This window comes from Campylobacter sp. RM9334, from assembly GCF_020138145.1.
GTDB lineage: Bacteria > Campylobacterota > Campylobacteria > Campylobacterales > Campylobacteraceae > Campylobacter_E.
In genome coordinates this window covers 1-115,343 of sequence record NZ_JACGAX010000003.1, presented here as the reverse complement: position 1 = coordinate 115,343, position 115,343 = coordinate 1, and the positions used below count along the sequence as shown (strand labels likewise).

The following is a 115,343-nucleotide window of genomic DNA, read 5'->3' as shown; positions in this document are numbered from 1 at the left end:
ATTAGCCAAAGCAAAAGAAGTAGCATCAAAAGAGCTTAGTAAAAGATACAAAGAGCATATAAACGAAATTGGTGAAAAAATCAAAAAACACCTTCAAAACACAGCTAAAGCGTATTTTTCTAAAGAAAACGAAAATGTAGATGATAGCGTAAGTACAGAGACTAAAGAAGAAAGATATACAGATTATGAAACAAGAAGAGTAAAAAGAAGCACAAGCAAATGGTATAACCCTTTTAGTTGGGGAAGTTATGAGTATGATTATGAAGAATACCCAGTTACAAGATACAGAACCATTACTACTACAAATGTAATGGCAGGGACTATTCATAGTGGCTTAATAGCACTTACAAATAAACTTGAAGAGTTAATCAGTCTAAACGCTAATGAATATCTAAACTCATGGAAGAAAAATCTAAGCAAAATCTTAATGCAAACTTTAAGAGAAAATATGGATAGAGAATTTATAGATGAAATCATCATAGCAAAGGCTATAAATAAAGTTATAAGTTCTATAAAAACCCCTGATATATCATACTCAAGCAAAATGCCAAGCTCACTAAATCGTAGCGGAAGATTAAGCGATAGCGAAGGCAAAAACTATGTAGCAGAAGTAAAAAACTACCTAGATAGCCTAGAAGCAAATGTAATTAGTGATATAAATAATTTCATCACTAATATACTAAAACATTTGCAGAATAAGGATTTAAGTGGCGAAATCTTTTTAAGTTGTCAAAAAGAACTAAACAAACTAGCTTTAGATATAGAAAACAAAGAAGCAGCAATTAAAACAAAAGAAACAATATTAAAAGAAATCAAAAAATTAGGAGAATAAAATGGCAAAGAAAAAATTAAGTTCATATCAAAAATTAAAAAAGAATATGAAAGCTTTAAAGCACGAGTTAAACGACAAAGAATTAGAGTTAAGAGAGCAGATTATTAAAAATCTCAATACAGAAGAAATCAAGCTACAAAATAAGCTTATCTCAAAACTTTTAAACGCCAAGATTAAAAACAAAGGTCTAATGAATTATCACGAACTTTTAAACAATGACTTTTTAGAGTTTGCAAATTATGAAGAATCGCTATCAAACGAAGCAGAAGCTATAATAAAACTCCAAACCATAGAAAAAAAGCTTGAAATCATTTCAAGCTACCCTGATATATTTACTAAAAATATCATTGCAGTTGGCGGTGGCTTTAGTGCAGGTAAAAGTGAGTTCATAAGCTCATTTATAAACGATGATGAAGTAAAACTTCCTATAGGAATAGAGCCAACTACAGCAATTCCTACTTATGTAATAAATAAAGATGAGCCTATGATATTAGCTTGCAATAACCAAAGCGCAAGTATAAATCTAAATGAAATAGATAGTAATATGTATAAAAAACTATCACATAAGTTTATAAACTCATTTGGCTTTAATCTTAAACAAATAATGCCTTATATGGTATTAGGTACTAAACTAAAGTTTGATAATATTTGCTTTATAGATACACCAGGCTATAATCCATCAAGCTCAGCAAGTGATTACACAAGTGAAGATTTAAACACAGCTAAAGATTATTTAAAAAATGCAAGTGCTTTAATATGGCTAATAGGACTTGATGCAAACGGAACTATACCTAAGAGTGATTTAGACTTTTTAGATGAATTAGAGCTAGATGATAAAGAACTTTACATAGTATTAAACAAAGCTGATTTAAAAACAAAAAGCGATATAGAAAAGATTATTTCTACAGTAGCTGATGTCTTAGATGAATATGGCTTAGATTATAGTGGTATAAGTGCTTATAGTTCGTTGCAAAAATTAGAAATCGCTTATGATGATAAGTCTTTAGATGAGTTTTTAAGCACACTAAATAAAACAAATATAAGTGTAAAAGAAAGCTTGTATAAAGAATTAAGAGCTATAAAAGCTGAGTTTGATATTACTATCATAGATGAGATGAATGCTAAGGATAGATTATATAAATCATTTGATTGTATAAGTGATGAATTATTTAATAATGCTAAGGCTAAAGAACATTTAGATAAATTAGAACAATTTATAATAAAAGCAAGAGATAAAAGACTACAAAACACCCTAAATAATACCTTTGCTAAATTTGAAGATAGCTTTAAAGCTTTCTTTGGAGATGAGATAAGCTATAAATACAAGCCAACCACAAAAGAAGAACTAAAAAAACTAGCAAATGATGAGAGTATAAACCTAGCTAATATTGATACAAGTTTGATAACTGATATGAGTGGGTTATTTCAATATAGCAAACGCAAAGACTTTAGTGGGATAAATACTTGGGATACTTCTAGGGTAAGAAATATGAGTTATATGTTTAATAAATGCGAACACTTTAATGAAGAACTTAGCTTTGATACGAGAAAAGTAAAAACAATGAGATGTATGTTTGCAGGGTGTGAAAATTTTAATAAAGAGATTAATTTTGATACAAGCAATGTAACTTATATGGGTGGAATGTTTAGTTGGTGCACTAACTTTAACAAACCTTTAAACTTTGATACTTCTAAGGTAACTGATATGAGTTGTATGTTTTTAAATTGTCCTAATTTCAATCAAAAACTAAAATTTGATACAAAAAATGTAGTTACAATGGAAAAAATGTTTGCTAATCTAAATATAAAAAAATTAGAAAAAGAAAATATGGCTGACAGACAATACTCTAATTATCTATTTAATCAAGAAATAAATTTTAATACTCCAAATCTTAAAAATACAAGTTTTATGTTTTATGGGTGCTATGATTTTAATTCTAATGTATTTTTATCAGATACTTCTAAAGTAGAAGATATGGCTTTTATGTTTTCAAACTGTATTAACTTTAATAAAAATATAAAATTTGATACCTCAAGGGTTAAAACAATGCGTTATATGTTTGCAGGATGCTCAAGCTTACATAAGCTACAAAGCCTATCAATACCGACTGCTGTTATTAAACCGACTGCTGTTGTTAAAAAGTATGTTTCGAATACTAATAGTTCTAGTAGGCTACAAAGGCTATAAATACCAAGTTCTGCTGATACTGTTGGAATGTTTACTGGAACTACCTATACAATCAAATAAAAAATCTTAGGAATTTCAATTGAAATTCCTAGTTCAAATTCTTTTAAAAATATTTTATATGGACATAATCAGGACTATCAATATGCTAAACTAAAAATAAACATTAAAGGAAGCTAATGAAAATTTTAGTTAAAGACAAAAGCGAATTAATTGATTTTGTATTAAATCAAAATATTGATTTAAGCTATTTAGACACAAGTTTAATCACAGATATGAGCGAATTATTTCTAAACTCTAATAGAAAAGATTTTAGTGGCATAAATACTTGGGATACTTCTAATGTTACTAATATGAAAGCTATGTTTAGTGGGTGTAGTAATTTTAATAAAACACTATATTTTGATACTTCTAGCGTTACTAATATGCAAGAAATGTTTAAAAACTGCAAAGCATTTAATAAAAGCTTAAACCTAAACACAAGCAATGTTACTAATATGAAAGCTATGTTTAGTGGGTGTAGTAATTTTAATAAAACACTATATTTTGATACTTCTAGCGTTACTAATATGCAAGAAATGTTTAAAAACTGCAAAGCATTTAATAAAAGCTTAAACCTAAACACAAGCAATGTTACTAATATGAAAGCTATGTTTAGTGGGTGCAATGCCTTTAATAGCGATATTAATTTTAATACGCATTGTGTTGTTGATATGTCAATGATGTTTGATAATTGCACTAATTTTAATAAAGTTCTTAACTTTAACACTATTAATGTTAAAAATATGAATGCTATGTTTTATAACTGCATTAATTTTAATCAAAGCCTTAATTTTGATACCACAAACACTCTTAATATGAGCGAAATGTTTGCAGAATGTAAAAATTTCAATAGTTCATTAGATTTAAATACTGCTAATGTTAATAATATGAGTTATATGTTTTATAACTGCATTAATTTTAATCAAAGCCTTGACTTTAATACCGAGAATGTTTTTAAAATGAATGCTATGTTTTATAATTGTGTAAATTTTAATCAAAGCCTTGACTTTAATACCGAGAATGTTTTTGATATGAGTGAAATGCTTTATAACTGCATTAATTTTAATCAAGAAATCAATCTCAATAGCAAAAAAACGCACAATATGAGCTCAATGTTTTATAATTGTATTAATCTAAATAAGCCAATTAATCTTAAAACTTCAAATGTTATCAATATGAATAGAATGTTTTGTAATTGCTCTAATTTTAATCAAGAACTCACATTTGATACAAAGCTAGTAAAGGATATGTTTTATATGTTTAAAGACTGCGTTAGTCTTAATAAAACTTTTCATTTTAATTTAAATAAAATAGAAAAATTCAACGATAAAAATACTATGAAAATTAATTTAAAAACCTATATAAAAAATATGATTTTAAAAAATTGCCCTGCAATTATTGAAATTCCTAATTCAAATTACACGAATTTAAATCAATCAAATCACAAATAAAAGGAGAATAAATGTCAAAAACAAATGAATTAAAATACAAGCCTAAAAATAAAAAAGAATTAAAGGTTTTAGTAAGTGATGAGAGTATAAATCTAGCTGATATTGATACGAGTTTGATAACTAATATGAGTGAGCTTTTTAAAGATAGTGAGCGAAAAGACTTTAGCGGCATAAATACTTGGGACACTTCTAGGGTAAAAAATATGTGCAGTATGTTTGAAAATTGTAAAAACTTCAATCAAGCTTTAGATTTTGATACTAGAAATGTAACTAATATGAGTGAGATGTTTAAATGGTGTGAGAAATTTAATAAACCTTTAAATTTTAATACTAGTAATGTAACTGATATGAATGGGATGTTTTCTGGATGTGATAATTTTAATCAACCTTTAGATTTTGATACTAGTAATGTAAGTGATATGGGTTGGATGTTTTCTGGATGTGATAATTTTAATCAACCTTTAGATTTTGATACTAGTAATGTAACTGATATGCATGGGATGTTTGCTTGGTGTATAAGCTTTAATCAAGAACTTAAGTTTGATACTAGTAATGTAAGTGATATGGATTGGATGTTTCGTGGATGTGATAATTTTAATCAACCTTTAGATTTTGATACTAGTAATGTAACTCATATGAATGGGATGTTTTTTAATTGTATAAATTTTAATCAAGCTTTAGATTTTGATACTAGTAATGTAACTAATATGAGTGGGATGTTTCGTGGATGTGATAATTTTAATCAAGCTTTAAATTTTGATACTAGTAATGTAACTAATATGAGTGGGATGTTTTCTGGATGTGATAATTTTAATCAACCTTTAGGTTTTAATACTAGAAATGTAACTAATATGAGTGAGATGTTTTCTTTTTGCGAGAATTTTAATCAGCCTTTAGATTTTGATACTAGAAATGTAACTAGTATGAGTAGAATGTTTGATAGATGTAAGAATTTTAATCAGCCTTTAGATTTTGATACTAGAAATGTAACTAGTATGAGTGGGATGTTTGCTTGGTGTATAAGCTTTAATCAAGAGCTTAAGTTTGATACTAGTAAAGTAATCGGTATGAATTGGATGTTTGATAGATGTAAGAATTTTAATCAGCCTTTAGATTTTAATACTAGAAATGTAACTAATATGAGTGAAATGTTTTATGGATGTGGTAGTTTTAACCAGCCTTTAGATTTTAATACTAGAAATGTAACTGATATGAGTGCGATGTTTTCTTTTTGCGAGAATTTTAATCAGCCTTTAGATTTTGATACTAGAAATGTAACTGATATGAGTGCGATGTTTTCTTTTTGCGAGAATTTTAATCAGCCTTTAGATTTTAATACTAGTAATGTAACTGATATGAGTGGGATGTTTAGCGAATGTAAGAATTTCAATCAGACTTTAGATTTTGATACTAGTAATGTAAATAATATGCACCGAATGTTTTTTAATTGTATAAATTTTAATCAAGCTTTAAACTTTGATACTAGCAATGTAACTGATATGAGTGGGATGTTTTGTGGGTGTGAAAGTTTTAATCAAGCAATCAATTTTAACATTTCAAAAGCTAATATTTATGGGCTTATATTTAGATGTTATGCATATAAACAAGAAATTAATTTTGCTAACGATACACTAATAAAAAGCGTTTATAAACCTAAAACAAAAGAAGAATTAAAAGCCTTAGTAGATAATGAGAGTATAAATTTAGGCGAAATTGATACGAGTTTAATAACTGATATGAGTAGATTATTTTATAAATCAAAAAGAAAAAACTTTCAAGGAATAAACACTTGGAATATTACTAATGTAAAGGATATGAGCTATATGTTTTATAAATGTAAAGGCACTTATAAGATTAATTTTGCTATATTTAGCGATGTTGATACTAAATATATGTTTGATCATAGCAACCTTGATGATTACATTATTAGGAATTAAATTCCTAATAAATCCTTATTAAGTCTTGCGGCAAAACCTGTTGCTTTGTGATTTTTATACTCTATTCTTTAAAACTTCTTTTAAAATATTTGCTAAGCATTGTTATTTTAAAATCCCACTAATTAAACAAAATCTAATTTAATAATTTCATCTAAAGTATTAAAAATCATTTTATAAGCTCTAAAACTTGCTTTATTATTTTTGGGTGTAAGGTTTTGTCGCTATGAAAAGGTAAAACCATTCTTAAATTATCTTTATAATATATCTTATGGCTACCTTTTTGTCTATCAAAAATAAAGCCGTTTTCTAAAAGCAATTTTTCACATTCTTTAGCAGTAAGCACTGGTAATTCAGGCATATTTGCCAACTTGCAAAGGAACTATAGAGACAAAAGCATTTAAAAGCTTTAATCTCTCATCATCACTTAAGCTCTCTAAATATAATTCGCTTGCTTCTTTTATGTTTTCTAATGCTTCTTCGTAAGTATCGCCTTGCGAAACGCAGCCTTTTAGAGCAGGAACATAAGCATAATAACCATTCTCATCTTTTTCTATGATTGCATTCATTTTATTCTCCTAATAAATCCTTATTAAGTCTTGCGGCAAAACCTGTTGCTTTGTGATTTTTGTATTCTTTAATGATTTCGCCGTTTTCATCTAGGATAAAACACGAGCGAATAAGCCCTTCGTATTCTTTACCATAATTTTTCTTAATCCCCCAAGCACCAAATAGCTTAGCCACTTCTTTAAATTCATCGCTTAATAAAATCTGATTTAAGCCGTATTCAGCTTTAAATTTCGCTAGTTTTTCACACTTATCAGGGCTAATTCCAATCAGCACATATCCTGCATTAAGCAATTTATCAAAACTCTCACTTAATTCACAATTTTGCTTAGTACAACCTGGAGTGTAAGCTTTTGGATAAAAAAACACTATCACCTTTTTACCGCGAAAATCACTTAGATTAATCGCTACTTCATCTTGATTTAATAAAGTAAATTCCATATTTAATCCTTTAAAACTTCTTTTATAATATTTGCTAAGCATTCTAATTGATTAGGTAAAACGCTCCTTAAATCAATTATTATGCTATCTTTATCATAATTAGCCACTACACCTTTATTTAAAAGTTCGTTTATCTTGCTTTTATTAGCCTTAATTTTTAAAGCATAGCCACTTAGTAATTTTTCAGGCATTGAGCCACCCCCTACTAGGCTTTTGCTCTCTATGATTTCGCCAAAATTTATTAGCTCTTGCAAGGTTTTTGCTTTGTTTAAGACTTGAGATTTTGTATCATTTAATAAAGCTAGGCTTGGTAGATTTGCATAGTCTTTATTTAAATAATTTTTAACAGCTTTTGTCAGTATTAATAAACTAGTTTTATTTAGCCTAAACATTCTTAAAAGCTGATTTTTGCGTAATTTTTCAATTAGTTCTTTTTTACCTAAAATAATTCCTGCTTGAGTGCTAGAAAATAATTTATCCCCACTAAATGAAACCAAGCTAATACCTTTAGATATTAGGCTTTTTACACTAGGCTCATCTTTTAAACTATCATTTATTAAATCCACATAGCCACTACCTAAATCATAATAAAATATTTTTTCATTTTTACAAGCTAAATCATTTAGGCTAATCGCATCTACTTCTTGACTAAATCCACCGATATAAAAGTTTGATTTATGAGTTTTTAAAATCATTTTTGCATTGTTTAATTCAGCTTCATAATCGCTCATCTTAGTCTTATTAGTAGTTCCTACTTCAATAAGCCTTGCTCCACTTTCACGCATTACATCGCTTACTCTAAATCCCCCGCCAATTTCTACTAGCTCGGCTCTACTTGTAATTACACCTTCGTTTTTGCCTAAAGTATTTAATACTAAAAATACAGCAGCAGCGTTATTATTTACCACAAGTGCATCTTCGCAACCAAAAAGCATTTTTAAATAAAATATGAGATTTTCATCTCTTTTACCCCTTGCATTGCTTTCTAAATCAAATTCTAAATTAATATTATTAGTATGAAAAGCCTTTAATTCATCATAATCACTCTCGCTCATTAAAGCACGACCAAGATTTGTATGAAGCACCACACCAGTAGCATTTATCAATGCTCTTGGCTCTTTTAATAGCCTTTTATTAATTCTTTCATTAAGCTCTTTGAGTATCATCTCGTAACTTTGCTCTTTATTAGTAGCTCTTAGTTCATTTATTAATTCTTTAGCCAAAAAGCTAACTAAAAAACTAGGTTTATCATTAAAGGCATTAATTAATTTTGATATTTGTGGTAGCATTTTAAAATCCTTAAATATTTTTTAAAATACTAGCAAGGAAAGGTAAAAATGAAAGAATTTGCATATTTAAAAAAGGCTGATTTTATAGATGATTTAGGCAAAAATATAGCCGTTATAAATAGCCCTACTAATGAGAAATTTCTAATAGCAAATGATAAGGCTTTAAATGCTTTAATCTATGCTCCTGAAATTGATTTTTATATAAAAAACTCAAGTGCTTTTAATAATGAAAAATTAGAAAAATTATATGAAGCAAGAGCTATTAATTATGATTATTCAAGTGAGATTAATTTATATGCGAATATTGATAAAAGAATTTGCATATTATTTGATGATAAAGATTTAAAAAACAAATTAATAGATAATGGTTATAAGGCTGTTTGCGTTAGTGAATTTGAGTTTGTTTATGGTGGGATTGGCTCACTTGTAGTAGTTACTAAAGAAGGCGAATTAGATTGTGATTTAGCTATTTCACAAACAAAACTAAACAATCACGCAGTATTAATAAATCATGAAAATATACTGCAAGATTTAAATTCTTTAACGGGTAAAATTAGCTTTACAAGAAAGATTGAGTTTAATTCAAGTTTATGTCAATTAGATGGGCGTAGGAGTGAGCATTGTGGTTGGTGCGTTGAGGCCTGTCCTAGCGTGGCTTTAAGCACTGATGATAAAAAAATCATAATAAGCGAAATTGATTGTATTAATTGTGCAAAATGCGTAAGCGTATGTCCTACTAATGCACTTGAGTTTTGTGAGTTTAATAAAGATTGCATAAAAGAAATTAGCAAAATCTATGAAAACGAGCAAATAATCATAACTCAAAATTATGATAATGATTTTAATATAAAGCATTTTTTACCATTTAATATACCTTTTGATTTATTAGATGAATTAATACTTTTACATTTAATAAACACAAGTGGTAAAAGCATTGCTATAGTCGGAGATATTAGCGAATTTTTAGCCGAAAAAATCAACTTAGTAAATGATATTTGTAAGGCAATCACAGGAAAAATAGCTATATATGTAAATGCAAATTTAGATGAAATTCCAAATGAATTGATAAAAGAATTTAAATCAAGCGAAAGTAATTTTAGATTAAATAAAAGAGAGCTTTTTGGCTTAAAAATCTCTTCTATGTTAAATAATTTAGATAAAGGCGTAATCACTGCTAAAAATTATGCAAAAATTAGCATAAATGAAAGCACTTGCACCCTTTGTGCTTCTTGTGCTGGGGCTTGTAATACGAACGCAATTTTAGCTGATAGTAAAGAAAATGCTATTAAATTTAACGCATCATTATGCACAAGTTGTGGATATTGCATAAATTCTTGTGCTGAAAAAGATACTATTTTTATACAAAATGATATTTTAGAACTAAATCCGATTAGCTTTACTCATAAAACTTTAGCTAAAGATGAATTGTTTGCTTGTATTGAGTGTGGTAAAGAATTTGCTACTAAAAAATCAATTGATAAAATAGCTGGTATTTTAGGGGCTGCTTTTAGCTCTGATGTTACGAAAAAATACTCGCTTTATTGTTGTGCTGATTGTAAAGCTAAGATAATGATGCTAAAACAAGCTCAAGTTTTTGATGATACAAATAGTTTTTTTGCACCACTTGAAGAAAAATTAAATAAATTTTTGAAAGGTTAAAATGAACGAAGAATTAAATATAACTAGGTCATATTTTTACGAATTTTGCGCTAGAGCAATTAGCTTTATGAATAATGATGATTTTAATACTTTAAGAGAACAAGCTAAGTTTTTTTATGATAATTTAGATGATTTAAAAGATGATTTTAAAGTAATTTTAGATACTGATTATGCAGCTTATAAAGATGAGCAAAATGCTGTTTTTTATGATTTTTCTTATGTAAATGTGCCTACTGATGCTAGTTTTTATGATGAAGGGCGTGATAATGGCAAAATGAGAATAATTGCAACAGGAATTTTAAAAAGAGCTAATTTAATCAAAAACACAAATCTTAGCGATAATGAAGATAGTATGAATTTTTTATTTTATCTAGGTAGCGTTTTATGCAAAAATAATGATGAATTATGTCAGGAGCTATTTTCAAGAATTATTAATGAAGTTGTAGATGAGTTTTGTGAAAAACTACAAACTCATAAAAACTCAAAAATATTTACTCATATTGCAAATATCATATCTTATTTAATACAAATTGAAAGGGCATTTTATAGTGTAAATGCACCTGCTAAAAAAGAATCGGTTGCTGATATTGCATTACAAAGAATACCTTATGAACCAAGACTTCCAACCGAGTTTTCAAAAATCAATATGAGTGAGCTAACTAGCTTTAAAGAAAATATAGAATAAGTTTTATAAAGGAATAAAATGAAGATAATGTTTGTATGTTTAGGCAATATTTGTCGCTCTCCTATGGCTGAGTTTATTATGAAAAACTTATGCAAAAATAAAGAATTTAAAATAACAAGTTCAGGAACAGCAGGTTATCACGATGGAGAAGATATGCATATAGGCACGAAAAAACTTTTAAAAAATAAAAATATTGAATGCGATAATTTCGTATCAAAAAAACTCACAAAAAAATTATGCCAAGAATATGATTTAATCCTTACTATGGACGAGAGTAATTATAAAGATGTTTTAAATAATTTTTCTGAGTTTAAAGACAAAGTAAAACCAATATGTTCTTATTGTGATTTAGGATATAAAAATGTACCTGACCCTTGGTATACAAATAATTTTGATGAAGTTTATATGATTTTAAATAATGCTTGCAAAAACATTTTAAAAGAAATTGAAAATAATAAGATTTAGCTAAAAACTAAATCTTATCTAAATATCTGAAATGTAAAAAACTCTGATTTGTATTCATCATTCATTTTCTCATATTGCGATATAGCTGATTCATAATTTTTTGCTTCGTGATAAAGTAAGGCTAAGGCTAATCGTGACTCAAGATTGCTTGGATTTTTTACACGAGATAGCTCAAGTAAGGCTATAGCTGAATTATTATGCCCTGCTCCAATAGCTGCAACACTAGCTAAAAATAAAATATCAGAATCTTCAATATGATAATCATCAATCAAACTATTATAAATTGCAAAACTCTCTTCAAATTCATTAGCATAAATATCTATATAAGCAAGCGCTTTTAAAGCTCCTATGTCTTCATTAGTTTTTAAATATTGCTTTAATTTTTCTCTTTCTTGTTGTAAAAGACCTGAAATCTGCATTAATTTTACATAGTTATACCCTACTATTTTAGCACCACCAAATAATGAGCGATAATCTAATTTTTTGTTGAGAAAATACATTTGAACATCTTTAGCATAGGCTTTTACATCTTTTTTATTATTTTTTAAAGAAAAATATAAAATATTTGCAATTATGTCATTATCACTTAAATCTATTAAAACTTTTGATTTATCTATCATCTTGTCATAATCATTTTGCATATAAAATCCAAGAATTTCTAAACTAATATTACTAATATTATTTGTATTAGTTTGGTTCAAAAAACCTTGCATATTTACATAATCTTTTTTCTTAATTGAAAGCAATGCTAAATAATAATTTCTATCTTTTTCATCTTCAACATAATTTAAATTATATTGTAAATCTTGCTCTAATTTCGTAGTATCATCATACAATAAATCCGAACAAAATAAAGCATAAATTCCTGCTCTTAAATCCTTAGGGTCTAAATGATAACTAGCTAAAAAGTGCTTTTTTGCTAAATCATATTTGCCTAAGAGTGCATATGCTAAACCTAAATCATATTGCAAAATACTATGCTGCGGATAAAGTTTTACTAATTCTTCTAATAATTCACTAGCACTCTTTATATCATAACTAAAAGCATAATTTAAAGCTTTTGTAATTTGTATATTTATCTTTGATAAAGTTTGACTATTTTTAAGATAATTTGAACTTTTATCTAAATCATCTAAGTAAATATTAACATTTGCCTTATTTATCATCTTAGTCGCACTTGTCGCATCAAATACTTTAAAAGGCGAAAAATAAAATATCAAATCATATTTTTGTTGCTTTGAATCTATAAAGGTTTTTTCATAAGTATGTTGAGCGTAATTTATATCAAATATCCTATCATCTATGGTTGTTTTTACATTATAGCTTGACTTGAGCCACTCTAAATCATTTTTTTCTAATTCTTTTAAAAACCTTGAAGCTTCTTGATATTCTGCTAATTTTATATCAACTAAAGCTAAAGCTAATTTTGTCTCTTTTGGTTTTATTCTTTTTTCAAGTGCATTTTTTAAATAAAATCTTGCTTTGTTATATTCAGCATTTCTTGCATAAAGTAATCCTAAAGATAAATTTTTATCATAAGAATCTTGTAAATTAATCTCTCTTATAGAATCAGAACTTTTATTAAATGAGCTTAATATTTTTGCTCTTAAATATCTTGCGTCGTTTTGATAAAGTGGATGGATTTGTTTATTTAATGCTTGTAAAGCTTCAGGATAAAATCCTTTATAAAAATTCACTAAACCTAAGTAATAATAATAAAGGCTTGAGTTTTTTTCATTACTTAAATAAGAATATGCTAAATCTATATAATATTTAAATTCTTTATCTTTTTGTAATTTTAAAGCACAAACAGCAGCATTTAAAGCAGCCACCGTGTTATTTTCATTATTTTCTAAAGCCTTTTGAAAACTCTCTAAAGCTCCTTTATAGTTTGCTTGTTTCATTCTTGAAACTCCTAAATTATAATGCGAAAAACTCTCATTATATTTAGCTATATTTTCATATATTTTTAAAGCTTCACTTTTGTTTCCACTCTCATATAAAGCATTGGCTTTTGCCACCATTAAATCTAATTTTTGGCTTTTAAATTGTTGAATACTTATTTTTGGCTCTATTAGCTCATTTTGCTCAACTTTAATTTCTTTTGACTTATCTTGAGTAAAAATTAAAAAAAGCAAAACTACTAATAAAATAATAATAAGTAAAGAAAGTCCAGCGATTAAAATTATACTTTTTTTGCTGAACTTACTTTGTTTTACTGGAAGAGTATTTCCTTCTTCAATAACAATTACTTGTTCTTCTGCCATACTTTATCTTACATATATTTTTGTAATACTTCAGGTATTGCTATTGTGCCATCTTCTCTTTGATAATTTTCCATAATAGCTACTAAAGTCCTACCTACTGCAAGGCTTGAACCATTTAGTGTATGAGCTAATTTGTTTTTACCATTTTCATCTTTATATCTTATTTTTGCGCGTCTTGCTTGAAAATCATAGCAATTACTAACAGAGCTAATTTCACGATATTTATTTTGTGCTGGTAGCCACACTTCTAAATCAACGGTTTTTCCTGCACTAAAGCCCAAATCCCCACTACAAAGCATTAAATGTCTATGAGCTAAACCTAAGCTTGTTAATAAATCACTTGCACAACTAAGCATATCTTCAAATACTTTATCGCTATCTTCTTGAGTGCTAATGCTTACAAGTTCAACTTTTCCGAATTGGTGTTGGCGGATAATTCCTTTTGTATCACGCCCCGCACTTCCTGCTTCTTTTCTAAAACAAGGTGAATAGCAAGTCATTTTGATAGGTAATTCATTTAAAGCTATAATTTCATCATTATATAGATTTGTTACACTAACTTCGCTTGTAGGGATTAAATACAATTCTTCGCCATCAATTTTGAATAAATCATCTTTAAATTTAGGTAATTGTCCTGTGCCAAACATAGTATTAGCATTTACAATATAAGGAGTATTTACAAACTCAAATCCTCTTGAGCGGTTAAAATCTATCATATAATTATATAATGCTCTTTCAAGTCTTGCACCTTCACCGCGTAAAGCTACAAAACGACTTTTAGCAACTTTTACACCACGCTCAAAATCAAGCCAACCAAGTGCCACACCTAAATCGTGATGGTCTTTTGGAGTGAAATTAAATGTTGGTGGAGTTAATACCTTTTTAATCTCTACATTTTCTTCTTCATCATTTCCAATAGGCACACAATCAGCTATTAAATTTGGAATACAAGCTGCAATTTCATTTAATTTAGCTTCACTTACGCTTACTTTTTCGTTTAATTCAGCTATTTTTTTCTTATTTTCATCTAAAGACTTTTTAAGCTCACTTATATCTTCTCCTGATTTTGCTTTAAGTCCCATTTCTTTTGAGAATTTGTTTTGAAAACTTTGAGCGTTTTCTAATTCTATTTTTAACGCTTTTGTATCATTGTAGCTATCTAATAAACTTTTTAAAACCCCATCATCTACTTTTTTTGCTTTTAATTTTTGATTAAAAACTTCATAATTTTCTTCAATTTTTCTTAAATCTATCATAATTTCTCCTTATAAACTTAAAGCTTTATAAACTTGTTGCATTTTATTTTGCGCTAATATACTAGCTTTTTTTGCACCATCGTTTAATATATCAGCAATTTCTTTACCTTGCAATAATCTTTCATACTCACTTCTAGCCTTGTCAAAATACTCCCAAATAACATCACATAAATACAATTTAAAATGCCCGTATCCTTCTCCACCTTTTTCATATCTTGCACGAAGACTTGCTAAACCATTTTCATCTAAAAATAATTCAGCAATTTTATATATATTACAATTTTTCCAATCCTTAGGCTCTTCAATAGGAGTGCTATCGCTTACTATTTTATTTACTTGTTTTTTAAGTTGTTTATAACTTGTGAAAATATCAATAGTATTGCCATAACTTTTACTCATTTTAGCACCATCTGTGCCTACTATTGTTTGAGTATTTTCATCAACTAATGCTTCAGGGATAGTAAATACATTTCCAAATTCATTATTAAATTTAATTGCAATATCTCTTGTAATTTCTAGGTGTTGAATTTGGTCTTTTCCAACAGGAACTAATGGTGCATCAAACAATAAAATATCAGCCGCCATTAAAACAGGATATGAAAATAAGCCGTGATTTGCACTAAGACCTTTTGCTATTTTATCCTTATATGAATGTGCTCTTTCAAGTAATCCCATAGGAGTAAATTGCGATAGTATCCAATAAAGTTCTAAGACTTCTTTAACATCACTTTGTAAATAAAATATACTTTTATTTGGATTTAATCCTAAAGCTAAAAATGCAGCTGCTGCTTTATTAATATTATCTTTAAAATTACTAGCTGTTTTTTTATCCTTTAAAATACTTGTCATAGCGTGATAATTTGCAATAAACATTATCATTTCATTATCATTTTGTCTTTTCATCATTGGAGCTATTGCTCCAAAATAATTGCCTATATGCAAATCCCCACTTGGCTGAAGTCCTGTAAAAATTCTCATTTGTTCTCCATATCTTTACTTGTAATTTAAAATTTATGCTTAATATAGAGCAAAAAAATTAATAAAGGAGCTTAAATGCTATATGATTTAGTAGTAATAGGTGCAGGTCCAGCAGGAATTGCAAGTGCTTATGAAGCACATAAAAATGGTTTAAAAAATGTTTTATTAATAGAAAAAGCAGCAGAGAATTGTCAAACTTTTAGAACTTATTATAAAGATGGAAAAAGAGTTGATAAAGTTTATAATAAAATTGATATTCCAAACTTAGGAAATATACCTTTTGAAGATGGAACAAAAGAAAGCTCATTAGAATTATTTACAAGCCTTTGCGATGGTTCTTTTGAAGTAATGTTTTCAAATGAAGTTGAGAAAATCAAGCAAGTTGATGGAAATTTAGTTGTATATTCAAGTAAAGGCGAATTTAAAACAAAAAATGCAGTAATTTCAATAGGTAGAATGGGAAAACCAAATAAACCAAGTTATAAACTACCTTCAAAATTAAGTAAAGTTATCAATTTTAACGCAAACGACGCTAAAGAAAATGAAAAAATCTTAGTAGTTGGTGGTGGTAATAGTGCTGTTGAATACGCTGTTGATTTAAGCAAAAAAGCAAATGTTACATTATGCTATAGAAGAGCTGAATTTAGTAGAATTAATGAAATAAATCATAAAAATGTATATGAAGCAAAACTTACTTTAAAATTAGCAACTGATATTAGCGAAGTAAATGAAGTAGATAACAAACCTGAAGTTACTTATACTAATGGTGAAAAAGAGATTTTTGATAGGATAATTTATGGAATTGGTGGCTCTACTCCAGTTGATTTTCTAACAAATAGTGGAATAGAAATTGATGATAAAGGCGTTCCTACTTTTGATACAAATATGCAAAGTAATGTTAAAAATATTTTCGTAGCAGGAGATATTGCTAGTAAAAATGGAGAAAGCATAATAACTGCTTTAAATCACGCTAAAAAAATTGCTGATTATATTATTAAGGGTTAAGCTTGGCTAAGAAGAATTTAACACTATATAGCTTAGGTGCTTGTGCTGTTATTTTAGGTGGAATTTATTTTGTAATTCCATCTAAAGACACAAAAACAAACCAAACACCAATAAAACCACAAGTAAAAATAGAGCAAAAACAACAAACAAAACAAGTGCAATTGCCAAAACTTGAAGAACAAAACTATAAGATATTAAATGATAGAATTGTAAAGCTTACAAAGCAAATAGAAAGCTTAAAAAATAGCAATACCAAAGCCAATGAAATAGAAAATCTATATCAAGAAATTGAAAAATTAAAAATACAAAACGAACAATTAGAAACTAAGAATAATGAATTAGTTCATCGTTTAAATAACGAAAGTTTATTAGTAAATGAAAATAGCAAAAACTCATATCAGCAAATGATAGATAAACTAAATGAAGATTTAGCAAATTATAAAAGCGAAAATGATAGTTTAAAATTAAGCTTAAATGATAAAGAAAACGCTGTTAAAAATCTAAATTCTTTACTAGGAACTCTTAGTAATCAAAAACAAATGGACGAATTTGAACACGATAATTTAGCAAGAAAATTGCAAGATGAATTAGATAAAGCAAATGCAAAAATCATAGCAAATCAAAAAAATTACACAGATGTGGTTAAAGAAAATGATATTTTAAAACAAAGAGTAAAAAATCTAGGGAATTTAGAAAGTGTAAATGCTGAATTAAGTAAAGTAAATAACGAACTTAACTTAAAAAATCTTGAATTAAGTAAAGAAATAAAAGCAGCAAGCAAGTTAAATGATGAATTAAAAAGCAATAATAATTCTGATTTTGTAAAGCTTAATTTGGATAATAAAAATCTCCAAGCAAAATTAGATGATGCCAAAACTTCAATATTAAAACTAAATCAAGTTAAAAATGATTTGGAACAAAAATTAGATAATTTAAAAAATATTGAAAAACAAAGAGATGAATTAAAAAATGAAGTTTTTCAGGCAAAACTAGAACTTGAAAAATCTAAAAACGAACAAACTAAAGTGATTAAGGATTTAAGTGATAAAAGCCAAAATTCACTTGATAATCTTACAAAAGAGCTAAATAAAGTTAATGAATCTAATGCTAAATTACAAGATAAAAATACAAAAAATGAAATAGCATTAAAAGATATGCAACTAAAAAATAAAGAACTAGAATTAGACTCAAAGAAAAAAGAAAAAGATTTAAGTGAAACAATAGCAAAACTTCAAAAAATTGATGAACAATTAAAAGCAAGTAATGCAAATAATATGGATTTAAAAACAAAATTAGATAATTTACAAAAAGAAAAAATAGAATTAACCACGCAATTAAATAAAATTAATAATGAGTTTTTAAACTATAAAAACGATAGCTTAAGTAACAAACAAAACGATGTTAAAGACTTAAATAATAAGCTTTACGAAAGTTCAAAAGCTTATGATGAGCTAAATGTAAAATATATTGCTTTAAAAGAAGAATATGCGGCTAAAGAACTAGATAATAATAAAGCAAAACAAGAAAACAAAACACTTTTAGATGAGATTGAACAACTAAAATTAACTATTAGTAAGGATACAAATTCTGAAAGAGTTTTAGCCTTAGAAGAAGAAAAAGATAAGCTATTAAAACAACTAAATGAAATAAATATCAAAACTTTAAATAACTATAATCAAGAAAATAGCGAACTAATAGCAAAAAAAGAAAAAATTCAAGAATTAGAAAAAAAACTTGAATTAGCTCAAAAAGGAAGTTCGTTAAATACAAATAGTTTAAAACTACAAGATACTTTTGTTTGTGATGATATAAAATCAGGAGTAATTGGACTTAGTAAAACTTGCTCGCTTGAACTTGATAAATTCTTAGCAAAATATAATCAAAATTATTTATATGAGATAACTCCTATAATTGATGATAGTGGCTTTAAGAGTTTAAGTGCTATTGATGGAGTTCATATGGCTAGCAAAGAAGTGCAAAGATTAACTCGCTTAGCTAATTTTGGATTATCAAAAGATAGAACAAAAAGTGCTGCAAGTTATATAAAATCAAAAATTCCTAATGCACTAATTAGCTCAAGTTTAGAGCCTGAATACTCAAAAGACAATAAAAAAGGCTTTATTTTAAGAGTTTATAAATGATAATTTATCAATATAAAAACGGCTATCGCTACAATAGTGATAGCATAATTTTATATGATTTTATAAATAAAGATAAGCTTAAAGGAATAGGACTTGATATTGGTGCTGGGAGTGGAATTTTAAGCCTATTATTAAGCGAAAATAAAAATATAAAAATAGATGCAATTGATATTCAAGAAGAAAATGTAAAACTATGCAAAAAAAATTATGAAAAAAATAATCTTGATTATAAAGTAATTTTAGGTGATATTAAAGATTATAAAGTTTATAATTATTATGATTTTATAATCTCTAATCCACCATTTTATTCTAAAATGCAAGCACAAAATAAGCATTTAAATATTTCAAGACATATTGATTTTTTGCCACTTGAAATATTGCTAAAAAGTGCTGATAAATTATTAAAACCAAAAGGTTTTTTATATTTTTGTTATGATGCTAAAAAAATTGATTTAATATTTGAAACCTTAAAAAATACGAATTTAAAATGCGAAATAATAAGATTTATTCACACAAAAGCAGAAAAACCATCAAATTTAGTATTAATTAAAGCAAGAAAATTAAGCAAAAGCGATGTGCTGATTTTGCCACCTTTAATATGTAACGATAGTAATGGCACAACAAAAGAATTTAATTCAATTTATCAAAATATCAAGGTTCAAAGTTATGATTTACAATAAAGATTACTCATATTCATTTGATGAGAGTAAATGCAGTGAGTGTGGCGGTAAGTGTTGCACGGGTGAGAGTGGTTATATATTTTTAACTAGCGATGAAATTATCCAACTAGCTAAGATAAAAAATACAACTTTTAATGATTTTGTTAATAAATATTGCATTAAAGTAGGCGTTAGGTTTAGCCTAATTGAAAAGCCATATAACAATGGTTTTGCTTGTATATTTTTTGATGAAATTAATAAAAATTGTGGAGTATATGAAGCAAGACCTATGCAATGTAGAACATTTCCGTTTTGGGAATATTTTAAAAATAACCTAAAGGAGCTTAAAAAAGAATGTATTGGAGTAAATTAATACTAATCTTATTAGCTAGTATTACTTTTGCTGATAGTATTGATGATTTGCGTTTAAATGCAATGTTAAACGAAAATAATAATGCTAAATTATCTAGCGAATCATATTTAAAATTATATGATGAAACAAAATTAAAAGCTTATTTAGAAAATGGAATAAAACAAGGTTTTATTGCTAATTTAAATATGGATAAAGCAGTAAATACTCTAAGAGATATTGATAAAGATAATAATTTAATCAAAAAACTAGATATTGTTAAATTAGTAGAACAAAAAAATTATAAACAAGCAAAAAAAGAATATTACAAATTCATATCAAAAAACGAAGATTTTACACTAGCTAATGCTATGAGTAAGGAGCTGTTTAATCAAGGATTAAAAAAAGAAGCCTTACAAATATCTAAAGATTATTATAAAAAATATAGCAATTTATACTCATTATATTTATATATTGAAATGCTTATGGCTAACGAAAAATATAAAGATGTAGTAAAACTAACAGAAGAATTTAATAAAACCGCAGAAGAAAATAATAAAGTAGATACAGAATTAGCTCCTTTTTTACTAATGCGTTTAAATGCTTTAAAAGCTCTTAATATGTGGGAGAAAACGATTAGATTAGACCCTAAAGGCTATTCAGAACAAATATTAAAATTATTTAAAGAAAAAGATTATAAAAATATCAAAGAATATACTAAATTAGTGCCTATAAATCCTGATTATTCATTGTTTTTGTTGTATAGATTAGAAGCGCTTTATGAACTTAATAATTCTTCAGATATTGATGAGATTTTTAGCTTAGGAATGAAGCTTTATGAATTTACAAATAATAAAGATATTTTATACACAATAACTAAGAAATTATTGGAATTTAACAAGAAAAAAGAACTTTATGAAATAGCTAATTTAGATGATGAATTAGCTTATAAAGTATATTTTAATTTAAAAGAATATAAAAAACTTAGTGAATTTTTATATCAAAAAGCAATTAAAGAAAATAATAATAGTTATTTAATAGAATCATATATATACGAAATGCTAGATAATCCTAAAGAATTTGATTATTTCAAATTAGATGAATTAGTAGCTAAAGGTGGTGTTGCTCCTAATATGCTAAATATATATGCTTATACAATAATTGATGAAAAAATTGATATTGCAAAAGGTATAAAACTAATACAAAAAGCTTTAGAACAAGAACCTGATAATGCTTATTTTCTTGATACTTTAGCTTGGGGATATTATTTAATAAATGATTGCAAAAACGCACAAGAAACTATGCAAAAAGTATTACAAAACGAAGATGTTTTAAATGAAGATGAAATAAAACTACATAATCAAAGGATAAATAAATGCAAGAATTAAGCAAAGAAATTCTAATAAAAAGCCTTGGATTTAATCTGTTTTATCCAAGAGATTTAAGTGAATTTAAAAATGAAATAATTAAATTTAGCTATGACTTAAATGATTTAAATGATGCTTTTATTACCAGTGATTTTGATGAGCTAGGTTATGCTAGGCGTTATGTTAAAAAACATTTATTTTATTATTCAAAAAACTTAAGCGAAGATGAATTAATCAAAGCTAGTATTTACGGAGCTGATGGGATTATTTTGGATAAAATTGCTAATAATGATTTATTAAATCTTGCAAAAAATTGTGGTTTTAGCTTAGGATTTTTAGCTAAAAATAATATAGATTTATTTAAAGCTACCATAAAACAATTTGATATTTTTATTGCTAACGATAAATTATTAAAAAATGTTCCAAATACTAAATATAAAGGAATTCTTAATGCAACACCTAAAAGCACCTTGGCGTGATAAATATTTTAAAGAAGATAGAAGTTTATGTCCTTTTTGCGAAGATAGTGAAGTGCTAGTTTATGAAGATGAGTTATGTAGGGTTTTAATGAATAAATATCCTTATTCTCCAGGACATATTCTAATAACTCCTAGAAAGCATGTTGAGTTTTTAAACGATTTAGATGAGATAATTTGGCTTAGAATGGCAAAAATAGCTAGATTTGCTGAAAATATTATGAGAACAACCTTGCACGCACAAGGAGTAAATATCGGACTTAATTTAGGCGATGCAGCAGGTGCTGGTATAGCAAAACACTTGCATTTACATGTCTTACCAAGATGGCATAAGGATACTAATTTTATAACCACTATTTGTGATACTAGAGTTATAGGGACTAGCCTAGATGAATTATATTTAAAGATAAAAGAGAGCTTTAAAAACTACAATGCAGCTAATTAGTGCTAAAGAATTTTTAAATATTAATAAAAATATTTTAATAGACGCAAGAAGTCCAAATGAATACAAAAAAGCACATTTAAAAAAAGCCTTAAACTTTTTTGCTTTAAATAACGAAGAGCATAAATTAGTAGGGACAAAATATGCTACTAATAAATTTAACGCAAAGTTATTAGGAGCTAGTTTTATTTGTAAAAACACAAGCATTCATCTTAAAAAAATACAAAATATAGCAAATCCACATAAAGATGAAATATATATTTATTGTGCTAGGGGCGGTCAGCGAAGTGGCGCGATAGGTCATATTTTAAGTGAGATTGGATTTAAAGTCTATAAATGCGAAGGTGGTTTTAAAGAACTTAGAAACGAGATGATTTCATATCTTAATAGCTATCAAAATCCTAATTTTGTAAGCCTAGCAGGAAATACAGCTTGTGGTAAAACAAGGCTTTTAAAATTACTTGATAATAAAATAGATTTAGAAAAATTAGCCCATCATTTCGGCTCAACTTTTGGCTCTCGTGGGTTTTTACAACCTAGCCAACAACAATTTGATATAAATCTAATAAATGAATTAAAAGTATTAAAAGATGCAAAAGTATTCATAGAAGCAGAGAGCAAAAACATAGGAACTATAACTTTATTTAATAATTTTTACGAGCAAATGAATAGCGGTATTAAGGTGTTTTGCGAAGCTAGTTTGGATATTAGAGTGCAAAATTGTGTGAATGATTATCAAAACATTAGCTCGGAGTTTTTTTATTTTTGTCTTGAGAGATTAAAGCCTTATTTAGGAAATGCCTTAGTTTATGAGCTAAGCACTGCTTATAATAATAAGGATTTAAAAAGTGTAGCAAAAATACTTTTAGTCAATTATTATGATAAGGTCTATAAAAAACCTAAGGAATTTGATTTATTATTAAATCTTGATGATTTAGAAAAAGCTAAAAATGAGTTAATGAAATTGTAATTTTATAATCTAAAGGATTTTTATGGATAATGTAAGCTCAAGCATATTAACTTTTGATAAATTAACCGAACGAAATCTTAGCATACCTGATTATCAACGCCCTTATGTATGGGAATTAAAACAAATAAAAATGCTTTTAAAAGATATTGAAAATAGTGAAAGTGGAGCTTTGCTTGGCTCTATTATTTTACACGAAATCAAGCGAGATGATAAAACAATTTATGAAGTAATAGACGGACAGCAAAGACTAACTACGATTAAGCTTATTCTGATGGTGTTAAGTGAATATAAAATTGTTATGGAAAATCACAATGGATATAGTAACTACCTAAGTAATGTAAGCTTTTTTCATAAAATTTCTCAAGATAATATCAAGACTAATTACGAGTATATTAAAAACTATTTGAGTAATAAAGATAAGGCTAAAGATTTTTTAGAAAATCTAGAAAAAACTCAATTTATAATAGTAGCTACAACAAAAGCCGATGATGCTTTTATCTTTTTTGACAATACCAACTCAAAAGGCAAAAAGCTAGAAAACTATGATTTAATAAAAGCTTTTCATTTACAAGCCATGCAAGAGCATCATAAAGATTTGCAAAATGCTAATGCTAGATATTTTGAGAGCGTTATAAATGCCGATAAAGATAATATCAATAAATTTTTAAATCAAATACTAAATTTTACTAGGAAAATCATCAAACAAGAGCACGAAAGAACCAAGTGGTGGAGTGATGATTTGATATTTGATGAGTTTTGTAAAGAAAATTTATCAGGGCCAAGTTCGTGTGATTATGGAATTATTAGCGATTTTGCAAATGGGGTTGAGTTTTTTGAATATTTTAGAAAATTTTATGAAATGATAAAAATCATAAAGCAAGCAGATTTTTATCAAAAGTTAAATCACTTAGATGGGACAGGATATTTGCAAAACGCATTATGTATGTGTATGGTGGTGTTTATGGATAGGTTTAAAAGTGGTAATTTTAACAAGATGATAAGATTTACTACAAGGATTATTTATATAAATAGACTTATCTATAAAAGTGTGCGATGGGAAAGCACGATGGGTAGTAGTGAAAAAATCATAAAAACTATATTCTTAAATAATTATGAGAGCAAGATTTATGAAAGTCTTGATGAGATAGCTAGGGAGTGTTATGCGTATGAGCAAGAAAAGATCGCAGAAAATCCAATCGATGGTGGAAAGCGTAAAGACTATAAAGAGCTATGTAAAGATTATTTAAATGAAGAATTTAAAAAATATGGGGTTTTAGGTCATTATGTAGGATAATAAAATGAAACAATATAAAGAAACAACTTCGCAGATTTGTAGTTTAGGTGAAATTTTATCAAATAATGAATTTAATAAAATATTTATAATTCCGCCTTATCAAAGGCTTTATGCTTGGAAAGATGAGCAAATAAAAGCTCTTTTAGATGATTTTAAGAATTGTATGAATGATAATAACAAATCTCATTTTATAGGAAATGTTGTGGTGGCTAACAACGAAGATAATTTTGAGCTTGTAGATGGTCAGCAAAGGCTTAGCACGATATTTTTCTTATGTGTGTATATGTGCTTTAAAAATAACAAAATGCAAGAAGCAAAAGGAGATTTTGAAAAAGCTTATAAATTTGCTTTTGTTCAAAAAGGTAAAGAAGAAAAATGCAGAATTTATATGCCTATTAGAGAAGATGATGAAAATGCTATTTGGGATTATGATTTTGAAAAAACAAATGCAAATATTAAATTAGCTTTTGATTATTTTGATGAGTATTTTGAAGACAATGAGCTAAAAAGCTTTTGTAATTTTATCTTTACTAATGTTAAGCTTAATCTAGTGATTTTAGGCGATCAAGTCGAGATAAATAAATACTTCGTAAGGATGAATAATACAGGCGTTCAGCTTGATGGCACAGATATTTTAAAGGCAAGGTTATTAAAACTAATAAGTGATAATGATAACAGCCAAGTTACAGAATACGCTAGGATATTTGATGAATGTTCGCAGATGAATTATTTTTCTGATTTTTCTAAAAATTATGAGAATACAAGTGGGGAAGCTCCAACTATTAACAATATAATTGATAATGCAAAAAAAATACAAAATTATTCAAATAATGATAATAACCGAGCAGAATTTGAGAGTATAATTGATTTTCCTACCTTTGTTTTGCATGTTTTTAAGATTTTATCAAGGCAAGAATTAAAAGAAGAACCTAGTAAAAAGATTTTCAAAGAAGGAACACAAATATTAATAAAAAAAGACAAATTCCTTGAAAACACTTGGGATAAATTAAATGTTAATTTGGAAGCAGAACAAGCAAAAATAATCATAAAAGCTTTAAAAGATTATAGAATCATCTTTGATGTATTTGTGATAAAGAAAAAATTAGAAGATGGCGATAAGGCTTATTATAAATTTAACAATATAAAAGATGAAGAATTAAATAAAGATGAGAATTTCAAAAATAATTTAAAGGCTTTAGAAACTATTCAAAACTATCTAAGAGTAGCAAGGCGTGGGGATAATATCAACTACCACCACTTTTTAACACATTATTTAGAATTTTGTAAAAATAAAATCATAGAAGAGCAAAAAGAAATAACTAATGAAAATTGTTTGGAAATATTAAAAAACAATGCTGACAAACTTAAAGACTACCTAAAAAATATTGATGACTTTTTGGCAATCAAACAATTTAATATGGCAAATGATACTTTAAACAATAAACCAAATTTAATTGATGAAATTAATGCAATAAATTTTGGCGATACAATTTCAATAAAAGATGATTTAAGTAATATAAATGAAGATAAATTTAGTTTTTTAAACTATAACAATCGTGGAAATTATAAAGTAAATCTTACTTACTGGTTTCATCGTTTGGAATATTATTTGTTAATCAATAAGGATGAAGATAATAATGAATATTCAAACTATCAAAAAAATTATCGTTTTAGATATATTAATTCAATAGAGCACATTCACGCTCAAAATATCGCTTACGGTGATGGATTTAAAGATGAAATTTTGCATAGTTTTGGTAATTTAGCATTAATTAGCTCTAGTGAAAATTCAAGCTTAAGTAACAATTCTTTTATAGCCAAAAAAGACTGGTTTAAAAATAATGATATTATGAGCCTTAAGCTTTTTAAGGTATTTGAAAATGACAATTGGGATGAAGAAAAGGTAATAGCCCACCAAGATGCAATGCTAAAAGTCTTACAAAAATCATTTGAAAATACATAAAATAAATTCAAATACACGAGATGAATTTGTTTCGTGTATCTTTAATCTAAATTAAATAATTTTGCGAGAGTGAAGTTCTTAAACCAAATATAAAATTAAAATGAAATTCCTAATTAAAATTCTAAAAAAAATTTTTTAGAAAAATCACATATGGACATAATCAGGCACTTGATTATGATACAATCGCTAAAATCAAAGAAGTAAAAATGTTAAAATTAATAGAAAAGATATATGGTGATAAAATAACTTTAGCATATAGCGAAGAAGGTTTATTTATAGAAGAAGGCGTTGTTTTAAAGATTATTTATAATATATTATTAAAAGATGTCAAAGGCTGTGGTATTCACGAATATACCTTTTTTCAACTTTCTCAAATGTTAGAAAATATTAAATGCGGAGTATTGAAAGCATATGATAATTACGATGCAATAAATGTAGAAAATGGTTGTATTATATATACAAATTTACCGCAAGACTGCAACTTTTATGAATATGTTGAAACGATGAATAATATATACAATAGACTAGAAGAAGGTGTAGTGTTTTTTGACCAAAACATAGAAGATGAGTTTAAAATATTTGTCTTAAGCCCTACAAAGCCTTTAGTTCAAAGTAAAATTTCAAATAAAAACAATCTAAAACCAACTACAAAAGAAGAATTAAAAGAGCTAGTAAATGATGAAAGCATTTATCTAGGTGATATTGATACAAGTTTAATTACCGATATGAGTTGGCTTTTTTATGATTGTAAGCGAAGTGATTTTAGTGGGATTAACGAGTGGGACACTAGCAAAGTGCTTAATATGAGTGGGATGTTTGCTCATTGTTATTATTTTAATGAAGAGCTTAGTTTTGATACTTCTAATGTAGTTGATATGAGTTTTATGTTTGCTGATAGTAATTTTAACAATAAACTTTCATTTAATACAAGTAATGTAAAGGATATGAAATTTATGTTTTTTATATGTGATTTTAATCAAAAACTTGATTTTGATACTTCTAATGTAAAAGATATGAGAGGTATGTTTGCAGGTTGCTTAGATTTTAATCAATTACTTAAGTTTAACACAAGCAATGTAGAAGACATGAGTGTTATGTTTTCTTGTTGTGAAAAGTTTAATCAAAAACTTGCATTTGATACTTCTAATGTAAAAGATATGAATGCAATGTTTGCATATTGTTTTAATTTTAATCAAGAGCTTGAATTTGATACAAAAAATGTAGAAAATATGGAAAATATGTTTTATTATTGTAAAAGTTTTAATCAAAAGATCGAATTTGATACTTCTAATGTAAAAGATATTGTAGATATGTTTAAAGAGTGTAAGAGCTTAGAGAAACTACCTAGATTTTACACAGATTACTTAGAAAATAAATGTGAATAGAATATAAAAACTAAATATTATATAGTATAAATCAAATGATAATATATGAAAGTTTATGCACAATTTTTTAATGATAATGGCAACGAATTTAGATTAAATACATTACTATGTTTTGGGACAAGTAGCGAATTGATAGGTAGTATTGTTATGTTAAACCCTGGCTCTGCAACACCTAATGATAATGTAGCTGATTTAGAAAAAATTAGTAATTTTTATAAAGATAAAAAACAAATAGACTTAGGTAACTGGAAATTTTTTTCTTCAGATAGCACAATGAGACAGGTTGAAAAAATGTTTAATGGCTCGTATATAGGCAAACCAAAAGAACTAAATGGAGTTATTCAAATATTTAATTTATTTAATCTAAAAAATCAAAATTTAAATCAAGCTATATATGATTTAAACACGATTAAAAGTAGGTTTTTATTTAGCGATGATATTGATTTTTACAACAAAAGTGTTTATTTTGGTTTTAGTCAAGCGATTTTTCGTAATGATGTGTTGTATAATAAAGCAAAAGATATTTTTACAAAAACTTCAAAAAGTCTTAAATCTATTTATAGTGATAATTTTGATGATAATTCATTTTATCATCCAGGGTATATAAACAGAGCTTATAAACGGGAAAATATACGAAATTTATTAATAAAATTTAATAAAAGTATTTAATTATTCTTAAATTTGTTAAAAATAAAATTAAAAACTATATCAAGTAAGTTTATCTTATGTATTTTCTAATATTAATATAATATTAATTATTAATATAAGTTTACTTAAATAAAAATTGTTTTATATTATATGGTTTAAAAAATAAAAAATATATTTTAGAATTGTCTAAATTTTAATACAAATTTTAAATAGGAATTTGTGTTTAAAAAGTCTTTAGATAAAACGACTAAAATAGCCCTAAAGGATAAATTATGGATTTTACACATTTACATTTACATACAGAATATTCGCTTTTAGATGGCGCAAATAAAATTGATGAATTAGCAAAAAGATTAAAAGAGTTAAATTTTAAATCTTGTGCAATAACTGATCACGGGGTTATGTTTGGAGCAATTCATTTTTATAAAAGTATGAAAAAGCACGGAATTAAGCCTATTATTGGATTTGAAGGCTATTTGCACGATGATGATGATTTAAGCAGCACTGCAACCAATCGCCGTTGGCATATATGTTTATTTGCTAAAAATCAAAAAGGCTATGAAAACCTTATGTATCTTACTTCAAGAGCTCATATAGATGGTTTTTATTATCGCCCTAGAATTAATAAAAAATTATTAAAAGAATATAGCGAAGGTATAATTTGTAGCTCTGCTTGTCTTGCAGGTGAGATTAATTGGCATTTAAATGATAAAGAAGTTCGTCGCAATGGAAAAACAAATGCTGATATGGGTGCTAAAGGCTATGAAGGTGCAAAAGCAGCCGCACTTTGGTATAAAGAAGTTTTTGGAGATGATTTTTATCTTGAAATTATGAGAATGGGTATAAATTCTCAATTAAATATAGATACAAATATACTTAAATTAGGAAGAGAATTAGGTATAAAAGTAATAGCTACAAACGATTCACATTATACTTATAAAGATAGGGCTCAAGCTCAAAATATCTTTATGGCAATTAGCACAGGAGATATTGTAGGGGTTGATCCTGAAAGTGATGAAGCCAAAAAAGACAATGGCTTAAGACATACAATGAGTGAAATCTATGTAAAAAGCGCTGAAGAAATGCACGAATTATTCCTTGATGTGCCTGAAGTTGTACAAAATACTCAAGAAATAGTTGATAAATGTAATTTAGAGCTAAACTTAGGAAACCCTACTCCACCAAATTTTAAATTCGCTCTTGAATATGCTGAAAAAATCGGCTTAGAATTACCTAGTCAAGATATATTTAGCTTTAGTAATGATGATGTATTGTTTGAAAGGCTTTGTTGGGATGGGCTTAATAAGCGTTTAGTATATATTGATGAGAGCAAACACGAAACCTATAAAGAGCGTTTAAGAACTGAAATAAACATTATTAAAAATATGCGTTTTAGTGGTTATATGCTAATCGTTCATGATTTTATAAAAGCTGCTAAGGATATGGGTATTCCTGTTGGACCTGGTAGAGGCTCTGCTGCAGGTTCATTGGTATCGTTTTGTTTAGAAATAACTGATTTAGACCCACTTCCTTACAATCTACTTTTTGAGCGTTTTTTAAATCCTGAGCGTGTATCTATGCCTGATATTGATGTGGATTTTTGTCAAAATAGGCGTGAAGAAGTAATTGATTATGTTGTAAAAAAATATGGTCGCTATAACGTAGCTCAAGTAATTACCTTTGGTAAATTACTTGCAAAAGGTGTTATTCGTGATGTTGCAAGGGTTTGTGATTTACGCATAAAAGATGCTGATACTTTAGCAAAATTAGTCCCTGATGAGCTAAAAATCACTCTAAAAGATGCTTACGAAAAAAACCCTGATATTAAGGCTTTCATTGAAGATTTAGACAATCGTGCAGAGTATAAAAATATAGTTTGCCACCCTGATGATGTAAGGGGCAAAAGCAAAATCGGAACTAGAGTTTGGGAGTATTCATTAGCACTTGAAGGACTTAATAGAAACGCAGGAATGCACGCTGCTGGAGTGGTAATTTCAAACGAAGAATTATGGAAAAAAACCCCATTATTTAAACAACCAAAATCAGACGCATTAGTAACTCAATATATGAAAGATTATCTTGAAGATGTTGATTTGATTAAGTTTGACTTTTTAGGACTTAAAACTTTAACCGTTATTGATAACGCTATAAAACTCATTAAAAAACGCCATAATATAGATATAGACTGGAACAAAATTGATGTAAATGATAAAGGCGTTTATGATTTAATTCAAACAGGAAATACTCTTGGGATTTTCCAAATAGAAAGCTCGGGAATGCAGGATTTAAATGCTAGGCTTAAGCCAACTTGCTTTGAAGACTTAATCGCTGTTTTAGCACTTTATCGTCCAGGGCCACTTGATAGTGGAATGGTTGATGATTTTATAGATATTAAGCACGGAAGAAAACCAGCTGTATATGCTTTCCCTGAATTAAAGCCTATTTTAGAGCCAACTTATGGAGTTATTGTATATCAAGAGCAAGTTATGCAAGTAGTTCAAACCATTGGTGGATTTAGCTTAGGTGGAGCTGATTTGGTTCGTCGTGCTATGGGTAAGAAAAAGCTTGAAGAAATGGTAAAATTAAAAGGAGAATATCTAGAAGGTGCTATAAAACAAGGCTTTGATGAGAAAAAGGCTGATGATTTATGGGAGCTTATCTTAAAATTTGCTGAATACGGCTTTAACAAATCTCACTCAGCAGCCTATGCTCTAGTAGCCTTTCAGACTGCTTATCTTAAAAAATATTATGAAACAGAATTTATGGCAGCATTACTAACTAGCGAAGAGGGAAAAGTTGAAAAAATTGAAAAATATAAAGATGAGCTAGATAGATTAGGAATAGAACTTTTACCACCTAATATAAACGATGGCACAAGGGAATTTAACGTTACTATGAAAGATGGAAAAGCTGCTATTGTCTATGGGCTTGGCTCAATTAAGAGCTTTGGAATTCCTAGTGCTGAAGGACTTGCAAAAGCTAGAGCAGATAAGCCATTTAGTGATATGAAAGACTTTATTGCAAGGGCTGATGCTGCTTATATGAATAAAAAAGGCTTAGAAGCTTTAGCTAAGACGGGTTGTTTTGAATGTATTGGGATTAATAGAAAAAGTGCTTTAAATGCAATTGATTATATTATTAATGAGTTTAAAGCAAAGAAAGAGCATGATAAAAGATTGCAAGAGAGTTTATTCTCTCAATTTGAAACAGAATATCATAGTAGTATTGATATTACAAACCAAGAAGAATTTAGCGTAGCAGAATTAGCCGAGTTTGATAAAGAATATTTAGGAATATATCTTGGCTCACACCCGCTAGATGAGTTTAAAAAAGAAATTAAATCAATTGAGCATTATAAAAGTAGTGATTTTGAGAATTTAGATGATGGGGAATATCAAGCATTTTGCTTAGGAATTATTGAAGAAGTTGATTTTAAACAAAGCAAAAGCGGTAAAAGCTATGCAAATATTAAAGCGCTTGATTATTATTCAAATTTTAATATTTTATGTTTTAACCCTGATTTAATAGATGTTTTAGCATCAAAATATAAAGCAATGAACCTAGCAGCTCAAGATGTAAAAACCAAAAAATCTCTTTACGCATTTATTTTAAATCTTAAAAGAGATAATGCAAAAAATACTTTATTTTTAAATAATTTAATAGAAGTAAATGCTAGTGAAATAGGTGTAAATACTGATGATAAAAACGCTCTTGGATATGAAGTGTTTAGTAAAAAGGGTGGTAAGAAAATTAAAGGTGATATTAAAAGATTTTCTCATCTAACTCAAAATATTGAATACTTAAAAAGTAGCGATTTTAATAAGGCTGATTATGGAGATTACAATGCTTTTTGCTTAGGAATAGTAACTGAAGCAGAATTTAAAGTAAGCAAAAAAAATAAAGCCTTTGCTAAGCTTAAAGTGGTTGATGAAGGTGGAGAATTTGATATTTTATGCTTTAATGATGAAGTGTATAAAAAGCTAGAAAATGAGTTTTTTAGTAAAGAAAAAGAAGAGAATTTATATGGATTTGAAGTTAGTTTAAGGGCTGATGAGAATGGAGTTGGGGTATTTATTGATGATTTTTTCTTAATTACTAACGAGCTTATAAAAGAGCCAAGTGAGAATAAAAACTCATTAGGTTATGTGGTATTTGAAAAACGAATAGCAAAACCAAGAAGGCAATATTCTAAAGAAAATAAAGAAGAATTCACGCAAAACCCAAAAGCCTTTGAAGGAGAATTCATACAAATTGATTTATTAAATATCAGTGCAGAGATTTTGCAAGAAATCACAAGATTGATTAAAGAAAATTTAAGTCAAAATGTAAGTGCAAAAGAAATAGTTTTAGAATTTTTAGATGATTCTTGCGTGAATAAGTATTCAAGAAGATTTGGTTTAAATAATGAAGCTATAGAAAAAATAAAGGAATTATCAAAAATTAGCTAAAAAATTGATATTTAAATTCTAGTGGATAAAGAATTTATAAAATAAATTATAAGACTTTATCCGCTAAATAATCTTTTAATTTTATAACTAACTTAGATAAAAGTAAAAGAATTTAAAACATAGATTTTTAATAAGTCCTTATTAAGTATGAAATGCTAGTTAAGTAACACAAAATAAGTTGTATAAAAATTTTAAAAAAGCTTTAGAATTAGGCTTTTGCTAGTATTTTTTAAAGTTAGATAAGACTTAAAGCTTTCAAAACTAAAATAGATTTTTCTTACAGATTTAAACTGATTAGCTAAGTGTAAGCTCTCATAAAGCAAACCAATTAGCTAAAACAAGTGTGCTTAAAACCTTTGCTTGTTATGATTTTTATAAAAAAAGCAATACGCAAAAATACCTAAAAGAATACGAAAATCAAATTCTAAACAAAATAATAAATGCTTAAAATAATAATTTAAAATGACAAATTAGTATAATTTACTTCCAAAAAAGGAGATATATTGAAAAAGTTATTGTGTTTTATACTTTTAAGCATTTGCATTATCGGTTGTTCTAAAACAAATATGCTAGAAAAAATCAAATGCGATCAAGATGATTACATTGCTTGCGTTCTCTTAGGTTCTAATTATAAAGATAATTATGGTTATCAAAAGGCTGCACAACTAGCTACAAAAGCTTGTAATGATGAAGATTTTGAAGCTTGCTATCATTTAGGAGTTTTATATGAAAACGCACAAGGAGTAGAGCAAGATTATACTAAAGCATTTAATCTTTATAAAAAATCTTGCGAAGGTGGTTTTATTTATAGTTGTAATAATTTAGCTGGTTTATATGTTAGCGGAAATGGCACAAAACAAGACTATGCAAAAGCAGTAAAGCTTTATACTAAAACTTGTAGTGATGAGTATGCTGTTAGCTGTTATAATTTGGGATTTTTATATAATGTTGGAGTGGGTGTAAAGCAAGATTATACAAAAGCAATTCAATTTTATACAAAAGCTTGCGATAAAAACTATGCGAGTGCTTGTAGTAATTTAGGAACTTTATACCAAAAAGGCGAAGGTGAAAAACAAGATTTTATTAAGGCTGTAATATTCTATCATAAAGCTTGTGAGAAAAATAATGCAATAGGTTGTATCAATTTAGGGTTTATGTATTTTAAAGGACAAGGTATAAAGCAAGATACTCAAATAGCTAAACATTTTTTCAACAAAGCTTGTGATTTAGGCAACAATATAGGTTGTGAGAATGCTATGCAACTTAAATAAATAGATTTAATTATTTTTAACTAAAAAATCTATATAAAAAATAGTGATTTAATGTAATTGCTATATATAAATTTAACTAAGTAAGAATATTTTTGCTTAGTTAAAAATAAAATTAGCTTTATAAAAAGTGTATTAAAAACACAAAAACATTTTTATTTGTAACGAGCATAAATAAATCAATTTTATTTTATGAAAAGCTTGGGTTTTGCATAGAGCAAAAATAAGAGATTAAAAAACTTTTTTCAATTAAAAATGTCTAGATAATGCTACAAGATATAAATAGGATTAAAGAAGAGTTTTCGTTTCTAGCAAATCTAAAGGCAGCTATGACACTAAAGAATTTGTAATGCGAGATTTTAATGATTATGTATATATAATTGCATAAAAAAATAATTAAATTTAAAGGAAAATTATGAAAGCAGCAGTTTTAAATAATTTTAAAAGTGATTTAGAAATAAAAGAAATTGATATTCCAAAAATAACAGATGATGAAGTTTTAATTAAAGTAACTTATGCAGCCGTAAATCCACTAGATAATCTTATAAAAGATGGCTAACTAAATATAATAACTCCTTATAAATTACCACTAATTTTAGGCAATGAATTAGTAGGAGTTATAACTAGCATAGGTAAAAATGTAAAAGAATTTAAAGTTGGGGATAGAGTTTATGCAATGTGTGAAAAAGCATTTGCTGAATATGTAGCGATAAATCATAAGTATATAGCAAAAGTGCCTGAATATTTAAAAGATGATGAAGCAGCTTGCGTGCCACTAGCCTCTTTAACATTTTTACAAGCTATTAAATTAATGAATGCTAAAAATGAAAACTCAATATTTATTTCTGGAGCTAGTGGGAGTTTTTAAAATCTTGCTTTGCCACTTGCAAAAGAGTTTAAAATATATGCTAGCGGAAATGCTAATTTTAAGCAAAAAGCCTTAGAATTAGGCGTTTGCGAGTATTTTACAAAAAGCGATGATTATACAAAAATTAAAGTAGATTTTGTAATAGATTGCATTGGTGGAAATGAAACTTTTAAGCAGTTTAAAATCCTAAATAAAGGCGGAAAGCTAGTATCTTTAAAGGGTATGCCTGATATGAAATTTGCTAAAAGCTTGAAGCTTTCAAAACTAAAGCAGATTTTATTTTATTTTGCAGGACTTAAGCTAAACAATGCAGCTAAAAAAGTAGGCTGTGAGTATCATTTTATGTTTGTTAATAAAAACGGCGAAGAGCTTAAGCAAATATCTTCTATGCTAGATAATATAAAATACCGCCCATCAGTCGGTGAGATTTTTAGCCTAAATGATATAAACCAAGCTTTAAAAAGTGTAAAAAATAACAATAAAATCGGTAAGGTTTTGATTAATTTCAATAATTAGAATGCTTATAAAATATCTTTCTAATTTAAATTCTAAGAATTTAAATTAGACTAATTATATTTATATTTTAGTTAAAAAACTCAGGGTGTTTGTCTTTTAATAAAGCCATAGTTTCTAAAATAAGCTCAAAATCATCTTCACTCTTAGCTTCATCAATTAGCTCAAGATAAGTAAATGCAGCCTTTTCTAGGCAATTTTTCTTAACTCCTGCATAATACAAAGCAGCTTTGTGCATTAAAGCAATCTCATACATTAAATCTTCAATTTCTTCATTTTTCATTAAATTTCTCCAAATAAGTTTTAGTTTGTTCGTAAATCTTAGAATATACACTACTATCTTTATAACTTGTAAATATCCCGCCACTAGCATTTGCGTGACCGCCACCATTAAAAGCCGTTTTTGCAAATAAGCTAACATCAATTTTATTATTAGCCCTAAGAGAGATTTTCTTGCCAGGATTAATTTCTAAAAAGAAATCATATTCAGGATTTTTGACTAAAAAATCATTTCCTATAACGCTAACATTTCCTATATCATAGACTAATAAGCCTTTTTTATCTTTATAATAAATCGTATAATCTTGCTTATTTTCGCTTAAAATCCTTACTAAATAATCGCTTATTAAATTACACAAAGTATCGTTTTTGTCATTTTTAAAAAACTCTTTTTTAATACTATGAGTTGCATCTTCTAAAGCAATATTTGGATTTTCAAGATGAAAATATTCTCTAGCTTTGTTTAATAAAAAGAACATATAAGCGTGATTTTGCTTAGCAAACATAGTTCTATTTATCTCCTTACTACTAGCAATTATTTGCATTAAGATTTTGCCTAATTCAAAATATTTGCTATCACTTAGCCAAATATCAATGCTATTTATAATATCTACCATTAGGCTTAGCTCTTTATTTTCTCCAAAAATTTTACTAAAAAAATCATAAGTAATCTTAGTAGCACACCTTGAACTATCTAAAAAATACCAAGGATATTTTTCCATACAAGCTTTGCCTGTTTGATGATGGTCAAGCAATAATAATTTTGCGTGATTTAGCCTTGCAACCCTAGAAGTAAATTCTTCGCAAACACTTTCAATAGGATTTACATCAGTTATTAAAATAAGAGCAAATTCATCAGGATTTGCTTCTACTTTTATCATAATTTCTTCAAATTTTTCTTCAATTTCTTTGCCATAATTAGAATTATAAAATTCACAATCCTTAAAATAATTAGCTACCACATATTGGCAACCATATCCATCTAAATCAGTGTGGCTTAGGTGATATATTTTCATTATTTTCCTTTCTAAATTGCTGCATCAACATTGCCTATATTATCAAAATCAGCGTTATTTGCAATCTCGCTATAAGCAAGAACAACAACTTGTTTTAATCCAAATCTTTCACAAATTTCTTTTATCTTTCTTCTAAGACTTGGTTCTACTAATAATATAAAAGTATTTGAATGCATATTATAATGCTCTTTTACTTTATCGCTAATTGCTGTATATAAAGTATGGGTTTGCTCTGTATTTATTGCTAGGGTTGTTGTGCCGTTCTTATTAGTTACTAGCATTTCCAATAAACGCCTATTCACTTGCATTGATAGTGCATAAAATTGTAGTTTGTTATTATCATCTAAATACATATTAGTAATTACTCTATTAAGACTAGCTCTTACATGATCTGTTATTGTATCAATATCTTGAGTATAAGGCACTAAATCAGATATTGTTTCTAATATACTTATCATATCTTTTATTGGAATTTGCTCTTTTAATAATTCTTTTAATACCTTTTGTATAAGACCTATTGAAGTGATTTTCAATACTTCTTCAACCAATACACTTTGAGTAAGCTTTAATCTATCTAATAAAGAATTTACTTCTTGCCTAGTTAAAAGTTCGGCTGCGTGTTCTTTAACCAATTCACTTAAATGCGTGCTAATTACTGCACCAGGATGAACCACTACATAACCACTCATTGTAGCCTTATTTTTTTCACTTGGGTCAATCCAAATAGCTTTTGAACCAAAAGCAGGTTCTATTACTTCTATTCCTTCTATTTCATCGGTTTCATCAAAACCATTATCAATTGCTAAAAATTTATCAGGATATATGATATTTTTTGCAATTGAAATTCCTTTAATTCTAAAATCATATTCATTAGGGTCTAACTGAATATTGTCAATTATTCTAATATCTTGCATTAAAAAGCCTAGATTTTTAGCTATTGTTTGACGCATTGTTGGAATTCTATCTATTAAATCACTTTCAGCAACTTTTACTAAAGAATATCCGATTTGTAATTCAAGCATTTCAAGATTTAAGCTTTCTTCATTTTTCTTTTTACGCTCTGCTGCAATTTCAGCTTCACTTTTTCTAGGTGGTGTTGTGCTTTGAGCTGGTGTTGCTCCACTTGTATTTGGTTGTTGAGCTGCTCCTTTTTGCTTTGGTTTAGGACTTAATAAATCTTCATCTTTAGTCTTCATAAGTAAAAAGCCAAGCCCACCAAATACAAAAGCCATAAAACCTAGTGAAATAGTAGGAAGACCAGGAACTAAAGCAAATACGAACAAAATAAACCCAACTATAAATAAAGTTTTATAATCTCCAAATAATTGCTCTAAAGATTTTTCAGCAAATGGTTTTTCTTCTTTGCTTGCACGAGTAATAATTATAGCTGTTGCTGTTGAAGTGATTAATCCTGGGATTTGAGATACAAGTCCATCTCCTATAGTTAAAATAGTATAACTAGAAGCAGCAGCATTTAATTCTAAATCGTGCTGAAACATACCTATTAAAAGTCCGCCAACTATATTAATAATAGTGATGATTATACCTGCAACTGCATCACCTTTAATAAATTTAGAAGAACCATCCATAGCTCCATAAAAGTTCGCTTCGCCTATTATTTCTTGACGCCTTTCTCTAGCTTGCTCTTCAGTAATAAGCCCTGCATTTAAATCAGCATCAATTGCCATTTGTTTTCCTGGCATTGCATCTAGCGTAAATCTAGCTTGAACTTCACTAACACGAGTTGAACCCTTTGTAACAACCATAAAATTAATTAATACTAAGATACAAAATACAACAACCCCTATTACATAATTTCCGCCTACAACAAATTCTCCAAAACTAGCAATTATATCACTAACCGCAGCAGGACCTTCATGCCCTTTGCTTAAAATCATTCTAGTGGTTGCGATATTAAGGCTTAGTCTAAAAAGAGTAATTATTAAAATTAATGTTGGAAAAGTAGTCAAATCAGTCGGTTTTGGAATATACATAGCTATTAAAATCATCAAAACCGATATAGCAATACTAAGTGCTAAGCAAAAATCAAGTATTCCAGATGGTAAAGGAACGATAATAATTGCTAAAATAGCAACTATTAAACCTACCATAGAAAGACTTTTAAATTTTACAAGTGGCTCTAAATAAGGAGCTACTAGGCTTAGCATAGTATTTTTTTGTTTTGCCATTATTTTAAAATCTGCTCTAAGGTAATATCAGTTAAAAAAGAATTTATTTTATCTTGTAAGTTGGTAATTATAGGATATATTTTACAAGTATCGTGCCTATTACTAGGACACTTATCATCTCCTGTGCATTCAAAAACTAAAGGCTCTTTTTTTTCAGCAGATATTATGACATCTTTTATATTTATTAAATTTGGTTCTTTTGCCAGAATAAAACCACCATTAATACCTTTATAAGATTTTAAAATATGCGCTCTTGCTAAATTTTGTAATATTTTTGCTAAAAAGCTTCTTGGTATATTTAATTCACTTGCTAAAGTATCTACATCTATTGGACTTTTATGTTTTGCAATGTAAATTAAACTAATTAAAGCATATTCACTAGCTCTTGTAAATAACATTGTTTTCCTTAAAATATTTTTATTTAAATCTTAACTTTTTTTATTTAATACATAGACTAAGCAATAATCATTCTTGATTAGGAGTTTAAAAAATATTTATTTTATACTAAAATTAAAAAGGAATTTAAACTCAAAAAATGAGTTTAAATTCTTAAAAATTATAAAGAATACACGCTTAATGATATTTCTTCTAAAGCCTTTAAATAAGCTTTTGCAATATCAAGATTTGTAAAGCTTGCAACCTTACTCTCACTTGCTGCGCGTCTTATTTTAAATCCATCACTAAGGCTATTTTTTGCATCTCTTGGGGTATTAATTACTAATGTAATTTCTCCATTAACAATTTTTGAAATTATGTCATCTTCATCGCCTAATTTATTAACGCTAATTGCATTAATTCCATGATTATTAAAATAAATTGCTGTATTTTTAGTAGCTAAGATTTTATAACCTAAGTTCATAAATCCACGAGCAAGCTCAAGTGAATCAGCCTTATTTTTATCATCAATACTAAATAATACTCCGCCAAATTCTTCTATTCTAACGCCACTTGCAACAAGACCTTTATAAAGTGCTTTGTTTGCACTTGTGCTAGTTCCCATAACTTCTCCAGTGCTTTTCATCTCAGGCCCTAAAACTGTATCCACTAAAGATAATTTTGAGAAGCTAAATACAGGAACTTTTACATAATACATTCCTTGTATTTCTTCAAATTCTTTAGTAATTCCTTGCTCTTTTAGGCTTATTCCTAAAGCAGCTTTTAAAGCTATATTTGCTAGGTTTTTATTAATTACTTTACTTAAAAACGGCAATGTTCTTGAAGCTCTTGGATTTACTTCTAATACATAAAGCTTGTTTTCAAAATATACAAATTGTATATTTAAAAGCCCTTTAATCTTTAAAGCAAGTGCAAGTTTTTTAGTGTAATTAATAATTTCTTCTTTTACCTCATCACTTATACTAACGCTTGGAGTTATTGCTGTGCTATCTCCACTATGCACACCTGCTCTTTCAATATGCTCTAAAATACTTGGTATATAAACATTTTCTCCATCACAAATAGCATCTACTTCAAGCTCTTTTCCGCATAAATATTTATCAATTAATATAGGTTTATCAAGGCTTACTTCTGTTGCTTCTTGCATATATTTTTTAAGTTCTTCATCGTTAAATACAACTTGCATAGCTCTACCACCTAAAACAAACGATGGACGAACTAATACAGGATAGCCTATTAAATTAGCATTTTTGATAGCTTCATCAACACTAATTGCAGTAATTCCTTTAGGCTGATTTAAGCCTAAATCACTCATTAATTTTTCAAATAATTTTCTATCTTCAGCAGTATTTATGCTATCTAAACTTGTGCCTAAAATCTTAACTCCATTTGCTTCTAAAAACTCGGCTAAATTAATAGCAGTTTGACCACCAAAACTAACAATTACTCCTAAAGGTTTTTCAATATTAATAATTTCTAAAACTTCTTCATTGCTTAAAGGCTCAAAATAAAGCTTATTAGCTACGCTATAATCAGTTGATAATGTTTCAGGATTGTTATTAATTATTATTGCTTCATAGCCCATTTCTTTAATAGCCCAAATAGCATGCACGCTAGAATAATCAAACTCAATTCCTTGACCAATTCTAATAGGGCCACTTCCTAAAACTATGATTTTTTGCTTATTGCTAATTTCATTTGTGTCTTTAAATTCTTTATTATAAGTTGAATAAAAACTTGGAATTAGATTTTTATAATCCATCGGCTGAACGCATTTATAAATAGGTCTTATATTATTTTTAGCTCTTAGTTCATACACTTCTTTTTGCTTGCATTCCCAACGATGTGCGATAATTTTATCAGCTAGTCCTATTTGCTTAGCTTTTGTAAGTGCTTGAATATCAAATTTTTTCTCTTTTAATTCGTGTTCTGTATCAATGATTTGCTTAAATGTGTCTATAAATAATCTTTGCATTTTAGTAAGATTCATAATCTCATCAACACTAATTCCACGCCTTAAAGCTTCTCCTATGAAAAATATTCTTTCATCTCCAGCTTTAATTAAACGCTTTTTGATTTTTTCATCTGTGTATGTTTCGCCGTTTTTAAGACCTAGATGACAAATTCCATATTCAAGTGATTTAATAGCTTTTAAAATACTTTCAGCTAGGCTAGTTCCTAAGCCCATTACTTCACCCGTTGCTTTCATTTGAGTGCCTAGATAACGATTAGCATCTTTAAACTTATCAAATGCAAATCTAGGAGCTTTAGTAACTATATAATCAAGATTTGGTTTATACTCAAGATAGCTTAAACCACTTGCTTCATTTTTAATCTCATCTAAAGTTTTGCCTATTGCGATTTTTGCTGCGATTTTTGCTATAGGAAATGAAGTTGCTTTACTAGCTAAAGCACTTGAGCGTGAAACTCTAGGATTTACTTCAATAATAAAATATTCTTTTGTAATTGGGTTTAAAGCTATTTGAACATTACAACCACCTTCAATTTTTAATGCTCTTATTAATTTAATAGCAACATCTATCATTTGTTGTTTGATTTTTGGCTCAAGTGTTTGAGTTGGTGCAACAACCAATGAATCACCTGTATGAATTCCAACAGGGTCAATATTTTCCATATCGCAAATTAATATAGCATTATCAGCTCTATCTCTTATAACTTCATATTCAAGTTCTATAAATCCTGCTATTGATTTTTCAATTAAACATTGTCTAGTAGGAGAATAAATTAAGCCTTCGCTAGTTATTTTTTTAAGTTCAGCTTCATTTTCACAAATTCCGCCGCCAGTTCCACCCATAGTAAATGCTGGACGAACAACAACAGGATAACCACATTCATTAGCAAAAGAAATTGCACTCTTTGTATTATTTACAATAACACTTGGTGGAACAGGTTCATTTAATTCATTCATTAATGCCCTAAATAATTCTCTATCTTCAGCCTTATTAATAGTATCTAAGCTAGAACCTAATACTTTTATATTATATTCTTTTAAAATCCCTGCTTTATCTAATTCTATTGCCATATTTAAAGCAACTTGTCCGCCTAAGGTAGCCAAGATTGCATCAGGGCGAGTTTTTTTAATAACCTTTGTTACAAATTCTAAAGTAATTGGCTCTATATAAATCTCATCAGCAATATTTTTATCAGTCATAATAGTAGCTGGGTTTGAATTGATTAATATTACATATTTACCTTCTTCTTTAAGCGATAAACAAGCTTGAGTTCCTGCATAATCAAACTCTGCTGCTTGACCAATTATAATAGGACCACTTCCTATAACTAAAATTTTATTTACATCTTGCATTTTATTCTCCTTTAAAAATAATTTTTCCATCACAAATTGTAAGCTCTACTTTTGAGCTTAATACACTTCCTAAATAAGGCGTATTCTTGCCTAAACTAACGATTTCATCTTCTTTTAATTCCCAAGTTTTATCTAAATCAATTACTACAATATCAGCTATCGAACCAACTTTAAGCTCCCCTGCATTTTCTAAATTAAATATTTTTTTAGGATTAGTGCTAAAAGCGTTTAGAATTGTCTCAAGTTTTACTAAATTAGTTTTTACTAATTTTGTATAAAGCAATGAAAACGCAAACTCACTTCCTATAATTCCAAAATAAGCCTTATTAAATCCACCTTGCTTTTCGTCTTTTGAATGTGGTGCATGATCTGTTGCTATTACTTCAATTATGCCTTCATTTAAAGCATTTATTAAATAATCTCTATCAGCTTTGCTTCTTAAAGGCGGGTTCATCTTCCACATTCCATTATCTTCTTTAATATCTTCATCACAAGAAATTAAATGATGTGGAGTTACTTCACAACTTATATTTACTCCAAGTTTTTTGCCAAACTCAACCATCGCAACACTTTCTTTAGCACTTATATGGCATACATGATAATTTGAATTGCATTCTTTACAAAGCAGCATATCTCTTGCAACTTGCACGCTCTCGCTTGAACTTGAAATTCCTTTAATTCCTAATTTTTTAGACTGAACTCCATCGTGCATATGACCGCCTTCAACTAGGTCTAAATCTTCGCAATGTGCAATTACATATTTATTTAATTTCGCACATTCTTTCATTGCGTCTTTCATAATTTTTGCATTTGCAACACCTCTTCCATCATCGCTAAACGCAAAAACAAAAGGAGCTAATTGGCTAAAATTAACTAAGCTTTGACCTTTTTCTTCCATAGTAATAGCTCCATAAGGAAGAACTTTCATACAAGAATCTTTTTGAATTAAATCTAATTCAAGTTTTAAATTCTCTAAAGTATCAGGCACAGGTTTTAGATTTGGCATAGCACAAGCTGTAGTAATTCCACCTTTTGCATTCGCCATTGAGCCTGTTTTTATGCTCTCTTTGTGTGAATATCCTGGCTCTCTTAAATGCTGATGAATATCAACAAAACCCGCACTAACAAGCTTACCTTTAACATCAATTATTTCTCCACTATAATCAATATTAGGAGCTATTTTTACTATTTTTTTACCTTCAATTAAAATATCAGTTTTAACAAATTTATTATCTATAAATGCATTACAATTTTTAAGAAGCATTTTAAATCCTTTCATATACATAATCAAGTATTGCCATTCTAGCAAATACACCATTACTCATTTGGGTAAAAATCTTTGATTTTTCACATTCAACCAAACAACTATCAATCTCTACTCCACGATTAATTGGGGCTGGATGCATTATGATTGCATCATTTTTTAATCTTTTATAATTATTAGTTGTAAGTGCAAAAGATTTTCTATATTTTTCTAAATCTAATTCGTTTTTATCGTGTCTTTCGTGTTGAATGCGTAAAAGCATACAAACATCAACCTCATCTATAATTTCATCTAATTTATAGTATTCATTATAAGAATTATCTTGATAAATAGGAGGTGCAGCTAAAAATACTTTAGCTCCAAGTCTTTCAAGCGCATCTTTATTTGATTTTGCTACACGAGAATTTTTTATATCTCCAACTATTGCTATTTTTAAACCATTAAAAGTATTAAAATGCTCATAAATCGTTACTAAATCAAGCAAACATTGAGATGGGTGTGCTCCACTTCCATCACCTGCATTAACCACTTTAGCATTCAGTCCTACTAAATCATCAAAATAATTATTTTGTTTATGTCTAATTACTAAAACGCTAGTTCCAAGACTTTCAAAAGTCTTACAAGTATCATATAAACTCTCGCCTTTATTTACACTTGAACTACTAGCAGAAAAATTAAGCACTCTAAAGCCAAGCTTAAGCTCAGCAACTTCAAAACTTGTCCTTGTTCTTGTAGAATCTTCAAAAAATAAATTAGCTATGATTTGATTTTCATAATTTTTAAAAAAGCCATCGTGTTGTTTGTAATACAAAGCTTTTTTTATAAGCGTATAAAAATCATCATTGCTAAGATTTTTAGTTGTTAAATAATCACGCATTGTCCTTCTCCCACGAGAGTAAGGCCTAACCGCCATTAGAAAACAATTTTAAATAAAGGGGATTGTATAAGCGAAGTTCAAAAAAATCTGTAAATAATAATATTTTAAACTTAAAATAAAATTAATTTTTATAAATTTTAGTAAAAATATATTTTAGGAATTTAAATTCCTAAAATATTTAATTCTCTCTAAAGAATTTTTGTGCCATTTGATTGGCTTTTGCTTTATCACGACCTTTTTTAAAGCTTTTATAAATTCCACTTACATAGTTTTCAAAAGTTTCTTGAGAATCAAGAGCCTTTTCATCTTTTTCTATCTTGGTATAAATTCCATTTTCATCAAGCGTGTAAGCTAATTGATTATCACTTAATTGAAGTCTTAAAATCTCTGCTAATTTAGCGTGCAAACTCTCATTTAATATAGGTGTCATTAGTTCAAGCCTACGCTCAAGATTTCTTGGCATCATATCAGCACTGCTTATATAATATTGCGGAGTTGCGTGTTTAAAATAAAAAATCCTAGCGTGTTCAAGATATTTTCCAACTATACTTCTTACTCTTATATTTTCGCTAAATCCTTTAAGATTTGGTTTAAGACAGCAAATCCCACGAACTATTAAATCAATGCTTACACCTTTGTTTGACGCTTCATAAAGTGCTTTTATAATGTCTTCATCAACAAGCGAGTTCATCTTCATAATAATTTCGCCCTTTTTACCTGCTAGGCTTTCAGTTTTTATCATTTTTAAAATCTGCTCTTTTATCTGAAATGGGCTCATTGATAGAGTTTTTAAGCGTTTATTTTTGCAATAGCCTGTAAGTATGTTAAAAAACGCTGTAATATCAGTATTTGCTATATCAAAATTAGATGTAAAAAAGCTAATATCAGTATATACTTTAGCAGTAGCGGCGTTATAATTACCCGTGCCTAAATGTGCGTAAAATTTAAGCGTGCCATCGTCTAATTGGCGAATTACTTGAGTAATTTTTGCATGCACTTTAAACCCTGCTATTCCATATACTACATGAGCTCCTGCGTTTTCTAATTCTTTTGCCCAATAAAGGTTATTTTCTTCATCAAAACGAGCCTTTAATTCAACCATAACCGTAACTTGCTTTCCATCATTAGCTGCGTCCATTAAAGCCTTAATAATTTGCGAGTTTTTTTCTAAGCGATATAGGGTCATTCTAATTGATATTACTTTTGAATCCTTACTAGCTTCTTTGATAAAACTTGCAACTGGGTCAAAACTCTCATAAGGCTGATAGCATAAAATATCTTGCTTATCAATTACTTCAAATACACTTACATTCTCATCAAATGGTGGCAAAATCTTAGGCACATAAGAAGCATTGCATAAATGACTTAATTGCTTATTATTTACGATTTGTAGCATTGATGATAGGGCTAATGGGGTTTTGTATTCGTAAATATCTTTATTAAATACTTTTAAATGTATGCTTAAAAAGTTTTTAATCTCTTCGCTAGCACCACTTTCAATTTGAATTCTAACATAAGCACCTTTTCTTCTAAGTTTTAAGCCTTGCTCAAGTAGCATCATAAAATCATCTGCTTCTTCTTCCTCAATTATAATATCAGCATTCCTAGTTACTCTAAAAGCTGCACTTTCTACCATAGTAAAACCTGGGAAAATATCTTCTAAATGCTCTTTTACCACGCTTTCAATAGGAACAAAAAGCCCCCTATCAGCTTCAAAAAATCTAGGCAATACTCTAGGAATTCTAACCATAGCGAATTTATCGTGCTTTTCATCTTCGCTTTTTAACTTAACAGCTAGTGAGAAAGATAGATTATTAAGTGGCGGAAATGGGTGCGTTGAATCTACTGCAATAGGAACAATTACTGGCATTATGGTGCTAAAGAAATATTCTTTAGCTTTGCCTTTTTGATTTCTTGTTAAATCATTATAAGTTTTAAGCTCCACACCCACTTTTGCTAATTCGCTCATTATAGAAAAATAATTTTGTTCTAAAGTGTCTTTTTCTGCGTGTAAATATTCACGAATAGCGTTTAATTGCTCTAATGGTGGTAGTTCATTTTGTGGCACTACTCCTGCTGCAAAAAGTTGCTTAAGTCCAGCAACTCTAATCATATAAAACTCATCTAAATTCGTGCAATATATACTAATAAATCTTAATTTTTCTAATAAGGGTATTTTTTTATTGCACTGATCAAGCACCCTTGAATTAAACTTAAGCCACGATAATTCTCTATTAAAAACCAATTCCTTCTTCATTAATTATCCTTAATTTATAAAACCACTTGCTACTACTAAATCACCTTGATAAAATACTGCTAATTGTCCTTTTGCTAAAGCATATACGCTTTCTTCTAATAAAACCTTTTTTTCATTTTTTAGCAATTTACAAGGCACTTCTTTAGTGTTATATCTGATTTTTACCTTACAATCAATCTCATCAAAATCACAAAAAGCATTTACATTTTTTAATTGAAATTCTTTTACAAATAATTCTTCTTTTGAACCTACTATTATTACATTTTCTTTCGCATCAATTTCTAATACATAATGTGGAGTTAATGCACCTTTTACACTAAAACCACGCCTTTTACCGATAGTATAATGCATATAGCCTTCGTGCTCTCCTACAACTTCGCCCTTAGTATTTTTTACTAAGCCTTTTTGATTAACTTTTACATAATCTTTTAAAATATCGGTGTAATTTGTGGTTACAAAACATATTTCAGAGCTTTCTTTTTGTTCGCTGATTGATTTTAACATAGGGATTTTTAGTGCTTGTTCTTTTATGTCTTTTTTAAATTTATCCCCTAGTGGAAAAAGCACATCATTTAAACTTTCTTTATTTACATTTGCTAGAAAATATGTTTGGTCTTTGCTTAAATCTACGGCTTTTTTAAGCATATTGTTTTCTATTTGAGCGTAATGTCCTGTCGCTAACTTTGCATTTTTGCTTTTAGCATAGTCTAATAATGCTCCTAGTTTTATTTTTTGATTGCATAAAGCACAAGGATTTGGAGTAAGTCCATCTTCATAAGTCTTAATAAATGGATTAAAAACTGCTTTGCTAAATTCATCAGTAAAATCAATAATATCATAAGAAATTCCTAAAAAATCAGCCACTCTTTGTCCATTTTCTATATTTTTTTCGTGATAGTTTAAACGATTGTGTAATTTCATATAAACACCACTTACATTAAAACCTTTTTCTTTAAGCATAAGAGCTGTATAAGAGCTATCAACCCCACCACTCATTGCTAAAACTACATTCATATAATTTCCTTTCCATCTAAATACATATTTTTTATTTTATTCGTTCTTAAAATTATTTGAGCTAATACATTATCCTTATCATAGCCAAAATCATCTAGTAAGATAAAATCTGCCTTAGCACCATTACTTAAAGGCTTTAAGCCATTTAAAAATAAATGAGAATTATCAAAACAAGCCGCCTTATAAATTATGTAAGCTAATTCGTTTAATTCAAATTCGTTATGAGTAAATATAAAAGCTCTTAGCTCATCAAACATATTTAAACTATTATTTGAGCTAAGCCCATCTGTGCCTATGCTAAGATTTAAATCATTTGCTAAAAGATTTTTAAGCTTAATTGCACGAGAGCCTAAAAATCTATTTGATTTAGGACAAGTCATAATTATATGATGAGATTTAAAAATACTAAAATCATCAACATAATTACAATGAGTAAAAATAGCTCTTAAATCATCAAATCCACTTAAAAAATCCTTAGTAATTAAACTAGGATTAAATCTAGCTAAATAATTGCTTAAAGCGTTACTTTTGCCTTGCAAATACTCCTTTTCATAAGCACTTTCTAAAAAATGTGTGCTGATTAATAAATCATTTTTCTTAGCAAAATTAAGTGCGTATTCATAAGTCTTATCACAAATTGAATAAGGACTATGCAATGATATATGATTATTAAGGTTTGAAAATCTTGAAAATCTCTCTTCAAAACTCTTAATATTATTTTTTAAAGTTTCATCATTAGCACCTAAAATCTCGTGAAAAATAATGCTTTTTATCTTGCTATTTGATAGGATTTCTAGGTTCGCTCCAAAACTTGAAATTTCGCCTAGATACCCTACCCCGCTTTGCATTAGAATTTCAATTTGTCTATTAATCTCTTTACTTAATAAATCTTTATTTATCGCTTCACGATTTTTGATAATGCTCTCAAGCCATTTTGCAAAATCTCCATAATAAAGCTTAGATAGACAAAACTCTAAATGTGAATGCAAATTACATAATACTGGGCTTAAAATATATTCGCTTTTATCAATTATTTGAGCGTTTTTGTATTCACTTAAAGCCTTGTTAAAATCACATATTTTAATAATCTCTTCATCAAATACTAAAGCTTTATTAGTTTGTAAAAATTCATCTTGGCTAAAGTCTAAAATAGCCTTAGTTTTCATAATTTTAATCATTTTTTTCCTTTATGAAATATTACGAAACTTTTTTTAATAAATGTTGTTAAAAATAGCAAATCGGATAATAAAAATCCTTTTTAGATAAAAATTTAATCCATAATTTAAATTCTTTTGATTAAAAATATGTATTAAAGCTTGATAAAATCACCAATTTTAAAGTATTGCTCATAATATTCAGATAATTTTAAAACCCCTTCATTACCCATTACTAAGGCACTATCATTATGAATTTTAAGAGCAGAACCATATGGCAGAGCAAAAACAGAAGAATTTTGATTTAGCTTAAAATATTCATAAAGCTTCATTGAATATTCCCTATCTTGAGGGATATATTCAGTGATTATTTGGTATTTTAAAATACCTAAAGCTTTTAAATTGCTAGGGTATAATATAGGTAAATCATTGCAAGTTTTAATATCTTCTGATAATACACTAGCCCCAGCACCCCAACCAGCATAGGTTATAGAATTTTCTATTTTATCTTTTAAAATATCTAATAAATTTAGCTTTTGTAATCTATGCAAAAGAACAAATAAATTACCGCCACTTACCAATATCCCATCGCTATCGTTTAATATATTAATAGGGTCATTGTGTATAGAAACTATTTTTGAGTTTATTTTATTTTTAAGAGTTTTTTCGTATTCATCAAATCCATCAATTACTTGAGCATAAGGAACTAAAGCTATTTGTTTAGTTTTAGCAAAAAAATCATTTAATATACTAGCACACCAATCAAAAGAATTTAAGTTTTTATACCTATCACTGCTTAATAATAAAATATTTCTCATAATTTTTTCCTTTTAAAACTCATATCTATAACTAATCATACTTGTATAGTTTAAACTATCATAAAAATTATGATTTGAATTTTGCTTATCATAAATCAAAGCGAAACTCAAAGATTGATTATAATCTAATTTATAATCAAAAATACCAGAAATAATTATTTCATTATCTTTTCTTTTTGAATAATAAGATGAATCAACCTTTTTATAAATTGTATGATTATAACCAAAACTTGGCTTAAAACTAACTTTATTTAATATAGGAATAATAGCCCCGATTTTTATACCATAATTTTTAAAATCAGAATTAGCACTAAAACTATCTTTAGCATTTTCTAAATCATAATTTAAATTAAAATAATAAATATTATCATTATATGCAAAAACATTATTAAGACCTAAAGAATGATGAATAAAATTAGAATCTTTATCCATACTATCAGCAAATATTCCTTTAGATAAATCATAAGAAATTAAATATAAATAATTATCATTTACATTATTTTCATAATTAATACCCATATTTAAGCTATGCAAAAACGCAGCTCTTCTAAGTAATACAAAATCATAACTAGCATTTAAAGTAATTTTGTGATTATCCCTTATATAGCTTGGATTAATTGCTAATGTTAATACATTTAAATCAGGATAATTTTCGCTTTTATTTTTTAAATATTTTTTATTATTTAAACTCGCATAAAGCTCTGCAAAATAATTATTTCCTAAATCTAAATTATAAGCACCATCTATATTAAAATTAAAACTTAAAGAACCACTTGCTTTTTCATTTTTAAAATTTCTAATCTTCTCACCAACAAAATCAGTGAAATTATCATTGCCATAAAGCGGGTTTGTATCATAAGCAAAACCCAAATTAAGTCCTATAAAATAAGGCTTAGCAACTTCTTTTGTCAAATTATCTAAATTATTTAGCATATTATTAATTCTAACTTTTTGAGTAGAACTTAAATCCAAATTATTTAGCATATAATTTAATTCATCTCTCATAAGCTCTGGATTATTATTTTCATAATATAAATTAGCTATTGAAAATCTAGCTTCAATATTGTTTTCATTAATAATTAAAACCCTATCGTAAGCTGCAATTGCTTCTTTTGTATCTTTTAATTTTTCAGCACTTTTTGCCAAAATTAGGTTAAGTTTTTCGTCACTACAATCAATCTCACATTGAGCTTTAGCTAATTCTAAAGCTTTTTTATAATTTTTCTTATTAAACTCATCTATATAATTAGCAAAAGCAAGAGAGCTTATTAAAAATGATAAAATAATCTTTTTTATCATTTTTGAACTCCGTAAGTAGAATTTCTTTGCCTATTGTTTTGATAGTCTTTACCATTTAAATATCCCTTATTTGCATAATTTATTTTATTTTGTATGCAATAAGTATTGCCATTACATATTTTAATAATATCTTTAGATATTGAATTGGTATCTAAATCCTTTATTCTTTCATTATTGTATTTATAATTATTTTTATAATCTTGATAATTTTTATTTTGATAATATTCTTGTTTTGCTTTTATCATTTCTTCTTTAGAATTTAAAAACTCATTAAAACTTTCGCTATTTTTATAAGATTGTTTAGTATTTACTTGACTTTCTTTACCTGTATTAATAGTTTCAAATTCCTTAGGAACTATTTTTTCAATCTTAATAACCTTATCATTATCAAATCTTAATTGATTTCCTGCTTGAACTAAAGAAGTTTTATTTCCTACTTTAACATCTATTGCACCTTCTAAGCAACCTACTTTATCAACCTTTCCAAGACTTCCAACAAACACGGTTCCTCTAATTCCAATCGTTGCTGTTTTTGCTTGAAATTCAAAATTCTTTCTAGCTATTTTTGAAATATTTCCCGATATTACCTTAAAATGTCCGTTATTTACTTCAAGACTTACTTTTGATTTTTTACCATCAATTACATAATCTTTAATATTTAAAGTTGTATTTTTACCTAGCGTAACTATTGTATTATCTATGAATTTAATTTGTAATTTTGCATTATTTTTTGTGATTATTTTGTCATTTTCTTCTAAAATATCATTTGTTTTTGCAATTCTTTCTTTGTTGTCACTTAAAATTACAACATCTCCTCTTAATGTAACTATTTTTCCAATATTTGCGAAAAGTGAGCTTGCTAAAAACACAATTAAAGCTATTTTGTTCATATTTTCTCCTATTTTTATAATTTGATTACATTAAAACTACTTGGTTTTAATTTTTCTAATTTGATAATTCCTAAATTTTTATAGTGTAATCTCTCTCCTTTTTTTAAATTATATTTTTTACCGCCTACTCCAACTTCAATTTCTCCTGAAACACAATCAACAAAACCATTATTAACATCTCCACTAAATCTAGTTCCACGAATGCCAATGGTCGCTGTATTTGCTTGGAAAGTAAAGTTTTGTCTAGCTAGCTTAGAAATCTCTCCACTTACTAAATCGTAGCTTCCTTTTTTAGCTTTCAAATTCACTTTAGAATTTGCCCCATTAATTAAATATTTATTTATTTGTAAAGTTGAGTTTTTACCTAAAGTAAGAGTAGTGTTATCTATAAATCTTATTTGAACTTTTGCATTATTTTTAGTAAGAATAATATCGTTTTCTAATAGCTCATAATTTTTATGATTTACATTAATTGTTGATTGATTTCTTAAAACCTCAACATCTCCTACATAATTTACAATACTTCCAACATTAGCAACTAATGAAATTGAAAAAAACACCAATAAAAGCAAAATACGCATAATAAGTCCTTATTGAAAAATTAATCTATGATTTTATGAAATTAACATTAATTGAAAATTAAATATAAGAAAAACAAATTTTATTTTTAAAATAATAAAATTATAAATAATTCATCACAATAATTTTTATCTTATTGTGATGAAAGAAGATTAGAAGTTATATCTATATACTAGGTTAAAGCTATAATCTATGTTTAGATTACCTCCGAATGTTTTTTCAAATTCTAAGCCTATATTTGAACGATTATTTAGCTTATAAGAGCTTGATAAATTAACAAATGCTCTTGAATCTCTTTTACCATTATTAATACTTATAGTATCTAAATCTTTTATAGTTTTCTTAGAATTATTTACTAAATCACTAGCAAGTCCAACTCCTGCTCTAAGTGATAAATCATTTTTATGAAAACCTGTAAAAATAGCTGCTTTTAAATTAAGTGGGATAAAAGAATCTGATTGTAAATATAATTTTTTATCATTACTTGATAATTCTTGCTTACTTACATAACCTGTTATTAATTCAATTTGTGGTTCTAAATAAAAATTATTAAAATCTTTTCTATATCCAATCTCAGCACTAGCTAAAAAAGTATAAGAATTATTTGGTTTTAAAGAATTTGTAACTTCGTTTTGATTTTTAACATATAAATTAAAATCATTTTTATAATTTATATATTTTGCTATTACATCAAAATATAATCCATTATCATATATAGTGCTAGAGTATGCTCCAAAACCATAACCTTTTATACTGCCATCTAAATTATCACTTAAACTATATTTACTAGCATTAAAAATAAGCCCTGTGTAATTTACATAATTATTGCCTTGATTTAATTTATCAGCACCTAATTGCATTTCATAAAACTTAGTCTTATTTGCGTGTTCGTAAGAGCTTTGACCTGTATAAGCTCTAAACCAAATTCCAGCATTTGCATCTGTGTTATTTCTTAATTCCCCCATTCTTTTTTGCAAGTTATTCCATTCTAATACATAGCTAAAAAATACTTGATTTAACGAGCTATCAATCATTTGTGTAACTTCTTTATTTTCTTGAACGAAGAAATAATCTTTAACACTAGGCTTATTTAAATCATCGTTAGGTTTAGGTTCTGGCTTTGTTTCTGGCTTTGTTTCTGGCACAATAGGAGTTGTATTTTCAATTTCTTCTTTATTTACCTTTACTAAATACCAATTAGCTTTGCCATTTTCATTAACAAACTCAACATTAGGTGTATAAATACTGATATTTTCTTTATAATCAAGTGCTTTTAAATAATCATTATTAATAGTATTATTAGTATTTACAAGACTTGCTAATAAAAACTTATTAGCATTAGCTAAATCAGGTTTAATCATAAAAGTATTTTGCCCACCTAGTGTGCTTATACTTGATATTAGAGTATTGTTTAAACTAAACATAAAATTAGTCTTGCTAGCATTTAAATTAGCTACATTTATATTTGCATCAATATTTGCATTATTTAGCTTTAAAATAGAATTATTATCTTCTGTGATTATAGAACCACTAAAATTAGAATTATTCATAATGCTAAGAGTTGAATTATTTTTTAATTTCACATTTGCAGTCACTTCAATATCTTTTGCAATTGAATTAAATTCATTAGCAAAAGAAGTAAATACTAAAGAGCTATTTATATGATTTGCATCGTATTTATCAAGATAAATCAAATTCTCTCCTATGCTAAGATTTGATTTATCTAAAGTAATATTATCTGATGTTAAATTGCTATGTTTTAATATTTTAAAGGTTGAATTACTTAGATTTATATTATTTATTTTACTTGTTCTATTTTCGTATTCATCTTGAGTATTTGTATTAGGAGCAGTATTTACACCTAAAGAATTAGCTAAAGATTGATTTAGAAAATAAGAATGCTCTAAAGGATGACCTTGTAATATCGTAGTTCCACCATTTACACTTAATTCATCAGCTTTTATTTCTCCATCAAATACAAAAGTCTTAGAATTATTCAGTTTTAAATCAATATTATCACTAATTTGTCCGTGATAAACACCTATATCATTAGTGTTATTTATACTTAGAGTTGATTTTTTAGAATTTGAATTAATAATCTTAGTTCTAAAATCATTTGCTTGAATTTTATCAAAACTTAAATCAACTCCATTTAAATCCAAATATCCACCATTAAAAACTAAATTAGCATTATTAATTTGATTTGCATTAGTGATTTTTAGCCCTGCATTGTTTAGAAGATAAATTGAACTAAACGCTTTATTACTTGTATTTAAAATCGTTAGCCCTTCGCCACTTCTTAATCCACCTGCACTTTCTTTGCTAATTTCTAGCGTTCCTTTTCCCATTTTATGCAAATTATCATTAGCTGCTGTTTTTGCATTAAATTTAAGTGTCTTACCATCATCTATCACAACTCCACCCAATAAAACTTCTTCGCCATTTAAAGTAGAATTATCTTTAAAATAAAACACACTTGAGCCAAAATTTTCATTCTTATCTAGAGCAATACTTGCAGCTTTACTAAATACTAAATCTTTATTATTAGCACCATATTTATCTTTTATATTTTGATTAATTGTATTTGAATTGTAAGAATTACCACTTAAAGTAGCAGTAAAATCATTCTTAAAATCATTAATTATAAAACTATTTATAAGAGCATATTTTGTATAAGAGCAAGTTGTATTATCATCACCACAATCACTTCTACTAACTACTCCTACCACTAACCATTCTTTTTTCAAGTTATCCCATACATAAATAGCACTTCCACTATCTCCTGGAGCTGAAGTATTTGAAAAATCAAGCCTTACATCTTTATAATAATCCTTTGCACTTAAATGCAAATATCCTGTTTCTATTTTGCTTTTATCTTCATCTACATATAAAATTCCACCGGTTAAAAACTCTGAAGGATTAGCTACTTTTTTAGGAAAAATATTTGTATTAATATTACCAATTTTTTGAATTCCACTACCAGTTCTTGCATATACGCTAAATCTTTCTGGATTATTTAAAATTTCACCTTTTCCTATATTATTATCATCTTTTTCACCGCTTGTTTTAATATATTCTTTATAAGCATCAATATCCCACTTACTAGAACTATTTTTATTAAAATACTTATCTTGATAAATTACGGTTTGGTCGTTTTTTAAATTTTCACTAACATTTGTGTTTTTAAAATAAAATTCTTTATCAATTAGCTTTGCACTTTCATTGATATTTAATTTACTCATTTTAATTACAGCAAAATCTTTTAAGTCATCAACTTGAACTAATTCACTACAAGAGTTATTCCATTTAAGATAATCTTTAAAATTTGTATCACTTGCTACTACTTTTGATTTTACTAAGCCAAATTCATATTCTTTATCTTTTTGTATTAAATCTTTTCTATATGTAGGACTAATCATATGAGCTGCAGTGATTGCAAAAGAGCCACCTATATTAGTAAGCTCACCCATCAAATCTCCTGTAGTATTTGCTGCATTAAAACTTGGCATAGGAACTTTAAAATCAATAGTTTTTCCATAAATATCTGTAACTTCTATATTATTACCTACTTTAAATTTACCTTTATTATTTCCAAAATCTAAATAATCTTGATAAGCAAAATTAGGATTTACAACACCTGCAAATAAATTAACACTAAGTAAAATGGCACTATATTTCATAGTGGCTCCTTATATTAAAATTATGTTTTATAATAATATCAATATACTTTAAATTCTCTTTAAAGAATAATTTTTATTAAAGGAAAAAATATGAAATTATTAAGCATAGCTTTAGAAAATTCTGCAAATTCTCATCTAAAACATATATTAAAAAAATTAGATAATATAGAATTATACGGGATTTATGATATTAATTTAACAAATGAAATTCCTATTTTAAATTCTAATAATTATTGTGATTTTACAGAATTTAATGCTATGGGTTTTGTGCAGATTTTGCCACTTATTTTAAAAGCAAAAAAAGCTATAAAAGATTTGGTTCAAATAGCACTTAATGACAAAATTGAAAAGATTTTATTAATTGATTCTCCTGCTTTTAATATACCATTTGCAAAAGCCTTAAGAAAAGCAGGTTTTAAAGGCAAAATTATTTATTTTATCTTGCCACAAGTTTGGGCTTGGAAAAAAGGTAGGATTAAGGTAGTTGAGAGTTTATGTGATGAATTAGTTGGGATTTTGCCTTTTGAAAATCAGTATTTTAAAAAATCTCATTATTTTGGAAATCCAAGTAATGAAGCGCTGAAAGATTATTTTAAAGAAAACTCAAATTCTAAAAAATTAATAGCCTTTTTACCAGGTTCAAGAAAAAGCGAAATCAAATCTTTAATGCCGATTTTTAGGAATTTAAAACAAGATTTTAAAGACTATGAATGCGTAGTTTGTGTGCCAAATTTTTTAAAAGATAGATTAGATTTATATGGGGATTTAAGCGGCTTTACTATCTCATATGATACTAAGGCTACTTTAAAAGAATGCGAGTTTGCTTATATTTGTAGCGGGACTGCAAGTCTTGAAGCAGGGCTTATTGGAAATGCTTTTTGTTTATGTTATAAGGCTAAAATGATTGATTATTTCATAGCAAAAACTTTAGTAAAAATCAAATTTATTGGACTTTGTAATATTATTTTTGATAAGCTTAATTTGGGCGAATTTCATAAAGAATTCATTCAAAATTTAGATAAAACAGAGTTATTAAAAGCATTTGAAAATGCGAATAAAGATGAATTTTTAGAAAAATCAAAAAAATTAAGAGAATTAACTAAAGGTGAAATAGCAAATAATTTAGCAAAATTAATCAAGGAGTAATAGTATGGAAATGATGACACAAAAAGGATATGAAAAATTATTTAAAGAATTAGAGCATTTAAAGGTAGTTGAGCGTCCTAATGTGGTAAAAGAAATTGATATTGCAAGATCTCACGGAGATTTAAAAGAAAACGCTGAATATCACGCAGCAAGAGAAAAACAAAGCTTTTTAGAAGGCAAAATAGCAGAACTTAGCGAAATCTTAGCAAATGCTAAAATAGTAAATCCAGCAGAATTTAATCACGATAAAGTAAGATTTGGTAGCACGGTTTTGATAATGGATTTAAATACAGAAGAAGAAAAAACATTTAGCATAGTAGGAAATAGTGAAAGCGATTTAGATAAAGGCTATATTAGTATAAACTCACCTATAGCAAAAGCTATGATAGGTAAAGTTGAAGGCGATGAGTTTAATGTAGTATTACCTAAAGGTAAAGCTAGTTATGAAATACTTGAAATTTATTATAAAGAGCTTGATATTTAATGCTTGTATTAAAAGAAGGAGCAGTTTTTATAGCCGATGTGCATTATGATAGCACTAGGCTTGATTTTGTAGATTTTATAGATTTTTTAAAAAAGACTAATCCACCACAAGTAATACTTCTAGGAGATATTTTTAATCTTTTAATAGGTGGAATTTCAAGTTGTAAAAACGATAATTTAGATATTATAAAAGCATTAGATGATTTAGCTTTAAAAATAGAAATTATTTATTTTGAAGGAAATCATGATTTTAATTTAACTAAGCTTTTTAACAATGTAAAAATAATTAAAAATCAACCAATTTTAGCGACTTATAACGATAAGATTTTTGCTATATCTCACGGAGATATATTCTTGCCAATCATCACTCAAATAGCTTTAAGATTTTTAAGATTTAGCTTTGTAATTTTTATATTAAATTTATTAAATATTTTAAGTTTTGATAAAATTTATCAAAAGATTTGCAATCAACAAAAGGTAAAAAAGCTATATAAAAAATTAGATTTTTTTAAAAAATTAATGGAATTTAGAATTAAAAAATATAAAAGTTTTTTTATAAAAAAAGGCGTAAATATTGATTATATAATAGAAGGGCACTTTCATCAAGGAGATGAATATTGCTTAAAAAATATAAAATACAAGAATTTAGAAGCTTTTGCAAACGACCGAAGTTTTTTTATACTAGAATATGGCTTTATAAAAAAATATAACTTACCCAGAAAGGAGTAAATATGGCAGAAGATAAAGTCTTAAAGGCTGATTCTAATGAAATGGAACTTGTAGATTTTCGTATCTATAAACAAGGACAACATAAAGTCTATGAAGGAATTTATGGAGTTAATGTTGCTAAAGTTAAAGAAATCATAAAAATACCTGCACTTACAGAATTACCAGGTGTTCCTGAATATATTGAAGGAGTATTTGATTTAAGAGGAGTTGTAATTCCTGTAATAAATTTAGCTAAATGGATGAATATAATTGAGCCAAAAGATATGGTATTAAAACCTAGAATTATTATTGCTGAATTTTCAAATATTATGATAGGTTTTATAGTTCATGAAGCAAAAAGAATTAGAAGAATTAATGCAAGTGATATTAGAGGTTCTGATTTTTCAACAAATACAGGCGGATTTGATAAAAGTCAAATAACAGGAATTGCTAAGATTGAAAATGATGAAGTTTTATTAATCTTAGATCTTGAAAGAATTGTTGAAGAGCTTGGAATTTACTCTCCAAAAATTGATATAGAAGAAAAAGAAATCAAAAAAATGACAGGAACAGCAGTTGTATTAGATGATAGCTCAACTGCTAGAAAATTAGTTCGCGATGCACTTGATAAAATGGGCTTTAAAGTAATTGAAGCAAAAGATGGTGTAGATGGACTTAATAAAATGAATGAACTTTATGAAGCATACAAAGGCGATATTGCTAATCAAGTAAAAGTTATTATTAGTGATGTTGAAATGCCACAAATGGACGGATTTCACTTCGCTTCAAGAGTTAGAGAAGATATTAGATTTAAAGGTATTCCAATTATCTTCAACTCATCTTTAAGCAACGAATTTTCAACTCTGAAGAGTAAAGATGTAGGTGGAGATGCCTTTTTAACCAAATTTGATGCTAATGTATTTTACAAAGAAGTATCAAGAGTAATTGAATCATATATTAATAAGTAAGGAGCGTAAATATGGAAGATATGCAAGAGATATTAGAAGACTTCTTAGTAGAAGCTTTTGAATTAATTGAACAAATAGATCACGATTTAGTTGAGCTTGAGAGTAATCCTGAAGATTTAGAATTACTAAACCGCATTTTCCGTGTTGCTCACACAGTTAAAGGAAGTTCAAGCTTTTTAAACTTTGATGTTTTAACAAAACTAACTCATCATATGGAAGATGTTTTAAACAAAGCTCGTCACGGCGAATTACTAATAACTCCTGATATTATGGATGTTGTGCTTGAATCAATTGATATGATGAAAGACTTATTACATTGTATTAAAGATAATGGCAATGATACAGCAATAAATATGGATATTAGCTCAATTTGTAGCCGTCTAACTGCAATTAGCGAGGGTAAAATTTTAAGCGAAGTTAAGGCTGAGCCAAAAAGTTTAAATGAAAAAATTGAAGAATTAATTGAAAAAGATTCAAATAGTAATGAAGAAGAAGTAGATGTAAATTCTTTAAGTGCTGATGAAGTAGAAGCTGAAATTGAAAGATTATTAAAACAAAGAAAAGCTGAAGATAAAGCAAGAAGAGAAGAGAAAAAACAACAAGAAGCAGTGGTAGAGACTAAAAAAGTTGAAAAAGTAGTTGAAACACCTGTTGAAAAGCCGGTAGAAAAAATCTCTGAAAGAGCTAGTGAAAAACAAGATGCAAGAGAAGCTAGAAATGCGAAACAAGCACCTGTAGCTGCTGATAAAGGCAACTCATCAAATATGGAGCAAACTATTAGGGTTGAAGTAAAAAGACTTGATAACCTAATGAACTTAATAGGCGAACTTGTATTGGGTAAAAATAGACTTTTAAAAATTTATGATGATGTTGAAGAAAGATATGAAGGCGAAAAATTCATAGAAGAATTAAATCAAGTTGTAAATCAATTAAGCGTAGTAACAACTGATATTCAATTAGCTGTAATGAAAACAAGAATGCAACCAATTGCAAAAGTATTTAACAAATTCCCAAGGGTTGTTAGAGATTTAAGCCGTGATTTAGGAAAACAAATTGAGCTTGAACTTGAAGGTGAAGAAACAGAACTTGATAAATCAATCGTAGAAGAAATAGGCGATCCTATTATGCATATGATTAGAAATTCTTGCGATCACGGAGTTGAATCAGCAGAAGATAGAATTGCAGCAGGCAAACCAGAAAGAGGAACGGTTCAGCTAAAAGCATACAATGAAGGAAATCACATAGTAATTGAAATAGCTGATGATGGTAAAGGACTTAATGCTGAAGTATTAAAAACTAAAGGTATTGAAAAAGGAATTATTAGCGAAAGAGAAGCTGATAATATGAGCGATAAAGAAGCTTATGGTCTTATATTTAAACCAGGATTTTCAACTGCTAAACAAGTAACAAATGTAAGTGGTCGTGGTGTTGGAATGGATGTTGTTAAAACAAACATTGATAAGCTAAATGGTATTATTGAAGTAGATAGCGAGTTAGGAAAAGGAACGGTTATAAAACTAAAAATCCCATTAACACTAGCTATCATTCAATCACTACTTGTAAAAACTCAAGAAGAATTCTATGCAATTCCACTTGCTAGTGTTCTTGAAACGGTAAGAGTTGCTATTGATGATATTTATACAATTGAAGGCAAAAATGTTTTAAGACTTAGAGATGAAGTTTTATCACTTGTAAGACTTAGTGATTTATTTGGAGTAAAACAAGTACTTGAAAATAGCGAACAAGCTTATGTAGTTGTTGTCGGTGCAGCAGCTTCTAAACTTGGAATTATAGTAGATACTTTAATAGGTCAAGAAGAAGTTGTAATTAAATCTATGGGATATTATTTACAAAATATCACAGGAATTGCAGGCTCGACCATTCGTGGAGATGGTAATGTTACATTAATAGTTGATGTTGGTGCAATGATGGATATGGCAAAAGATGTTAAAGTAGATATTAAAGCAAGTAGCGAAAGTGGTGCTAAAGTTTCAAAAGAAAAACCAAGTGATTATGTAGTTTTAGCTGTTGATGATTCTCAAATTGATAGAGGAATTATGAAAAAAGCATTAGAACCACTTGGAATTAAAGTAATTGAAGCAAGCAATGGTGTAGAAGCTTTAAATATAGTAAAAAGCGGCGAACATTCAATAGATGGAATGCTAATTGATATTGAAATGCCAAGAATGGATGGTTACACACTAGCAGCAGAAATTAGAAAATATGCAAAATATAGAAATCTACCACTAATTGCTGTTACAAGTAGAACTAGCAAGAGTGATAGATTAAGAGGCGTAGAAGTAGGAATGACTGAGTATATTACAAAGCCTTATTCTTATGAATATTTAGAAAATGTAGTAAGAAAGAATTTAAAATTAGGATAATGTAATGGAAAGATTAAATCAAGTTTTAAATAGACAACAAGAACAAGTTAAAGGTGCTTCTGGTAGAGATGTAAAAGAAGAACAAATTAGACAATTAGTAGGATTTATGATTGATGAAGAAGAGTATGCAATTCCAATTCTAAGCATACAAGAAATCATAAAGCCTATTGAATACACTAGAGTTCCTAGCGTTCCTGATTATGTATTAGGAGTATTCAATATGCGTGGTAATGTAATTCCATTAATTGACCTTGCAAAGCGTTTTGGCTTGGGTAGTTCAAAACATACTCAACATACAAGATATATAGTTTTAAAGGGTGAAGAAGGAAATATCGGTTTTGTTATTGATAAATTAACAGAAGCTATCAAAATTAAAGAAAGTAATATTGACCAACCACCTGAAACTTTACTTAAAGAAAAAGGTATGATTGATGGAATTGGCAAGCAAGAAAATAGTATTTTAACTATATTAAAAGTTGAAGCTTTAATGAAAAGGGATTTTTAATGAGTGGATATAGCATTTGGTGTGATTTTATTGAAAATAGTTTTTTAGATAATGAATTTTTACAAATGCTAGCTAGTGGCACTATAAATGGTGCTACTAGTAATCCTAGTATATTTAAAAATGCAATTACTACTTCAGCATATTATAAAGAAAGAATTAAGCAATTAAATATAAAAAATAAAGAAGAATTATTTTTAACTCTAGCTTTAGAAGACATTAAAAAAGCAGCTATTAAAATGAGCTATTTATATGCAAAAGATAACAATAATGGTTTTATTAGTTTTGAAATAAATCCACTAAATAGCAATAATGCAGGTCTTAGTATTGCAGAAGGTTTGAAAATTGCTAATTTGATAAATATGCCAAATTTAATGATAAAAGTGCCGGCAACTAATGCAGGATATGAAGTTATGAATACATTGGCAAGTTATGGAATTAGCATAAATGCTACACTGATTTTTTCTTACGAACAAGCAAAAAAATGTAATGATGCAATAGCACAAGGTATGAAAAAATATAAAGCAAAAAATCCTAATGGAATAATTAATAAAGGTGTAGTTAGCATTTTTGTAAGCAGAGTTGATAGCTTATTAAATAATAGATTTAGCGTTAAAAACAAAATAGGAATTCAAAACGCAATTTATTCAGCATCTAAAGTAGATAATGAAAATATAAGAGCTTTATTTGCAAGTACAGGAACAAAAAGTAATGATTTAAGTAAAGATTATTATTTAAAAGAACTAGAATTTAATAACACTATAAATACAGCTCCAATTAATGCTATAAATGCCTATAAACCTAGTAAAACTATAAAGAATTTAAATCAAGAAATAATTTCAAATTCAAAAGATTTTATATTCTCAACTATAAACGAAATTGAGTATAATGCCGCTTGCAAAAAACTTTTAGAAGATGGATTAATCCAATTTGAAAAAGCATATATAGATATTTTAGAAAGTCTTTAAAGGTTATTAATGGAAATAGATTTAGAAAATATTCGTTGGGAATTAAGAGATAATTTAGATGGTTGGTTAAATACCTTAATTGAAGTTGGTGGAAGTGATTTACACCTTAGCTCAAACCTAAATCCAAAAGGTAGAGTAAATGGAGAAATTAGCGAAATAGCACCTGATATTATATCAAGAGAAGATATGTTAGATTTATGTAAAGCCCTAACAAGGGGAGATTTTACAAGATTTGTAGATAATAAAAATATAGACTTCTCTTATGAGCCTAAAAATAAAGATAAATTTAAATACAAAGGCTCTTTTCGTGTGAATTTATTTTTTACAATGAATGGACCTAGTGCTGTTTTTAGAACAATCCCTGATACTATGCCAAGTTTTGAAGCATTAAAACTGCCAGAAGTTATTAAAGATATAACAACAACAGAAACAAGGGGATTAATATTAGTTACTGGACCAACTGGTAGTGGTAAAACGACTACACTTGCTTCAATCATTGAATATATCAATCAAAACTACCATAGACATATTATCACTATTGAAGACCCAATTGAATTTAAATATAAACCTGCAAAATCAATAGTAAATCAAAGAGCTATAGGACAAGATGCTTTAAGCTTTCAAGATGCACTAAGAGCAGCTTTAAGGGAAGACCCTGATATTATTCTAGTAGGTGAGATGAGAGATTTAGAAACCATTGAAGTAGCAATGCACGCAGCAGAAACAGGACACTTAGTTTTAAGCACACTTCACACAATTAATGCACAAGAAACATTAAATAGGGTTTTAGGAATGTTCCCTAAAGAAGAGCAAAACAGAATTAGAAGTTCATTTTCTGGAGTATTAAAGGCTGTTATTTCTCAAAGATTATGTAAAACCACAGATGGAAAAAGAACAGCTGCTATTGAAGTTTTAAGAGGAAATGAGCGTATAAAAAGACTTATTTTAGAAGGTAGAGAAAACTCAATAGGCGATGTATTAAAAGAAGGCACAATGAAAATGCAAAGTTTTGACCAACATTTGCTAATGCTATATAAATCAGGAAGAATTACAGAAGAAGAAGCGTATGATAAAGCAAGTAATGCAAATGACTTGAAAGTATTAATTGATGGTTATAAATTTGGAGAAGCAAAAAAATCATCATCTAATGTAAGCACTGGTTTTCAATTTAAACTTGCTTCTCAAGAAGAATAATATTTTTATTAAACTTTTTATAGTATTATTCACACTTATTTTTTTTGAAAGGACATTTTATGTTAGAAGGACAAATTAGACAGAGTATTGGTAGAAAGTCAGCTAAAGCTGCTAGACAAGATGGTATGCTAATTGCTAATATCTATGGCAAAGGCGTTGAAAATATCCATGCGGTATTTAAAACAAACGAATTTATTAAAGAAGTTCGTAAAAAAGACGGATTAATTTTCCCTGTTAGTGTTGATGGTAAAACTTATGAAGTTGTAATTGTTGATTATCAACACCATCCTGTAACTAGCGAAATTAAACACGTTGATTTAAAAATAGCACTAAAAGGTGTTGAGAGCTTTTATATGGTTCCTGTAAAAGTTGTAGGAACTGCAAAAGGTCTTAAAAATAAAGGTGTATTAATTCAATCAAAACGCCGCTTAAAAGTAAAATGTAAAGCAGAAAATTTACCTAATTTCTTTGAATTAGATGTAACTGATTTAGATGTTGGTGATGCTTTATTAGTAAGAGATATTAAAGTTGCTGATAATGTAAAAATTATTGACGCTGGTCGTGTAGCTGTTGTTGGAGTTGAAAAAGCTAGATGATTTTAGTAGTAGGCTTAGGAAATCCTGGCGAGAAATATGCAAATACTCGCCACAACCTAGGCTTTATGTTAATTGATAAATTACTTAACTCTTCTTACACTAAACAAAATTTAAACTGCAATGGAGAACTTTATAAAAAACAAAATATATTACTACTTAAACCACTAACCTATATGAATAATTCAGGGGAAAGTGTAAAGAAAGTCGTAGATTTTTATAAACCAGAAAGAATAATTGTATGCCACGATGAAATGGATATAAATTTTTCTAAGCTAAAAATTAAAAAAGGTGGTAGTTCTGGTGGTCATAATGGATTAAAATCCATAGATAACTTTATAGGTAATGATTATGAAAGAATTAGATTAGGAATTGGAAAACCTGATTTAAAATATGAAGTTATTAATTATGTTCTTGACAATTTTAATGAAGATGAAAAAAAAGAATTAGAAAACTTCTTAAATTATTCAAAAGACGCTTTAGAATATCTTTTAGACAATGATATATTAAAGACTCAAAATAAATTTCATAATTAAACACTTTCAAATAATTAATAAAATCATTATTCTTAAATAATTAATAATACAAATATGTATTTAAATAGCCTAATATTTTAGTTATTGTAGTTTTGCCAAACTCATAAATAAATTACAATTTATAATAATCGTGATATAGACTTAAAATAAATCATACTTAAAACCTATTTAAAATGTTTATTTAAAAACAAAATTTTTCAAAATAAGATAAATTAAATTACAAATATAAAATTATTTATCAATGAATTCCATTGAAAAAATACTCATTAAATATTTATAAATGTTTAAAAAGTTAATTTTATGAATTTAAAAATATACTTATATGATTAAATCACAACAATAGAATTTATAAAAAACTTAACATATTCAAAATCTACATATATTTCTAAAAATATAAAAGTAAAAAATTAACAAATTCTCTAATTTGAACTATTTATAAAACACTTAGAAAATAATTAATTTAGCTAATTGATTATATCTAATAAGTTACTTTAATAACCTATAATCGCGACATTTTTTTAAAAAAAGGATTAAAGTGGCAGAGATAAAACTACAAGGACATACACTAAAATCATTTGACTTAAAAACAAAACCAATTATGCAAGAATACTTAAAGGATTTTGATGTTAATGTCAGTGATTATTCATTTTGTGCGAACTATATTTGGCTTTCTAAAGCTAGTGGATTTTATTCAATAATCAATAATACATTTTGCTTATTTGTTATGAATGGTGGAGAATTATCTATGTTATTACCACCACTAGGAAAACCTCAAGATTGTTATGATAGCATACCAGAATGCTTTAAGATTATGAATGAAAACAATACTTCTACATATTACTCTAAAATTGAATATGTTTGTGATAACTTCTTAGAAGGATTTATTACCCATACAAATGAAGGTGAAGTTATGTTTAGCTCACTAGATAATTATATAATAGAAAAAAAATTAGCAGATTATATATATGTAAGCGATGATTTAATAGAGCTTAGGGGTAATGCTTATCACACTAAAAGAACCGAAATTAATAAATTTAAAAGAGTATATCCAAATTATTTTTTACAGACATTAGATTGTAAAAAACATAGCGATGATATAAAAATGCTTTTTGATAAATGGGTAAGCGATAGGATTAAATATGTTCCTAAAGCTGAAGTAGATGCGTTTTTAGATGGAATTTATCAAGAAAGATTAGCGATTAAAAAATGCTTACAAGATTACGAGACATTAGGACTAGATGGCTTAGTAATTTATATTGATGATGAATTAAAAGGCTTTACAATAGGCGAAAAAATATGTAGCGATACAGCAAGTGTATTGATTGAAAAAACTGATTTTGAAACTTTAGGTTGTGCTCAATTTATATTTAGAGAGTTTTCAAAAGTTTTAAAAGAAAAATATGATTGTAAATACATAAATGTAGGAGATGATATGGGCTTTGAAAACCTAAAAAAAGTTAAAATGTCATATCGTCCAGAAAAAATCATACCAAAATACACAATATATCAAAAACTATGATTATAAAAGCTACTAAAACTCATTTAAAAGACCTTTTGCTAATTGAAGAAGAATGTTTTAAAAATGATTGTTTTAAGTTAAGTAAAAATAATTTCTTATATCACATAAAAAAAGAAAATATATTTATTTTTTTATGTGATAAAAAAGTAGCTGGATATATTATGAAGCTTACTTATAAAAATAGTATTAGAATATATTCTTTAGCGATAAAAGATGAATTTAAGGGTTTAAAAATAGGCACAAAATTATGCGAAGAACTAATTAATAATGCTAAAGTATTAAATAAAGAAAAGATATTTTTAGAAGTAAGAGTAAGCAATATAAATGCTATTAATTTATATAAAAAACTTCAATTTAAAGAAGAAAAAATCTTAAAAAATTATTATAGCAATGAAGATGGTATTAAAATGACGCTTATATTAAAGCCTAAAAATTAGGCTTTAAGTTTATTTTCTAATATGAGCATTTCCTATGATTTGATATTTTGTAGTTGTTAATTCATTTAATCCCATAGGACCTCTTGCGTGAAGTTTTTGAGTGCTTATTCCTATTTCAGCCGCATAGCCAAATTCCGCACCATCGCTAAATCTAGTGCTAGCATTTACATATAAAACTGCTGAATCAATCTCATCTAAGAACTTATTAATATTAGTATAATCTTGAGAAATTATCGCTTCTGAATGATTTGTGCTGTATTTTTGAATGTGAAGTATAGCTTCATTAATATCATCTACTATTTTAATAGCTAGTATTAAATCTTCAAATTCTTCTTCCCAATCACTCTCGTTTGCCTTTTTATAATTTTTTAAAAATTTCTCACACTTAGTGCAAACTCTAAGTTCTACATTAGGCATTTTGCTTTCTAATAAAGGCAAAATCTCACTAGCTATATTTTTATTAATGAGTAAAGTCTCTACACTATTACACACACCTGGTCTTTGAGTTTTAGCATTATTTATAATATTTATAGCATCATCTATTTTCGCATTATAATCAACATAAATATGGCAATTCCCTACTCCTGTTTGAATACAAGGAATTAGGCTATTATTTTTAACTTCATTAATCAAACTAGCACTACCCCTTGGAATTACCACATCTATATAATCATTCGCCCTTAAAAGCTCTTTTACTAAATCCCTGTTAGTATCACTTACAATCTGAACGAAATTCTCATCTAAATCAAACCTTTTTAATACCTTTTGAAAAATTGAAACTAAAAATAAATTAGTATTTAAAGCTTCCTTTCCACCCCTTAAAATCACTACATTAGAACTCTTAAAACATAGTGCAAAAGCATCTACGCAAACATTAGGACGAGATTCAAAAATAATAGCAACTACTCCTAAAGGCACCTTAATTTGCTGCATTTTTAGACCATTTTCTAAAGTCTTTCCAAATACCACCCTACCCACTACATCATCAAGTAAAGCGACATTTCTTAAAGTGCTTATCATATTATTTATTCTATTTTCATTAAGTCTTAATCTATCTACAAAAGCACTTTTTAGATTTGAATTATCATTAATATCTTTAAGGTTTGCTTTTAATAAACCATCAATATTTGCAAGTATTTCATCAGCACAAGAATTTAAAACTTCTTTTTTAATACTTGAATTAAGCTTAGCTAATTTAGTCTTTGCATTTTTTGCATTCTTGCATAAAATATCAATCATTTTTACTCCTTATCAAAAATAGTTCCTATATCAGCACCACTAATTAACTCGCTAATATTCATAGGATTAGAGCCGTTTAAAATAGCCATTCTTACACCATTTTTAGCACAATTACTTGCAGCTTGTAATTTTGTCTTCATACCACCTATACTAAACTCACTACCTTTATCTCCGCCCATTTGCATAATCTCATCTGTGATTTTTTCTACATAAGAAATTCTTTTTGCATTAGGATTGTTCTTAGGATTTGCTGTATAAAATGCGTCTATATCACTTAAGATTATTAACAAATCAGCCTTGATTAGACAAGCAACACTAGCTGAAAGGCTATCATTATCACTAAATTCAATCTCATAAGTTGAAATAGTATCATTAGCATTAATTATCGGGATAATTTCGTATTTTAATAAAGTATTTAAAGTGTTTTCAGTATTTTGTTTTCTTTGCTCTATTTCAAAATCATCTTTAGTTAGTAAAACTTGTGCTACAAATGAACTAAAATTAGCAAATGCGTTTTGATAAATATGCATAAGCTCTGCTTGACCTATTGCTGCTGCTGCTTGTTTTTCCATAGTAATTGTAGGTCTTTGCTTAAAGCCAAGTTTTTTTGAACCAACCCCAATCGCACCTGAAGTAACCAATACAACTTCTTTTCCTTGATTTTTCAAATCAGCTAAAACCCAAGCTAACTTATTAATTAATCCTAAGTTTAAATTACCATTTTCATAAGTTAGAGTTGAAGTGCCAACTTTGATTACAATTCTTTTGCTATCTTTTAAATTAATTTTTAAATTCTCATTCATATTTTCCCCTTATTTAGAAGAATATTAAATACTTTAAATTAATGCTTAAATATAAAAATTACAAATGAGAATTTAAAATGATTAGAATATAAAATAATAATATTTTACCCCTAATATTAGGGGTAAATTTTAGTAAAATATTATATGAACTTTTTGACTTCCATGAACTCCAAAAACGGTTACAAGCTCAATATCAGATGTTCTACTAGGACCTGCAATATATAAAATATTAGTAGGTAAAATCTCATTTTCAGCTTTTATTCTAGCAAGACCACTAGCAAGTGAAGGCTCAATTTTTGTTTTATCAAGTAGCATAATGCAAAGCATTGGAGCAAGGCTTAGCATTCTTGGTTGATTTGCACTTGATTTTATACAAGCAACCCCATGTGAGCTAATAGCAAATTCTACATCAATTACTGAAAAATCACTATGAAAAACTTCACTTCTTAATTCTTCTACGCTTTTATCAAAACAAACTTTTTTACTTGCATTTATTTTTTCTACATCAGCACTTAGGCTTTTTGGATAAATTAAAGATGAATATCCATAAGAGCTTGTGATTTTGTTTATTTCATCATAAACATTGTCTAAGCCACTAACTTCATGAACTTCAAATTTGTTTTCACTCATTTTAGTTTTAGTTTCTTCTAAAGGATTATCGCTTTGTTTTATATGCACACTTGGGTCTATACTTTTATCATTTAACTCGTGTCTTACACCACATTCAATTGCATTTAAAATCTGATTTCTTGAGCGATTGCTTATCTCTTCAATTCTCTTATTCATAAGAAACTCCTTCTAAGTTTTCTAATTCTTTATAAATATTTCCTTTAAGTTCAGGTAAGTCTTTATAAGTAGCCCAATTTTTAAGCACAGGTAGGCTTGTTCCTAGACTTTGTAATAGCCAGTTAAACTTACTTGCGTTACCAATAGCAACTCTCCACATTTTTGGACTTGTAGCAATATCAGCAAACTTAGCAAATCCATAGCTTTCCATTGCACTATGCTCTAATTCATTTGCACCTAGTGGAGCATTGTCCCCAGCTTCACCTATCTTATCACGGCGTAATTTTCTAATCATACTATCAAGTGGGATTTTTACAGGGCAAACTTCAGAGCAACGACCACATAAAGAACATAAACTTAAAATATCTCCATGCTCTTTCATACCGAATAATTGCGGAGATATAACTTCTCCAATTGGCCCAGGATAAACAGCATCATAACTATGACCGCCGATTTTATCATACACAGGACAAAAGTTCATACAAGCACCACATCTAATGCAGCGTAATGCTTCATAATAATCTTCGTTACTTAAAATATTTGTTCTATGGTTGTTAAATAATATTATATGCACTTCTTTAGGACCATCTAGCTCATCAGCTTTTCTAGGGCCTGTAATAATATTGTTATACGCAGGGATAAATTGTCCTGTAGCAGATGGAGTTAATAATGTATCAGTTGTAGCTGCATCAGTAAAACTCTCTACTATTTTTTCAATTCCACAAATTGCTACATGAATAGTTGGAGCAGTTGTGCACATTCTACCATTGCCTTCGTTTTCAATCAGCCAAATAGCACCTTCACTTGAAATTGCAAAATTTACCCCGCTAATTCCCATTTGCAAACCTTCAAATTCATTTCTTAAATGAGTTCTAGCAATTGCATTTAATTTTTCAGGCTCACTTTCTTTAGCTACGCCTAATTTTTCGCTAAATAATTCTCCTATTTCATAACGATTTTTATGAATTGCAGGGACAACTATATGAACAGGAGTTTCATTACCTAATTGTAAAATCAGCTCTCCTAAATCAGTCTCAATTGCATTTAAGCCTTTGTGTTCTAAATAGTGATTTAAGCCTATTTCTTCACTAGCCATTGATTTGCCTTTTAAGACTTTACTGATTTTCTTTTCCATCATTAGCTCATAAATTATCTCACAAGCATCTTCTTTAGTATTTGCAAAATGCACTTTCATTCCATTTTTTGTAGCATTTTTTTCAAATTCTAATACCCTATCTTTTAAGGTATATAAAGCATTATTTTTAGCTTTTTGTGCTTTTGTTCTAAGCCCTTGCCAATCTTGAAATTTTGCATTTATTAGGTTTTTTCTTCTATCTTGTAAGGCGTGCATTGCAGAGCTTACATTTTCTCTCATTTGTTTATCAGCTAATTTAGTTTTAATTAATTCACTATGATTTTTCATATCTTTTCTCCTTGCATTCTAGCAGCTAAAAAGTCATATAAATGATAAGTTTTGATATCAAGACCCATTTTTGCAATAGTTCCACGAATGTTTAATAAACACCCACCATCAGCTGAAATTATAACCTTTGCTCCACTTTCAACTATATCATTTACTTTTGCAGTTGCCATAGCGTTTGAGATTTCAGGCTCTTTTACACTAAAAGTCCCACCAAATCCGCAGCATTCTTCTTCATATTTAAGCTCAACTAATTCAACATTTTTAAGACTTCTTAATAAATTTTTAGAAGCTTCAATGCTTTTTTGCACTCTTAAAGCGTGGCAATTGCTATGCCAAGTAACCTTAATAGGCTCTCCTTTATCTTCTATCTTAAATCCGATTTGTTCTAAATATTGACTAAGTTCTATTACTTTTGAGCTAAATTTTTTAATTTTTTCATAATTTGCATCGTCTTTAAAAAGCTCAACATAATCATGGCTCATCATACCACCGCAACTTCCACTAGGAATTACTACTGGCAAATCTTCACTAAATAATTCGGCATTATATAAAGCTACTTTTTTAGTATCTTTAAAATATCCTGTGTTATAACTTGGCTGACCGCAACAGGTTTGATCTTTTTTAAAAATCACTTCAACTCCAGCACTTCTTAAAAGCTTAATAGAGTTTAAAATAGTATTCTGCATAGCAGCACTTGCTAGACAGGTCGCATAAAAATATACTTTTTTTTGCATTTTTAACCCTTTTTAATAAAATGATAATTTATTATATAACTTTAAAAATATTAAAGGGTTAAAATGGTTTTTTATGCGATTATTTTTTTAAATGTGTTGATTTATTTACTTGAATTTTTATTTGGTAAATCTGTATTTATAAATAACTTTGCACTTTATTATGGAAGTGATTTTTATACATTTTTTACCTACTCGTTTTTGCACGGAGATTTTGAGCATATTTTTATGAATATGGTAATGCTTTTTATGCTATCTCAAATTCTTAGATTTTTAAATATCAAACACTTATTAATTGTATATTTTGTAGGTGCAATTATTTCATCTTTGGGGTATTATTATTTAATGATAAATATGGGATATTATAATTTCATTTTACTTGGAGCTAGTGGAGCTATTAGTGCTTTAATGGGCTATGCTGCAATTATTTTAAGACAAAATGGATTTTTAATAGCTATTGTAGTAACTAGTATAATTTCTGCTGTGATTTTTCAAAATATTGCTTGGCAGGCTCATATTTTTGGTGCTATTTTTGGCATAATCTATGCTTATGGAATTTATTTTTTAAGGAGATAGAATGAAAAATTTTTTAAAAGGTTTTAGCTTATGCTTTAGTTTATTTATATTCTTTATATTAGGATTAATATCTACTAAAATTTATGAGTATTTAATAAATAAAGATGAAATTGTTATTGAGCAAACAATAGAAGTAGAAAAAAGATTAAATTATGATTCTTATATTTCAAATCCAAAATTTACTATGACAAAACAACTTAGTATAAAAGAAAATCTAAATGAAAATGAAAAGAATGAAATAGAAGAATTGTTCTCTAAGGTATTAGAAAGAGTAAAAGAAAGTAATTTATGTGAAGGTGGAAGCTATATATTACAACCTAATATAGCCTATCAAGATGGAATGAATATTCCAAATGGTTATAAATTTGATTCTGCTTTAAGATGTGAGTTTAAAAAAGAAGAATATCAAAACTATAAGAATTTATTAAAAGATATAGATAACATACTAGCTAATAATGAGTATATTACAATTAATTCTCCTGCCTTAAATCTATCAGTTAGTAAAGAAGAAATAAGCATAATAAAACAAGAATTGTATGATGAAATATTTAAAAAAGCTATAGGTATAAAAGATAAATATTCTAATCTTACAAATAAAATTTGTGAAATAAAATCAATAAAACATTATGAAATAGCACAAAATCAAATATTAGGTGCTGATTACAAATACGATGATACACCAATAGAAAAAGATAGTAATTTTAAACTAAACGCTACTTTAGAATTAACTTGCAAATAAGGAAAAAATATGAGTGAAATTATAACTAAAGGCTTTGCAGCTTATGATGAAAGTGCTAATTTTAAGCCAATTACTTTTAAAAGAAGTGCTTTAAGAGATGATGAGATATTGATTAAAACTATGTATTGTGGGATTTGCCATAGTGATATTCACGCTGCTAAAAATGAATGGAAAGCTACAAAATATCCTATAGTTCCAGGTCATGAAGTAGTTGGCTTAGTAGTTGAAATCGGTAAAAATGTAAAAGAATTTGAAATAGGAAATTACGCAGGAATTGGTTGTTTGATTAATTCTTGTGGTGAATGTGATGCTTGTTTAAACTCAAATGAGCAATTTTGTCAAAAAGGTGCTGTTTGGACTTATAATAGTGTTGATTATTTTAATAATTCAGAAATTACTAAAGGCGGATATTCAAATTATATAAAAGTTCATAAAAACTATGCAATTAAAGTTCCTAATAATGCTCCACTAAAACTAATTGCTCCACTTTTTTGTGCAGGAATTACTACTTATTCTCCACTTAAATTCTCTAAAGTTAGTAAAGGTATGGATATAGCAATCGCAGGATTTGGGGGCTTGGGTGTAATGGCTTTTAAATACGCAAAAGCAATGGGTGCAAATGTTAGTGTAATAGCTAGAAACGATACTAAAAAAGAAGCAGCTATTAAACTTGGAGCAAGTAATTATTATAATGATATTAATAAGGTTGATAAAAAATTTGATGTAATAATTAGCACAATTCCAAGTAAATACGATGTCTTAGCGTATGCAAGAGCTTTAAAATACGGCGGAGAAATGGCAATCGTTGGCTTACCACCAATAAACGAACAAGTATCAATTAGTCTAAATGCCTTAATTAGAGTAAGTCATAAGAAAATTTATGGCTCATTAATAGGTGGCATTAAAGAAACTAAAGAAATGCTTGAATTTTCATTAAAACACTCAATTTATCCAGAAGTTAAAATTATAAAACCTAATGAAATTAATAAAGCTTATGATGATTTATTGAATAATTCAAATTCTTTTAGATATGTAATTGATTTTAATGAATAAAAATCTAATTTTAAGCCTAATATCTTTAGGCTTAATATCATTTTTAAGCGTATTAATTGAAACTTCTTTAAATGTAACTTTTGCTTATTTAATACAAACTTTTAATATTGATATTAATAAAGCTTCTTTACTTACTTCTATGTTTTTACTAGCAATCACACTTACAATGCCACTAAGCTCATATTTAGTAAATCAAATAAATACTAAAAAACTTTTTATTTTTACTAATTTATTATTTTTAATAAGCCTAATAATTTGCTCAAGCGCAGGTGAGTTTTATATTTTAGTTTTTGCTAGATTTTTACAAGGAATTGCTGCAGGTATTGCTCTACCACTTATGTTTAATATGGTAATTTTTAAAGCTAGTGAAAAATACTTCGGATTTTTGATGGGATTTTGTATATTTTTAGTAGCGACTGCACCTGGTTTTGGGCCAATTTATGGTGGATTTATTATGAAATATTTTAAGTTTAAAGATATTTTTATATTTTTAACACCTTTTTTGGTTTTTGCCTTTGTTTTAGGAATTAAAAATATTCCAAATCTTGGAACAAAATATAAATTAGACTTAAAAGAATATATATTAATTGTATTGCTAGTAATTAGTGTTGCTATAAGTATTAAATATATTTATATTTTATTTTTTAGTATTTTAATTATTTTTATGCTAAATAAAAGCAAAATTATTGCAAGTGCTAAGAATTTGCAATTTTTCTCATCTACTTTAATTGTATTTTTAATGCAGTTTTTTGCTTTAAGCTACTCATTAATACTGCCGAATTATTTAATTATGAGTAAAAATTATGATAATTTTGAAGCTAGTAAAGTAATGCTTTTAGGCTCATTAATTGCTGCTATTTTATCTCCAATAAGCGGATATTTAAGCGATAAATTTGGATCTTTTAAATTAAGTTTGCTAGGTATTTTTATCATAATAATTGCAAATATTTTATTATTAAATATTGAAGAAAAAACCTTATTAAATCTTTCAATATGTTATTTAATTTATGCTTTCGCACAAGGCTTATCTATGAGTGCTTTAATTTCTTACTCTATAAAAATTTCTAAAGATAAAACAAATGCAAATAATTATATAAATACTTTTCAACAAAGTTTTGGAAGCTATGCTGTGATGATAATATCTATAATTTTTAATAATAATTACGAAATTGGCTTTTTAAATTCTATAAAATTAATACTATTTTTAGCATTTTTACAATTAATCTTAATTTATTTTGCTTTTAGAAAAAAAATCTAGCAATGGGTTTTTAATCATTGCTAGATTTTTATTATATAAACTTATGTAAAGAATGTAAGTGATATAAAATGAGTTGAAAGCTTTATGTGCTCGTTATTTAAGCTTGATTTTTGTAAAATGTAAGTGCTTTACAAAGTGTATAAAATAAGAGTTTTTGCTTTACATTTCATAAAATGCTTTTAAAAAACCTTTACAACATACTTTACAAAATCTTTATAAAAGCCCATTAAATCGGCTTTGAAATACTTTTAAAATCTTTTTAAATAATATATGCAAAAAATATTGCGGGGACATTTGGGGGATATTTTGTCCCCCATAAATAAAATTATAGCAACATTTTAAGCCAATTTTTTATATTAATCTTGACCATTTCTAACGAATGCAGGTTCGTTAAAATCTCTAGTTTTATAATCTACTTTTATTGTTCCGCCACTTACTTTTTGCATTTCAGGTTGAACTATTTTATAGCTTAACTCTTCTTCACGCTTTTTGCTCTCTTGCTCAATTTTAGCTTTTTGTGCTCTTGTTTCATCAAAACCTGTAGCTATAATAGTAACTTCAACAGCATCAGCTGGCAAGCTAGTATCTAATACATGTCCGCAGAATACATTTAAATCTTCGTTACTAGAATTTGAAATCTCTTCCATTGTCTCAACAAGTTGGAAGAAAGGAATATTTTCACCATAGCTAAAAAATACTATCATAGCTTTAGCATCTTGTAGGTTAGTTGTATAATTTTCTAATAATGGAGAATCAATTGCATTTGCATACGCTTCTTTAATAGCATTTTCACCTTCAGCTCTTCCCATTCCCATAAGTGCTGTTCCACGATGGCTCATAACAGAAGTAACATCTGCAAAATCTATATTAGTATCAGCTTCAATTAATAACATTTTAATTATGCCGGTTACAGCATTTACTAAAACATCATTAGCAAATTTGTTAGCTTCTCTAGTATTTAAAGTTTTTGGAACTACTAATTTTAACTTATCATTTTGGATTAATATAACGCAATCGCTTTCTTTTTTTAGCTCTTCTAATCCTTTTTCAGCAGCTTTAATTCTAGCTTTTTCGTAACTAAATGGGAATGTAGCAACAGAAACAACAAGTATGCCTAAAGATTTTGCAATTTTAGCAATCACTGGACCTGCACCAGTGCCAGTTCCACCGCCTAGACCTTCGGCGATAAATAATAATTCTGTTCCTGCTAAGCGTTCTTTAATTTCATCTTCAACTTCTTCAGCTGAAATTCTACCTATTTCAGGATTTGCACCAGCTCCACGACCATTTGTCTTCTTTGGTCCTAATTGTATTTTAATGTTTGCTTTTGACCTATTTATATCTTGAATATCAGTATTTGCAATCATAATATCTACATTAGAAATATCAACTTTTAAAGAACTAGCACAAGTTTCTACAATATGATTTATCATATTTCCACCTGCTCCACCAACACCAATTACTTTTATCTTAACGCCGCAATCCATTTCACTCTCCATTACTTTAAAATCTATATTATCACCTAAAATATCAAAATCCATTTCTTAAAATATCCTTTCTATATAAGCACAAACTTTCTTCCAAGATTTAGCAAAAACGCCTTCAGATTTTTCTTCATTAGAACTAATCTTTAATGACTCTAATACTTCATCTTTGTCATTTTTTTCAATCTTAAGCAATTTTTGTTCCTTAACATCTATATTTGTGTAATAAGAAGTATTGTTTTTAGTTTCTATTTCTTTATCTACCGAAAAATCTATGATTTTTTCTAATTCTGTGGTTTTTTGTCTAGTTAATAAAACACCACTAGAATTAAGCTCATATTTAGTATGAAAACCACAAGAATACATACATAGGCCTAATAAACATGTATATTCAGGCATAGTAAAAATCTCATTATCCCCATAAAATACGCTATTTTTTTCTATAACGGTTCTTACGGCTTTATTGTTAAATTTAGGAGTTGCTCTTTCAGCCATATTGTCTATTTTAAAACAACCTCCAGTTAAAACTACTCTTGAGAAAAATTTCTCATAAGGACTATCATCTATGCTAGCATATATACATTCAAGCATTTCTGTAAGTCTCATATTTACACACTTTGAAACTGATTCAACAGATACTCTATCAAGAGTTTGAGAACCGGTTTTGTAATATTCTACATGAGTGCTATTTTCTTCATCTTTAAATAAAGAAAATTGTAATTTAATTTTATCTGCAACCTCATTGCTAGCGGTAAGATATTTAGCAATATCGCTTGTAATATGCCAAGAACCAAAAGGAAAATAATACATCCATATAATTGAATTATAAGCATATATTGCAATATCACATACTTGCGAACCACAATCAATGATAGCAACACCATTTTCTCTTTCATCGTTATTTAAACAATAAATTGAATTAGCATATATAGAAGATACTAAAACATAGTTTTTTATATCAGCATTTGATAATATTTGCTTTATATTTTCATAATCATTTTTATTCATAGTAATAATATTAGCTTCCAATCTAAAGCTTGAAGCCATCATACCAAGTGGATCTTCAATATTATCAGTATTATTCGCTCTAAATCTATAAGGCAGTATATGAATTGGAATTTGATCGCTATGAATATCTGCAGATGTTCTAGCAGCATTAATTGCTTTTTCTATATCCTTAATCGTAATTGCCGAGCCATTAGCATCTAGCCTTATGTCAGCATATCCGGTTACAGAATTTGTATAAGCTCCACTAACAGAAACAGCAATTTTATCTATATTAATACTTAAATTTTCCTTAACCTTATTTACTGCTTTTTTAATGGAATTACTTGCGTCATTAATGCTTGTAATTTTTCCAGATTTAATTCCGTAAGTTTGTGTATTAGCAACACTAACTACTTTGATACCTTCCCCATCAAAACTAACAATAGCTACTTTTATTAAACTAGAACCAAGATCAATAGCTAAAATATTCAAAATTCACTACCTTTATAATAATTTTTAATTTCATAACGCTTATCTAATTCTTTTATTAAATCATCAAGCATAAGAGTAAAATTAATATTTTTCAACTCATTACTTAAATCAGTATTATTCTTTTCACTTGTATTATCAACTAATTTTTGAGAAAGTATTTCATATACTAATACTTTATCATTTAAAAGCACATAAGATTTTTTAGTATTTTTCAAAAATAACTCGCTCACAAATGTAAAAAATTCTGTATCCGTTAAATCGGTATTATTTTTAGAAACTTTAGATATAAAACCTATATTTTTGCCATTAATTTTATCTTTTTTTAATTCTTCTTCACCTGTATTTGACAATAATTCTTTAAATTTTAATTCTCTTAAATCTTCTTCTACCATCATTTTAGCTTTTTCAAATTCTAAAGCAGTTGGCTGATTTATTTTATCAAGTCTTACTATGTAATATTTATTATCCATAATAAAAGGCTTACTCATTTCACCTACTTTTAAATCTTTATTTTGTAAAACTAATTCAGAATAAGCATTTTGATTTGTAGTTGATTGGAATTTAATTTCATTATTTTTTAACTTAATGTAATCAAGTTTAGCTTCTTTTTCTAATAAACTTAAAGCAAAATCTATCTTAACATTATTTAATGCTAGTTCATATTCTTTAATTTTGCCTTCTTCATCTTTATAATTAAATTTATTATTTTCCCAATAAGCTTTCATATCACTTTCAATTAAATTGTCTAAATTAGGATTTAATGTATATACAGAATAATCATATGATAGTTCAGTTTTATATTCATCTTTATGTTCTTGCCAATAAGACTTTAATTCATCTTCGCTTAATTTGATTTTATCTTCTTCTTTAGACAAATCTATAATTTTTAAATTTATCTCATCTTGCATATTTAAACTAGCATTTGCGATTTCTAATTCTTCTTTGTTTGCTGGAACTACTAGTAATTTTAATAATTTAGAAATTTCTAATTTATTTTTGATTTGATTAGCAAAATCTGCTTCACTCATTCTTAAATTTTTCAAATATGTTAAATATTTACTTTTATCAAATGTTTTATCTTCTTCACTTTTATTAAATAACTCATAGCTAGCTATTGTTTTTACAACTTCTTCTTCACTAGCATAAAATCCCAAATCATAAGCATAATTTAATAATAATTTTTCTCTTATTAATTCCACTAATGCTTGTTTATCCAGTCCTAATTTTAACGCTTGTTCTTCTGTTAATTCACCATTAGATAATTGATTTTGAATATAAAATAATTCGCTATATTTATCATTAAATTCTTTATGTGTTACGCCTAAATTTCCTACTTTTGCTACATATTTGCTTCTTGAACTATTTAAATCTACACTACCCCAACCAACAGTTCCTGCACCAACAAATGCTATAACGCTAATCCAAATTGTAACAACTAAATATTTTTTATGACGCTGCATCCAAGTAATCATTATTTATCCTAATTTCAAGTGTTTTTAAAGAAAAATCCTATCTTATAAGCATTAACAAAGATTTAATTTATAAAGAAATTTTAGCCTGCAAATCTATATCAAAAATTTTAGAAAATAAACCATTAAAATCTCTATCAAAAATCAATAATCCAAAATTCTTTATCATTAAAAAATTAGATTTATTTTTTCTTAATTTATCTATTAAAACATTCATATCTTGCAAAATTAATTCATTTTCTATAAAAATATTTTGATTTTGATATTTCAAACTTGAACCATTGCATATTTTCATTATATCTTTAGTGCAAACTACGGCTATCACTTTAGCTTGTGAAAAAGAATTATATATTTTTGAATGTAATTTTACATATTTACAAGCATCATATTGTTTATAATTTTCATTTAATAATAATTTAATAAAGAATGAATTATCATCATTAAATATTGTATTTTTGTTTATTAAAAACGCATTATCTTCAAATCTTGAAGATATAGAACCATTAAGTCCATATATAAAGTCTTTTTCATACATTATTTTTGCGTATTTTTTGATTTCAGCAAACATTATTATATCCTTGTTAAAAAGTTTTATTTATTATATATACAATATTAAATTACAAGGTAAGCATTTGCAAATTCATATTCCCGTTTTAAAAGATGAAGTAGTTAAATTATTTAAAGATTTAGATAATGGTTATTATCTTGACGCGACTTTGGGCTATGCAGGACACGCTAGTGCTATATTAAAAAATAATAATAAACTAAATCTAATAGCGTGTGACCAAGATATAGAAGCCATCAATTATTCTAAAGAAAAATTAAAAGAATTTAATGTAGATATTCAAATTTATAAAACAAATTATGAAAATATATTTTCTTTCATTAATAACAAAAATGAAATTAAAGGTGTATTAGCAGATATTGGAGTATCTAGTTTGCAATTAGATAAAGATGATAGGGGGTTTTCTTTTGATTCTAGTGAATTAGATATGAGAATGGATAAAAATAAAGATTTTGATGCAAAAACTCTAATTAATACCTATACTAACAAGCAACTAAGTGAAATTTTTAAAAATTACGCAGAATTACCAGAAAAACTAGCTTCTGATATAGCTTCAAATATTATCAAAAATAGACCTATTAACTCTTGCAAAGAACTTAGTAAAATAATAGGAAATGCAAAGTTAAACAATCGTAGTGTAAGCCTAAAAACTTTAATATTTCAAGCAATTAGAATTGAAGTAAATGATGAATTAGGAGTGCTTAAAAGATTTTTAGAGCAACTAAAAGAATTTAAAAATTGTCTAATTTGTATAATTACTTTTCATTCTTTAGAAGATAAAATAGTAAAAGACACTTTTAAAAAATGGGCAAATAATTGCATTTGTGATGAATTTGCAATTAGATGTGAATGTGGTAATAACCATTCCTTAGGAAAAATTATTACTAAAAAACCAATTGAACCTAGCAAAGAAGAAATAAAATATAATTCTAGGTCAAGTTGTGCAAAACTTAGAGCGTTTTATTTAAAATAATGAAAAACATAAGAACAAGTACAGAAGAAAAAGAAGAATTACTAATAAATAAATACCAAGATTATTCTATTTTAGGTTTTAACAAAAGGCTAATATTATTATTTTTTATAATAATGATTATATCAATTAGCTTAGTTTGGGTTAGACTTCAACTCTATGAATCAAGTAAAGTTTATGCTCAATTAAAAGATAAAAGAGAAGTATTAAGCGAAGAAAATAAAGAGCTTAAAAGAAAAATAGAAGCTTTACAATTTAAAAATAAAATTACAAATTATTTTGAAGTGCAATATGGAACTAAATAAACAATATTTTATTAATTCGTATCAAAAATTAAAAGTGTATTTTCATAAATACGACCCTAGTAATTTTTCATTACTATACGCTATGAAAGCTTGCGTTGGACTTGCTATTTGCTTAATCATAAGCTATTTTACAATTCACGAAAACTATACTATTTTTAGTGTTTTATCTTGTGTTTTTATATTTTATATGAACAATCTTAATTCGGTAGGAACTAAGAAAATATTATATTTGCTAGCTTTTACTTTTTTTGGTTGTTTTTTTGCTCTAGTAGTTCCTTATTTAATCAAACTTGATTTTTTTATGGCAATTCCTAGTTTTATTTGGATTTTCGCTGTTATTTTTGCAGGTGCAATTTCACAAGACGCACTAAAAGTTGGCATATATGCAACCTTACTTGTTATGGCTATGTTAATTAGTGCTAGTCTAAATAATTTTGATTCTTTAGAAGTATTTTATGCGACATTAATTGGCTCTTGCGTAGCAACTATTTTTAGAACATTTGCATTTTATACTTATGGTGGATTTACTAGAAGAAGTTTTATAATGCTTTTAAATGATTTGATTTATATGAGTGAAAATATGACAAATAGCAAATATGAAATGTGGCAAAATTTATTCGTAACAAGGATTAATGAATTTAAAAGACTTTTTGAAAGTAAATCAGTAAATATAAAAGATTCAAGCCTTATAAGACACCAAGAAATGGCTATGTTTTATTTGCTAAAGTGTGAAGAAATAGCACTTGCTTTATTTTCACTAAGGACATTTTTTAAACAAAATTCAAAAAATGCTCATATAAAAAATATTCAAAATGAAATTATTTTTAATCTTGAAGAATTAAAAAAGATATTTAAAGATGAAAAAGTCAATCTCAAATCATTTTGCCTTGATAGATTAAAACAATTAAATACCTTACCAATATTATGCACCTTAGTAGAAGTTCTTTATTACAAGCTTGAATTATTTAAACAAGGTGGAGCAAAACAATTAACCTTAAAACCAAAAGATAAAAAAATCACAATTAAAACTATTTTAGAAAAGTTTCATTTTGATAATAAGTATTTTAAATTCTCAATAAAAGTTGCATTAGCAACTTCGTTTTCATTATTTTTAGCATTATTTTTCAAAATTGACCACGGAATTTGGATAGCGATGGGTGTTTTTACAATGTTTAAAGAAACTATCAATTCAACTACAATTAATAATAAAGAAACCATTTATGCAGCACTCATAGGCTTTGCATTAGGACTTTTAATTATTTTTTCAATACATTCAAAATTAATTTTTGTAGTGCTATTTTTATCATATTTTGCTTGTATATATTTTAAGCATTTTCCATATTTTATAGCAACTATTTTTATTATGCTAAATCTTGCTATTTTATTTGCGAGTTTAGGACTTGATTATGAAAGATTACTTGTATATAGATTAATTGATTTTATTGTAGCATTTTTTATAGTTTATACCTTTTCGTATCTTTGGCCTAGCAAAAGCGAAGATGATATAAAACCTACTTTAAAAGACGCAATAAATAATCTTAAAAACTTCTTAAGTGCTGTTATTAAAAAAGAAGATTATTTAAATTATGAAAATAAAATTTTATTAAATATTAAAAGCCTTAAAAACCTTTTATATGAAAGCAGAAACAAACATAATAAAATTGAGCAAATTAGACTACTAGAAGCAGTTTTGGAAATGAATAACTTATGTATATCATTAAATGAGTATTTATATTCAAAATATAATAAAATTCAATTAAAAGAACAATCAGATATTGGAATTTTAATCACTAGATTTAAAATGATGGAAAATATAAGTAATGACTTGCCTTATTATTTTTACGATGAAATAGATGATAAAATTCTAACAAACGATGAGAGAATTAAGTATTTTATAAACCAAATCTCAAAACGCCAAGATATAGTATATAAATACCTAATTGATAACTAAAATTACTCTAATTCAACTTGCTCTAATAATAATTCATCGCCACTTTTAATCTCAACATTATTACTAGAGCAATTTTTACAACAAAACTCATTTTTATTTTGAATAAAACTACAATTGCAATCTTTACAAAAAAGTTCAAGTTCTTTTAAAACTACTTCTAATTTAGCATTGTAATAACTTGAATTATTATCGCTAGTAAAAGCATTGAAAGCTTCTTTAAAATAATGCTCTTCAACCCCACTAAGTCTACCTATGCTAACTCTTACTCTAGTAATTTTTGTAGCTTTATTATTTATTTTAATTCTTTCACACTCATCTAAAAGATTATTAACAATTGCCATTTCATGCATTAGCAAATCCTTGGCAATAATTCGCCTTTTGGCATTTGTAAAATCCTACTTCCACCATAGCTATTATTAAGCTTTACTGATGGGCTTTTTGACTTATGCACTACACCTATTATATTTGCAAAATCATTATATTTTTTTAATTCTTTTAATACATTTTGCGCATCTTCTTTAGAACAAATACAAACAAATGTTCCTTCATTAGCTAATTCTAAAGCATCAAATCCTAATAATTCACAAAGCCCTAAAACCCCATCACTTATACTAACATCACTTTCATTGATTATAAATTCCAAGCCACTTGATTTTGCTAATTCATTTAACACGCTAGATAAACCACCACGAGTAGCGTCTCTTAGACATTTTATATCGTATTTTAAAATATCTCTTACTTCACTATATAAACATTTTGCATCACTCATAATATCGTAGTTAAAACCAAATCTAGAAGCCATTACACAAGCTCCATGCCTTCCTAAATCACCACTTACTATAATAGCGTCGCCTTCTTTAATACTTTTTGTGCTAATTTTATTATTATTAATAAATCCATTTGCATCGCCTATACAAGTTGTATTTATATATATCTTATCAGCCTTACCCTTAGGAACTACCTTTAAATCCCCACACTTAATTCCTACTTCAAATTCTTTTGCAGTATTTGATAAATCATTTAATATTTTTGCTAAATCATCAAGTAAAAAACCTTCTTCTAAAATAAGACCTAAAGTAAGATATTTAGGCTTTGCTCCCATCATCAAAACATCATTTATAGAACCACAAGCTGCGATTTTACCTATATTTGCACCATTAATAAAAATTGGGTCAAGCACAAAAGAATCAGTTGAAAAAGCAATTTTAGAAAAACCATCACAAACAGCAGCATCTTCGCTAAGTCCTTGAGAATTATCAGCTTGAATATGTTTTAAAATAAAATTATTTAAAAACTCATTCATCTCATCTCCGCCACCACCATAGCTTAATAAAACTTGCTTTTGCATAATATTTCCTTTAATTTCCTATTGTGTAATCTCTTACTAATCTAATTTTTGCTACTTTTGATAAAGCTTCTCCTGTCTCAACACTAATTCTTGCTAAAACGGTGTTTTTATCAAATTTTAACGCTTTAGAACTATCAACTTTTGTATATTCTATTGTGATTAAATATTTTCTATCACTATTACTAGGATAATAGTAATTCTCGGTTATTTTTGCGTTTGACATAATACCTGAATTAACTATAGGATCACCTGATTCAAACCATCTACTTAATGCCTTTGCTCTAGCTCCGTCCATTATAAGTTCAACTTGCTCTTTAAGATAAGCTCTAGCTGCAAATGATACGGTGCTTTTTGATGATTGCAAGGTTAAAACTCCAACAACGCTTACTAAAATAATAAATATAATAGCAGTTATCATACTAAAACCTGATTTTTTCATATTATTACCCCACTTTTGCAAACTTTAAGGCTTGTCTTTTTAGTAATAAAACTACCTGGCAAATCATTTACTTCTAAGCATAATTTAATTTTAGTAACGCCGTTATTATTACTAATAATAAAATCACTAACATTATTTACAAGTGTTACTTTATCAATGGTATTTGTTGCGAAATTTGGTTTTTTATCTTTAAAATCATAACTATAATATTTTAATTCACCATCTTCAAACTTAATACCTTCAATCTTATCAACTAATACATATACATTACTAATTGTAAAAATCTTATCACTTAGTTTTAGTTCAATTTTTGCATAATCTTCTTTCTTACCACTACCAACATTTCTTTCAGCTATTTCTAAATCATACAAATCTTTTTCCATAAAAGAAGTTGAAGTTGCTATATTATCCCCTAAAAAATATACGCCTAACTTATCTCCTAAAGAATACGAATTAATAATTTTAGTATTAATACCTTTTTGCTTATGAGAAAAACAATTAAAATAATTTGTTCCATCATAGCAACTTGCTTTATCATTTACAGCTGCATGAACAACACTTTTAGTTTCATTAAGCCCGTCCCATTTATTATGCTTTTTATCAATAATAGCAATTCTAGCCCATTCAAAAATCTTAAAATCATTCTTTAAAGAATCATCTTCAATATTAAAAACAAACTTACAATCAGTTACAGAATTTACACATTCAGAATTTTCAGCTTTTTTAAGTCTAAAGCTATTTTTAATGGCATTGTTTAGGTGTGTTGTTAAAAAGTCCATAGTAGCTTGAGATTTAAGCTCAAGTTCATTTAATGCTCTAACTCTTTGTTCGTTATCGTAAGAAAATTTAATAATCTCAATACCAAGCCCTGCAATTATTCCTAAAATAACAATAACAACAATTAATTCTATTATCGTAAAAGCCTTTTTCATCTACTTCCTTATAAACTTAAATAATTTTTTAATTTTGCTTCATTAGTGCTATCCCAAGTGGTATCACTAGTCTTCATTGCATATTGGCTATAAATACTATCTAATCTTCCAAATTTATTAAAAAATACATCAAATGATACAATAGGATTAGCTCCATCTAAAATCTGCATTTGACCTACATACATTGTGCTAGTCCCGCCTATATCTCCACATATACTATTTGTTGATATAGCACAATCAATAGGGGTTTTAAAACCAAATTTATAAGATGAATCTATTTTTGAATACTTACCATATATATAATTTATCTTTTGACCTAAAACATTAGAAAAGCTTACATTTTTTTGATTATTTATAGAAATATTATTGATATTTGCAGCACTTCCTGATGAAGTAGCATAATATCTTGAATTAATATTAATTTGATTTAACTCATCAACTTTATAAGTTATCTTACCTTGTAAAGCAGGAGTTAATATATATTGAGATAATAAGCTATTGGTTTTGTATTCATCATAAGCTATATTAGAATTATCATAAGGTAGATTTCTAATAAGTCCATAAAGCTCTTTTACTTCATAAAAATATTCTTGTTTATAACCTATCTCATCGCCTTCTAAACTAGCATTAACTATTTTTGGAATAGCTGCTAAGCTAATTCCAATTACAACCATAGAAAATATAAGCTCAATTAATGAAAAGCCTTTTTTCATCCACGAACCCTTTCGTATTCTTTCATATATTCGCCTAAAATTTTAACTTTTTCTAAACTAGCACTATTATAAATACTAGCTCTTAATCCGCCAAGTTTTTTATGACCTTTTAAACCTAGCATATTGTGTTCTTTAGCAGCTTTACTCCAAAATTCTAAGTCTAATTCATCATTTCCTGTAGTAAAGCAAACATTCATAACTGATCTATCATCATTATTTACATAAGCTTTGTAAAAATTACTATTATCAATAATATCATAAAGATATTTAGCTTTTATTTCATTTTCTTGATTAATTGCATCAAGTCCGCCTTTAGCTTTAATCCATTTCATAATTTTTGCATATACATAAATAGCAAATGTAGGCGGAGTATTAAATAAAGAATTATTATCTGCATAAGTGTTGTAATTAAACATTTTAGGCATAGTTTTATTTTTACTGCGTTCTAATAAGTCTTTTCTAATAATTAAACATGCAAATCCTGCTATACCAGCATTTTTTTGAACTCCACCATATAAAACACCTATATTTGAAAAGTCTAATTTCTTAGAAAAAAAGTCCGAACTAGCATCAACAATCAAAGGAGAATTTGAAATAGGAAGTTGCTTATATTGAGTTCCATGCACCGTGTTGTTTGAACAAATATAAGTATAAGAACTATCATTATTTAAAGCAATTTTTGGAATATAATTATATTTACTATCTTTTGAACTAGCTACGATTTTTGCATTTACTCCAGCTAAGATAGCTTCTTCACAAGCTTTTTGCGTCCATACATCAGTATCAATGTATTCACAAGGCTTATTATCTAGGCTAAAATTCATAGCCAATAAGCTAAATTGCATAGTAGCACCACCTTGAACGAAAATTACTTCATAATCATCATTTATTCCATAAAGCTCTTTTGCATCTTTAATAGCGTCATTGTGCATTTGCTCATAATAACTTGAGCGATGACTAATTTCCATAATAGAAAAGCCGTTATTTTTATAACTTAATAATTCTTCTTGAATTTCTTTTAAAACCTCTAATGGTAATTCAGATGGTCCTGCACTAAAATTGTATTGTCTCATTTTTACTCCTTTATAATCTTTGCTATTTTTACACAATCAATTGATTTTAGCGTGATTTCATCGCCTTCTTTTAAAGCACTAAGTTTTATGCCTTTATTATCTTTCATAACTCTAGCATATTCTTTAATGCTTTCTAAGAATGATTGATGAGTGCTTAAAATCTTTTGATAATTGTTTATTTTTACATATTTTTCTTTAAATTTAGGTTTAAAGCTGTTATTTAATAATATTTTTTGATTTTCTAGTTTGTCTTTTGCTAGTTTTATTTTAAAATCAATGATATTTTTACTCTTTATAAAATCATTTAAAGATTGATTTTTATTTAAAATAGCCTTATTAAATGATTGCTTTGCTAGTTTTTCATATTGATTTAGACTAAATTGCATACTTGAAATATTGCTTTTAAGCTTTGTGATATTTATCTTATTTTCATAAATATTATAAAGCTTTTCTTTATTTTCTAAGGCTTTATGAAAATTATTATTTAAAATAGTTTTTTGATTATTTAAAATTAGCTCATTTTGTTTTAAAATATTTTTTAGCTTATTTTGAAATAAAGTCTTTTTATTTAAAAGATTATTTTTATATGAATTAAATTTAAAATTCACTTCTTTTTTAGAAAATTTACTTGCTAAATATAAATAATTTTGCTCTTTTTTATCCAAATGTTTTTTAATAGTTAAATTAAAATAATTTTGCAAATTATCTAAATCTAGCATTCTATCAAACTTATTATAAACCAAGCTTTGCATAGCCGCAGTTGGGGTTGCATAATATTTACTAGCTGCTAAATCACTTAAATGAGTATCTATTTCGTGTCCTAAACCCGTAATTATTGGGATTTTAGATGCTACGATTTGTCTTACTAAAGCTTCATCGTTAAAGCAAAATAAATCTTCTTTACTACCACCGCCACGAGCTATTAATATAATATCAAAATCAAATTCATTAGCCTTTTTAATACACTCAACTACTCTTTTACTAGCATTTTCTCCTTGCATTAAACTATCAAAAAACACTAATTTTATTAAATAAGCTTCGTTGTTTTCATAAACTCTTAAAATATCTTTAGCAGCAGCTGAATTAATAGCTGTAATTACTGCAATTTTTTTAATATTTTTTGGAATTTGTTTTTTATAAATATCTAAAAACAAGCCTTCATCTTTTAATTTCTTATAAAGCTCATTAAAAGCTGCTTGTAATTTACCCAATCCATCGGCTAATTCATAATCAGTGCAGTTTAGTTGATACTTTCCACTAGCAGGATATATGGTAAGTTTTCCAATGGCTATTATTTTATTGCCTACTATTAAATTAGCCTTACCTTTGTTATAACTTGAAAACATAGTGCAATCAAGGCTTGATAACTCATCTTTAATAGTAAAATACCAATGCCCTGAAGTATGATTTGTAATCTTGCTAACTTCTCCTTGAATTGCGATATTTAAAAAAGTGCTTTCTAAATTATTTTTAGCAAGATTATTGATTTCGCTTACACTAAAATATGTTTTTTCTAGTTTATTTGCTAACATTTTTACTCGCTATAAACAATGAACTAACTCCAAAACTATAAGTTTTGAAAAGTTTTAAATCAAAATTATGCTCTTTTAATTTATCTTTAAATTCATCATTTGAGTAAAAATCATCAATAGAATTAGGTAAATATTCATAAGCTGCTTTGTTTTTGCTTAAAATTCCACCTATTATAGGTAATATTTTTTTTAGATAAAAATCACGGAAAAATCCTATTATACCGCCCTTTTCTCTTTTAAAAAACTCTAATACTAAAAGCATTCCATTAGGCTTTAGCACTCTTTTAAATTCTTCTAATGCTTCATCTTTTTCAACCACATTTCTAAAACCATAACTAATAGTAATTAAATCTACGCTTTCATTATCTAATGGCAAATTATTTGCATAGCCTAATTTAAAATCAATTTCTAAATGACGCTTTTTAGCCACTTCTAGCATTCCACTACTTGGGTCAATCCCTACAACCTTTGCATTTGGAATTTTACTTAGCAAAACACACATATCGCCTGTCCCACAAGCAATATCAGCTATATTTAAATTAGAATTTAAATTAAGAAAATCTTTAACCTTACTAATCGCATCAAATCTCCATTTTGCATCGATACCAAAACTTAAAACCTTATTAGCTTTATCATAGCTTGGAGCTATTTCATTAAACATTTCTACTATTTTTTCTTGTTTTTGCATATTTATCCTAAATAATAAGTTCTAGCTATTTTACTAATTTTTCTAGCTATTTTTTTAACGCTTTTATTTTTTGCTAATTTTTCTTGAAAATCTAATTTTTTATGAGTTTTAAAAAAGCTTAAAAATTCAAGCAATATTATTAATTTTTCGCAACTTTCATTAAATCTTAATACTTTTATAGCTTCTTTTCTTAAAACTTTTGAAAAGATTTTTACAAAATTGACCTTAGCACAATTTGTGGTATAAAAATTATTTTCATCTAAAATAATACAAGATAAATTATCATAAAAATTATCATTTTTATTGATAGTTTTTATTATATTTTCTTCGTAAATAAAAGAGAATAAATTAAGAATTTCTTTTATTATCTCTTGTTTAGAATTAATACTCAAATAAAACAAATATATCCTTAAAGCAAGTCCTATGCTAATGCTTAAATCCCTTGATTTAAGCCCATAAGTTAAAAATATTTTTAATCTTTCATATTCACTAAAACTAAGTCCATCTTGAGAATTTTCATCAAATAAAGTGCAGATATAAAAATTATTAAATTGTTCTATCATCTTGCCTTGAGTGATGGCTCTTTTGTATTTTAAACTTTTACTTTTTACTTCATTTAAGCTAAGCTCACTCGTATGATATTCTATGTCAGCTCTTGATAAATTAGCTTTTAAAAAATGTAAATTGCTATCAATTATATCAAGTTTATAAAGACTATTTTCAAATAAACAAAAACTATCTTTAAGCTTTTTAAACTCTAAATTACTCTCTAAGGTAAAAAAGAGAAAGTGTTTTAAAATACTCACCTAAACTCCTTTTTTATCTTATTTTAACTTATATTATTTGCAATTTGAACAAGTAGCCAAAAACGCTGTAATTTTAATACTTTCTATAGGATTATCTAACTTAGTTTGTAAAGTTTGTTGATATTTATCAAGTCCAGCCTTAACTTTATCTAAATCAAAAACACTTTTACAATTATTACAAACCAAATGAATATGTTCGTATTCATATATATCGTATTTTGATTTATCATTAGGGATTGAAATCTCAACTACTAAACCCTCATCAATCATAGTGCTAAGATTTTTATAAACAGTAGCAAGTGAAATTGCAGGATATTCAACCTTTATTTGCTCGTATAATTCATCAATACTAGGGTGTTCGTGTTTTGATAAAACTTTTAAAATGCTTATTCTTTGCGGAGTTGCTTTTAGCTTTCTATCCTTTAAAATCTCTAAAAACTTCATATTTACCTTTACCAAATAATATTTTTTATTAAATGCGAAAGAATACTATAAATAACTTAATATTTCTAGTCATTAATTAAGTTATTTTAAATTTGTAATATTTTTGTAAGGAGAAAAAATGAAAGCGAAAATCATTTATTGTAATGCTTGAAAATATGAACCACAAGCTGCAAGGGTTGCAGATGAATTAATTGGTGAATTTCAAGGAATAGAAGTAGAATTTGAAATAGGAAGTAAAGGCGATTTTATAGTTATTTGTGATAATGAGAAAATATATTCAAAAAATGAATTAATAGGTTGTGATAGCAAAAGATTTCCACATATTAATGAGATTAATTCACTTATTAAAGCCTATAGATAATTAAAGAATTTAATTTTAAATTCTTTAATTACAAATCAATTCTTACTAATTTATAATCAGGGTCAAACCTAAATGATAATAAATTTTCATATATTCCAAAAAGTATCATAAAAGTTACAAAAGAACTTCCACCATAGCTAAAAAACGGCAGTGGCACTCCAACAACAGGAGCAAACCCTATAGTCATAGATACATTAACCCCAACATAAATAAATATTAATATGGATAGAGCTGATGTAAAAGTTTTAGCAAAATAATCTTTTTTAAGCTTTTTATTAAAGCTTAGCAAATGCAAAATCAGTAATAAATATAATCCTAAAAGCAAGCAAGCACCTAAAAATCCGTATCTTTCAATAGTATATGCAAAAATAAAATCACTCGTGCTAATTGGTAAGAATTTAAAATGAGTTTGAGTAGCATCATCTTTGCTTTTACCATTTATTCCACCACTTCCTATTGCTATCATACTTTGTCTTACTTGATAACTTGGTTTTTCACTTAAAAAATCAGTAATTCTTTTCTTTTGGTAATCATTTAAATTATCATAGACAATAGGAGCTATTGGCATACAAATTCCAAGTAATAATGCCCCTGTTAAAATAATTTTATGATGAATACCCACTAAAAACAATGTAACATAGCCAACTATTAAAATAATTAAAGCAGAACCTAAGTCAGGCTCACTTTTAATAAGAACAAAAGGTAAAATTATATAAAAACTAATTTTGCAAAAATCTTTAAATCTATATCCATCATCAGGTGGAGGATTGTGTCTAATTAAATAAGCAAGCATTAATAAAAATGCAGGTTTAAAAATCTCACTAGGCTGAATTGTAAATCTTGTAAAAGGAATTTCAAGCCATCTAGTAGCTCCTAATTTAGTAGCCCCTAAAACATCAACTAATAATAATAAACCTATGCAAAACCAGTAAAAAAAAGGAATAAGCCATTCAATTTTTTTAATGGGTAATAAAAAAAATATAAAAAAAGCAAAAAACCCTACAATCACATATATAATTTGTTTATGCGCTAAAACTTCATTCGCCTCATTCATTAATAAAAATGAAAAAATTATTATTGGAAATACGAGCAATGGCAATATAAAATCAAAGTGGGTTAAAATTTTACCATCTAGTTTTATCAATTTACAACCTTTTGCTAAATTTGTTTATGAATATGATTTAAAAAGGTTAATATTGAGTAAGATTGTAGCAAGTGAAATTGAAAGAATTGATATATATTTAGCTAAAGTTTTAGGACAAAGTCGCTCACAAATTTCTAATCTAATAAAAAATCAAAATGTATTAGTAAATAATAAAGTAATTAAAAACTCATATAAACTAAATATAAATGATGAAATAGAGATTAATTACCCTGATATAAAAGATATAAATATTAAATATGAAGCTAATTTTGATGTAGAAATTCTGTATGAAGATGAGTATATGCTAGTAGTAAATAAGCCAAATAATGTAGCAACTCACGGCTGCTCTTCTTTAAAAGAAGCATCATTAGTAGAATGGCTACTTGAGAGAAATTATAAACTAGCTGATATTAACGGCAAAATAAGAGCAGGAATAGTGCATAGACTTGATAAAGATACTAGCGGAGTTATGCTAGTAGCTAAAAGCAATGAAGCATATTTTAGCTTAGCAAATCAGATTAAAAATAGAGAAGTCAATAGAATTTATCTAGCAGTTACAAACCACACAATAAATCAAAATCATATAGAAAAATATATAAAAAGAAATGAGAATAATAGATTAAAAATGCAATCTTTAAGCAAAGATGAATGTATTAAAAAATACGGCTTAAATGAAGATAGATGGGGCAAATGGGCTAGAACTCATTTTATAAATCTTGCAAATACAAACGATAAAGCTTTAATTTCAGCAAAATTAGAAAGCGGTAGAACTCATCAAATAAGAACCCATCTAGCAAGTGTAAATAGATATATTTTAGGAGATAGTATTTATGCTGATGAGAGCAGTAAAAATAAAGCAAATAGATTAATGCTACATTCATTTTATATAAATTACACCCACCCAATAACAAATAATTTTATGGAATTTTATTCAAGTAATTGTTTGAGTTTTAATGAAGCTATTAAAGATTTTAAAGATATAAAACTTGACTTAAATCTAGCTCATAATTTATTAAATCAATTTAGTAATAATTTGGAATAGGATATGCTTATAAATCATTATTCATACTTAGTATAATTAAATCTTTACACGAAAGGCAAAATATGAAGAAAATTATTAAAATAAGTTTATTTACGGCTTTTATTATAGGTTTTAATGCGTGCTCTAGCACAACAAGTCTTAGTGAAATTGCTCCGATTGATAATCTTACTATGGTAAATAATATAAGAACTCTTCAAGGTATGAGAGAAATAGGATTTGAGTGGGACCCTATATATGATCAAAATATAGATGGTTATAAGATTTATAGAAAAGAGCTAAATGATGAAAATGCAAAAGACAAACTAATCGCTACTATAAATGATAGATATGCAACTCATTATTCTGATAATAATTTAAATCCTGATACTAGCTATGCTTATACTTTCGTAACTTTTAATAAAGAAGGTAATTCAAAACTATCTACTATAAATGTAAAAACTATAGGAAAAATTGAACCAGTTACATTTATTCAAGCAATAGCAGGACTTCCTAATAAAATCAAAATAATTTGGAGACCGCATACTGATTCAAGAGTTGTAAAATATAATATTTATAAACAAGACGCTAATTCTGATAAGTGGTATAAAGTAGCAACTATTAATAATCGCTTAAGTGCTGAATATTTAGACGAAGTTAAAGCAAATCTATATGCTAAATACAAAGTAACTGCACTAACTTATAACGGAGTTGAAAGTGATGCTAGTGCTGAAGTTGAAGCAATTAGTAAAGTTTTACCACCACAAATTGTAAATATCAATGTAACCACAAACCTACCTAAAAAAATAATTCTTACTTGGGACGCTCCTAAATATGAAGACTTTTCTCATTATAAAATATATTATTCAAAAGCATCTTTATTACCATTTTTTGAGCTAGCTACAACTACAGAAAATAGCTATGAGGATAATATAGGAGATGATGGAGTAAGCAGATATTATTATGTAACTATGATAGATAAAGACGGACTTGAGAGTGCAAAAACTGGCGTAAATGTAGTTGGAATGAGCCTTGATAAACCTAAAACTCCTGCTCTTACAGGATTTGAATTACAAAATGAAAATACACTAAAAATAAAATGGATTAGCACGGATAATCGTATAAAAACCTATAAACTTATTAAAAATTCAACAGAAGTTGCAAACGGAATACAAAATGATTATTATGTAGATACTACATATATGCCTGGAGATGTTTATCAAATAATTGGCGTTGATGAATTTGGAATAGAATCAAAACCTAGTTCAAAATTGAGTGTTAAATAATGCCAAATTTTAAAGCAAAATATATAAAGAATTTAACCTTGCCAATTAGTGTTGGAGAGGTTGAATTTAAATTTAAAACAAAAACACAATTAGGCAAAACTTTAGTTTATACTAATATTAATAATTCTAGTTTTTTTATAGAACTTAACGAAAAAAATAATGAATTTGTAGTAAAAATTGATAAATTAACAAAAATTACCGACTTAGCCTTAATGCAAAAAGCCTTAGAAGTATTTGAAAAAACATTTTGTGATGAAATCATATCAAAAGCATATCATTATAATAAATTTAAAGAATTAGCAAGTAATGTCATATCATCTCCTAAGGACTTTAAAGAATTAATTAATTCATTAAATAATGTTTATTTAGAGATTGGTTTTGGTTCAGGAAGACATTTGCTATATCAAGCAAAAAATAATCCTCAAAATACTTATATTGGAATAGAAATTCATAAACCTAGTCTTATTCAAGTAAGTAAATTAGCTAAAGATTTAAATAATATATATTTATTAGATTTTGATGCAAGAATAGCTATAAAAGAATTAAATAATAGTTGTTTAAATGGAATATATTTGCATTTTCCTGTGCCTTGGGACGACGCTCCTTATAGAAGAGTTGTATCAAATGAATTTAAAAGCGAGTGCGAAAGAGTATTAAAAGAAAATGGATTTTTTGAATTAAGAAGCGATAGTTTAATGTATGCAGAATATACAAAAAATATTTTTTCTGATTTAGACTATGATTATTTTAAAAATAAGGACGCAAGGATAATAAGTAAATACGAAAGCCGTTGGCTTAAAATGAATAAAGATATATATGATTTTGTTTGCTATGTGAGAAATAAAAAGAATTTAAATCAAGAAATCATAAATCAAAAAATTAATTTCAAAATTGATTTTAATAAACTTAATTTTATAAAACATATTGATGAAGATTTTTTCTTAAAAATATCAAGAATTTATGAATGTGATAATGCAAAAATCATTCAAATAGCTTATGGTGGATTTGACACACCAAGTAGCTCTTATTTGTTATGTAAAGAAAATGAAGAATTTGAGTTTTTGTTTCACGACTTTTGCCCAAATACTTTAAATTTAAAAGCATTTATTAAATTAAAAGAGTTTTTACAATGAAAAGCAATGCTACTTTAATAAATGCCAATAATTTAACTCTAGCCTACAATAATGAAATAGTATTGCATAATATAAATTTTAGTGCTAATGAAGGTGATTTTATATTTATCACCGGTAAAAGTGGTAGCGGAAAAACAACATTGCTTAAAAGTTTTTTTGGAGAATTTAGCGAATTTAGTGGGGATTTGCATGTTTTGTTTAAAAATATGGGAAATATTAGCAATGCTGAATTGTTAAAACTTAGAAGAAAATTAGGAATAATTTTTCAAGATTACAAGCTAATTAACGAGCTAAATGTAAGCGATAATATAGCATTACCTTTAAAAATAGCTGGCGTTAAAAATGAACAAATCAGCAAGCATGTAGATGTGTTATTAAAATACACAAAACTTCAGCATAAAGCTAAAAAAATGCCTTTAGAATTAAGTGGCGGAGAGCAGCAAAGAATAGCCCTTGCAAGAGCAATCATACACAATCCTAAAATAATAATTTGTGATGAGCCAACAGGAAATCTTGATATTCATTCAGCTGATATTATTTGGCAATTACTAAATGCTGCTAGAAACACATTCAATGCTTGCATTATCGCAGTAACTCATCAAATTCCACCTAGAATTGATTTTAATTATAGACATTTAAATATAGAAAATGGGGTTTTGAATGAATTTATTTAAAACACATATTAGTTTTATTTTTCCACTTTTTATTATATGTTTTTGTTTTCAATTTGCCTTTTTTATTGATGAATTAATAAAAGATTATGAAACCAAATTAAATAAAGATTACAGCGTAGTATTAGTAAGCGAGCTTGAAATTCAAGCAGTTGATTTAGCTAATATTGAGTATTTTTCAAGTATTAATGAATTAGACCCTAGTGAAATTCTTAATAAATTAAAAAAAGATATAACAAATGCTAATTTAAATACCTTAAAATCAAAACTACCGAAATTTTATAATATTAGCTTTACTAAATTTATTAATGAAAACGAAATAAATCAAATCAAAAAACAACTATTAAAAATACCAAATGTTTTAAAAGTAGAAACATTCTCAAAAACACACATTAAAATATATAAACTATTAAATATTATAAAATTAATCTCTTATATATGTTTAATTTGCATAAGCATATTATCTATTGCTTTATTTATAAAACAAATAAAAATTTTTAAATACGAGCACGAAAATAGAATTTATATTCTTAATTTATTTGGGGCAAATTTCTTCCAAAGAGCTGCACCAATGCTTAAGATTGTATTTGTAGATAATATAATTTGTTTTGCTTTATTATTTGCGTTTTTTATTAATTTTAATAATATCTCTTATATAAAAGAATTTTTAGCAAAACTTGATATAGATTTACCGCAAATTGATTTTTTACCTAGTTTAATTGAAGTAAGCTCTTATTCTTTACTAGCTTCATTACTATGTATAATGATTGTAATGTTTAAGGTAAAAAGACAATGAAAAAACTTCTAATAGTTTTGTTTAGCTTAAGTTTGTTTGCAAATCAAATAGAAAACAACACAAAAAAACTAGAGCAAACTCAAAATGAAAAAGAACAAATATCAAAAAAATTAGAAGATTTGGCAAGTGAAATAATTGAAGGGGAACAAAAATTAAAAGAAATAAATGAAAAAGTTAAAAAAACTTCAAATATAACAGCAGAATTACAAGAACTTGTAAATGCTCAAAATGGAGAATTAAATACATTTATCACACAAAATAAAGAGCTAATGAAAGATAAAGAGAAATTAGGTGCTAAATTAGTTGAAATAATTGCTAAGGATTTTTCGTATGATTTAATAGCACCAAAAGATTTAATTGATAGCTCAATGAGTATAGTTTCTATTGAAGTATTAAATACACTTTCTGAAGTTTTGAATAATGAGCTTTATAAAATTTCAAAAGATTATGCAAGAACACAACAGCAAATTGATTATAAGCAAAAAAAAATTAGTGAAATGAATGTAAATATTGATAATTATAAAAAACAAGCAAAAGAATTAAGCGAACTTAAAAAACGCCAAGAGAATTTAATTTCTAAACAAAAACAAGATGAAAAAATATATAAACAACGCCTAACAAATTTACAAAAACAACAAGATGAAATTAGAGCAACTTTGGCTAAGTTAAAAATCATAGAAAATGAAAAATCAAATAAAAAATCAAGTCAAACTACACAAGTAAAACATTCTGATACCTTAAGTTATGATGGAAAGGTAGCAAAATATACAGGAGCAAAAACTATAGCACCTTTGGTTGATTTTAGTGTAAAACAAAAATTTGGAGATTACATAGACCCTATATATAAATTAAAAATATTTAATGAAAATGTAGTGCTACGCTCAAATACGCCTGATGCCAATGTAAGAGTAGTATTTGATGGAAAAGTAGTTTTTGCAAATGATACTGCAGTCCTTGATAAGGTTGTAATTGTTGAACACGCAAATGGAATTCACACAATATACGCTCACTTATCAAAATTTAGCAAACTTGCAAAGGTTGGAGAAGTATTAAAAAAAGGAAACATTGTTGGAAAAGTTGAAAGGGATTTAACTTTTGAAGTTACACAAAAAAACTACCACATAAATCCGTTAGAACTAATCAACAATTAAATTATAGTTATACTTTTAAGTATTTATATGCAAATAACATTAGTAATGCTAAAAATAATACAAAAAATCCTTGCATACTAAAATACAATTCATAACTAATATTATCAATATATTTTGCAATAATTCCTTCAATTCCTTGTGCGGCACCAGAACATAAAAACCAAATTCCCATAGTGCTTGAATTAAATCCACTTGGAGTTAATTTTGATACTATGCTAAGTCCTAAAACCCCTATGCTTGTTTGAGAAATACCCAACATAAAATAAGTAATTAATATATATATTGGATTAATAAAATCATCTTTACTAAGCATTCCTAAAACAATAAATGAACTAGCAGCAATAATCATAGCAACTGGTATAATTAATGCTTCATTAATTGAGCTTTTTTTACTTATAAAACTTAAAAGCATACTTGTAAAAATACTAACTAAAAACATAAAAGCTAAATACCAACTAGCTGGAATTTGATAATTTAAAATACTAAAAGAAACCTTACTTTTAATTAAAATATTTAAAGTATTAAAGCTTTGAAAAATCAACATATAAAAAAACACAGCAGCTATTAAATAAAAAGCTAATTTTTTAAAATTATTTTTTGTTGGTATTTTTCTATAAATAAAAATATAAAAAATTATTAAAATTAAAATTGAAAAAATACTTATAATTTTACTAACCACCAAAAGTTCTTGAGTAGCTAAGAATGCAATAAATAAAAATATCAAAATAAACATAGCTATATTATTTTTAAAAAAATCATATTTTATAGGTTCGCTAGATATATATTTTGAATTATAAAAAAATACTAAAATAGCACAAAATACACTAAAAAATGATATGAAAAATGCTAAATTATAAGAATGTAGTATTAAAAGACCAGCACTAATTTGCCCCAAAAAACATCCTATATTTACAAAAATATAAAACATACTAAATACATACTCGCTATCATTAGGATAACTTTTAGATAACAAACTTGTAATATTTGACTTGATTAATACACTACCAAAAATAATGCAAAAAAGAGATATTGTTAATAAATCAAAAGTTAAACATAAATACCCTAAAGTAAGAAAAATAATTCCTAAAATTACACATCTTTTTGCACCTAAGCAAAAATCACTTAAATATGCTCCAAATATACCAAAAGCATAAATGGCAGCACCCAAACTTGCACTTATTGCACTTGCTTCACCTTTAGAAAAAGAAAATGTATCCATTAAATAAAACACAAAAATACCTAAAAAGCCTAAAAAGGCAAATCTTTCTAGGGCTTCTATGTAACATATTGGTAATAGTGGTTTTAACTTATTTTTTGACATCGTTTTCTCCTAAAGAAAATCTTGAAGCCTAAGAAAGATTTAATTCTATTAAATTTAAAGGAGGTGGTGGATTTACCAGGACTCGAACCTGGGACCAACCGGTTATGAGCCGGTTGCTCTAACCAACTGAGCTATAAATCCTCCGTGATTAAAAGCTGTTATTATATATTTAAAAACTTAAAAATTACTTAAACAATAAAATTTTTATCTTTTTTATAGGCTTTTATTGAATATTACAAAATAACCCATAAAAACCTATAGGCATTTATAAAAAATATAAATGCCTAATCATATTACATAGCAATGAAATTCTTAGGATTAAAATACTCAAGGTTAAAGGCATTTGCCACACCTTCGTGAGTGCAGTGTCCTTTATGTGTATTTAAACCATATCTTAAACTTTCAAAACAAGTTATAGCACCAATTACTCCAAGGTTTGCTATTTTAATTCCATAAGGAGTTGTAGCGTTTAATAGTGCTAAAGTAGCTGTTTTTGCAACTGCTCCTGGCATATTACCAACTGCATAATGAATTATCCCATCAACTTCATAAATAGGGTTTGTATGAGTTGTTGCACGGCTTGTCTCAAAACAACCGCCTTGATCAATTGCAACATCAACTATAACAGCACCTTTTTTCATATGTTTTAAATGTTTTCTAGATAATAATTTAGGAGTTTTTGCTCCTGGAACTAACGCAGCTCCAATTACTACATCAGCATCTTTTATACTATCTAATATATTTGAAATATTACTATATAAAGTAGTAATCTTACCATTAAATACATGGTCAATATAATCTAGTCTATTAGCATCACGACCTAAAATTACAACTTCTGCTCCCATACCAAAAGCAAGTTGAGCAGCATTAAGCCCTACCATACCACTACCTAAAATTACAACTTTTCCTTTTTTAACACCAGTTAGACCACTAAGCAGCATTCCGTTACCACCATAAGTTTTTTCCAAATACTTACAACCTTGAATTACCGCTAAACGACCAGCAATAGCACTCATAGGAGCTAAGCAAGGAAGATTTTTACCTTCTTGAATTGTCTCATAAGCAAATGCTGATATTTCTTTATCTATTAACATTTTTGTAAGTTTTTCATCTGCTGCTAAATGTAAATATGTATATAAAATCTGTCCTTTTTTAAAATACTTATATTCACTTTCAATCGGTTCTTTTACTTTAATAATCATTCCAGCTTTTTCAAAAATTTCTTCTTTAGTTAAAATCTTTGCTCCGGCTTTTATATATTCTTCATCACTTATATCAATACCAGCACCGGCTTTACTTTCTACTAAAACTTCATGTCCATGATTTATATATTCAATAACATCTAAAGGCGTTAAGCCAACTCTATATTCTTGGTCTTTAATTTCTTTTAAACAACCTATAATCATTTATACTCCTTTTGTGATAAAGGAGTATGATATAAAAAAAATAAAAACTTCAAAAGATTTTTTTGAAAAAATTATAAAAAGTGTTACGAATTTACAAGTTATATGTTTTCTAGCATATGAACTATTACAATTTTAAACGCCAAAAATAAAAGTAGCAAGCTTCCTATTGGTTGTAAAATTTTTTTATTAACTTTCATTTTACTTATAAATAAACTAGAAAAGCACATAAAAAATGTAATTAAAGCTATTAATAAAGAAGAAATAAATAAATTATATTCCAAAGAAAATATCATAAGTCCTGCACCTAGTGCATCAATACTAGTTGCTATGCTAAGCAAAAATAATGAACCATAACTTATATTAATATTCTCATTTTCATTATCTAAGAATTCTTTAAATAATTTATATGCTAAAAATACAAAAATTGCAAAAATCACATAATGATCAATTGCTTGAATTAACTTCATATACCTTACATTTAATAAATAAGTTACATAATATCCTAAAATAGGCATTAAAACTTGAAAACAAGCAGATAATGCACTAAAAACCAATAACTTTTTTAAAGATTGTTTTTGTAGCACTAAGCAAATACTTAATGCTACAAAAAATGCGTCAATTGCTAAAGAGAAAGCTAAAATAACAATATCAATTATCATCAAATAAGCCATTCTCTTCTTCTAAATTTTCTTCTTCGTCTTCTTCCTTAGGGCATTTTGCAATGCTTACAACCTCATCGCTACCAACATTTACAACAATTACTCCGCTTGTATTTCTACCAGCTTTTCTAATGCTTTGCATATCAGTTCTAATCATCTTGCCACTACTTGTAAGCGCCATTAAATCCATAGTATCATCAACAATTACAATGCCTACTAAATCTTTTGTCTTTTGAGTAAGTTTCATACAAATTACGCCCTTACCACCACGACTTTGTAAGCGATATTCTCCTGCATCAGTTCTTTTTGCGATACCTTTTTGGCTAACACTTAAAATTTCTTGCTCATTACTTTCAATAACCACTGCACCTATTACATAATCTTGCTCTTCTTTAAAGCGAATAGCAGTTACCCCACGAGCTACACGACCAATTTGACGAACTTTTGTAAGTGGGAATTTAATACACATACCCTTTTTAGTAGCTACAAAAATCATAGTTCCACTAACTTGCTCTTCTTGATTATCTTGGTTTTCATCTAAAGAATTTTCTTCTTCAACAATTTGAATATTATCATCTTCAATAATTTCACTATTTTCATCAACCAAATCAATATTTTCACTATCATCATTTTGTGCTATTAAAACACTTACTAATTCATCGTTTTCATCAAGATTAATAGCTCTTACACCAACTGAACGGATATTGCTATATTCACTTAAATTCGTGCGTTTAATAAGACCATTTTTAGTAAAGAATGCAAGTGATTTTGTCTTAGCAAAATCAGTTGTTGGAATTATTGCCATAATTTTTTCATCTGGTAAAAGATTGATTAGATTTACAACAGCTTTTCCTTTAGCAGTTCTGCTACCTTCAGGAATTTTATAAACTTTTAACCAATATAGTTGTCCTTTATTAGTAACAAACATTAGCGTATCGTGAGAATTTGCAGTAAAGAAACTCTCTATAAAATCATCATCATAAGTAGTAACTGCGACTTTACCTTTACCACCACGCTTTTGTTTTTCATATGATTTTGTAGGAACTCTTTTGATATATCCACGATGAGTAATTGTAATTACCATTGGCTCATTTGGTATTAAATCTTCTACATCAATTTCATCATAATCATCTACTATTTCAGTAATTCTTGGAACTTTAAATTTATTTTTAATTTCTAATAATTCATCGTGAATTATTTCTTCTATTTTTTCTTCACTTTTTAAGATTGCATTTAGTTCTTCAATTTTTGCTAAAAGCTCTCTTAATTCATCTTCTAATTTATCTCTTTCAAGTCCTGTAAGACGGCTAAGTCTCATTTCTAAAATAGCATTAGCCTGTAATTCAGTTAAGCTAAATTTTTCTACTAAAGCATCTCTTGCACTTGTAGTATCTGCACTTGATTTAATTAATGCAATTACTTCATCTATATTATCTAGTGCAATTTTAAGACCTTCTAAAATATGTGCTCTTGCTTTTGCTTTTTCAAGTTCAAAAATAGTTCTTCTAATAATTACGGTTTTTCTATGATTTAAGAATAAATCTAATAGCTCAATTAAAGAAAATACCTTAGGTTCTTTATTGTGAATTGCTAACATTATCACACCAAATGTTGTCTCCATTGTGGTGCTTTTAAATAAATTATTTAGCACAATTTCACTCATAGCATCACGCTTAAGCTCAATTACAAGGCGAATTCCATCTCTATCACTCTCATCTCTTGTCTCGCTTATACCTTCTATTTGCTTTTCTTTTACAAGCTCTGCAATTTGCTCGTGAAGTCTTGCTTTATTTACTTGATAAGGCAACTCATCAATTACTATTAGCTCTTTATTTCCTTTTTGTTCTATATGAGTTTTTGCTCTTACTTTAATTCTACCGCGACCTGTTTTATAAGCTTCTATAATGCCTTTTTTACCAAAAATTATCCCACCAGTTGGAAAATCAGGACCTTTTATAAACTGCATTATTTCTTCTAAACTAGCGTTTTTATTCTCAAGTAAATATAAAAGTCCATCTACTAATTCATCTAAACTATGTGGCGGAATATTAGTTGCCATACCAACAGCAATACCACTTGAGCCGTTTAATAATAAATTAGGCACTCTTGAAGGTAAAACATCAGGCTCACTCATACTATCATCATAGTTTGGAACAAAATCAACGGTGTCTTTATCTAAATCTTTTAACAATTCTTCAGCCAAAATTGTCATTCTAGCTTCAGTATAACGCATAGCTGCAGCACCATCTCCATCAACTGAACCAAAGTTTCCTTGACCATCAATACTTGGGTATCTCATTGAAAAGCTTTGTGCCATTCTTACTAAAGCATCATAAACAGCAGTATCTCCGTGCGGATGGTATTTACCGATTACATCACCCACTATACGAGCTGATTTTTTATAAGCACTTTTTGAACCTACTCCTAAATCATTCATTGCATAAAGAATTCTTCTATGAACCGGCTTTAATCCATCTCTTGCATCAGGTAAGGCACGGCCTATAATTACTGACATAGAATAATCAAGATAGCTTGTTTTTATACTATCTTCAATATCTACAATAGTAATTTCACTATTATCAAATAAATTCATTGTTTTCCTTTAAGTAAAGATTTTTTTATACTAGCAAACTAAACTTTCGCATCGGCTAATACGACCGCAAAAAGAACCTTAATTTTAGCTTTTTTAAGCACTAAATTTGCTTGTTTTAAAGACTCACCTGAAGTGATAATATCATCTACTAAAATTACAGGTAAATCCAAGGTCTTTTGCAATTCATATTTTCTTTTATTTTTCTTTCTAAATGAAAGGCTTTTACCTTTATAAATAATCTTATTTTTTGCTTTAATTGCGTTATATAATGGAATAATATTTTTTGATTTCATATTTTTAATAAGTATTGCTGTATGAGAATATCCGCTAGAGCAATCATCATCTAAGCCTATAGCATAAGCTAATTCATTATCAAAATGAAATCTTTTATAAGAATAAGATGCGAGTTTATTTAATATAAAATATCCACTAATAAAATGCTTGTGATTTAATAATTTTTTAATTTTAGAATATTTATAAAAGCTAATTACTTCTAAACCATCATCTAAAATTCTTCTTTTACATTCAAGTAATTTAAATTCTTTTTCACAAGTTTTACAAAAAATCTTAAATGTAGGCTTAGAGCAATTATAACATAGCATAAAGATTTTATTCTTTATCTTTTAGACGCTTTTTAACCGATTTTACCTTATATTTTAGATTATCATTTCTACTTTTGTGAATGTCAAATTTGGCTACTAAATAAACTCTATCTTTATTAATTAATTTATTTGCTTTATTTAAAATTTTTAAAGCACTTTTTAAATCATCAGTTTCTACGCTAGTTCCCATTGCACCTAATTTGTGTTTTATATTTTTCTTTCTTAAATACTCAATAATTGGTGCTATTTCTTCACTTTTACTATCATCGCTCATAGAAAAAATACAAAAATCCATTGTAACACTCATTTTTTCTCCTTTAAATAAATTTAATTATTTCTTCGTTACTTGCTCTAGTAGTTTTAAAATTATTTACATTATCGCTACTTTTTTTACCTATTGCAATGCCACATATAATTTTGCCTTCAACCCCATTTTCTCTAATAGTATCGCAATATTCAGTAATACTACCTAAAACACAAGTGCTAAATCCTAAATATGTAGCCGCATTTAAAAAATTAGCTAGAAAAATACCACAATCTAACAAAGAACCTTCGTTTAAACCATTATCAATATGTAAAATTGCTAGATTTTTAGCATTAAAGAATTTAAAATTCTTATGCCATTGCTCTAGCCTTTTTTCTTTCTCATCTCGCTTTATATTAAGTGCTTCATAAAGCCTAATTCCTGTCTGAAATCTTCTGCTCTTATAAGGTTCAAACCAAATATCAGGATATAATTTTATATCTTGACTTTTTAAGTTATTTTTTACAGCATTTAATAAATCATCACTTAATTTAGCAAGGCTTTTACCGCTAAAAAAGCTTAGTTTTGCTGGTTGCATATTTGTTGCACTAGGGCTTAATTTTGCAAGTTCTACTATATTAATTAATTCATCTTTACTTAATTCATAGTCAATAAAATCTCTACAAGAAAATCTATTATCCAAACATTCCTTAAAAGTCATAAAATCTCCTTAAAACAAGCATAATTGCAAAATATTCTAAAATAAAAGCAGAAATTATATTAATAATCTTTAGCACTTTTAGACTAAATAAATTTGTATATTTATATACAAAAAACGAAAGCGAAAATATCCAAATAAGTATGCTAACGCTAAGTCCTAAAAATAAATATATAGGATTTTGTTTAGTGCTTAGCATAGTTGCAACGCTAAGCCAAAATGTGATTACATAAGGATTTGCTAGATTTAGTAAAAATCCTTTAATAAAATTACTAAATATATTTGTATTTTCTAAATTCTTATGAAGATTTATATCTTTTACTGGCTTTAGCATTAAAAATGCTAAATAACTTAAAAATATAAAGCCAAAAATACTTAAAATATTTAAAAATAAATCATTTTTAATAAATTCTAAAACGCTAAAGCTTAATAATGATAAATAAAGTAAATCAGCGACAAAAGCACCAAAACCTAAAGCAAAAGCATTCTTAAAAGATTTTAGTGCATAACTTAAAATTAGAATATTAACAGGACCAAAAGGAACGCAAACTCCAAGTCCTAATAATATCCCATCAAATAAATCATTCATCTGCTAAACTAAGTCCTACTTTTCCATCTTTAATTTCACTAACTATTACTTCTAGCGTTTCGCCCTCATTAAAGCTTTTGCCCTTAATTTTATTAGAATGTAATAATCCATCAATGCCGTCTTGTAAGGTTACAAATACTCCAAAATTAGCTACTTTTTTAACAACACCACTAAATCTAGTTCCTATTTCAAATTCTACTTTAGGAGCTTGTTTTTTGCCTTTAGATTTTGGTTTTAACACTTCATTTAATATATATTCTTTAGCTTCTTTTACTAATTTTCCACTAATTTTTACTTCATTTTTATCTCTATCTAAATCTATGCTAACGCCAAATTTATCTATGATTTCTTTAATAGTTTTACCACCTTGACCAATAATTTCTGGAATATCATTAGCACTTACGCTAAATATTTCTAATTTAGGTAAAATTTCTTCATTAATAACAATCTTAGAATTTGCTTCTTCCATTAAATTAAGAATATGAATTCTTCCTTTTCTAGCAGCTTCTAAAGCTTGGGTTAATATTTCAGTGCTAACCCCACCTAATTTTATATCCATTTGCATAGCAGTTATTCCATCAACACTACCTGCTACTTTAAAATCCATATCCCCATCGTGATCTTCTAAGCCCATAATATCAGTTAATACAGCATATTCATTATCTTCAATTATAAGCCCCATAGCAACTCCAGCTACTAGTTTTTTACTAGGAACTGCTGCAGCACGAAGAGCTAATGAGCCACCACAAACACTAGCCATTGAGCTACTTCCATTACTTTCTAATATTTCTGAAACTATTCTAATAGTATGAGCATAATCTTTACTAACTGAAGAACTTAAAGCTCTTTTTGCTAGATTTCCGTGTCCTAATTCTCTTCTTGAAGGTGCTTTTAAAGGACTTGCTTCGCCTACACAAAAACCAGGAAAATTATAATTAAACATAAATCTTTCATAGGTAGTTGATTTATTATTTAATAATTCAATTGCTTGAGCGTCATTGTCACTACCTAAAGTGCAAACCACTAATGCTTGAGTTTGACCCCTTGTAAATAAACAAGAGCCGTGCGCATTTGGTAAAATATTAGTCAATATACTAATAGGACGAACCTCATCTAAAGCTCTCCCATCAGCTCTTCTTCTTTCTTTTAAGATTTGCTTTCTTACTATGTGCTTTTTAATACGATTTAATTCATAATCAAGTTCAGCTTCACTCCAATTATTATTTATAAATTCTTCATCTAAAACAACTTTTTTTGCAATAGCTTTAAGCTCACTTGCCCTTTCGCTTTTAGCCATTTTATTAATTGCAAATTTTATATCTTCTAAATAGTTTTTTTCTAAATATTCATATACTGCTAGATTTTCGCTATCAGCTTTATAGTTAAACTCATAAGATTTTTTATATTCTTTAAAAGTATTATAAAAATCATTACTTATATTTAAAATACTACCTTTTGCAAATTCTAAAGCTTGTAATAACTCACTCTCGCTCATCTCATTCATTGAATTATTAGTCTCATTTGCTTTCATTTCTATCATTAATAATTCATCTTTAAGACCACTTACAAACAAATCAAGACTTGAAAGTTCTAAAGAATTTAAATCAGGATTTAGAACAAAACCATTTTCATCCTTAGCAACCCTAACCCCAACTGCTGGATATACAATTTCAATATCACTTAAAAATAAAGCCGCACTTGCTGCATAAAGTGCAAGTGGCTGAATATCAACATTTTCTTCAACCGAAAGAAGCATAACAACGATATGAGTTGGGTGTAAATAACCCTTAGGAAATAATGGGCGTAATGTTCTATCAATTATTCTTGAAGTTAAAGTCTCATAATCACTTGGTTTTGTTTCTCTTTTCACAAAACCGCCTGGAATTTTACCTGCTGCATAAGTTTTTTCTACATAGCTAACGGTTAATGGTAAAAAATCTTCACTAACACATTCATCTTCTCTAGCAACACTTGCTAACATAACCGTTTTACCACAAGTCATTAAAACACTTGCATTTGCTTGTTTTGCAACTAAATCAAGTTCAAATACTAATTCTTTATCGTTAATCTTAATTATTTTTTTCATTTATCTCCTTTTGATATGGCAAATAATAATTGCTCGTTTCTAAAATCTCACACGCATATTCACTTGATATTTCAAGTGGTTGCTTGTAGTAATAATCTTTATCTATAAAATGTTCTATTTTTTCTAAATAATAAACTTTATCAAATAAATCATTATAATAATTATAAGCATCAGCAGCTACTAAAGCACTTGCATATTTTATACTTCTAACGCCTAAACCCAATAAACTTTTATGACATACATTAATAGTTAAACCGCTGTTTGAACCTTGGTCTAACAATAAAATATCCTTACCTTTAAGATTGCTAAGTGGTAAAGACTTTCTATATTTTGCAATTTTACCCATAATTGATTCATCATAAAGCACAGTGCTCATTGATAAAATATATTCTTGAGTTATGGAAAAAGCTTCAATTAATTCTTGAATACATACTATATCTCTTGTTTCACTAATTTTTGCTATCTGACATTCATTATTTGGGGCATATATGCCTTTGTTAAAAAGCATATCATAATATAAATTAAGTTCACTTGCAATAGTCTCAATAAAAGGAATATTTTTAATACTATTTCCTATAATTATATGTCCTTCTAATTCTTTATATTGCAATAATTTTTCACTAAATTTATTAGCAGCTTGTAAAGGATTGTCAAAAATCATAAGTATCATCACCTCTTAAAGCAAAATTATATCTTACACCGCCTATTGGATAAAGATTGAATTTCAAATAAACTCCCCTATCTCTTACAGATTTTACACCCATTTGAGTAAGTTTTGCTGTTGTGCTTTCTTTAAATTCTAAAGAATAATTTATACATCTTTTTTTATGAGTAAAACCTATACTATAGTTTTCAAATTTCTTACTATTTAAATTAAACCAAGCTTGAGAATATATTATGTTATAAGGCATAAATTCATATTGAAATTTACTAGTTAAAAATCTATCATAAGGCTTATTTTTCACAAGAAGCTCATCAATTTTATTATAATAAAATCCAGAACTTATTTTAAATGGCTGGGTTGTATATACTCCTTCTATAAAAAATCTATCAATATTAGAATTTTTGAACGAATACTCCGTAGTATTATTAATATTAAAATTATTATTAAAATAATACTTAAGCTGATTGCTTAAAATATTAAACTTAGAATCTTCTGTCCTAAGCGTTAAAGAATGCTTAAGTTTTTTATCATTATCACTAAAAATTATTTGAGATAACTCAATATTAAAGGTTAAATCATCATAAGTATTTGGTATGAAAAATTCATTTTCTATTTCTTTTGAACCAGTCCTAAGACTAGCACCAAAACCAAAATTAATATTATGCAATATATAATCATACTTTCTAAATAAATTAGTATATATAAAAGCACTATGAGTAGAATTAAAATTATAATCATCTCTTCTACTATAATTATTATAAAAGTTAAGTCCTAATTCAAATTCTTCATTTAAAACAAAGTTAATATAATCATTAAATAAGCTTTTATTAAACTCAATTGGAACATAAAAATGAAATCTATTTAATGTGCTACCTTCTCTTCTATAAAAATTGCTATATGAAAAATCTGCTTTATAGTTAATATGATTATCAAATAAAGTATCATAAAATCTATGATAATGTAGATTTGGAATTTCTTGTAAAGTATAATCTTGATTAATACTTGAAGTGTCTTGATAATATTTAGCATATAAACCGAAATAATCTTTATTATCTGTATAAAAATAATTAAATTTTGAAGTTATTATGGCTTCATCATTATTATCTAAAAAACTAGATAAATTCAAATAATCAATATCACTAATTCTTAAAAAGTCTAAATATAATCCTTCTTGATTTTTGTTATTTGTATTAAAGATTTTATCTCTTTCATAGTGCATATTAAATCCATAATGCTCGCCAAATTTCAATTCTTCTTTATTAAAATAACTATTAAATTCTTTAAAATACCCAACTCCTATATTTCCTTTAGAATAAGGGCTATCAACAAAACGAAAATTAGAATAAATTCCATAACCCCTATTTGTTCTAATTTGTGGTCTTAATTCTAAATCCATTCTATGATTAATTGCCCAAAAAAATGGTTGCTCATAATGAATAGCTTCCTTGCTTTTTATTGATAATTTAGGAACCAAAAAACCAGTTTTTCTACTATCATCTGTATTAATAGCAAAATATGGCATATAAAAAATTGGTATATTTTTAAATCTTAAAACCATACCTTTTAATACTAAATCTTGAGTTTTAGTATTATAAATACCTTCCTTAAAATCAATACTCCATTCAGGATTTGCAACATCACAAGAACTAACACTTGCATTTTTTACAATAAAATCACCATTTATATAAGAACTATTCTTACTTTTTAACCATACTTCAATAAAAGAATCGCTTATAAAAAAATTATCAAAATTTGCACAAGAATTACCTAAATTAATTTTTGCATAATTTGATATAGTAGTTTGATTATTGTTTATTAAAAATACATCTCCAAATAATTCTAATTCTTTTGTATCTTGATTATATTTACCACTATTTGCTCTTGCAAAATAATTTTCTTTAAACAACAATATATCTTTATTTGAGATTATGTAATTATCTTTTTTTACAAACTCATCTGATTGAATTTCAATTTGATTTGAATAAAGTAAGCCAATAAGCAATATCAAATAAGATATTTTTTTAATCAACTTTAATCACCATAGATTTGCTGGCAATATCAGCAAAATTTCTTCTTGTCTTATTAAAGAATATAGATACAAACAATACCCCATTTATAAAAAATTCACAAAATACAAACACTAAAGCTCTATTTAAAGATTCTGTAAAATTAGGAGTATCAAAATGTTCGCAATTTACAATTTTTGTCTTTGTAATCATATTGCCAAAAGTTGCACCATACATATAAAAAAATATAAGAACATAAAAGAATTTAATAATAAAATATGCTTTTACATAGCGAAATAATAATATATTTAAATTGATATAATCTTCGTTATTTATTAAGGTTCTTATTTTAATTATTTCTTCATCATTTATAAAATATATCATTAAAATAAAGATAAGAATATAGCAAATTATAAAATCAGCCACAAAAGCAATAAACCTAGCAACAATATCGGCTAGTTGTTTATCTTCTTTTTCAAGCTTTTCTAATATTTTATCATCCATTTAAAACCCTAAACATAAATCCCCAAACAAGCGTTAAATTTCAAGGTCTTGTAACCTAAAAAATAGTGGAAGAAAAGCATTAAAGGCTGCAATTCACAATTACTTGCATCACAGAACACGGTTGCTTAAACTTAATCACATAAAAAAATCTGTTAGACCGAATATATTAAACCCGCGTTGTCTAGGGTAGTGTAATTTTACATAAAAAGCTTAATGAATTTTTACTTACCCAAGCAAAACTCAGAAAACATTGCATCAAACAATTCATCGCTTCCTGTTTTTTTACCAAAAAGAGATAGTTTATTTAAACTTTCATTTAAATAATAAGCACAAATTTCAAGCTCATTAAAATTATCTATAGCTAAATAAATATTCTCACTAGCACTATAAAACGCACTTATTAAATCAGTATTTGTTAAAACCAATTCATTGTCTAATTGAGAATTTAAATAATTTTTTAATTCAAATTCTAAAGCTTTTATATCATTATTTAATGCTGATATTTTAATACCTTCTAAAGTATTTACTTGTGCTAAGTCGCTTTTATTTTGAACTATAAAATATTTTTTACCACTATTTTTAATGTATTCTAAAAGTTTTAATTCATCTTCTAAGCATTCTTTTGATGAATCAATTAAAAACAATACTATATCAGCCTTATTAATAGCCTCATAGCTTCTTTTAATACCTAATTCTTCTATCAAATCATCACTTTGTCTAATTCCTGCAGTATCAACTAATTTTATTAAATGTCCGTGATAGTTTAAATACTCTTCAATACTATCTCTTGTAGTTCCTGCAATATCACTAACTATTGCTCTATTAAATGATAATAAAGCATTTAATAAAGAGCTTTTACCTACATTTGGTTTTCCAATAATTGCTAGGTTAAATCCTTCTATTAAGCCTCTTTTTTTCTCGCTTCTAATTGCAATTGTTTCTAATTCTTTAGCGTTATTAAGTAGTTTTGCTTTAGCATTTTCTAAAATATCTTCAGGCAAATCATCATCAGCATAATCAATTGCAGTTTCTAAATAAGCTAAAGTTTTAATTAACTCATCTTGGGTGTTAGTGATTAATTCTTTAAAAGCTCCATCTATATTCTTAGATATTATTTTTCTTGCATTTTCACTCTTTGCAGCAATTAATTCATTTATTAAAAGTGCTTTTTCTAAACTCATTTTATTGTTTAAGCAAGCTCTTTTGCTAAATTCCCCTGCTCTTGCAAATCTAGCACCTAATTTATTTAAAATCATAAGTATA

104 protein-coding genes, 1 tRNA gene and 1 pseudogene (1 of these 106 running past the window's edge) are annotated in these 115,343 nt (G+C 27.2%); 50 read left to right on the top strand and 56 right to left on the bottom strand.

Features of this window, described 5'->3' with window-relative positions:
• From AVBRAN9334_RS02390 to AVBRAN9334_RS02375, 4 genes are all read left to right on the top strand, one after another.
• Window positions 1–832 carry the 3' portion of a dynamin family protein gene (locus tag AVBRAN9334_RS02390; RefSeq protein WP_336606925.1) on the top strand. It extends 1,439 nt beyond the left edge of the window, so only the last 832 of its 2,271 coding nucleotides appear in the window; its start codon lies beyond the left edge, outside the window; the stop codon is at window positions 830–832.
• A 1-nt stretch (window position 833) separates the two neighbouring features.
• Entirely contained in the window at window positions 834–3,020 is a 2,187-nt protein-coding gene (locus AVBRAN9334_RS02385) for a BspA family leucine-rich repeat surface protein (RefSeq protein WP_336606924.1), read from the top strand.
• Window positions 3,021–3,196: 176 nt separating this feature from the next.
• A complete protein-coding gene (locus AVBRAN9334_RS02380; protein WP_336606923.1) occupies window positions 3,197–4,510 on the top strand; it encodes a BspA family leucine-rich repeat surface protein in 1,314 nt (437 codons plus the stop codon).
• A gap of 11 nt (window positions 4,511–4,521) precedes the next feature.
• Window positions 4,522–6,447: a BspA family leucine-rich repeat surface protein gene (locus tag AVBRAN9334_RS02375; RefSeq protein WP_336606922.1), complete on the top strand. Its 1,926-nt coding sequence runs from the start codon at window positions 4,522–4,524 to the stop codon at window positions 6,445–6,447.
• Between the two features lie 166 nt (window positions 6,448–6,613).
• Here AVBRAN9334_RS02375 and AVBRAN9334_RS02370 read toward each other — a convergent pair whose 3' ends face one another.
• The 4 genes from AVBRAN9334_RS02370 to selA are packed head-to-tail and all read right to left on the bottom strand — an operon-like array spanning window position 6,614 to window position 8,741.
• Entirely contained in the window at window positions 6,614–6,805 is a 192-nt protein-coding gene (locus tag AVBRAN9334_RS02370; protein ID WP_336606921.1) for a type II toxin-antitoxin system HicA family toxin, read from the bottom strand.
• The gene (locus tag AVBRAN9334_RS02365; RefSeq protein ID WP_214149745.1) at window positions 6,798–7,013 is read right to left on the bottom strand and encodes a type II toxin-antitoxin system HicB family antitoxin; all 216 of its coding nucleotides are present in this window, start codon (window positions 7,011–7,013) and stop codon (window positions 6,798–6,800) included. Before AVBRAN9334_RS02365 ends, AVBRAN9334_RS02370 begins: the two co-directional genes overlap by 8 nt.
• Window position 7,014: 1 nt before the next feature.
• Complete coding sequence (bcp, locus tag AVBRAN9334_RS02360) at window positions 7,015–7,452, bottom strand: thioredoxin-dependent thiol peroxidase (protein ID WP_214120049.1); 438 nt, start codon at window positions 7,450–7,452, stop codon at window positions 7,015–7,017.
• Window positions 7,453–7,454: 2 nt separating this feature from the next.
• Window positions 7,455–8,741 (bottom strand): L-seryl-tRNA(Sec) selenium transferase, encoded by a 1,287-nt coding sequence (gene selA, locus AVBRAN9334_RS02355; RefSeq protein WP_336606920.1) that lies wholly within the window; start codon window positions 8,739–8,741, stop codon window positions 7,455–7,457.
• A gap of 48 nt (window positions 8,742–8,789) precedes the next feature.
• Between selA and AVBRAN9334_RS02350 the strand changes: the two genes are divergently transcribed.
• From AVBRAN9334_RS02350 to AVBRAN9334_RS02340, 3 genes are read left to right on the top strand one after another with little or no spacing between them, the layout of a single operon-like run.
• Window positions 8,790–10,400, top strand: a complete 1,611-nt coding sequence (locus AVBRAN9334_RS02350; protein ID WP_336606919.1) for a 4Fe-4S binding protein — start codon at window positions 8,790–8,792, stop codon at window positions 10,398–10,400.
• Window position 10,401: 1 nt separating this feature from the next.
• On the top strand, window positions 10,402–11,085 hold the full coding sequence (locus tag AVBRAN9334_RS02345; RefSeq protein ID WP_336606918.1) for a hypothetical protein: 684 nt from the start codon (window positions 10,402–10,404) through the stop codon (window positions 11,083–11,085).
• Window positions 11,086–11,103: 18 nt separating this feature from the next.
• Window positions 11,104–11,550, top strand: a complete 447-nt coding sequence (locus AVBRAN9334_RS02340; protein WP_336606917.1) for a low molecular weight protein-tyrosine-phosphatase — start codon at window positions 11,104–11,106, stop codon at window positions 11,548–11,550.
• Window positions 11,551–11,564: 14 nt separating this feature from the next.
• On the opposite strand, the gene AVBRAN9334_RS02335 is transcribed toward AVBRAN9334_RS02340, so the two are convergent.
• From AVBRAN9334_RS02335 to trpS, 3 genes are read right to left on the bottom strand one after another with little or no spacing between them, the layout of a single operon-like run.
• Window positions 11,565–13,817, bottom strand: a complete 2,253-nt coding sequence (locus AVBRAN9334_RS02335) for a tetratricopeptide repeat protein (RefSeq protein ID WP_214120054.1) — start codon at window positions 13,815–13,817, stop codon at window positions 11,565–11,567.
• Window positions 13,818–13,825: 8 nt separating this feature from the next.
• A complete protein-coding gene (gene serS / locus AVBRAN9334_RS02330) occupies window positions 13,826–15,073 on the bottom strand; it encodes a serine--tRNA ligase (RefSeq protein ID WP_214120055.1) in 1,248 nt (415 codons plus the stop codon).
• Between the two features lie 9 nt (window positions 15,074–15,082).
• A complete protein-coding gene (trpS, locus tag AVBRAN9334_RS02325) occupies window positions 15,083–16,051 on the bottom strand; it encodes a tryptophan--tRNA ligase (RefSeq protein WP_336606916.1) in 969 nt (322 codons plus the stop codon).
• A 75-nt stretch (window positions 16,052–16,126) separates the two neighbouring features.
• Between trpS and AVBRAN9334_RS02320 the strand changes: the two genes are divergently transcribed.
• From AVBRAN9334_RS02320 to AVBRAN9334_RS02240, 17 genes are all read left to right on the top strand, one after another.
• Window positions 16,127–17,056, top strand: coding sequence for an NAD(P)-binding domain-containing protein (locus AVBRAN9334_RS02320; protein WP_214116693.1), 930 nt, complete (start codon window positions 16,127–16,129; stop codon window positions 17,054–17,056).
• Between the two features lie 2 nt (window positions 17,057–17,058).
• Window positions 17,059–19,197 (top strand): hypothetical protein, encoded by a 2,139-nt coding sequence (locus AVBRAN9334_RS02315; protein WP_336606915.1) that lies wholly within the window; start codon window positions 17,059–17,061, stop codon window positions 19,195–19,197.
• A complete protein-coding gene (locus tag AVBRAN9334_RS02310; RefSeq protein WP_214120057.1) occupies window positions 19,194–19,877 on the top strand; it encodes a tRNA1(Val) (adenine(37)-N6)-methyltransferase in 684 nt (227 codons plus the stop codon). Before AVBRAN9334_RS02315 ends, AVBRAN9334_RS02310 begins: the two co-directional genes overlap by 4 nt.
• Entirely contained in the window at window positions 19,864–20,229 is a 366-nt protein-coding gene (locus tag AVBRAN9334_RS02305) for a YkgJ family cysteine cluster protein (protein ID WP_214116687.1), read from the top strand. The genes AVBRAN9334_RS02310 and AVBRAN9334_RS02305 overlap by 14 nt, the downstream gene beginning before the upstream one ends.
• Complete coding sequence (locus AVBRAN9334_RS02300) at window positions 20,211–21,593, top strand: tetratricopeptide repeat protein (protein WP_336606914.1); 1,383 nt, start codon at window positions 20,211–20,213, stop codon at window positions 21,591–21,593. Before AVBRAN9334_RS02305 ends, AVBRAN9334_RS02300 begins: the two co-directional genes overlap by 19 nt.
• The gene (locus AVBRAN9334_RS02295) at window positions 21,581–22,051 is read left to right on the top strand and encodes a hypothetical protein (RefSeq protein WP_336606913.1); all 471 of its coding nucleotides are present in this window, start codon (window positions 21,581–21,583) and stop codon (window positions 22,049–22,051) included. Before AVBRAN9334_RS02300 ends, AVBRAN9334_RS02295 begins: the two co-directional genes overlap by 13 nt.
• Window positions 22,023–22,493: an HIT family protein gene (locus AVBRAN9334_RS02290; RefSeq protein WP_336606912.1), complete on the top strand. Its 471-nt coding sequence runs from the start codon at window positions 22,023–22,025 to the stop codon at window positions 22,491–22,493. The genes AVBRAN9334_RS02295 and AVBRAN9334_RS02290 overlap by 29 nt, the downstream gene beginning before the upstream one ends.
• Window positions 22,480–23,460: a tRNA 2-selenouridine(34) synthase MnmH gene (gene mnmH / locus AVBRAN9334_RS02285; protein WP_336606911.1), complete on the top strand. Its 981-nt coding sequence runs from the start codon at window positions 22,480–22,482 to the stop codon at window positions 23,458–23,460. Before AVBRAN9334_RS02290 ends, mnmH begins: the two co-directional genes overlap by 14 nt.
• 22 nt (window positions 23,461–23,482) lie before the next feature.
• Window positions 23,483–24,754 (top strand): DUF262 domain-containing protein, encoded by a 1,272-nt coding sequence (locus tag AVBRAN9334_RS02280; protein WP_336606910.1) that lies wholly within the window; start codon window positions 23,483–23,485, stop codon window positions 24,752–24,754.
• A gap of 4 nt (window positions 24,755–24,758) precedes the next feature.
• Window positions 24,759–26,717 (top strand): DUF262 domain-containing protein, encoded by a 1,959-nt coding sequence (locus tag AVBRAN9334_RS02275; RefSeq protein ID WP_336606909.1) that lies wholly within the window; start codon window positions 24,759–24,761, stop codon window positions 26,715–26,717.
• 206 nt (window positions 26,718–26,923) lie between these two features.
• Window positions 26,924–28,102 (top strand): BspA family leucine-rich repeat surface protein, encoded by a 1,179-nt coding sequence (locus AVBRAN9334_RS02270; protein ID WP_336606908.1) that lies wholly within the window; start codon window positions 26,924–26,926, stop codon window positions 28,100–28,102.
• A gap of 45 nt (window positions 28,103–28,147) precedes the next feature.
• On the top strand, window positions 28,148–28,771 hold the full coding sequence (locus AVBRAN9334_RS02265) for a hypothetical protein (protein ID WP_336606907.1): 624 nt from the start codon (window positions 28,148–28,150) through the stop codon (window positions 28,769–28,771).
• 248 nt (window positions 28,772–29,019) lie between these two features.
• Window positions 29,020–33,198, top strand: coding sequence for a DNA polymerase III subunit alpha (gene dnaE / locus AVBRAN9334_RS02260; protein ID WP_442862416.1), 4,179 nt, complete (start codon window positions 29,020–29,022; stop codon window positions 33,196–33,198).
• 503 nt (window positions 33,199–33,701) lie between these two features.
• Entirely contained in the window at window positions 33,702–34,469 is a 768-nt protein-coding gene (locus AVBRAN9334_RS02255; RefSeq protein WP_336606906.1) for a tetratricopeptide repeat protein, read from the top strand.
• Between the two features lie 412 nt (window positions 34,470–34,881).
• Window positions 34,882–35,025, top strand: a complete 144-nt coding sequence (locus AVBRAN9334_RS02250) for a hypothetical protein (RefSeq protein WP_336606905.1) — start codon at window positions 34,882–34,884, stop codon at window positions 35,023–35,025.
• 6 nt (window positions 35,026–35,031) lie between these two features.
• Window positions 35,032–35,334, top strand: coding sequence for an alcohol dehydrogenase catalytic domain-containing protein (locus tag AVBRAN9334_RS10170; RefSeq protein ID WP_442862415.1), 303 nt, complete (start codon window positions 35,032–35,034; stop codon window positions 35,332–35,334).
• 9 nt (window positions 35,335–35,343) lie between these two features.
• Window positions 35,344–35,850, top strand: coding sequence for a zinc-binding dehydrogenase (locus tag AVBRAN9334_RS02240; RefSeq protein WP_336606903.1), 507 nt, complete (start codon window positions 35,344–35,346; stop codon window positions 35,848–35,850).
• A 67-nt stretch (window positions 35,851–35,917) separates the two neighbouring features.
• Here the strand turns inward: AVBRAN9334_RS02240 and AVBRAN9334_RS02235 are convergent, their stop codons facing one another.
• From AVBRAN9334_RS02235 to AVBRAN9334_RS02165, 15 genes are all read right to left on the bottom strand, one after another.
• The gene (locus AVBRAN9334_RS02235; protein ID WP_214116664.1) at window positions 35,918–36,130 is read right to left on the bottom strand and encodes a hypothetical protein; all 213 of its coding nucleotides are present in this window, start codon (window positions 36,128–36,130) and stop codon (window positions 35,918–35,920) included.
• On the bottom strand, window positions 36,120–37,142 hold the full coding sequence (locus tag AVBRAN9334_RS02230) for a DHH family phosphoesterase (protein WP_214116662.1): 1,023 nt from the start codon (window positions 37,140–37,142) through the stop codon (window positions 36,120–36,122). Before AVBRAN9334_RS02230 ends, AVBRAN9334_RS02235 begins: the two co-directional genes overlap by 11 nt.
• Window positions 37,143–37,153: 11 nt before the next feature.
• Window positions 37,154–39,331 carry a flagellar biosynthesis protein FlhA gene (gene flhA / locus AVBRAN9334_RS02225; RefSeq protein WP_336606902.1) on the bottom strand — a complete coding sequence of 726 codons (2,178 nt, stop codon included), beginning with the start codon at window positions 39,329–39,331 and terminating at the stop codon, window positions 37,154–37,156.
• A complete protein-coding gene (locus AVBRAN9334_RS02220; protein ID WP_214116657.1) occupies window positions 39,331–39,729 on the bottom strand; it encodes an Rrf2 family transcriptional regulator in 399 nt (132 codons plus the stop codon). Before AVBRAN9334_RS02220 ends, flhA begins: the two co-directional genes overlap by 1 nt.
• A 158-nt stretch (window positions 39,730–39,887) precedes the next feature.
• Window positions 39,888–43,052 (bottom strand): carbamoyl-phosphate synthase large subunit, encoded by a 3,165-nt coding sequence (gene carB, locus AVBRAN9334_RS02215; protein ID WP_336606901.1) that lies wholly within the window; start codon window positions 43,050–43,052, stop codon window positions 39,888–39,890.
• A gap of 1 nt (window position 43,053) precedes the next feature.
• Window positions 43,054–44,316 carry a dihydroorotase gene (locus tag AVBRAN9334_RS02210; RefSeq protein WP_214149730.1) on the bottom strand — a complete coding sequence of 421 codons (1,263 nt, stop codon included), beginning with the start codon at window positions 44,314–44,316 and terminating at the stop codon, window positions 43,054–43,056.
• A gap of 1 nt (window position 44,317) precedes the next feature.
• Window positions 44,318–45,193, bottom strand: coding sequence for an aspartate carbamoyltransferase catalytic subunit (locus AVBRAN9334_RS02205; RefSeq protein WP_214120028.1), 876 nt, complete (start codon window positions 45,191–45,193; stop codon window positions 44,318–44,320).
• A gap of 178 nt (window positions 45,194–45,371) precedes the next feature.
• Complete coding sequence (locus AVBRAN9334_RS02200; protein ID WP_214149729.1) at window positions 45,372–47,450, bottom strand: RNA degradosome polyphosphate kinase; 2,079 nt, start codon at window positions 47,448–47,450, stop codon at window positions 45,372–45,374.
• Window positions 47,451–47,459: 9 nt separating this feature from the next.
• Window positions 47,460–48,464, bottom strand: coding sequence for a tRNA 2-thiouridine(34) synthase MnmA (gene mnmA / locus AVBRAN9334_RS02195; RefSeq protein ID WP_214149728.1), 1,005 nt, complete (start codon window positions 48,462–48,464; stop codon window positions 47,460–47,462).
• Complete coding sequence (gene mqnF / locus AVBRAN9334_RS02190; RefSeq protein ID WP_336606900.1) at window positions 48,461–49,642, bottom strand: aminofutalosine deaminase family hydrolase; 1,182 nt, start codon at window positions 49,640–49,642, stop codon at window positions 48,461–48,463. Before mqnF ends, mnmA begins: the two co-directional genes overlap by 4 nt.
• Window positions 49,643–49,773: 131 nt before the next feature.
• Entirely contained in the window at window positions 49,774–50,436 is a 663-nt protein-coding gene (locus AVBRAN9334_RS02185; protein ID WP_336606899.1) for a Type 1 glutamine amidotransferase-like domain-containing protein, read from the bottom strand.
• Window positions 50,437–50,448: 12 nt separating this feature from the next.
• On the bottom strand, window positions 50,449–51,735 hold the full coding sequence (locus tag AVBRAN9334_RS02180; protein WP_336606898.1) for a porin family protein: 1,287 nt from the start codon (window positions 51,733–51,735) through the stop codon (window positions 50,449–50,451).
• On the bottom strand, window positions 51,732–52,625 hold the full coding sequence (locus tag AVBRAN9334_RS02175; RefSeq protein ID WP_214120307.1) for a FecR family protein: 894 nt from the start codon (window positions 52,623–52,625) through the stop codon (window positions 51,732–51,734). The genes AVBRAN9334_RS02180 and AVBRAN9334_RS02175 overlap by 4 nt, the downstream gene beginning before the upstream one ends.
• Before the next feature lie 14 nt (window positions 52,626–52,639).
• On the bottom strand, window positions 52,640–53,206 hold the full coding sequence (locus AVBRAN9334_RS02170; protein ID WP_336606897.1) for a FecR family protein: 567 nt from the start codon (window positions 53,204–53,206) through the stop codon (window positions 52,640–52,642).
• Window positions 53,207–53,356: 150 nt separating this feature from the next.
• Window positions 53,357–56,884: an autotransporter outer membrane beta-barrel domain-containing protein gene (locus tag AVBRAN9334_RS02165; protein ID WP_336606896.1), complete on the bottom strand. Its 3,528-nt coding sequence runs from the start codon at window positions 56,882–56,884 to the stop codon at window positions 53,357–53,359.
• A 90-nt stretch (window positions 56,885–56,974) separates the two neighbouring features.
• On the opposite strand from AVBRAN9334_RS02165, the gene AVBRAN9334_RS02160 reads away from it, so the two are divergent.
• The 12 genes from AVBRAN9334_RS02160 to rimI all read left to right on the top strand — a co-directional run bounded on the left by AVBRAN9334_RS02160 (window position 56,975) and on the right by rimI (window position 68,322).
• The gene (locus AVBRAN9334_RS02160) at window positions 56,975–58,030 is read left to right on the top strand and encodes a lipid-A-disaccharide synthase (RefSeq protein WP_336606895.1); all 1,056 of its coding nucleotides are present in this window, start codon (window positions 56,975–56,977) and stop codon (window positions 58,028–58,030) included.
• Between the two features lie 4 nt (window positions 58,031–58,034).
• Complete coding sequence (gene greA / locus AVBRAN9334_RS02155) at window positions 58,035–58,514, top strand: transcription elongation factor GreA (protein ID WP_239802743.1); 480 nt, start codon at window positions 58,035–58,037, stop codon at window positions 58,512–58,514.
• Window positions 58,514–59,242: a UDP-2,3-diacylglucosamine diphosphatase gene (locus AVBRAN9334_RS02150; protein WP_336606894.1), complete on the top strand. Its 729-nt coding sequence runs from the start codon at window positions 58,514–58,516 to the stop codon at window positions 59,240–59,242. The genes greA and AVBRAN9334_RS02150 overlap by 1 nt, the downstream gene beginning before the upstream one ends.
• 2 nt (window positions 59,243–59,244) lie before the next feature.
• Window positions 59,245–60,189, top strand: a complete 945-nt coding sequence (locus tag AVBRAN9334_RS02145) for a chemotaxis protein (RefSeq protein WP_214116629.1) — start codon at window positions 59,245–59,247, stop codon at window positions 60,187–60,189.
• Window positions 60,190–60,200: 11 nt separating this feature from the next.
• A complete protein-coding gene (locus tag AVBRAN9334_RS02140) occupies window positions 60,201–62,573 on the top strand; it encodes a hybrid sensor histidine kinase/response regulator (protein ID WP_336606893.1) in 2,373 nt (790 codons plus the stop codon).
• A gap of 4 nt (window positions 62,574–62,577) precedes the next feature.
• Window positions 62,578–63,078 carry a chemotaxis protein CheW gene (locus AVBRAN9334_RS02135; protein ID WP_214116625.1) on the top strand — a complete coding sequence of 167 codons (501 nt, stop codon included), beginning with the start codon at window positions 62,578–62,580 and terminating at the stop codon, window positions 63,076–63,078.
• Complete coding sequence (locus AVBRAN9334_RS02130; RefSeq protein WP_336606892.1) at window positions 63,078–64,043, top strand: transaldolase; 966 nt, start codon at window positions 63,078–63,080, stop codon at window positions 64,041–64,043. The genes AVBRAN9334_RS02135 and AVBRAN9334_RS02130 overlap by 1 nt, the downstream gene beginning before the upstream one ends.
• A gap of 9 nt (window positions 64,044–64,052) precedes the next feature.
• Window positions 64,053–65,237, top strand: a complete 1,185-nt coding sequence (locus AVBRAN9334_RS02125; protein ID WP_214116621.1) for a type IV pilus twitching motility protein PilT — start codon at window positions 64,053–64,055, stop codon at window positions 65,235–65,237.
• Window positions 65,238–65,296: 59 nt separating this feature from the next.
• Window positions 65,297–65,833: a 50S ribosomal protein L25/general stress protein Ctc gene (locus AVBRAN9334_RS02120; protein ID WP_214116615.1), complete on the top strand. Its 537-nt coding sequence runs from the start codon at window positions 65,297–65,299 to the stop codon at window positions 65,831–65,833.
• On the top strand, window positions 65,830–66,366 hold the full coding sequence (gene pth, locus AVBRAN9334_RS02115; RefSeq protein ID WP_336606891.1) for an aminoacyl-tRNA hydrolase: 537 nt from the start codon (window positions 65,830–65,832) through the stop codon (window positions 66,364–66,366). The genes AVBRAN9334_RS02120 and pth overlap by 4 nt, the downstream gene beginning before the upstream one ends.
• Before the next feature lie 535 nt (window positions 66,367–66,901).
• Entirely contained in the window at window positions 66,902–67,885 is a 984-nt protein-coding gene (locus tag AVBRAN9334_RS02110) for a DUF2156 domain-containing protein (RefSeq protein ID WP_336606890.1), read from the top strand.
• Window positions 67,882–68,322: a ribosomal protein S18-alanine N-acetyltransferase gene (gene rimI / locus AVBRAN9334_RS02105; RefSeq protein WP_214116611.1), complete on the top strand. Its 441-nt coding sequence runs from the start codon at window positions 67,882–67,884 to the stop codon at window positions 68,320–68,322. The genes AVBRAN9334_RS02110 and rimI overlap by 4 nt, the downstream gene beginning before the upstream one ends.
• Before the next feature lie 9 nt (window positions 68,323–68,331).
• Here the strand turns inward: rimI and AVBRAN9334_RS02100 are convergent, their stop codons facing one another.
• From AVBRAN9334_RS02100 to AVBRAN9334_RS02080, 5 genes are all read right to left on the bottom strand, one after another.
• Window positions 68,332–69,561: a glutamate-5-semialdehyde dehydrogenase gene (locus tag AVBRAN9334_RS02100; protein WP_214120358.1), complete on the bottom strand. Its 1,230-nt coding sequence runs from the start codon at window positions 69,559–69,561 to the stop codon at window positions 68,332–68,334.
• Window positions 69,562–69,563: 2 nt separating this feature from the next.
• The gene (proB, locus tag AVBRAN9334_RS02095; RefSeq protein WP_214116606.1) at window positions 69,564–70,364 is read right to left on the bottom strand and encodes a glutamate 5-kinase; all 801 of its coding nucleotides are present in this window, start codon (window positions 70,362–70,364) and stop codon (window positions 69,564–69,566) included.
• A gap of 129 nt (window positions 70,365–70,493) precedes the next feature.
• A complete protein-coding gene (locus tag AVBRAN9334_RS02090) occupies window positions 70,494–71,150 on the bottom strand; it encodes a LutC/YkgG family protein (RefSeq protein ID WP_214116603.1) in 657 nt (218 codons plus the stop codon).
• Entirely contained in the window at window positions 71,143–72,573 is a 1,431-nt protein-coding gene (locus AVBRAN9334_RS02085; protein WP_214116601.1) for a LutB/LldF family L-lactate oxidation iron-sulfur protein, read from the bottom strand. Before AVBRAN9334_RS02085 ends, AVBRAN9334_RS02090 begins: the two co-directional genes overlap by 8 nt.
• Window positions 72,570–73,307, bottom strand: coding sequence for a (Fe-S)-binding protein (locus AVBRAN9334_RS02080; RefSeq protein ID WP_214116599.1), 738 nt, complete (start codon window positions 73,305–73,307; stop codon window positions 72,570–72,572). The genes AVBRAN9334_RS02085 and AVBRAN9334_RS02080 overlap by 4 nt, the downstream gene beginning before the upstream one ends.
• 63 nt (window positions 73,308–73,370) lie before the next feature.
• Here AVBRAN9334_RS02080 and AVBRAN9334_RS02075 point away from each other — a divergent pair, with 63 nt between their 5' ends.
• The 4 genes from AVBRAN9334_RS02075 to AVBRAN9334_RS02060 are packed head-to-tail and all read left to right on the top strand — an operon-like array spanning window position 73,371 to window position 76,930.
• A complete protein-coding gene (locus AVBRAN9334_RS02075; protein WP_214116597.1) occupies window positions 73,371–73,880 on the top strand; it encodes a rhomboid family intramembrane serine protease in 510 nt (169 codons plus the stop codon).
• Between the two features lies 1 nt (window position 73,881).
• On the top strand, window positions 73,882–74,619 hold the full coding sequence (locus AVBRAN9334_RS02070) for a hypothetical protein (RefSeq protein WP_336606889.1): 738 nt from the start codon (window positions 73,882–73,884) through the stop codon (window positions 74,617–74,619).
• 9 nt (window positions 74,620–74,628) lie between these two features.
• On the top strand, window positions 74,629–75,672 hold the full coding sequence (locus AVBRAN9334_RS02065; protein WP_336606888.1) for an NAD(P)-dependent alcohol dehydrogenase: 1,044 nt from the start codon (window positions 74,629–74,631) through the stop codon (window positions 75,670–75,672).
• On the top strand, window positions 75,665–76,930 hold the full coding sequence (locus AVBRAN9334_RS02060) for an MFS transporter (protein ID WP_336606887.1): 1,266 nt from the start codon (window positions 75,665–75,667) through the stop codon (window positions 76,928–76,930). The genes AVBRAN9334_RS02065 and AVBRAN9334_RS02060 overlap by 8 nt, the downstream gene beginning before the upstream one ends.
• A 356-nt stretch (window positions 76,931–77,286) precedes the next feature.
• Here AVBRAN9334_RS02060 and ftsZ read toward each other — a convergent pair whose 3' ends face one another.
• The 4 genes from ftsZ to AVBRAN9334_RS02040 all read right to left on the bottom strand — a co-directional run bounded on the left by ftsZ (window position 77,287) and on the right by AVBRAN9334_RS02040 (window position 81,930).
• Window positions 77,287–78,471 carry a cell division protein FtsZ gene (gene ftsZ / locus AVBRAN9334_RS02055; protein ID WP_214116589.1) on the bottom strand — a complete coding sequence of 395 codons (1,185 nt, stop codon included), beginning with the start codon at window positions 78,469–78,471 and terminating at the stop codon, window positions 77,287–77,289.
• Between the two features lie 3 nt (window positions 78,472–78,474).
• Complete coding sequence (gene ftsA, locus AVBRAN9334_RS02050) at window positions 78,475–79,893, bottom strand: cell division protein FtsA (protein WP_214116587.1); 1,419 nt, start codon at window positions 79,891–79,893, stop codon at window positions 78,475–78,477.
• Window positions 79,890–81,365 (bottom strand): SurA N-terminal domain-containing protein, encoded by a 1,476-nt coding sequence (locus AVBRAN9334_RS02045; RefSeq protein WP_336606886.1) that lies wholly within the window; start codon window positions 81,363–81,365, stop codon window positions 79,890–79,892. The genes ftsA and AVBRAN9334_RS02045 overlap by 4 nt, the downstream gene beginning before the upstream one ends.
• Window positions 81,366–81,432: 67 nt before the next feature.
• A complete protein-coding gene (locus tag AVBRAN9334_RS02040; RefSeq protein ID WP_214116582.1) occupies window positions 81,433–81,930 on the bottom strand; it encodes a hypothetical protein in 498 nt (165 codons plus the stop codon).
• Between the two features lie 64 nt (window positions 81,931–81,994).
• Between AVBRAN9334_RS02040 and rsmH the strand changes: the two genes are divergently transcribed.
• The 3 genes from rsmH to AVBRAN9334_RS02025 are packed head-to-tail and all read left to right on the top strand — an operon-like array spanning window position 81,995 to window position 85,153.
• Window positions 81,995–82,900: a 16S rRNA (cytosine(1402)-N(4))-methyltransferase RsmH gene (rsmH, locus tag AVBRAN9334_RS02035; RefSeq protein WP_214150036.1), complete on the top strand. Its 906-nt coding sequence runs from the start codon at window positions 81,995–81,997 to the stop codon at window positions 82,898–82,900.
• Complete coding sequence (locus tag AVBRAN9334_RS02030; protein ID WP_214116578.1) at window positions 82,900–83,202, top strand: hypothetical protein; 303 nt, start codon at window positions 82,900–82,902, stop codon at window positions 83,200–83,202. The genes rsmH and AVBRAN9334_RS02030 overlap by 1 nt, the downstream gene beginning before the upstream one ends.
• Entirely contained in the window at window positions 83,189–85,153 is a 1,965-nt protein-coding gene (locus AVBRAN9334_RS02025; protein ID WP_214116576.1) for an FUSC family protein, read from the top strand. Before AVBRAN9334_RS02030 ends, AVBRAN9334_RS02025 begins: the two co-directional genes overlap by 14 nt.
• Window positions 85,154–85,155: 2 nt before the next feature.
• Here AVBRAN9334_RS02025 and AVBRAN9334_RS02020 read toward each other — a convergent pair whose 3' ends face one another.
• The 10 genes from AVBRAN9334_RS02020 to AVBRAN9334_RS01975 are packed head-to-tail and all read right to left on the bottom strand — an operon-like array spanning window position 85,156 to window position 93,128.
• Entirely contained in the window at window positions 85,156–85,503 is a 348-nt protein-coding gene (locus AVBRAN9334_RS02020; RefSeq protein ID WP_336606885.1) for a hydrogenase maturation nickel metallochaperone HypA/HybF, read from the bottom strand.
• A complete protein-coding gene (hypE, locus tag AVBRAN9334_RS02015) occupies window positions 85,503–86,501 on the bottom strand; it encodes a hydrogenase expression/formation protein HypE (RefSeq protein ID WP_336606884.1) in 999 nt (332 codons plus the stop codon). The genes AVBRAN9334_RS02020 and hypE overlap by 1 nt, the downstream gene beginning before the upstream one ends.
• A gap of 10 nt (window positions 86,502–86,511) precedes the next feature.
• Window positions 86,512–86,940, bottom strand: coding sequence for a hypothetical protein (locus tag AVBRAN9334_RS02010; RefSeq protein WP_214150038.1), 429 nt, complete (start codon window positions 86,938–86,940; stop codon window positions 86,512–86,514).
• Window positions 86,937–87,872 (bottom strand): prepilin-type N-terminal cleavage/methylation domain-containing protein, encoded by a 936-nt coding sequence (locus tag AVBRAN9334_RS02005; RefSeq protein ID WP_336606883.1) that lies wholly within the window; start codon window positions 87,870–87,872, stop codon window positions 86,937–86,939. Before AVBRAN9334_RS02005 ends, AVBRAN9334_RS02010 begins: the two co-directional genes overlap by 4 nt.
• 8 nt (window positions 87,873–87,880) lie before the next feature.
• Window positions 87,881–88,585: a type II secretion system protein gene (locus tag AVBRAN9334_RS02000; RefSeq protein ID WP_336606882.1), complete on the bottom strand. Its 705-nt coding sequence runs from the start codon at window positions 88,583–88,585 to the stop codon at window positions 87,881–87,883.
• Window positions 88,582–89,658 carry a 3-phosphoserine/phosphohydroxythreonine transaminase gene (gene serC, locus AVBRAN9334_RS01995; RefSeq protein WP_214116563.1) on the bottom strand — a complete coding sequence of 359 codons (1,077 nt, stop codon included), beginning with the start codon at window positions 89,656–89,658 and terminating at the stop codon, window positions 88,582–88,584. The genes AVBRAN9334_RS02000 and serC overlap by 4 nt, the downstream gene beginning before the upstream one ends.
• Before the next feature lie 2 nt (window positions 89,659–89,660).
• Window positions 89,661–91,190 carry an exodeoxyribonuclease VII large subunit gene (xseA, locus tag AVBRAN9334_RS01990; RefSeq protein WP_336606881.1) on the bottom strand — a complete coding sequence of 510 codons (1,530 nt, stop codon included), beginning with the start codon at window positions 91,188–91,190 and terminating at the stop codon, window positions 89,661–89,663.
• A complete protein-coding gene (gene ubiE, locus AVBRAN9334_RS01985) occupies window positions 91,177–91,878 on the bottom strand; it encodes a bifunctional demethylmenaquinone methyltransferase/2-methoxy-6-polyprenyl-1,4-benzoquinol methylase UbiE (RefSeq protein ID WP_336606880.1) in 702 nt (233 codons plus the stop codon). Before ubiE ends, xseA begins: the two co-directional genes overlap by 14 nt.
• Before the next feature lie 2 nt (window positions 91,879–91,880).
• Window positions 91,881–92,684, bottom strand: a complete 804-nt coding sequence (locus tag AVBRAN9334_RS01980; RefSeq protein WP_214116557.1) for a hypothetical protein — start codon at window positions 92,682–92,684, stop codon at window positions 91,881–91,883.
• Between the two features lie 33 nt (window positions 92,685–92,717).
• Window positions 92,718–93,128 (bottom strand): Fur family transcriptional regulator, encoded by a 411-nt coding sequence (locus AVBRAN9334_RS01975; protein ID WP_214116554.1) that lies wholly within the window; start codon window positions 93,126–93,128, stop codon window positions 92,718–92,720.
• 163 nt (window positions 93,129–93,291) lie between these two features.
• Here AVBRAN9334_RS01975 and AVBRAN9334_RS01970 point away from each other — a divergent pair.
• Window positions 93,292–93,489, top strand: a pseudogene (locus AVBRAN9334_RS01970) (Rdx family protein); the annotation flags it as partial.
• Window positions 93,490–93,517: 28 nt separating this feature from the next.
• On the opposite strand, the gene AVBRAN9334_RS01965 reads toward AVBRAN9334_RS01970, so the two are convergent.
• Complete coding sequence (locus AVBRAN9334_RS01965; RefSeq protein ID WP_214116552.1) at window positions 93,518–94,633, bottom strand: FtsW/RodA/SpoVE family cell cycle protein; 1,116 nt, start codon at window positions 94,631–94,633, stop codon at window positions 93,518–93,520.
• A gap of 52 nt (window positions 94,634–94,685) precedes the next feature.
• On the opposite strand from AVBRAN9334_RS01965, the gene AVBRAN9334_RS01960 reads away from it, so the two are divergent.
• The 6 genes from AVBRAN9334_RS01960 to AVBRAN9334_RS01935 all read left to right on the top strand — a co-directional run bounded on the left by AVBRAN9334_RS01960 (window position 94,686) and on the right by AVBRAN9334_RS01935 (window position 100,688).
• The gene (locus AVBRAN9334_RS01960; RefSeq protein ID WP_336606879.1) at window positions 94,686–95,675 is read left to right on the top strand and encodes an RluA family pseudouridine synthase; all 990 of its coding nucleotides are present in this window, start codon (window positions 94,686–94,688) and stop codon (window positions 95,673–95,675) included.
• A gap of 62 nt (window positions 95,676–95,737) precedes the next feature.
• Window positions 95,738–96,937 carry a fibronectin type III domain-containing protein gene (locus AVBRAN9334_RS01955; protein WP_336606878.1) on the top strand — a complete coding sequence of 400 codons (1,200 nt, stop codon included), beginning with the start codon at window positions 95,738–95,740 and terminating at the stop codon, window positions 96,935–96,937.
• Window positions 96,937–98,070, top strand: coding sequence for a tRNA (guanosine(46)-N7)-methyltransferase TrmB (gene trmB, locus AVBRAN9334_RS01950; RefSeq protein WP_336606877.1), 1,134 nt, complete (start codon window positions 96,937–96,939; stop codon window positions 98,068–98,070). Before AVBRAN9334_RS01955 ends, trmB begins: the two co-directional genes overlap by 1 nt.
• Window positions 98,067–98,744 (top strand): cell division ATP-binding protein FtsE, encoded by a 678-nt coding sequence (locus AVBRAN9334_RS01945; RefSeq protein WP_214120129.1) that lies wholly within the window; start codon window positions 98,067–98,069, stop codon window positions 98,742–98,744. Before trmB ends, AVBRAN9334_RS01945 begins: the two co-directional genes overlap by 4 nt.
• A complete protein-coding gene (locus tag AVBRAN9334_RS01940; protein WP_214116540.1) occupies window positions 98,731–99,537 on the top strand; it encodes an ABC transporter permease in 807 nt (268 codons plus the stop codon). Before AVBRAN9334_RS01945 ends, AVBRAN9334_RS01940 begins: the two co-directional genes overlap by 14 nt.
• Window positions 99,534–100,688 carry a murein hydrolase activator EnvC family protein gene (locus AVBRAN9334_RS01935; protein ID WP_214116538.1) on the top strand — a complete coding sequence of 385 codons (1,155 nt, stop codon included), beginning with the start codon at window positions 99,534–99,536 and terminating at the stop codon, window positions 100,686–100,688. Before AVBRAN9334_RS01940 ends, AVBRAN9334_RS01935 begins: the two co-directional genes overlap by 4 nt.
• 7 nt (window positions 100,689–100,695) lie before the next feature.
• Here the strand turns inward: AVBRAN9334_RS01935 and AVBRAN9334_RS01930 are convergent, their stop codons facing one another.
• From AVBRAN9334_RS01930 to mnmE, 14 genes are all read right to left on the bottom strand, one after another.
• The gene (locus AVBRAN9334_RS01930; protein ID WP_336606876.1) at window positions 100,696–102,009 is read right to left on the bottom strand and encodes an oligopeptide:H+ symporter; all 1,314 of its coding nucleotides are present in this window, start codon (window positions 102,007–102,009) and stop codon (window positions 100,696–100,698) included.
• A gap of 64 nt (window positions 102,010–102,073) precedes the next feature.
• Window positions 102,074–102,150 (bottom strand) — tRNA-Ile (locus AVBRAN9334_RS01925).
• A gap of 152 nt (window positions 102,151–102,302) precedes the next feature.
• The gene (gene ald / locus AVBRAN9334_RS01920) at window positions 102,303–103,415 is read right to left on the bottom strand and encodes an alanine dehydrogenase (RefSeq protein ID WP_214116534.1); all 1,113 of its coding nucleotides are present in this window, start codon (window positions 103,413–103,415) and stop codon (window positions 102,303–102,305) included.
• Between the two features lie 98 nt (window positions 103,416–103,513).
• Entirely contained in the window at window positions 103,514–104,086 is a 573-nt protein-coding gene (locus AVBRAN9334_RS01915) for a manganese efflux pump MntP (protein ID WP_214120127.1), read from the bottom strand.
• Entirely contained in the window at window positions 104,064–106,667 is a 2,604-nt protein-coding gene (gyrA, locus tag AVBRAN9334_RS01910) for a DNA gyrase subunit A (RefSeq protein ID WP_336606875.1), read from the bottom strand. Before gyrA ends, AVBRAN9334_RS01915 begins: the two co-directional genes overlap by 23 nt.
• Window positions 106,668–106,705: 38 nt before the next feature.
• Window positions 106,706–107,269 carry a ComF family protein gene (locus AVBRAN9334_RS01905; RefSeq protein ID WP_239802769.1) on the bottom strand — a complete coding sequence of 188 codons (564 nt, stop codon included), beginning with the start codon at window positions 107,267–107,269 and terminating at the stop codon, window positions 106,706–106,708.
• 7 nt (window positions 107,270–107,276) lie between these two features.
• Window positions 107,277–107,576 carry a thiamine-binding protein gene (locus AVBRAN9334_RS01900; protein ID WP_214116528.1) on the bottom strand — a complete coding sequence of 100 codons (300 nt, stop codon included), beginning with the start codon at window positions 107,574–107,576 and terminating at the stop codon, window positions 107,277–107,279.
• 10 nt (window positions 107,577–107,586) lie between these two features.
• Window positions 107,587–108,234 (bottom strand): nitroreductase family protein, encoded by a 648-nt coding sequence (locus AVBRAN9334_RS01895; protein WP_336606874.1) that lies wholly within the window; start codon window positions 108,232–108,234, stop codon window positions 107,587–107,589.
• A complete protein-coding gene (locus AVBRAN9334_RS01890; protein ID WP_214116524.1) occupies window positions 108,224–108,820 on the bottom strand; it encodes a LysE family transporter in 597 nt (198 codons plus the stop codon). Before AVBRAN9334_RS01890 ends, AVBRAN9334_RS01895 begins: the two co-directional genes overlap by 11 nt.
• The gene (locus tag AVBRAN9334_RS01885; RefSeq protein WP_214120586.1) at window positions 108,813–110,906 is read right to left on the bottom strand and encodes a polyribonucleotide nucleotidyltransferase; all 2,094 of its coding nucleotides are present in this window, start codon (window positions 110,904–110,906) and stop codon (window positions 108,813–108,815) included. Before AVBRAN9334_RS01885 ends, AVBRAN9334_RS01890 begins: the two co-directional genes overlap by 8 nt.
• Entirely contained in the window at window positions 110,890–111,567 is a 678-nt protein-coding gene (locus AVBRAN9334_RS01880) for a sodium:proton antiporter (protein WP_214116520.1), read from the bottom strand. The genes AVBRAN9334_RS01885 and AVBRAN9334_RS01880 overlap by 17 nt, the downstream gene beginning before the upstream one ends.
• Complete coding sequence (locus AVBRAN9334_RS01875; RefSeq protein WP_336606873.1) at window positions 111,557–113,599, bottom strand: LPS-assembly protein LptD; 2,043 nt, start codon at window positions 113,597–113,599, stop codon at window positions 111,557–111,559. Before AVBRAN9334_RS01875 ends, AVBRAN9334_RS01880 begins: the two co-directional genes overlap by 11 nt.
• On the bottom strand, window positions 113,592–114,080 hold the full coding sequence (locus tag AVBRAN9334_RS01870; protein ID WP_214116509.1) for an RDD family protein: 489 nt from the start codon (window positions 114,078–114,080) through the stop codon (window positions 113,592–113,594). Before AVBRAN9334_RS01870 ends, AVBRAN9334_RS01875 begins: the two co-directional genes overlap by 8 nt.
• A 221-nt stretch (window positions 114,081–114,301) precedes the next feature.
• Window positions 114,302–115,343 (bottom strand): tRNA uridine-5-carboxymethylaminomethyl(34) synthesis GTPase MnmE (gene mnmE / locus AVBRAN9334_RS01865; protein WP_336606872.1); only part of this gene is annotated, 1,042 nt, incomplete at its 5' end.

What these genes read in the sequence shown, in the direction of transcription:
- AVBRAN9334_RS02235 (WP_214116664.1), bottom strand. Translation starts at nt 36,130, where the DNA reads ATGAAAAATGAAGAAATTGAAGATTTAATGTATGAGATTGCTTTAATG.
- AVBRAN9334_RS02205 (WP_214120028.1), bottom strand. Translation starts at nt 45,193, where the DNA reads ATGCGTGATTATTTAACAACTAAAAATCTTAGCAATGATGATTTTTAT.
- AVBRAN9334_RS02025 (WP_214116576.1), top strand. Translation starts at nt 83,189, where the DNA reads ATGGAACTAAATAAACAATATTTTATTAATTCGTATCAAAAATTAAAA.
- AVBRAN9334_RS02005 (WP_336606883.1), bottom strand. Translation starts at nt 87,872, where the DNA reads ATGAAAAAGGCTTTTACGATAATAGAATTAATTGTTGTTATTGTTATT.
- trpS (WP_336606916.1), bottom strand. Translation starts at nt 16,051, where the DNA reads ATGAGAATTTTTACAGGACTTCAGCCAAGTGGGGATTTGCATATAGGC.
- AVBRAN9334_RS02230 (WP_214116662.1), bottom strand. Translation starts at nt 37,142, where the DNA reads ATGAAAATATATCACCTAAGCCACACTGATTTAGATGGATATGGTTGC.
- AVBRAN9334_RS02045 (WP_336606886.1), bottom strand. Translation starts at nt 81,365, where the DNA reads ATGATTACTTGGATGCAGCGTCATAAAAAATATTTAGTTGTTACAATT.
- AVBRAN9334_RS02270 (WP_336606908.1), top strand. Translation starts at nt 26,924, where the DNA reads ATGTTAAAATTAATAGAAAAGATATATGGTGATAAAATAACTTTAGCA.
- AVBRAN9334_RS02250 (WP_336606905.1), top strand. Translation starts at nt 34,882, where the DNA reads ATGAAAGCAGCAGTTTTAAATAATTTTAAAAGTGATTTAGAAATAAAA.
- mnmH (WP_336606911.1), top strand. Translation starts at nt 22,480, where the DNA reads ATGCAGCTAATTAGTGCTAAAGAATTTTTAAATATTAATAAAAATATT.
- AVBRAN9334_RS01955 (WP_336606878.1), top strand. Translation starts at nt 95,738, where the DNA reads ATGAAGAAAATTATTAAAATAAGTTTATTTACGGCTTTTATTATAGGT.
- AVBRAN9334_RS01870 (WP_214116509.1), bottom strand. Translation starts at nt 114,080, where the DNA reads ATGGATGATAAAATATTAGAAAAGCTTGAAAAAGAAGATAAACAACTA.
- mnmA (WP_214149728.1), bottom strand. Translation starts at nt 48,464, where the DNA reads ATGAATGTAGTTTTAGCAATGAGTGGTGGGGTTGATAGCTCTTATACA.
- AVBRAN9334_RS02200 (WP_214149729.1), bottom strand. Translation starts at nt 47,450, where the DNA reads ATGAAGAAGGAATTGGTTTTTAATAGAGAATTATCGTGGCTTAAGTTT.
- AVBRAN9334_RS02375 (WP_336606922.1), top strand. Translation starts at nt 4,522, where the DNA reads ATGTCAAAAACAAATGAATTAAAATACAAGCCTAAAAATAAAAAAGAA.
- AVBRAN9334_RS02300 (WP_336606914.1), top strand. Translation starts at nt 20,211, where the DNA reads ATGTATTGGAGTAAATTAATACTAATCTTATTAGCTAGTATTACTTTT.
- AVBRAN9334_RS02010 (WP_214150038.1), bottom strand. Translation starts at nt 86,940, where the DNA reads ATGAAAAAATCAGGTTTTAGTATGATAACTGCTATTATATTTATTATT.
- greA (WP_239802743.1), top strand. Translation starts at nt 58,035, where the DNA reads ATGGAAATGATGACACAAAAAGGATATGAAAAATTATTTAAAGAATTA.
- xseA (WP_336606881.1), bottom strand. Translation starts at nt 91,190, where the DNA reads ATGTTAGCAAATAAACTAGAAAAAACATATTTTAGTGTAAGCGAAATC.
- AVBRAN9334_RS02295 (WP_336606913.1), top strand. Translation starts at nt 21,581, where the DNA reads ATGCAAGAATTAAGCAAAGAAATTCTAATAAAAAGCCTTGGATTTAAT.
- AVBRAN9334_RS01935 (WP_214116538.1), top strand. Translation starts at nt 99,534, where the DNA reads ATGAAAAAACTTCTAATAGTTTTGTTTAGCTTAAGTTTGTTTGCAAAT.
- AVBRAN9334_RS02130 (WP_336606892.1), top strand. Translation starts at nt 63,078, where the DNA reads ATGAGTGGATATAGCATTTGGTGTGATTTTATTGAAAATAGTTTTTTA.
- proB (WP_214116606.1), bottom strand. Translation starts at nt 70,364, where the DNA reads ATGAATGAGAATTTAAAAATTAATTTAAAAGATAGCAAAAGAATTGTA.
- AVBRAN9334_RS02265 (WP_336606907.1), top strand. Translation starts at nt 28,148, where the DNA reads ATGAAAGTTTATGCACAATTTTTTAATGATAATGGCAACGAATTTAGA.
- serS (WP_214120055.1), bottom strand. Translation starts at nt 15,073, where the DNA reads ATGATAGATTTAAGAAAAATTGAAGAAAATTATGAAGTTTTTAATCAA.
- AVBRAN9334_RS02060 (WP_336606887.1), top strand. Translation starts at nt 75,665, where the DNA reads ATGAATAAAAATCTAATTTTAAGCCTAATATCTTTAGGCTTAATATCA.
- AVBRAN9334_RS01930 (WP_336606876.1), bottom strand. Translation starts at nt 102,009, where the DNA reads ATGTCAAAAAATAAGTTAAAACCACTATTACCAATATGTTACATAGAA.
- AVBRAN9334_RS01880 (WP_214116520.1), bottom strand. Translation starts at nt 111,567, where the DNA reads ATGATTTTTGACAATCCTTTACAAGCTGCTAATAAATTTAGTGAAAAA.
- AVBRAN9334_RS02350 (WP_336606919.1), top strand. Translation starts at nt 8,790, where the DNA reads ATGAAAGAATTTGCATATTTAAAAAAGGCTGATTTTATAGATGATTTA.
- AVBRAN9334_RS02135 (WP_214116625.1), top strand. Translation starts at nt 62,578, where the DNA reads ATGGAAAGATTAAATCAAGTTTTAAATAGACAACAAGAACAAGTTAAA.
- AVBRAN9334_RS02365 (WP_214149745.1), bottom strand. Translation starts at nt 7,013, where the DNA reads ATGAATGCAATCATAGAAAAAGATGAGAATGGTTATTATGCTTATGTT.
- AVBRAN9334_RS02065 (WP_336606888.1), top strand. Translation starts at nt 74,629, where the DNA reads ATGAGTGAAATTATAACTAAAGGCTTTGCAGCTTATGATGAAAGTGCT.
- AVBRAN9334_RS02125 (WP_214116621.1), top strand. Translation starts at nt 64,053, where the DNA reads ATGGAAATAGATTTAGAAAATATTCGTTGGGAATTAAGAGATAATTTA.
- bcp (WP_214120049.1), bottom strand. Translation starts at nt 7,452, where the DNA reads ATGGAATTTACTTTATTAAATCAAGATGAAGTAGCGATTAATCTAAGT.
- AVBRAN9334_RS02340 (WP_336606917.1), top strand. Translation starts at nt 11,104, where the DNA reads ATGAAGATAATGTTTGTATGTTTAGGCAATATTTGTCGCTCTCCTATG.
- AVBRAN9334_RS01890 (WP_214116524.1), bottom strand. Translation starts at nt 108,820, where the DNA reads ATGAATGATTTATTTGATGGGATATTATTAGGACTTGGAGTTTGCGTT.
- AVBRAN9334_RS02020 (WP_336606885.1), bottom strand. Translation starts at nt 85,503, where the DNA reads ATGCATGAAATGGCAATTGTTAATAATCTTTTAGATGAGTGTGAAAGA.
- AVBRAN9334_RS02220 (WP_214116657.1), bottom strand. Translation starts at nt 39,729, where the DNA reads ATGTTATTTACAAGAGCTAGTGAATATGCTTTAATTAGTTTAATTTAC.
- AVBRAN9334_RS02310 (WP_214120057.1), top strand. Translation starts at nt 19,194, where the DNA reads ATGATAATTTATCAATATAAAAACGGCTATCGCTACAATAGTGATAGC.
- AVBRAN9334_RS02180 (WP_336606898.1), bottom strand. Translation starts at nt 51,735, where the DNA reads ATGATAAAAAAGATTATTTTATCATTTTTAATAAGCTCTCTTGCTTTT.
- AVBRAN9334_RS02120 (WP_214116615.1), top strand. Translation starts at nt 65,297, where the DNA reads ATGTTAGAAGGACAAATTAGACAGAGTATTGGTAGAAAGTCAGCTAAA.
- AVBRAN9334_RS02170 (WP_336606897.1), bottom strand. Translation starts at nt 53,206, where the DNA reads ATGCGTATTTTGCTTTTATTGGTGTTTTTTTCAATTTCATTAGTTGCT.
- AVBRAN9334_RS01940 (WP_214116540.1), top strand. Translation starts at nt 98,731, where the DNA reads ATGAATTTATTTAAAACACATATTAGTTTTATTTTTCCACTTTTTATT.
- AVBRAN9334_RS01905 (WP_239802769.1), bottom strand. Translation starts at nt 107,269, where the DNA reads ATGCTATGTTATAATTGCTCTAAGCCTACATTTAAGATTTTTTGTAAA.
- AVBRAN9334_RS02030 (WP_214116578.1), top strand. Translation starts at nt 82,900, where the DNA reads ATGAAAAACATAAGAACAAGTACAGAAGAAAAAGAAGAATTACTAATA.
- AVBRAN9334_RS02175 (WP_214120307.1), bottom strand. Translation starts at nt 52,625, where the DNA reads ATGAACAAAATAGCTTTAATTGTGTTTTTAGCAAGCTCACTTTTCGCA.
- mqnF (WP_336606900.1), bottom strand. Translation starts at nt 49,642, where the DNA reads ATGATTAAAATTATGAAAACTAAGGCTATTTTAGACTTTAGCCAAGAT.
- AVBRAN9334_RS02000 (WP_336606882.1), bottom strand. Translation starts at nt 88,585, where the DNA reads ATGAAAAAAGGCTTTTCATTAATTGAGCTTATATTTTCTATGGTTGTA.
- AVBRAN9334_RS02280 (WP_336606910.1), top strand. Translation starts at nt 23,483, where the DNA reads ATGGATAATGTAAGCTCAAGCATATTAACTTTTGATAAATTAACCGAA.
- rimI (WP_214116611.1), top strand. Translation starts at nt 67,882, where the DNA reads ATGATTATAAAAGCTACTAAAACTCATTTAAAAGACCTTTTGCTAATT.
- ald (WP_214116534.1), bottom strand. Translation starts at nt 103,415, where the DNA reads ATGATTATAGGTTGTTTAAAAGAAATTAAAGACCAAGAATATAGAGTT.
- AVBRAN9334_RS01975 (WP_214116554.1), bottom strand. Translation starts at nt 93,128, where the DNA reads ATGAAGTTTTTAGAGATTTTAAAGGATAGAAAGCTAAAAGCAACTCCG.
- ubiE (WP_336606880.1), bottom strand. Translation starts at nt 91,878, where the DNA reads ATGCAAAAACAAGAAAAAATAGTAGAAATGTTTAATGAAATAGCTCCA.
- AVBRAN9334_RS02185 (WP_336606899.1), bottom strand. Translation starts at nt 50,436, where the DNA reads ATGAGAAATATTTTATTATTAAGCAGTGATAGGTATAAAAACTTAAAT.
- pth (WP_336606891.1), top strand. Translation starts at nt 65,830, where the DNA reads ATGATTTTAGTAGTAGGCTTAGGAAATCCTGGCGAGAAATATGCAAAT.
- AVBRAN9334_RS02075 (WP_214116597.1), top strand. Translation starts at nt 73,371, where the DNA reads ATGGTTTTTTATGCGATTATTTTTTTAAATGTGTTGATTTATTTACTT.
- AVBRAN9334_RS02380 (WP_336606923.1), top strand. Translation starts at nt 3,197, where the DNA reads ATGAAAATTTTAGTTAAAGACAAAAGCGAATTAATTGATTTTGTATTA.
- serC (WP_214116563.1), bottom strand. Translation starts at nt 89,658, where the DNA reads ATGAGACAATACAATTTTAGTGCAGGACCATCTGAATTACCATTAGAG.
- AVBRAN9334_RS02305 (WP_214116687.1), top strand. Translation starts at nt 19,864, where the DNA reads ATGATTTACAATAAAGATTACTCATATTCATTTGATGAGAGTAAATGC.
- gyrA (WP_336606875.1), bottom strand. Translation starts at nt 106,667, where the DNA reads ATGAATTTATTTGATAATAGTGAAATTACTATTGTAGATATTGAAGAT.
- AVBRAN9334_RS02085 (WP_214116601.1), bottom strand. Translation starts at nt 72,573, where the DNA reads ATGAAAAATCATAGTGAATTAATTAAAACTAAATTAGCTGATAAACAA.
- AVBRAN9334_RS02040 (WP_214116582.1), bottom strand. Translation starts at nt 81,930, where the DNA reads ATGTTTGCTGAAATCAAAAAATACGCAAAAATAATGTATGAAAAAGAC.
- AVBRAN9334_RS02160 (WP_336606895.1), top strand. Translation starts at nt 56,975, where the DNA reads ATGAAATTATTAAGCATAGCTTTAGAAAATTCTGCAAATTCTCATCTA.
- AVBRAN9334_RS02335 (WP_214120054.1), bottom strand. Translation starts at nt 13,817, where the DNA reads ATGGCAGAAGAACAAGTAATTGTTATTGAAGAAGGAAATACTCTTCCA.
- AVBRAN9334_RS02210 (WP_214149730.1), bottom strand. Translation starts at nt 44,316, where the DNA reads ATGCTTCTTAAAAATTGTAATGCATTTATAGATAATAAATTTGTTAAA.
- AVBRAN9334_RS02165 (WP_336606896.1), bottom strand. Translation starts at nt 56,884, where the DNA reads ATGAAATATAGTGCCATTTTACTTAGTGTTAATTTATTTGCAGGTGTT.
- AVBRAN9334_RS02140 (WP_336606893.1), top strand. Translation starts at nt 60,201, where the DNA reads ATGGAAGATATGCAAGAGATATTAGAAGACTTCTTAGTAGAAGCTTTT.
- AVBRAN9334_RS02320 (WP_214116693.1), top strand. Translation starts at nt 16,127, where the DNA reads ATGCTATATGATTTAGTAGTAATAGGTGCAGGTCCAGCAGGAATTGCA.
- AVBRAN9334_RS02345 (WP_336606918.1), top strand. Translation starts at nt 10,402, where the DNA reads ATGAACGAAGAATTAAATATAACTAGGTCATATTTTTACGAATTTTGC.
- flhA (WP_336606902.1), bottom strand. Translation starts at nt 39,331, where the DNA reads ATGGCAAAACAAAAAAATACTATGCTAAGCCTAGTAGCTCCTTATTTA.
- selA (WP_336606920.1), bottom strand. Translation starts at nt 8,741, where the DNA reads ATGCTACCACAAATATCAAAATTAATTAATGCCTTTAATGATAAACCT.
- AVBRAN9334_RS01915 (WP_214120127.1), bottom strand. Translation starts at nt 104,086, where the DNA reads ATGGCTTATTTGATGATAATTGATATTGTTATTTTAGCTTTCTCTTTA.
- ftsZ (WP_214116589.1), bottom strand. Translation starts at nt 78,471, where the DNA reads ATGGATTTTGATATTTTAGGTGATAATATAGATTTTAAAGTAATGGAG.
- AVBRAN9334_RS02080 (WP_214116599.1), bottom strand. Translation starts at nt 73,307, where the DNA reads ATGCAAAAAAAAGTATATTTTTATGCGACCTGTCTAGCAAGTGCTGCT.
- trmB (WP_336606877.1), top strand. Translation starts at nt 96,937, where the DNA reads ATGCCAAATTTTAAAGCAAAATATATAAAGAATTTAACCTTGCCAATT.
- AVBRAN9334_RS02090 (WP_214116603.1), bottom strand. Translation starts at nt 71,150, where the DNA reads ATGAATAAGAGAATTGAAGAGATAAGCAATCGCTCAAGAAATCAGATT.
- AVBRAN9334_RS02070 (WP_336606889.1), top strand. Translation starts at nt 73,882, where the DNA reads ATGAAAAATTTTTTAAAAGGTTTTAGCTTATGCTTTAGTTTATTTATA.
- hypE (WP_336606884.1), bottom strand. Translation starts at nt 86,501, where the DNA reads ATGCAAAAGCAAGTTTTATTAAGCTATGGTGGTGGCGGAGATGAGATG.
- AVBRAN9334_RS02150 (WP_336606894.1), top strand. Translation starts at nt 58,514, where the DNA reads ATGCTTGTATTAAAAGAAGGAGCAGTTTTTATAGCCGATGTGCATTAT.
- AVBRAN9334_RS01895 (WP_336606874.1), bottom strand. Translation starts at nt 108,234, where the DNA reads ATGACTTTTAAGGAATGTTTGGATAATAGATTTTCTTGTAGAGATTTT.
- carB (WP_336606901.1), bottom strand. Translation starts at nt 43,052, where the DNA reads ATGCAAGATGTAAATAAAATTTTAGTTATAGGAAGTGGTCCTATTATA.
- AVBRAN9334_RS02290 (WP_336606912.1), top strand. Translation starts at nt 22,023, where the DNA reads ATGCAACACCTAAAAGCACCTTGGCGTGATAAATATTTTAAAGAAGAT.
- AVBRAN9334_RS01885 (WP_214120586.1), bottom strand. Translation starts at nt 110,906, where the DNA reads ATGAAAAAAATAATTAAGATTAACGATAAAGAATTAGTATTTGAACTT.
- AVBRAN9334_RS02100 (WP_214120358.1), bottom strand. Translation starts at nt 69,561, where the DNA reads ATGATTGATATTTTATGCAAGAATGCAAAAAATGCAAAGACTAAATTA.
- AVBRAN9334_RS02370 (WP_336606921.1), bottom strand. Translation starts at nt 6,805, where the DNA reads ATGCCTGAATTACCAGTGCTTACTGCTAAAGAATGTGAAAAATTGCTT.
- AVBRAN9334_RS02275 (WP_336606909.1), top strand. Translation starts at nt 24,759, where the DNA reads ATGAAACAATATAAAGAAACAACTTCGCAGATTTGTAGTTTAGGTGAA.
- AVBRAN9334_RS01900 (WP_214116528.1), bottom strand. Translation starts at nt 107,576, where the DNA reads ATGAGTGTTACAATGGATTTTTGTATTTTTTCTATGAGCGATGATAGT.
- AVBRAN9334_RS02145 (WP_214116629.1), top strand. Translation starts at nt 59,245, where the DNA reads ATGGCAGAAGATAAAGTCTTAAAGGCTGATTCTAATGAAATGGAACTT.
- AVBRAN9334_RS01945 (WP_214120129.1), top strand. Translation starts at nt 98,067, where the DNA reads ATGAAAAGCAATGCTACTTTAATAAATGCCAATAATTTAACTCTAGCC.
- AVBRAN9334_RS02385 (WP_336606924.1), top strand. Translation starts at nt 834, where the DNA reads ATGGCAAAGAAAAAATTAAGTTCATATCAAAAATTAAAAAAGAATATG.